Source organism: Mangrovimonas sp. sgz306409, assembly GCF_059735265.1.
Genome location: NZ_JCAPEU010000006.1, coordinates 57,672 through 173,014, shown reverse-complemented (window position 1 = coordinate 173,014; position 115,343 = coordinate 57,672). Strand labels below are relative to the sequence as shown.

The 115,343-nt window shown below is 38.9% G+C and carries 91 protein-coding genes, 1 other RNA gene and 1 pseudogene (2 of these 93 cut by a window edge); 53 read left to right on the top strand and 40 right to left on the bottom strand.

Translation table 11 applies throughout. From position 1 onward, the window contains the following. The 4 genes in view from AC6I5C_RS11825 to AC6I5C_RS11810 are tightly spaced (at most 39 nt apart) and all read right to left on the bottom strand, a layout consistent with a single transcriptional unit that may run on beyond the window. On the bottom strand, positions 1-464 hold the 5' portion of the coding sequence (locus AC6I5C_RS11825) for a S1/P1 nuclease (protein WP_497905325.1). The gene continues 316 nt to the left of window position 1, outside the view; only the first 464 of its 780 coding nucleotides appear in the window; it begins with the start codon at positions 462-464; its stop codon lies beyond the left edge, outside the window. Between the two features lie 4 nt (positions 465-468). Next, on the bottom strand, positions 469-1,821 hold the full coding sequence (locus tag AC6I5C_RS11820; RefSeq protein WP_497905324.1) for a DEAD/DEAH box helicase: 1,353 nt from the start codon (positions 1,819-1,821) through the stop codon (positions 469-471). Between the two features lie 39 nt (positions 1,822-1,860). Next, positions 1,861-2,751 (bottom strand): aldose 1-epimerase family protein, encoded by an 891-nt coding sequence (locus AC6I5C_RS11815; RefSeq protein ID WP_497905323.1) that lies wholly within the window; start codon positions 2,749-2,751, stop codon positions 1,861-1,863. A gap of 10 nt (positions 2,752-2,761) precedes the next feature. Next, positions 2,762-5,449, bottom strand: coding sequence for a hypothetical protein (locus AC6I5C_RS11810; RefSeq protein ID WP_497905322.1), 2,688 nt, complete (start codon positions 5,447-5,449; stop codon positions 2,762-2,764). A gap of 106 nt (positions 5,450-5,555) precedes the next feature. Between AC6I5C_RS11810 and pabB the strand changes: the two genes are divergently transcribed. From pabB to AC6I5C_RS11790, 4 genes are all read left to right on the top strand, one after another. Beyond that, positions 5,556-6,854, top strand: coding sequence for an aminodeoxychorismate synthase component I (gene pabB / locus AC6I5C_RS11805; RefSeq protein WP_497905321.1), 1,299 nt, complete (start codon positions 5,556-5,558; stop codon positions 6,852-6,854). Positions 6,855-6,934: 80 nt separating this feature from the next. After that, complete coding sequence (gene tilS / locus AC6I5C_RS11800; protein WP_497905320.1) at positions 6,935-8,248, top strand: tRNA lysidine(34) synthetase TilS; 1,314 nt, start codon at positions 6,935-6,937, stop codon at positions 8,246-8,248. A gap of 3 nt (positions 8,249-8,251) precedes the next feature. Then, complete coding sequence (gene ade / locus AC6I5C_RS11795; protein WP_497905319.1) at positions 8,252-9,868, top strand: adenine deaminase; 1,617 nt, start codon at positions 8,252-8,254, stop codon at positions 9,866-9,868. Between the two features lie 55 nt (positions 9,869-9,923). After that, positions 9,924-10,886 carry a YheT family hydrolase gene (locus tag AC6I5C_RS11790; RefSeq protein ID WP_497905318.1) on the top strand — a complete coding sequence of 321 codons (963 nt, stop codon included), beginning with the start codon at positions 9,924-9,926 and terminating at the stop codon, positions 10,884-10,886. Here the strand turns inward: AC6I5C_RS11790 and AC6I5C_RS11785 are convergent. Further along, a complete protein-coding gene (locus AC6I5C_RS11785) occupies positions 10,867-12,351 on the bottom strand; it encodes an SLC13 family permease (protein ID WP_497905317.1) in 1,485 nt (494 codons plus the stop codon). The genes AC6I5C_RS11790 and AC6I5C_RS11785 overlap by 20 nt on opposite strands. Positions 12,352-12,419: 68 nt before the next feature. Here AC6I5C_RS11785 and AC6I5C_RS11780 point away from each other — a divergent pair, with 68 nt between their 5' ends. The 6 genes from AC6I5C_RS11780 to AC6I5C_RS11755 are packed head-to-tail and all read left to right on the top strand — an operon-like array spanning position 12,420 to position 18,680. Beyond that, complete coding sequence (locus AC6I5C_RS11780; RefSeq protein ID WP_497905401.1) at positions 12,420-13,982, top strand: YifB family Mg chelatase-like AAA ATPase; 1,563 nt, start codon at positions 12,420-12,422, stop codon at positions 13,980-13,982. Positions 13,983-14,012: 30 nt separating this feature from the next. Next, positions 14,013-15,128 (top strand): DUF2891 domain-containing protein, encoded by a 1,116-nt coding sequence (locus tag AC6I5C_RS11775; protein WP_497905316.1) that lies wholly within the window; start codon positions 14,013-14,015, stop codon positions 15,126-15,128. After that, entirely contained in the window at positions 15,121-16,344 is a 1,224-nt protein-coding gene (locus AC6I5C_RS11770) for an Nramp family divalent metal transporter (protein ID WP_497905315.1), read from the top strand. The genes AC6I5C_RS11775 and AC6I5C_RS11770 overlap by 8 nt, the downstream gene beginning before the upstream one ends. Further along, positions 16,344-17,084 carry a 5-oxoprolinase subunit PxpA gene (gene pxpA, locus AC6I5C_RS11765; protein ID WP_497905314.1) on the top strand — a complete coding sequence of 247 codons (741 nt, stop codon included), beginning with the start codon at positions 16,344-16,346 and terminating at the stop codon, positions 17,082-17,084. Before AC6I5C_RS11770 ends, pxpA begins: the two co-directional genes overlap by 1 nt. A gap of 4 nt (positions 17,085-17,088) precedes the next feature. Next, positions 17,089-17,820 (top strand): 5-oxoprolinase subunit PxpB, encoded by a 732-nt coding sequence (gene pxpB / locus AC6I5C_RS11760; RefSeq protein ID WP_497905313.1) that lies wholly within the window; start codon positions 17,089-17,091, stop codon positions 17,818-17,820. Then, positions 17,817-18,680: a 5-oxoprolinase subunit C family protein gene (locus AC6I5C_RS11755; protein ID WP_497905312.1), complete on the top strand. Its 864-nt coding sequence runs from the start codon at positions 17,817-17,819 to the stop codon at positions 18,678-18,680. Before pxpB ends, AC6I5C_RS11755 begins: the two co-directional genes overlap by 4 nt. On the opposite strand, the gene AC6I5C_RS11750 is transcribed toward AC6I5C_RS11755, so the two are convergent. From AC6I5C_RS11750 to AC6I5C_RS11730, 5 genes are all read right to left on the bottom strand, one after another. Continuing rightward, entirely contained in the window at positions 18,677-19,378 is a 702-nt protein-coding gene (locus AC6I5C_RS11750) for an RluA family pseudouridine synthase (RefSeq protein WP_497905311.1), read from the bottom strand. The genes AC6I5C_RS11755 and AC6I5C_RS11750 overlap by 4 nt on opposite strands. A gap of 26 nt (positions 19,379-19,404) precedes the next feature. After that, positions 19,405-20,223 (bottom strand): 3-methyl-2-oxobutanoate hydroxymethyltransferase, encoded by an 819-nt coding sequence (panB, locus tag AC6I5C_RS11745; protein WP_053977647.1) that lies wholly within the window; start codon positions 20,221-20,223, stop codon positions 19,405-19,407. A 97-nt stretch (positions 20,224-20,320) separates the two neighbouring features. Then, a complete protein-coding gene (locus tag AC6I5C_RS11740; RefSeq protein WP_497905310.1) occupies positions 20,321-21,745 on the bottom strand; it encodes an L-serine ammonia-lyase in 1,425 nt (474 codons plus the stop codon). 124 nt (positions 21,746-21,869) lie between these two features. Next, positions 21,870-22,361, bottom strand: a complete 492-nt coding sequence (locus tag AC6I5C_RS11735; protein WP_053991301.1) for a hypothetical protein — start codon at positions 22,359-22,361, stop codon at positions 21,870-21,872. Positions 22,362-22,511: 150 nt separating this feature from the next. After that, positions 22,512-26,081 carry a choice-of-anchor I family protein gene (locus AC6I5C_RS11730; protein WP_497905309.1) on the bottom strand — a complete coding sequence of 1,190 codons (3,570 nt, stop codon included), beginning with the start codon at positions 26,079-26,081 and terminating at the stop codon, positions 22,512-22,514. Positions 26,082-26,338: 257 nt separating this feature from the next. Here AC6I5C_RS11730 and dnaK point away from each other — a divergent pair, with 257 nt between their 5' ends. The 6 genes and pseudogenes from dnaK to AC6I5C_RS11700 all read left to right on the top strand — a co-directional run bounded on the left by dnaK (position 26,339) and on the right by AC6I5C_RS11700 (position 33,960). Further along, complete coding sequence (gene dnaK / locus AC6I5C_RS11725) at positions 26,339-28,246, top strand: molecular chaperone DnaK (protein ID WP_053977650.1); 1,908 nt, start codon at positions 26,339-26,341, stop codon at positions 28,244-28,246. 324 nt (positions 28,247-28,570) lie between these two features. Continuing rightward, positions 28,571-29,539: a BspA family leucine-rich repeat surface protein gene (locus tag AC6I5C_RS11720; RefSeq protein ID WP_497905308.1), complete on the top strand. Its 969-nt coding sequence runs from the start codon at positions 28,571-28,573 to the stop codon at positions 29,537-29,539. Beyond that, a pseudogene (locus tag AC6I5C_RS11715) lies at positions 29,437-30,060 on the top strand (BspA family leucine-rich repeat surface protein); the annotation flags it as partial. The gene AC6I5C_RS11720 and the pseudogene AC6I5C_RS11715, both read left to right, overlap by 103 nt. Positions 30,061-30,264: 204 nt before the next feature. After that, positions 30,265-31,614 carry a T9SS type A sorting domain-containing protein gene (locus tag AC6I5C_RS11710; protein WP_497905400.1) on the top strand — a complete coding sequence of 450 codons (1,350 nt, stop codon included), beginning with the start codon at positions 30,265-30,267 and terminating at the stop codon, positions 31,612-31,614. A gap of 106 nt (positions 31,615-31,720) precedes the next feature. Further along, positions 31,721-32,950 (top strand): class I SAM-dependent rRNA methyltransferase, encoded by a 1,230-nt coding sequence (locus tag AC6I5C_RS11705; protein WP_497905307.1) that lies wholly within the window; start codon positions 31,721-31,723, stop codon positions 32,948-32,950. A gap of 62 nt (positions 32,951-33,012) precedes the next feature. Beyond that, a complete protein-coding gene (locus AC6I5C_RS11700; protein WP_497905306.1) occupies positions 33,013-33,960 on the top strand; it encodes an NAD(P)H-dependent flavin oxidoreductase in 948 nt (315 codons plus the stop codon). A 64-nt stretch (positions 33,961-34,024) separates the two neighbouring features. On the opposite strand, the gene AC6I5C_RS11695 is transcribed toward AC6I5C_RS11700, so the two are convergent. Next, entirely contained in the window at positions 34,025-35,722 is a 1,698-nt protein-coding gene (locus tag AC6I5C_RS11695; protein ID WP_497905305.1) for a T9SS type A sorting domain-containing protein, read from the bottom strand. A 586-nt stretch (positions 35,723-36,308) separates the two neighbouring features. Here AC6I5C_RS11695 and AC6I5C_RS11690 point away from each other — a divergent pair. Continuing rightward, positions 36,309-40,769, top strand: coding sequence for a PKD domain-containing protein (locus AC6I5C_RS11690; RefSeq protein ID WP_497905304.1), 4,461 nt, complete (start codon positions 36,309-36,311; stop codon positions 40,767-40,769). Between the two features lie 62 nt (positions 40,770-40,831). On the opposite strand, the gene AC6I5C_RS11685 is transcribed toward AC6I5C_RS11690, so the two are convergent. Continuing rightward, positions 40,832-41,473, bottom strand: a complete 642-nt coding sequence (locus AC6I5C_RS11685; protein WP_497905303.1) for an alpha/beta hydrolase — start codon at positions 41,471-41,473, stop codon at positions 40,832-40,834. A 53-nt stretch (positions 41,474-41,526) separates the two neighbouring features. On the opposite strand from AC6I5C_RS11685, the gene AC6I5C_RS11680 reads away from it, so the two are divergent. From AC6I5C_RS11680 to AC6I5C_RS11660, 5 genes are all read left to right on the top strand, one after another. Beyond that, positions 41,527-41,952 (top strand): PaaI family thioesterase, encoded by a 426-nt coding sequence (locus tag AC6I5C_RS11680; protein ID WP_053992977.1) that lies wholly within the window; start codon positions 41,527-41,529, stop codon positions 41,950-41,952. Further along, positions 41,952-43,082, top strand: a complete 1,131-nt coding sequence (locus tag AC6I5C_RS11675) for a chorismate-binding protein (protein WP_497905302.1) — start codon at positions 41,952-41,954, stop codon at positions 43,080-43,082. Before AC6I5C_RS11680 ends, AC6I5C_RS11675 begins: the two co-directional genes overlap by 1 nt. Positions 43,083-43,207: 125 nt before the next feature. Then, the gene (menD, locus tag AC6I5C_RS11670; protein WP_497905301.1) at positions 43,208-44,968 is read left to right on the top strand and encodes a 2-succinyl-5-enolpyruvyl-6-hydroxy-3-cyclohexene-1-carboxylic-acid synthase; all 1,761 of its coding nucleotides are present in this window, start codon (positions 43,208-43,210) and stop codon (positions 44,966-44,968) included. A gap of 87 nt (positions 44,969-45,055) precedes the next feature. Further along, positions 45,056-45,394, top strand: a complete 339-nt coding sequence (locus AC6I5C_RS11665; protein ID WP_497905300.1) for a DUF2853 family protein — start codon at positions 45,056-45,058, stop codon at positions 45,392-45,394. Positions 45,395-45,477: 83 nt separating this feature from the next. Then, on the top strand, positions 45,478-46,308 hold the full coding sequence (locus AC6I5C_RS11660) for a CvfB family protein (protein ID WP_076663969.1): 831 nt from the start codon (positions 45,478-45,480) through the stop codon (positions 46,306-46,308). Here AC6I5C_RS11660 and AC6I5C_RS11655 read toward each other — a convergent pair. Next, on the bottom strand, positions 46,280-46,714 hold the full coding sequence (locus AC6I5C_RS11655; protein WP_053977664.1) for a hypothetical protein: 435 nt from the start codon (positions 46,712-46,714) through the stop codon (positions 46,280-46,282). The genes AC6I5C_RS11660 and AC6I5C_RS11655 overlap by 29 nt on opposite strands. A 112-nt stretch (positions 46,715-46,826) precedes the next feature. Here AC6I5C_RS11655 and AC6I5C_RS11650 point away from each other — a divergent pair, with 112 nt between their 5' ends. From AC6I5C_RS11650 to AC6I5C_RS11635, 4 genes are all read left to right on the top strand, one after another. Next, positions 46,827-47,666, top strand: coding sequence for a 1,4-dihydroxy-2-naphthoyl-CoA synthase (locus AC6I5C_RS11650; protein WP_053977665.1), 840 nt, complete (start codon positions 46,827-46,829; stop codon positions 47,664-47,666). 17 nt (positions 47,667-47,683) lie between these two features. Then, a complete protein-coding gene (menA, locus tag AC6I5C_RS11645; RefSeq protein ID WP_497905299.1) occupies positions 47,684-48,586 on the top strand; it encodes a 1,4-dihydroxy-2-naphthoate octaprenyltransferase in 903 nt (300 codons plus the stop codon). Positions 48,587-48,764: 178 nt separating this feature from the next. After that, positions 48,765-49,442 carry a metal-dependent hydrolase gene (locus AC6I5C_RS11640; protein WP_053977667.1) on the top strand — a complete coding sequence of 226 codons (678 nt, stop codon included), beginning with the start codon at positions 48,765-48,767 and terminating at the stop codon, positions 49,440-49,442. 94 nt (positions 49,443-49,536) lie between these two features. Then, positions 49,537-50,289: a GIN domain-containing protein gene (locus AC6I5C_RS11635; protein WP_497905298.1), complete on the top strand. Its 753-nt coding sequence runs from the start codon at positions 49,537-49,539 to the stop codon at positions 50,287-50,289. A gap of 14 nt (positions 50,290-50,303) precedes the next feature. Here AC6I5C_RS11635 and AC6I5C_RS11630 read toward each other — a convergent pair whose 3' ends face one another. Further along, positions 50,304-51,215 (bottom strand): sterol desaturase family protein, encoded by a 912-nt coding sequence (locus AC6I5C_RS11630; protein ID WP_497905297.1) that lies wholly within the window; start codon positions 51,213-51,215, stop codon positions 50,304-50,306. A 79-nt stretch (positions 51,216-51,294) separates the two neighbouring features. Between AC6I5C_RS11630 and AC6I5C_RS11625 the strand changes: the two genes are divergently transcribed. The 3 genes from AC6I5C_RS11625 to AC6I5C_RS11615 are packed head-to-tail and all read left to right on the top strand — an operon-like array spanning position 51,295 to position 54,008. After that, a complete protein-coding gene (locus tag AC6I5C_RS11625; RefSeq protein WP_497905296.1) occupies positions 51,295-51,990 on the top strand; it encodes a DUF2490 domain-containing protein in 696 nt (231 codons plus the stop codon). A gap of 23 nt (positions 51,991-52,013) precedes the next feature. Further along, on the top strand, positions 52,014-53,048 hold the full coding sequence (locus AC6I5C_RS11620; RefSeq protein WP_497905295.1) for an o-succinylbenzoate synthase: 1,035 nt from the start codon (positions 52,014-52,016) through the stop codon (positions 53,046-53,048). Positions 53,049-53,051: 3 nt separating this feature from the next. After that, the gene (locus AC6I5C_RS11615; RefSeq protein ID WP_497905294.1) at positions 53,052-54,008 is read left to right on the top strand and encodes a CPBP family intramembrane glutamic endopeptidase; all 957 of its coding nucleotides are present in this window, start codon (positions 53,052-53,054) and stop codon (positions 54,006-54,008) included. A 48-nt stretch (positions 54,009-54,056) separates the two neighbouring features. On the opposite strand, the gene AC6I5C_RS11610 is transcribed toward AC6I5C_RS11615, so the two are convergent. Further along, positions 54,057-55,988 carry a DUF3858 domain-containing protein gene (locus AC6I5C_RS11610; protein WP_497905293.1) on the bottom strand — a complete coding sequence of 644 codons (1,932 nt, stop codon included), beginning with the start codon at positions 55,986-55,988 and terminating at the stop codon, positions 54,057-54,059. Then, positions 55,988-57,871 (bottom strand): DUF3858 domain-containing protein, encoded by a 1,884-nt coding sequence (locus tag AC6I5C_RS11605; protein ID WP_497905292.1) that lies wholly within the window; start codon positions 57,869-57,871, stop codon positions 55,988-55,990. The genes AC6I5C_RS11610 and AC6I5C_RS11605 overlap by 1 nt, the downstream gene beginning before the upstream one ends. Before the next feature lie 102 nt (positions 57,872-57,973). Here AC6I5C_RS11605 and AC6I5C_RS11600 point away from each other — a divergent pair, with 102 nt between their 5' ends. Further along, positions 57,974-59,059 carry an AMP-binding protein gene (locus AC6I5C_RS11600; protein ID WP_497905291.1) on the top strand — a complete coding sequence of 362 codons (1,086 nt, stop codon included), beginning with the start codon at positions 57,974-57,976 and terminating at the stop codon, positions 59,057-59,059. Positions 59,060-59,089: 30 nt separating this feature from the next. Here AC6I5C_RS11600 and AC6I5C_RS11595 read toward each other — a convergent pair whose 3' ends face one another. Genes AC6I5C_RS11595 through AC6I5C_RS11580 form a run of 4 tightly spaced genes read right to left on the bottom strand, consistent with a single transcriptional unit; the run spans position 59,090 to position 62,024 of the window. Continuing rightward, entirely contained in the window at positions 59,090-59,806 is a 717-nt protein-coding gene (locus tag AC6I5C_RS11595; protein ID WP_497905290.1) for a head GIN domain-containing protein, read from the bottom strand. A gap of 4 nt (positions 59,807-59,810) precedes the next feature. After that, complete coding sequence (locus AC6I5C_RS11590) at positions 59,811-60,905, bottom strand: hypothetical protein (RefSeq protein ID WP_497905289.1); 1,095 nt, start codon at positions 60,903-60,905, stop codon at positions 59,811-59,813. Further along, the gene (locus AC6I5C_RS11585) at positions 60,883-61,455 is read right to left on the bottom strand and encodes a hypothetical protein (protein ID WP_497905288.1); all 573 of its coding nucleotides are present in this window, start codon (positions 61,453-61,455) and stop codon (positions 60,883-60,885) included. The genes AC6I5C_RS11590 and AC6I5C_RS11585 overlap by 23 nt, the downstream gene beginning before the upstream one ends. A gap of 8 nt (positions 61,456-61,463) precedes the next feature. Then, positions 61,464-62,024, bottom strand: coding sequence for an RNA polymerase sigma factor (locus AC6I5C_RS11580; RefSeq protein ID WP_497905287.1), 561 nt, complete (start codon positions 62,022-62,024; stop codon positions 61,464-61,466). A gap of 229 nt (positions 62,025-62,253) precedes the next feature. Here AC6I5C_RS11580 and lon point away from each other — a divergent pair, with 229 nt between their 5' ends. The 8 genes from lon to AC6I5C_RS11540 all read left to right on the top strand — a co-directional run bounded on the left by lon (position 62,254) and on the right by AC6I5C_RS11540 (position 71,693). Beyond that, the gene (gene lon / locus AC6I5C_RS11575; RefSeq protein ID WP_497905286.1) at positions 62,254-64,704 is read left to right on the top strand and encodes an endopeptidase La; all 2,451 of its coding nucleotides are present in this window, start codon (positions 62,254-62,256) and stop codon (positions 64,702-64,704) included. 115 nt (positions 64,705-64,819) lie between these two features. Continuing rightward, positions 64,820-65,839, top strand: coding sequence for a type IX secretion system protein PorQ (gene porQ, locus AC6I5C_RS11570; RefSeq protein ID WP_497905285.1), 1,020 nt, complete (start codon positions 64,820-64,822; stop codon positions 65,837-65,839). Further along, positions 65,839-66,537: a (d)CMP kinase gene (gene cmk / locus AC6I5C_RS11565; RefSeq protein WP_497905284.1), complete on the top strand. Its 699-nt coding sequence runs from the start codon at positions 65,839-65,841 to the stop codon at positions 66,535-66,537. Before porQ ends, cmk begins: the two co-directional genes overlap by 1 nt. Positions 66,538-66,746: 209 nt before the next feature. Further along, positions 66,747-68,576: a 30S ribosomal protein S1 gene (gene rpsA / locus AC6I5C_RS11560; protein ID WP_053977682.1), complete on the top strand. Its 1,830-nt coding sequence runs from the start codon at positions 66,747-66,749 to the stop codon at positions 68,574-68,576. Positions 68,577-68,707: 131 nt separating this feature from the next. Further along, on the top strand, positions 68,708-69,259 hold the full coding sequence (pyrR, locus tag AC6I5C_RS11555) for a bifunctional pyr operon transcriptional regulator/uracil phosphoribosyltransferase PyrR (RefSeq protein WP_497905283.1): 552 nt from the start codon (positions 68,708-68,710) through the stop codon (positions 69,257-69,259). A gap of 61 nt (positions 69,260-69,320) precedes the next feature. Beyond that, positions 69,321-70,250 carry an aspartate carbamoyltransferase catalytic subunit gene (locus tag AC6I5C_RS11550; RefSeq protein ID WP_497905282.1) on the top strand — a complete coding sequence of 310 codons (930 nt, stop codon included), beginning with the start codon at positions 69,321-69,323 and terminating at the stop codon, positions 70,248-70,250. Between the two features lie 5 nt (positions 70,251-70,255). Further along, a complete protein-coding gene (locus AC6I5C_RS11545) occupies positions 70,256-70,588 on the top strand; it encodes a hypothetical protein (protein ID WP_053977685.1) in 333 nt (110 codons plus the stop codon). A gap of 196 nt (positions 70,589-70,784) precedes the next feature. Continuing rightward, positions 70,785-71,693, top strand: coding sequence for a ribonuclease Z (locus tag AC6I5C_RS11540; protein WP_497905281.1), 909 nt, complete (start codon positions 70,785-70,787; stop codon positions 71,691-71,693). Here AC6I5C_RS11540 and AC6I5C_RS11535 read toward each other — a convergent pair. Beyond that, positions 71,680-72,108, bottom strand: coding sequence for a hypothetical protein (locus AC6I5C_RS11535; RefSeq protein WP_076664014.1), 429 nt, complete (start codon positions 72,106-72,108; stop codon positions 71,680-71,682). The genes AC6I5C_RS11540 and AC6I5C_RS11535 overlap by 14 nt on opposite strands. Before the next feature lie 83 nt (positions 72,109-72,191). On the opposite strand from AC6I5C_RS11535, the gene pdxH reads away from it, so the two are divergent. Both pdxH and AC6I5C_RS11525 read left to right on the top strand, forming a co-directional pair. Next, positions 72,192-72,839 (top strand): pyridoxamine 5'-phosphate oxidase, encoded by a 648-nt coding sequence (gene pdxH / locus AC6I5C_RS11530; protein ID WP_497905280.1) that lies wholly within the window; start codon positions 72,192-72,194, stop codon positions 72,837-72,839. 221 nt (positions 72,840-73,060) lie between these two features. Next, positions 73,061-73,555, top strand: a complete 495-nt coding sequence (locus tag AC6I5C_RS11525) for a CAP domain-containing protein (protein ID WP_076663946.1) — start codon at positions 73,061-73,063, stop codon at positions 73,553-73,555. A gap of 224 nt (positions 73,556-73,779) precedes the next feature. On the opposite strand, the gene AC6I5C_RS11520 is transcribed toward AC6I5C_RS11525, so the two are convergent. Genes AC6I5C_RS11520 through AC6I5C_RS11510 form a run of 3 tightly spaced genes read right to left on the bottom strand, consistent with a single transcriptional unit; the run spans position 73,780 to position 85,941 of the window. After that, positions 73,780-75,687 (bottom strand): OmpA family protein, encoded by a 1,908-nt coding sequence (locus AC6I5C_RS11520; protein ID WP_497905279.1) that lies wholly within the window; start codon positions 75,685-75,687, stop codon positions 73,780-73,782. 11 nt (positions 75,688-75,698) lie between these two features. After that, the gene (locus AC6I5C_RS11515) at positions 75,699-76,634 is read right to left on the bottom strand and encodes a PorP/SprF family type IX secretion system membrane protein (RefSeq protein WP_497905278.1); all 936 of its coding nucleotides are present in this window, start codon (positions 76,632-76,634) and stop codon (positions 75,699-75,701) included. Between the two features lie 10 nt (positions 76,635-76,644). Next, complete coding sequence (locus AC6I5C_RS11510) at positions 76,645-85,941, bottom strand: HYR-like domain-containing protein (protein WP_497905277.1); 9,297 nt, start codon at positions 85,939-85,941, stop codon at positions 76,645-76,647. Positions 85,942-86,399: 458 nt separating this feature from the next. Between AC6I5C_RS11510 and AC6I5C_RS11505 the strand changes: the two genes are divergently transcribed. The 4 genes from AC6I5C_RS11505 to AC6I5C_RS11490 all read left to right on the top strand — a co-directional run bounded on the left by AC6I5C_RS11505 (position 86,400) and on the right by AC6I5C_RS11490 (position 90,623). Next, complete coding sequence (locus AC6I5C_RS11505; RefSeq protein ID WP_497905276.1) at positions 86,400-86,891, top strand: SixA phosphatase family protein; 492 nt, start codon at positions 86,400-86,402, stop codon at positions 86,889-86,891. Positions 86,892-87,016: 125 nt separating this feature from the next. Next, on the top strand, positions 87,017-89,083 hold the full coding sequence (ppk1, locus tag AC6I5C_RS11500; protein WP_497905399.1) for a polyphosphate kinase 1: 2,067 nt from the start codon (positions 87,017-87,019) through the stop codon (positions 89,081-89,083). Further along, a complete protein-coding gene (locus tag AC6I5C_RS11495) occupies positions 89,084-89,992 on the top strand; it encodes a Ppx/GppA phosphatase family protein (RefSeq protein ID WP_053977694.1) in 909 nt (302 codons plus the stop codon). A gap of 97 nt (positions 89,993-90,089) precedes the next feature. Beyond that, the gene (locus AC6I5C_RS11490) at positions 90,090-90,623 is read left to right on the top strand and encodes an outer membrane beta-barrel protein (RefSeq protein WP_076663942.1); all 534 of its coding nucleotides are present in this window, start codon (positions 90,090-90,092) and stop codon (positions 90,621-90,623) included. Positions 90,624-90,713: 90 nt separating this feature from the next. Here the strand turns inward: AC6I5C_RS11490 and AC6I5C_RS11485 are convergent, their stop codons facing one another. Genes AC6I5C_RS11485 through dnaX form a run of 3 tightly spaced genes read right to left on the bottom strand, consistent with a single transcriptional unit; the run spans position 90,714 to position 93,594 of the window. Continuing rightward, positions 90,714-91,295, bottom strand: coding sequence for a MiaE family protein (locus AC6I5C_RS11485; protein ID WP_053977696.1), 582 nt, complete (start codon positions 91,293-91,295; stop codon positions 90,714-90,716). 4 nt (positions 91,296-91,299) lie between these two features. Then, a complete protein-coding gene (locus AC6I5C_RS11480; RefSeq protein WP_497905275.1) occupies positions 91,300-91,860 on the bottom strand; it encodes a hypothetical protein in 561 nt (186 codons plus the stop codon). A gap of 6 nt (positions 91,861-91,866) precedes the next feature. After that, entirely contained in the window at positions 91,867-93,594 is a 1,728-nt protein-coding gene (dnaX, locus tag AC6I5C_RS11475; protein ID WP_497905274.1) for a DNA polymerase III subunit gamma/tau, read from the bottom strand. Positions 93,595-93,773: 179 nt separating this feature from the next. On the opposite strand from dnaX, the gene rnpB reads away from it, so the two are divergent. Then, an RNA gene (gene rnpB, locus AC6I5C_RS11470) (RNase P RNA component class A) lies at positions 93,774-94,077 on the top strand. Between the two features lie 57 nt (positions 94,078-94,134). On the opposite strand, the gene AC6I5C_RS11465 is transcribed toward rnpB, so the two are convergent. The 3 genes from AC6I5C_RS11465 to AC6I5C_RS11455 are packed head-to-tail and all read right to left on the bottom strand — an operon-like array spanning position 94,135 to position 96,231. Next, positions 94,135-94,698: an RsmD family RNA methyltransferase gene (locus tag AC6I5C_RS11465; protein WP_497905273.1), complete on the bottom strand. Its 564-nt coding sequence runs from the start codon at positions 94,696-94,698 to the stop codon at positions 94,135-94,137. Further along, the gene (locus tag AC6I5C_RS11460) at positions 94,698-95,540 is read right to left on the bottom strand and encodes a DUF3822 family protein (protein WP_497905272.1); all 843 of its coding nucleotides are present in this window, start codon (positions 95,538-95,540) and stop codon (positions 94,698-94,700) included. The genes AC6I5C_RS11465 and AC6I5C_RS11460 overlap by 1 nt, the downstream gene beginning before the upstream one ends. Beyond that, positions 95,506-96,231, bottom strand: a complete 726-nt coding sequence (locus AC6I5C_RS11455) for a hypothetical protein (protein WP_053977700.1) — start codon at positions 96,229-96,231, stop codon at positions 95,506-95,508. Before AC6I5C_RS11455 ends, AC6I5C_RS11460 begins: the two co-directional genes overlap by 35 nt. A 203-nt stretch (positions 96,232-96,434) precedes the next feature. Here AC6I5C_RS11455 and AC6I5C_RS11450 point away from each other — a divergent pair, with 203 nt between their 5' ends. Genes AC6I5C_RS11450 through AC6I5C_RS11425 form a run of 6 tightly spaced genes read left to right on the top strand, consistent with a single transcriptional unit; the run spans position 96,435 to position 101,610 of the window. Beyond that, on the top strand, positions 96,435-97,859 hold the full coding sequence (locus AC6I5C_RS11450) for an ATP-dependent DNA helicase (RefSeq protein ID WP_497905271.1): 1,425 nt from the start codon (positions 96,435-96,437) through the stop codon (positions 97,857-97,859). A gap of 32 nt (positions 97,860-97,891) precedes the next feature. Continuing rightward, complete coding sequence (locus AC6I5C_RS11445; protein WP_497905270.1) at positions 97,892-98,458, top strand: DUF4126 domain-containing protein; 567 nt, start codon at positions 97,892-97,894, stop codon at positions 98,456-98,458. 46 nt (positions 98,459-98,504) lie between these two features. Next, entirely contained in the window at positions 98,505-99,233 is a 729-nt protein-coding gene (kdsB, locus tag AC6I5C_RS11440) for a 3-deoxy-manno-octulosonate cytidylyltransferase (RefSeq protein ID WP_497905269.1), read from the top strand. 24 nt (positions 99,234-99,257) lie between these two features. After that, positions 99,258-99,968: an HAD family hydrolase gene (locus AC6I5C_RS11435; RefSeq protein ID WP_053978075.1), complete on the top strand. Its 711-nt coding sequence runs from the start codon at positions 99,258-99,260 to the stop codon at positions 99,966-99,968. A 9-nt stretch (positions 99,969-99,977) separates the two neighbouring features. Beyond that, the gene (locus AC6I5C_RS11430; protein ID WP_497905268.1) at positions 99,978-101,060 is read left to right on the top strand and encodes an iron-containing alcohol dehydrogenase family protein; all 1,083 of its coding nucleotides are present in this window, start codon (positions 99,978-99,980) and stop codon (positions 101,058-101,060) included. Between the two features lies 1 nt (position 101,061). Beyond that, positions 101,062-101,610, top strand: a complete 549-nt coding sequence (locus tag AC6I5C_RS11425; RefSeq protein WP_053977705.1) for a 1-acyl-sn-glycerol-3-phosphate acyltransferase — start codon at positions 101,062-101,064, stop codon at positions 101,608-101,610. A 73-nt stretch (positions 101,611-101,683) separates the two neighbouring features. Here AC6I5C_RS11425 and AC6I5C_RS11420 read toward each other — a convergent pair whose 3' ends face one another. From AC6I5C_RS11420 to gcvT, 6 genes are all read right to left on the bottom strand, one after another. Next, on the bottom strand, positions 101,684-104,275 hold the full coding sequence (locus AC6I5C_RS11420; protein WP_497905267.1) for a zinc-dependent metalloprotease: 2,592 nt from the start codon (positions 104,273-104,275) through the stop codon (positions 101,684-101,686). Between the two features lie 70 nt (positions 104,276-104,345). Next, positions 104,346-105,836, bottom strand: coding sequence for a carboxypeptidase-like regulatory domain-containing protein (locus tag AC6I5C_RS11415; protein ID WP_497905266.1), 1,491 nt, complete (start codon positions 105,834-105,836; stop codon positions 104,346-104,348). Between the two features lie 107 nt (positions 105,837-105,943). Continuing rightward, a complete protein-coding gene (locus tag AC6I5C_RS11410; RefSeq protein ID WP_076663931.1) occupies positions 105,944-106,663 on the bottom strand; it encodes a YebC/PmpR family DNA-binding transcriptional regulator in 720 nt (239 codons plus the stop codon). A gap of 107 nt (positions 106,664-106,770) precedes the next feature. Further along, positions 106,771-107,061: a 4a-hydroxytetrahydrobiopterin dehydratase gene (locus AC6I5C_RS11405; protein WP_053977709.1), complete on the bottom strand. Its 291-nt coding sequence runs from the start codon at positions 107,059-107,061 to the stop codon at positions 106,771-106,773. Positions 107,062-107,117: 56 nt separating this feature from the next. Beyond that, the gene (locus AC6I5C_RS11400) at positions 107,118-107,951 is read right to left on the bottom strand and encodes a sugar nucleotide-binding protein (RefSeq protein WP_497905265.1); all 834 of its coding nucleotides are present in this window, start codon (positions 107,949-107,951) and stop codon (positions 107,118-107,120) included. Positions 107,952-107,979: 28 nt separating this feature from the next. Then, positions 107,980-109,062 carry a glycine cleavage system aminomethyltransferase GcvT gene (gene gcvT, locus AC6I5C_RS11395; protein ID WP_497905264.1) on the bottom strand — a complete coding sequence of 361 codons (1,083 nt, stop codon included), beginning with the start codon at positions 109,060-109,062 and terminating at the stop codon, positions 107,980-107,982. Positions 109,063-109,222: 160 nt separating this feature from the next. On the opposite strand from gcvT, the gene AC6I5C_RS11390 reads away from it, so the two are divergent. Both AC6I5C_RS11390 and AC6I5C_RS11385 read left to right on the top strand, forming a co-directional pair. Further along, a complete protein-coding gene (locus tag AC6I5C_RS11390; protein WP_497905263.1) occupies positions 109,223-110,704 on the top strand; it encodes an aminopeptidase P N-terminal domain-containing protein in 1,482 nt (493 codons plus the stop codon). A 124-nt stretch (positions 110,705-110,828) separates the two neighbouring features. Beyond that, positions 110,829-112,466: an ABC-F family ATP-binding cassette domain-containing protein gene (locus AC6I5C_RS11385; protein WP_497905262.1), complete on the top strand. Its 1,638-nt coding sequence runs from the start codon at positions 110,829-110,831 to the stop codon at positions 112,464-112,466. Positions 112,467-112,472: 6 nt separating this feature from the next. Here AC6I5C_RS11385 and AC6I5C_RS11380 read toward each other — a convergent pair whose 3' ends face one another. The 4 genes from AC6I5C_RS11380 to AC6I5C_RS11365 form a co-directional block, all read right to left on the bottom strand. Continuing rightward, on the bottom strand, positions 112,473-113,027 hold the full coding sequence (locus AC6I5C_RS11380; RefSeq protein ID WP_497905261.1) for a sugar O-acetyltransferase: 555 nt from the start codon (positions 113,025-113,027) through the stop codon (positions 112,473-112,475). Positions 113,028-113,115: 88 nt separating this feature from the next. After that, on the bottom strand, positions 113,116-113,724 hold the full coding sequence (locus AC6I5C_RS11375; protein ID WP_497905260.1) for a HutD/Ves family protein: 609 nt from the start codon (positions 113,722-113,724) through the stop codon (positions 113,116-113,118). 8 nt (positions 113,725-113,732) lie between these two features. After that, on the bottom strand, positions 113,733-115,157 hold the full coding sequence (locus AC6I5C_RS11370; protein WP_497905259.1) for an amidohydrolase: 1,425 nt from the start codon (positions 115,155-115,157) through the stop codon (positions 113,733-113,735). Positions 115,158-115,239: 82 nt separating this feature from the next. Then, on the bottom strand, positions 115,240-115,343 hold the 3' end of the coding sequence (locus tag AC6I5C_RS11365) for an amidohydrolase (RefSeq protein ID WP_497905258.1). The gene runs 1,642 nt beyond the window's last position; only the last 104 of its 1,746 coding nucleotides appear in the window; the start codon falls outside the window, past its right edge; the stop codon is at positions 115,240-115,242.

Below are 115,343 nucleotides of genomic sequence, written 5' to 3'. Positions count from 1 at the left end.
TTAATGTCATTGCCGCCACGATCTTCGGCACGACCTACATGAAGCGGTTGGTGTAGGTCGCCAATTAAATGAATCAACATTTTCAGATAAAAAGCCTTGTCTTCCATGGAAGCATTTTCATCCGTAATCACTTCTTTGCAACGTTCAATACCTGTTATTAAATCGCCATCTGGATTTTTGGTAGAATTTTCATAGGTTTCATCCAATGCCATGTTTACAAAATGCCACGAGTAAAATTCATTGTAACGATCATCAGACTTAATCTCATCGGCAAAAGTAGACGTGAACGCAAGCGATTCGTGGTTTAGAATCTTTTTTAAGTTACGCTTCGTCTTGCCCGTTAAATATTGGTCTGCAATAGCACCAATGGTCCTATGTCCAGTTTTGCCCCATTTTAACGAGGCGTTTAAAGGTTGGACAAGAAAGGCTAAGGTAAAAATGACGAGCGTAAGTCTTGCTTTCATAATGTTATTTCCTTTTGTTGCGTTTATTGAAATTTTTATCTCCTCTGGTTTTTGGCTTTTTATATTTCTTGGCAATTTCCCGTCTGTAGGAACCACCTTGGTTTTGTTTTTTGTTTTTCTCGGACTTTTCGTGAAAAGCAGGCCCAGGAACGTCATCAAGGGAACGTTTGGTTGGGTTGTTGCGTTCCTTTATTTGCGGGCGTTCTTCTTCAATGAGTTCTTCTGAAATGGCAACACCTTCTGGAAATGGCAACAATGGAATGTCCATATCCATATACTTTTCTATTTCCGAAATATATTCCAATTCGGTTTGTGTTGAAAATACTAGGGCATGTCCCTTTTTTTCCGCTCTACCGGTTCTTCCTATACGGTGCATATAGTTTTCTGGGTAGTGAGGGGTGTCAAAATTGATCACATGCGAGACGTCGTCAATATCCAATCCACGCGCCATAACATCCGTAGCAATCAAAATTCTATTGTCTCCAGCTTGGAACTGAGCAATACTACGCAATCTGTAATTTTGCGTTTTGTTGGAGTGGATCACACAACATTCGTCGTTAAATTCCTCTTCTAGCTGATCGAACAGAAGATCGGCCATTTTTTTGAAGGCCACAAAAATGATGACTTTGTTATAAGTATCCTTGTCGCTCAATAACTCACGAAGCAAGTTTACTTTGGTGTAGAAGTTTTTTACCTCATAACGCTCTTGGATAATGTTTTCCAAAGGTGTTCCCGAAATGGCCACGGTAACGCGTTGAGGTGCTTTAAAAAACTGGGAGATCAATTGGTCGACATCTTCTGTCATAGTTGCCGAAAACATAATGTTTTGGCGTCGCTCAGGGAGAATGTCGAAAATGTTCATCAATTGGTGTCTGAAACCAAGATCCAGCATTACATCAACTTCATCAATTACCAGTTTTTGGATGGATTTCAGCTGTAAAACCCTGCTAACTCCCAAATCGTAAAGACGTCCTGGTGTAGCAACCAAAATGTCAAGACCTTCCGCAACGGCACGCTTTTGGGTGTTGATATTGGTGCCTCCATAAACTCCCAACACACGCACATTGATGTATTTGGCTAGTTTTTCTATTTCTTCAACTACCTGTACCACCAATTCTCGAGTAGGTACCAAAACCAAAACTCTAGGATTATCTTGGGTAGAAAACTTGAGGTTTTTCAGGATAGGAAGCATGTAGGCAAACGTTTTTCCGGTTCCTGTTTGTGCAATACCAACTACATCCTTCCCGGAAGCTACTACATTAAAAGCTTGTTCCTGAATGGGAGTAGGAGTGGTAAACCCCATGTCTTCCAGGGCGTTGTAAAGCGGTGTATTTAAATTAAGATCTTGAAATGTCACTGTTTATATTTTGATGCAAATCTACCACATTAATTCTACTTAAACTAAAAGTGAATGTCCTATGCTAATGGTGTAACTAGCTTTAAAGACTTCATTTGGAGCCAATTTTAAAATGGCTTCTTTGTCTTTAAGTTGTTGATTGCTATTGATATTGTCTGCTACGCCTAACCAAGGTTCAATACATACATAATCTGCATTAGGTTTTGCCCAAATGCCCAAATACGGAAAATCTTGATAGGAAACACTTAAAATAGCACCTTTGTTTTCACTCATTAAGGTCACTTTTTTCGATTTGAGATCCTTGAAAATCAAGGCGTCCTTTTCAAAAAGTTGATAGTGTAACGGGAGTTTGTTGGTGTTGTTGAGAGTCAATTCGGTTTGGTTGTTCAATAAACCGGAATTCGAATCTAGCAAATGGGTTTCGCTGTGTTCTTCAGTTTCGAATTCTAAATAGTAATCGTCGTACTTTTCATCAGGAAACACAGGACATTTAAATGCTGGATGTGCTCCCAAGGAGAAATACATGTCTTTGTTATCTAGGTTTTTTACTTCATGAGACACGACAATTGTGTTTTCTGTTAATTCATAGGAAGTGTAAAACTCGAATTGAAATGGGTATTGCTCCAAAAGTGCCGCATCCGAAACCAGTTTAAACGTTAATTTGTCTTCTGTTTGTTCATGAAGCTGCATTGAAGCATTTCGTCTGGCAAAGCCATGTCTGGGTAACTTGTAGCTTTTTCCTTCATGGAGGAAAGTGTCGTCCTTGAGTCCGCCTACTATTGGGAATAGGACCGGGGCGATTCCATTCCATACATCGGGGTTGCCATTCCACATAAATTCAGTCTTGTGGTTTACCGAAGTTATGGCAGAAAGTTCAGCTCCAACAGGGTTGACGTTTATTTTTAATAGGTTGTTTTTTAGGCTTAACATGTGTTTTGTATTAATATCCATATTCCAATAAATCTGGAATTAAATTTAGGGCTTGACTCTTCCAGTCTTTTTCCAAAGTGTCGTAATCAGAGTATGATTTGTATTTGTTAAAAGGGGTGTCTTTTGAAATTGGAGTGATAGGCCCTACGATACCTATATATTCACTGTTGTCTTGCTCTTCTTCATAGGAATAGGAAATAGCATAGAAAACAGCGTTATCCTTTGTGATTTTTCCTAAAACCTCCAAGTTGCTTGGATAGTAGTCTTCTTCGCCCAGATAATTGTAAAACATCAATTCGGCAAATGCTTCTGGCTTGGTATATTTTTTAGGGACCTTATCAAACTGATTGGTTTTGTGGTAGACTTCCATCATTTCGTATCTGGAAAACAGGCTATCCAGTTTTTGAGAGGCGTGTTTGTCGTCAACCTTAAAGCCGCAATGGATTCTCGCGGTCATGGCTCTCAAGCTTAGCCAATCGTTGTCTTCTACATTCATCAAAGCCTTTGTAAGGTTGTCCGAAAGCGGAGTGTTGTATGAAATGGTGTTAAACAACGATAGGTAGCTATACATTAAAGAGGTGTCTTTAAAGTTGTAATCTTCTCCTTTTTTCATGTTGAGGTAACTGTCAAGGTCGCTTTGGGCGTACTTTAAAAGAGTGTCCAAATTATCTGAAACCAAATTAAGGTGCTCAGGATGAGTTTCGGCAATGTCCTTAAAAATACCCAAAACATTCGAACGATAAGGTTTGTAATCGTTTAGGTTTAAAAGGAGTTTGTTGTTCTCGATAGCAAATTCCAACGAGTCTCTATAGGGAGATGTTACTCCGTAAGTGTAATTATCAGTGTTTGTTGGAATAGCGTTGGATAGTAGGTTGTTGAAAACCTTAAGTTTATCTCTATTTTCTAATACTGGAATGGTATTTAAAATGTGGGCTTTTACGGTGTCGTTTGTACTTGGATTTATGTAAAGCGTCTTTAGGAAATCTAAGGTTGTACTGTCGTTGGTGATGGTAAGTTCTTCTAGGATTTCATGGGAAATGAGTTCTTTGTTTTTAGAAGAGGCATAGGTATCAGTGATAGCATTGTAAAGTTTTGGCAAATCTTCAGTTTCAAAGACGTAGTAATCAAAAGCGCCCAAAGCATTATTAAACACAATGGTATCTGAAGATTTTAGGTTCTCCATAAGAAGCTCTGTTTTCGAGGAGAACAAATCAAATTCAGGTTCTTCCGAAGTTACTTTATAGGATGAAAATATAGTGTTAGTTAGTTCACTGTCCATACTTTCCTTACTCAAGTAGCCCGTCAACAAAAATAAACGCTTGTTTTCAATCCAAATTTGGTGTCTTGTGGTGACTTTGGTGTCTTGATTTTGGATGTAGAATTCCAACGCCTCTTTGTTGTTTATAGTGATGTCTTTTTGGCTCACAATGGAATCGTTCCAGATGAGAAGAGAATTAGCATTGGTTTCAAAAAACTCCTTACGGCTTTTAATTTTGAAATAGTCCTTGATGTCACTGTATCCAAATTGATACACATCTCCAGATTGCTTGTTTAGGGCAAAATAGTCGTGCGAGTTTTTTAGATACACATCTTCATATCCTAAACTGTCAATGGTTAAGGAGGTGTCTTCAAAAAACTGAATTTCGAAATTGGTGCCTCTTGGGCTTAAAGTTTCCAATTCCTGGGTTTTGGGAGTTTCAAATTTAAAGCTGCTAAAGAACAAGTCATCTGAGGAAGCTTGATCTGTATCGTTTAATTTTTGTTTAAGGAGCAAGTATGTTCTGTTACCGCGAATGTAGATCCTGCAAACGGAATGGTATTTCTCCTGAATCAATAATTCATACTCTCGGCCTTCATAACCGTCAAGATAAATGGTTTTTCCTTCACCAAGCAAGGTCGCTTTTCCCTCAAAATTATCTTTGATAGACTCGAATGCCCCTATAGGATCTTCCATATAATATCCCAAAGGTTGGTCGTTGTATCTAAACAGATAATTATTGTCATTTTTCAAATCTTGTACATTGTACATGTGCAAATAATAAGGTTCTCCATCCTCATCAATTGGATTGGGATGAGCTCTGGAAAGATCGGCGGGTTCTCCTGGAAGTTGTAGTGAAAACGCGCCTTCGGGACTCTTGTAGTCTATCCAAGGAATTTCCTTTTTAGGTTTTGGAGTTGCGATGGCAATGGATTCAAAGAAATGGGAAGTGTTACTGTCGTTAATTTCGTCGGCGTCATCCTCTACAGATTGGTAGTACAAAATATCATTCTGTAAAGTGAATTGCGCATTCATCAATTTCTTGGAATTGAGCTTTACGGTCACCTTATATCGTAAACCATCGGCATATTTCTGACGCTTTTTGTTCAGAAGTTCCCCGTTAAGGTTGTTCACAATATTAGTGATAAAGCTGTCCATGATGTCGTCTGGAGAATTATCCTTATTTAGTCCTCTAAAATCCAACGAAAAGAACGAATACACGCGGTTGGAGTTAGGTCCATTGTAGCTGTACATGGTAAAGGCTTTGTAGTCATCGCTATAATTGGGAGCTTCCGGCAGTTCAAGTGAAAAGCCTGTCTCCTCATCGGTATAGGTATACCAATCGGCATCGGACGACATGGCCCATGTGAAATTTGTTGTAAAAATTAGGATGAGAGCGGTTGTGATTGTAAATAAGCGCTTTGTGAAAATAATTTTCATAAGTGTTACTAGTAGGGTTGAATATGGCTAAGTAATGGGTGCAATGTTATTGTATTTGGCAGTTTCTTAATAAATTTGCCGCATTCAAAAACGCATTGATTATATTTTGAGAACTACACAAAAGTTTCGCATCCCAAACATAGAGCAATATAAACAAAAATTATTGTTTTGGGGGCAGCAGTTTCACGAAGTAGTCTGGTTGGATTCCAACGATTATCGCAACCAATATTCCAGCTATAATGCGGTTTTGGCAGTTGATGCCTTTACTTGTATCCAGACCGATTATTACAATGCGTTCGATAAGTTGAAAGAATACCAATCCATCACAAAAGATTGGTTGTTTGGTTATTTAACTTACGATCTTAAAAATGCCGTAGAACGTTTGGAGTCCAAGAATTTTGACGGACTCGAATTCCCCGATTTGTTTTTCTTTCAACCCAAGAAATTGTTCCTTATTAAAGATGATGAAGTGGAAGTGCAATATTTGGGAGCAGTGGATGATGAAATGGAGGAAGATTTAAGGGATATTGAAGCATTGGATGTGGCTTCTGAAATACATGCAAGTTCTCCCAATAATGTTAAGGTGAAACTCCGCATGCATAAGGATGAATATTTTGAAAAAGTTAATGCGGTCCTGGACCATATTCATCGTGGGGATATTTATGAAGCCAACTTTTGTCAGGAGTTTTATGCCGAAGACACAGAGATCCATCCATTGGAAACCTATTTAAAACTGGATGCCATATCAAAGCCCCCTTTCGCTACTTTTTTAAGGCTTAACGACAAGTATTTAATGTCGGCCTCTCCAGAGCGTTACATCAAAAAAGAAGGTTTAAAGATTACTTCACAACCAATAAAAGGAACGGCAAAACGGTCCCAAAACCCTGAGGAAGACCTATTATTGAAAGAACAATTATCTAAGGACGAAAAGGAGCGCAGTGAAAATATCATGATTGTGGATTTGGTGCGGAACGATTTAGCTCATACTGCCACCAAAGGAAGCGTGGTTGTAGAAGAATTGTGCGAAGTCTATACCTATCCGCAGGTGCACCAAATGGTTTCTACTGTTACGTCTCAAATTGCAGCGTCTACCAATCCTGTAGATGTCATTGCCACTACATTTCCTATGGGCAGCATGACAGGGGCTCCAAAAATTTCAGCTATGCAGATTATAGAAGCGTTGGAAGATACCAAGCGAGGTCTGTATTCTGGAGCCGTTGGCTATTTTTCGCCTCAGGGTGATTTCGATTTTAATGTGGTGATAAGAAGTATTCTGTACAATGCGGAAAAACGATATGTGTCCTATTCGGTTGGCGGGGCCATCACAGCTAAAAGCAATCCGCTCAATGAATATGAAGAGTGTTTGGTTAAGGCCAAAGCCATGCGTGAAGTTCTGGAAAACTAAAGTTTCTTGGTGTTCCTGAAGAGGAAAAACCTACAACTTGGTTATATTTGAATTAAACATTCATTTTTAACCACCTTTTTATGACACTCGACACCTTTAAGGTTCATATTGAACAGCAATTCCCAGGATTTTTTGAAAGTAAATTGCTTATTGCCATTTCTGGTGGGGTAGATAGTGTGGTGTTGACCCATTTATGCCATCAATTGGGATTGGATGTCTCCTTGGCGCATTGCAATTTTAATTTACGTGGAACAGAGAGTGATGGTGATGCCGATTTCGTATTTCAATTGGCTAAAGATTTAAACTTGGATTTATTCTTGGAGAGTTTCCAAACGGAAGCTTATGCGGCAGAGCATAAATTGTCCATTCAATTGGCAGCAAGGCAGCTGCGCTACGATTGGTTTGACGAATTGGCCAAACAACTTCATTTTGATTATGTTCTCACAGCTCACCACGCCGATGATAATTTGGAAACTTTTTTAATCAATTTAACTAGAGGGACAGGGCTTGATGGTTTAACCGGAATTCCTGAAGTGAATGGTCTGTTTGTAAGACCATTGTTGCTCTTTTCAAGAAACAGTTTGGTAGAATATGCCAAAGAACATCAGTTAACATGGCGAGAGGATAGTAGTAATGCGTCTACAAAATACCTGCGAAATAAATTGCGCCATGATGTCATTCCTTTGTTGAAGGAAATCAATCCACAATTGTTGCAGAATTTTGAGAAAACTATTGGATTTTTAAAAGCGTCTAAATCAATTATTGAAGATCGTGTGGAGGAAGTGGAAGATTCGGTGATTAAAGAAATCTCCGAATATGATGTGAAATACGATATTTCCAAAATAAAAGCCCTTAGCAATCCCAAAGCCTATTTGTATGAACTTTTAAAAACCTACAATTTCACAGAGTGGAATGATGTGGAAGATCTTTTGGATGCCCAGTCAGGGAAGCAACTCTTTTCTGAAACTCATCGTTTAATTAAAGACCGGGAGTTTCTGTTGTTGAGTGAAATTGAGGATAAACAGGAAACGCTTATTCTTGTGTCTGAATGTGATGATAAGATAAAAACACCTCTTGGAAATTTGTATTTTAGTGAGGCTGCTGAGGTGTCCAATCAAGGTCCCAATGTAATTTTTGTGGACAAGAAAAAGCTCAAATACCCATTGACGATTCGACATTGGAAAGAAGGCGATTATTTTCATCCATTGGGAATGAAAGGGAAGAAGAAATTGAGCAAATACTTTAAGGATGAGAAAATGTCCTTATTGGAAAAGGAAAATACCTTGGTACTGTGTTCGGGTGATTATATCATCTGGGTGATAGGAAAACGTCCGGACGGCCGTTTTAAAGTTTGTGACCATACGCATCATATCATTAAAATTGAATTAAAATAGACCATGGTACTACAGGGGCAAATCGTAGATATTCCAAATAGAAGGATTTTTAAGGGGGAAGTCGCCATAAAAAATGGAAAGATTTTTTCCGTTGAAGAAAAAGAACATGACATTGAACATTTCATTCTTCCTGGTTTTGTGGATGCTCATATCCATATTGAAAGTTCTATGTTGGTGCCAAGTGAATTTGCCCGATTAGCAGTGTGTCATGGTACCGTAGCTACAGTGTCCGACCCTCACGAAATTGCCAATGTTTTAGGAGTGGAAGGTGTGGAATTCATGATTGAAAACGGCAAACAAACGCCCTTTAAGTTCAATTTTGGGGCTCCATCCTGTGTGCCGGCGACTAATTTTGAGTCGGCTGGAGCGGTCATCGATTCCGAAGGGATTAAAACGCTTTTAGAAAATCCTGAGATAAAATATCTGGCTGAAATGATGAACTATCCTGGGGTGTTGTTTCAAGATGAAGAGGTTCTTAAGAAAATTGCATTGGCCAAACATTATGACAAACCTGTTGATGGGCATGCACCCGGATTGCGAGGAGACGATTTGTCTACCTATATAAATGCTGGAATCTCCACCGATCATGAGTGCTTTACCTATGAAGAAGGTTTGGAGAAACTGCAGAAAGGCATGAAAGTGTTGATTCGAGAAGGAAGTGCCGCCAAGAATTTTGAAGCCTTGATAGATTTGTTGCCAGACCATTATCGCAACATGATGTTTTGTAGTGATGATAAGCATCCAGACGATTTAATAGTTGGACATATCAACCAATTGTGTGCTAGAGCCATTGCCAAAGGTCATGATGTGTTTAACTTGTTGCAAATGGCTTGTGTGAATCCTGTGAAGCATTATAGTCTTGAGGTAGGATTGCTTCAAGAGGGAGATGTAGCAGACTGCATTGTGGTGAAAGATTTGCTGAATTTTAAAACATTGCAAACCTATATTGGAGGTGAATTGGTTTTTGATGGAAAGAGCCTCATTGAGCCAATTACTTTTAAAACTCCTAACAACTTTAAGGCTGTATCCAAACAAATTTCTGATTTTAAAATACAGTCTTCAGCAAAACAGATAAGGGTCATTGAAGCGTTGGATGGTGAATTGGTCACTAATCCATTGGAGGAAGAGGCTTTGGTGGTTAATGGAGAATTGGTGTCCAATATTGAAAAGGATATCTTGAAAATGACCGTGGTGAATCGCTATGAAAACCAGAAACCAGCTTTGGCATTTATAAAGAATTTTGGCTTGAAAGAGGGGGCTATTGCTAGTTCAGTAGGTCATGATTCGCATAATATCATTGCTGTTGGAGTAGATGATGCTGCACTTTGTAAGGCTGTTAACCTGATCATTGCCAATAAAGGTGGCATTTGCGTTGTCTCTGATGCAGAAGAGCAGGTGGTACCGCTTCCTGTGGCTGGAATCATGAGTGATCAAGATGGCGTGTCTGTAGGGAAGGCTTATGCAGAGTTGAGCCAAAAGGCAAAACAATTGGGCAGTGCTTTGCATGCGCCATTTATGACCTTGTCCTTTATGGCATTGTTGGTAATTCCGTCACTCAAACTTAGTGACAAAGGGCTTTTTGATGGCAATACCTTCAAATTTGTGGATTTAGAACTGTAAACTGTTTTTAAATAGGTATTTCATTCTTAGTTTTGTCTCCCTTAAATAATGTGCTATGCCTATTCTTCATTCGGACTATAAACCACCTGTATTATTAAAAAACGGATTTGTGTCTACCGTATATTCTGGATTGATTCGTAAGGTGAAAGGCGTGGAGCAGGAACGTGAACGCATTACTTTGTCCGATGGCGATTTTTTGGATTTGGATTGGAGCTATGCTGAAACCAAAACTGATAAGCTCATAATTATTTTACATGGTTTGGAGGGCAATGCCCAGCGCCCGTATATGACAGGTGTTGCCAAATTATGCAATGCCAATGCTATTGATGCCGTTTGTGTGAATTTTAGAGGTTGTAGTGGGGAGGATAACTTAAAATTCTATTCCTACCATTCTGGAGCGACCAATGATTTGGATGAGGTTATTCAACATATTTTGAAAACCAAATCCTATTCACAGATATTTTTCCATGGCGTGAGTCTTGGTGGAAACATAGTGCTTAAATATTTGGGCGAACGAGAAGAATTGGTCCCTGAAATTAAAGCAGGTGTTGCCGTGTCTGTGCCTTGTTATCTTCAAGGGTCGGCCGAGGAATTACATACCTTTAAAAATGTGCTCTTTCACGATCGATTCAAAAGACATTTGCTCAATAAATTAAAAGTGAAGCAGCTAAGATATTCGGAAGAGTTGAACGATGCGGTATTACAGTCCATCAAAACATTAAGTGATTTTGATGACGTTTATACTTCAAGAGCGCATGGTTTTAAGGATGCCGTGGATTATTATGAGCAGTGCAGTAGTTTACAATTCTTAAAAGGCATTAAAGTCCCTACTTTAATCATCAATGCGTTGAATGATTCGTTTTTGTCACCCGAATGTTATCCTGTAAAAGATGCCAAGGAAAATCCTAATATTTATTTGGAGATGCCCAAACATGGGGGGCATGTAGGCTTCTGTTTGAGAGATGGATTTTATTACAATGAAAAACGGACTTTAGAGTTTATTCAGGGATTGGATTAAGTCTTAAATCTTCAGGAAAACCTAACAGGTTGATATCCCAAAGCTCAGGAAGTACAAAATACACAAACAATGTAATGATAAGTATGGATACCAAATTCATTACAAAACCTTTACTTACCATATCGGGAATTCTCAAATAACCTGATCCAAATACTACAGCATTGGGGGGTGTGGCGACGGGAAGCATAAAGGCACAAGATGCGGCTACAGCAGCGCTCACCATCAATATGAACGGATGCATGTCTACCGTTAAGGCCATAGGGGCTAATACGGGAAGCAACATGGCGGTGGTAGCTAGGTTGGAGGTAATTTCAGTTAAGAAATTAACAGCCGCAATCAGAAGTAGTATAACTAGAAAAGTTGCAATGCCTGTTAGCGAGGTCATTTGATTGCCAATCCAAAGGGCGAGTCCGCTACTTTCAAAACCTTTGGCGAGAGCCATACCACCACCAAACAAAAGAATGATGCCCCAAGGGAGTTTTTGTGTGTCTTCCCAAGAAATCAATTGTTCGCCTTTGGTTTTGGAGGGGATAAAGAATAATACCAATGCAAAAAGGATGGCAATAATGGTGTCGTCTAGCCCTGGCAGTAGGTTTTGAAGTAAAAAGGATCTGGTGATCCAGCAAAATGCTGTAGTCGCAAAAATAGCAGTCACCCATTTTTCTTCATAACTAATGCTTCCGAGTGATTTTAGAAGTTTTTTGATTTCTTCTTTGCCTCCCGGAAATTCCTTTTGATGAAATTTAAAAGCCACGCGGGTTAAATATTTCCAGCAGATAAAGAGCATTAAAACAGAAATGGGAAATCCAAACAGAAACCACTGTAGAAAGGTAATTTCATAATCGTAGGTGCTCTTCACGATGCCTGCTAACACCAGATTGGGAGGAGTTCCAATCAAAGTGGCGATGCCTCCAATGGAAGCACTGTAGGCAATGGCTAGCATTAAAGCTTTTCCAAAGAGCTCGTTTTCATTTTTCAAGGTTTTGGGATTGTCCTTTAACTGATTGATGATGGCCATACCAATGGGGAGCATCATGACAGAAGTGGCTGTATTGGAAATCCACATGGAGAGAAAGGCGGTAGCGACCATAAACCCCAAAATGATTTTATGGATGTTGGAGCCAATAAGATTGATGATATTTAGAGCAATGCGTTTATGGAGGTTCCATTTTTCAATGGCAATGGCAATAATAAAACCTCCCAAGTAAAGAAAAACATATTTATGCCCGAAGGATGCTGTGGTGGATCCTATGTCCAAACTGCCGCAAAGCGGAAACAAAACTATCGGCAAAAGCGCAGTGGCTGCAATGGGGATGGCTTCGGTAATCCACCAAACGGCTATCCATGCGGTGGATGCCAAAACTCCATTGGCTTCAGTGGAAAGACCTTCAGAATGGAAAAATAAGCGAATGAGAATAAACAGAATCGGACCAAGGAAGAAACCAATGCGTTTTGTGGTGTTCATGTAATAAATGCTTTGTCATGTAATAATAGTGAATTTTCAAACAATATTATTATTTCCCAAATTTTCATATTTTTAAGCAAAACCAATCAACGATGCTAAAAAAGGTCTATGGAAGTGCTGTGTTCGGCGTTGAGGCTACTACGGTTACGGTGGAAGTTAATGTGGACAACGGCATAGGGTATCACCTTGTGGGATTGCCCGATAACGCAATAAAAGAAAGCAATTTTAGAATTGCAGCAGCGCTTCAGAATAACGGCTATAAAATTCCAGGGAAAAAGATCATCATCAATATGTCTCCGGCAGATTTGCGAAAGGAAGGCTCTGCCTATGATTTGACTTTGGCCATTGGCATTTTGGCAGCTTCAAGTCAGATTAAAGCCGAAGCCTTGGAGTCCTACTTGATTATGGGGGAATTGTCTTTGGATGGGACTTTACAGCCTATAAAAGGCGCGTTGCCTATTGCGGTAAAAGCGAGGGAGGAAGGTTTTAAAGGTTTTATTTTGCCTAGCCAAAATGCTAAGGAAGCGGCTATTGTGAATGACTTGCAGGTGTTTGGTGTGGATAACATCAAGCAAGTCATTAACTTTTTTGATAAGGAGGAGCCTTTAGAGCAAACCATCATCAATACGCGTGAAGAGTTTTATAAAAACCTAGAGTTTCCTGAATTTGATTTTGCAGATGTTAAGGGGCAGGAAGGTATCAAGCGTTGCATGGAGATTGCTGCAGCAGGCGGGCACAACATCATTTTAATAGGGCCTCCCGGAGCGGGAAAAACCATGTTGGCGAAGCGTTTGCCTAGTATTTTGCCGCCTATGACTTTGAGTGAAGCATTGGAAACCACCAAAATACACTCGGTGGTTGGGAGGGTGAAAGAACATACTGGGTTGATGTCGCAACGGCCGTTTAGAAGCCCGCATCACACAATATCAAACGTAGCCTTAGTCGGCGGTGGGAGTTATCCTCAGCCTGGTGAAATTTCATTGTCGCATAACGGAGTCTTATTCTTGGATGAACTTCCCGAGTTTAAAAGAGAGGTGTTGGAAGTGATGCGCCAGCCCTTGGAAGATCGGGAAGTGACTATTTCCAGAGCAAAGTTTACCGTAACCTATCCTAGCAGTTTTATGTTGGTGGCTAGTATGAATCCAAGTCCCAGTGGCTATTTTAACGATCCTAGTGCACCTGTGACCTCTTCTCCCGCAGAAATGCAGCGGTATTTGAGTAAGGTCTCAGGGCCTTTGTTAGATAGAATTGATATCCATATTGAAGTAACCCCAGTGCCTTTTGAAAAACTCTCCGATGACAGGAAGGGCGAGGCTTCCGTGGATATTAGAAAGCGCGTAACCAAGGCTAGGGAAATGCAATCGACACGCTTTAAAGAATATGATAATGTGCATTACAATGCGCAAATGAATACCAAGCAAATCCGAAACTATTGTGTATTGGATGAGGCTTCCAAGCAGTTGTTAAAAACGGCTATGGAACGCTTGAACCTGTCTGCGCGGGCTTATGACCGTATTTTGAAAGTGGCAAGAACAATCGCCGATTTGGAAGCTAGTGCTGAGGTTCAGGGTGCTCATATAAGTGAGGCTATTCAATATAGAAGTTTGGATCGAGAAGGTTGGTTGGGGTAATTGTCCAAAATTTTAAATAAACATTATTAAATGAAACAATATTATGTTGTAATGGCGCTTGCTGTGGTGTTCTCCTGCAAGAATCCGTCAAGTGAAAATGAACAAGTAACTAATGAAATAGCTAGAGAGGAAGCTGTAAAAGCACCTGTGCTAAATTTTGAAGAAGCCAAAAGGCTGTCCCAATTGCCATTGCATTGTATGGATACTGAATATCCCAATAAATTAAATCAGGTGATTGGCGGTGATGAAGACCTGCGATCCCCAAAGGAATTGCATCCTGCATTTTATGGTTGTTTCGATTGGCATTCGGCGGTACATGGGCATTGGAGTTTGGTGAGTTTGTTGAAGAAGTTTCCCGAGTTGGAAGGCGCTTCGGAGATAAAAGCAAAACTATTGGAGCATATTTCCAAAGAGAACATTGCCCAAGAAGTCGCTTATTTTTATGGCGAACATAATAAGACCTACGAGCGGACTTACGGTTGGGCTTGGTTGTTGAAATTAGCTGAGGAACTTCATACTTGGGATGATCCAGTTGCTAGAGAACTGGAAAGCAATCTGCAGCCATTGACAGATTTGATCGTGACGAAATATTTGGAGTTTCTTCCCAAATTGAATTATCCCATTAGGGTAGGAGAGCACCCCAATACAGCTTTCGGCTTATCCTTTGCCTATGATTATGCTTTAAGTGTGGGGCATATAGTTTTGAAAGAGTTGATTGAGCGACGAGCTAAGGATTTTTATATGAACGACCAAGGGTGTCCCTTATCATGGGAGCCTGGAGGTTTTGATTTTTTGTCTCCTTGTTTGGAAGAGGCTGCTTTAATGAAGCGAATTTTGCCAAAAGAAGACTTTAAACTATGGTTTGCTGATTTTTTACCGCAATTGGTAGTGACTAATTTTACTTTGGATGTCGGTAAGGTGTCCGATCGTTCTGATGGAAAATTGGTGCACTTGGATGGGGTGAATTTTTCAAGAGCTTGGAGTTTGATGAAAATATCCGAAGGCATTCCAGAATATCAACATTTACAGAACATCGCCTATAAGCATATCAATCATTCATTGCCGTCTATTGTTGGAGATAGCTATGAAGGTGGGCACTGGTTGGGAAGTTTTGCCATTTATGCATTGAATTCTATTCATGAGTAAGTGGTTTAAGAACATTGGCCCAGGGCCTTTGGTAGCAGCTGCCTTTATTGGGCCTGGAACAGTAACCGTATGTACCATTGCAGGGGTTCAGTTTGGTCTGGATTTGTTGTGGGCTATGGTTTTTTCTATTGTGGCTACAATAGTATTGCAGGAAATGGCAGCTCGTCTAGGTATTGTGACGCAAAAGGGATTGGCAGATGTGTTGCAGAGTGAGATAAAGAACAAATTGGCTAAACGATTTTTAGTGCTTTTGGTGTTATCCGCGATTGTTGTCGGCAATACGGCTTATGAAGCAGGAAATATTAGTGGTGCTGTGTTGGGATTGGAGGCTGTGTTTGGAAAAATAAATCTTCAGTTTTTAGGATTTTCTATTAATCTCCATGTAATCCTCGTTGGAATTTTAGCCTTTTTGTTGTTGTTTCAGGGAAGTTATAAGTTGTTGGAGAAAGTTCTTTTGGCAATGGTCATTCTTATGAGTGTGTCGTTTTTGGCTGTTGCAGTGGTGACTCGTCCCAATATAGGGGACATCATAAAAGGGATTATCATGCTTAAGAGCCCTGAAGGAAGTTTGATGACCATTGTGGGGCTTATAGGGACCACTGTGGTGCCTTATAATTTGTTTTTGCATGCCTCTTTGGCAAAAGAGAAATGGAAAGGTACAGAGGGCCTAAAATTTGCGAGAATAGACACGGGTATTGCGGTGGTGTTAGGAGGAATGGTTTCTATGTGTGTAATTATTGCGGCGTCGGCCCTAAACGGCTTGGAGGTGACTAATGCAAGCGATTTAGCAAAAAGCTTGGAGCCCTTGTTTGGATCCTTTTCAAAATATGTCATTTCCGTAGGCCTATTTGCAGCAGGAATCACTAGTGCTATTACGGCGCCTTTGGCAGCAGCTTATGTGGCTTGTGGGTGTTTTGGGTGGCCCTCTAATTTAAAATCGACTCGATTTAAAGTAGTTTGGAGTGTTGTTTTGTTAGTTGGAGTTTTAGTTTCGATGGGAGGTTTTAATTTGATAAAAATCATTCGTTTTGCTCAATTTTCAAACGGATTGTTGTTGCCGTTAATCGCGGGGTTTTTACTGTGGGCTATGAATAGAGCTTCCTTGTTGGGGACTTACAAGAATTCCATGTTTCAAAATAGTATGGGAATGATTATCTTAGTTGTGACCATTCTTTTGGGGTTGAAAAGTATATTGAAAGTTTTACAAGTGGTATAATGAGTCGTTTTGTTGTAGATATTAATGCAGATGTAGGTGAGGGTTTGGGCAACGAAGCGCAGTTGATGCCTTATATTTCGTCATGTAACATAGCCTGTGGTGGGCATGCTGGAGATGAGGAGAGTATGCGGGCTGTGGTGAAGTTGGCCAAATTGTATAAAGTAAAGGTTGGGGCACATCCTTCGTATCTGGACAAAGAAAATTTTGGTCGTGAACCCATAAAGATTTCCTGTGCAGATTTATATACGTCCCTTAAAAAACAGGTAAGGAGTTTAACGGCGGTGCTATATCAAGAAAATGTACCGTTGCACCATATCAAACCTCATGGTGCTCTGTACAATAAGGCGGCTGTTGATGTAAAAACAGCTCAGGTAATAATAGAGGTAATCAAAAGCATTGCGATGCCCGTGGCTTTATACGTACCCTATAAATCTGTAATTGCAGATTTGGCCTCAAAGGAAAATATTAAGGTGACTTATGAGGCTTTTGCAGATAGGAATTACAATGATGATTTGACCTTGGTGTCCAGAAAGGAACCTGAGGCGATTATCGAAACTACAGAAGCTGTTTTTGATCATATCTACAACATGATTTTAACGCAAAAAGTTAGGACTGTTACTGGTTCTGAAATGGATTTAAAAGCCGATACTTTTTGTGTTCACGGTGACCATCCAAAAGCAGTACAAATACTTCAAGAATTGACTGCTAAATTAAAGGTGAATAATGTGAAAATTTTATGATGTTATGAAGGGTTTTCAGTTGAAGTTTTTACCTTTCAATGAACGTTCTATTTTAGTGGAATGGCCTTCTCGTATTGATGAAAATGTATTAAAAGATGTACTTTTGTTTAAAAATAATATTCAGAAAAATCTTCCTAAAGTTATTGTTGATATAATTCAGTCATATGATTCATTATTAGTTGTTTATGGTTTAACTATTGATGATTTCAATAGTGAAATTTTGAAGTTGAAATCACTATATGAATCGCAAGTTGATGATGTGACTTTGGAATCTTTGGTTTGGGAAATTCCAGTTTGCTATGATACTAAATTTGCGTTGGATTTGAATGAAATTTCAGAAGGAAAAAAGTTGACAAAACAAGACGTAATTCAACTGCATTCCCAACCATTTTATACCGTTTATTTTATCGGTTTTTTACCCGGATTTTTATACTTGGGAGGACTGGATCATCAACTTCAGTTTCCACGAAAATCCTCACCAAGAATGAAGGTCGAAAAAGGGGCGGTAGCCATCGGTGGGAATCAAACAGGAATTTACCCAAATGAAAGTCCGGGTGGGTGGAATATTATAGGAAATTCTCCCTTAGAATTTTTCGACCCGAATCAGTCTCCGCCATGTTTTGTGAAAGCGGGAGATCAAGTTCAGTTTGTTCCAATAGACATTTTGGAGTATGAAAAGATAAAAAGTGATGTGGATTATGGAGTGTATCAACCTAAGTTTAGAAAGCGGTTATGATTAGGGTTCTAAAGGCAGGATTGTATACTTCGGTTCAAGATTTGGGCAGGTTTGGGCAAGCTAGTTTTGGAGTGCCTATGTCTGGTGTTATGGATGTTCAATCTGCAAAGTTTGCGAATGCGCTTTTAGGGAATCCGGAACATGCGGCTGTTTTTGAGATTACCATGGTAGGTCCTGAATTGGAATTTACAAAGGCTACGAGTATTTGTATTGTTGGAGCTGAAATGAGCCCCAAGGTTAACGGAGCAGCTGTTAAAAACAATATGGCTATTAACGTTTTTCAAGGAGATCGAGTGGCTTTTGGAAGATTGCAAAAGGGGATGAGGTGCTATTTGGCGGTTTTGGGAGGTGTTCAAACAGAATCCATATTGGGAAGTCGGAGTATGTATTGGCCAGTGACGCTACAAAGTAGGATTGAAAAAGGAGATGAGTTGAAGCTTATGGAAATGAAGAAACATTCCATGGAAAGACATGCAGTTGTTAGGTTTGATGACTCCTATGTTGTTTCGGAGACTTTGGAGGTTTTTGATGGGCCAGAGTTCAATGAGCTCTCCGAAGAGCAACAAACCATCTTGTTTTCAAAAACATTTACAATTTCGAACCATAACAGCCGTATGGCCTATCAGATGAGTGAAACCCTTCCTAATAATTTAAATGCTATTATAACCGCTCCTGTGCTTCCTGGAACGGTACAATTGACACCTTCAGGGCAGTTAATAGTGTTGATGCGGGATTGTCAAACTACGGGAGGCTATCCAAGGGTGTTGCAGCTTACGGAAGCTTCTATCAATTCACTGGCTCAGAAAACTACAGGGAATCCCATAAGGTTTCGTTTGAAACCATGGGGTTTAGATCGTTAATCTTGGCAGGCATCCCAAAGTGGATCATTGGGCAAAGGAGCAGTAATGCATATAGCTTCTTTGGAAACCGGATGCGTAAATTCCAATTTCCGGGCATGTAAATGAATGCTGCCATCGGGATTGGTTCTGTCGAAGCCATATTTTAAATCTCCCTTGATTGGGCATCCAATACTAGATAATTGAGATCTAATTTGATGGTGACGGCCTGTTTCCAATTCAATTTCCAGCAGAAAATAATTGTTCAATTGCTTAATAACACGGTAGTGTAATACAGCTCTTTTACTTCCAGTGGTTTCCTTGTGAAATGCGGAGGATTTATTATTCTTTGGATTCTTTTTTAACCAGTGGATAAGCGTGTCTTCCATTTTGGGAGGTTGGTTTTTAACCAAGGCCCAGTAGGTTTTGGAGGCACTTTTTTCTGAAAACAATTTGTTGAGTCTCGGAAGTGCCTTGCTGGTTTTTGCGAACAGCACAATGCCTGTAGTGGGTCTGTCTAAACGATGTACTACGCCAAGGTATACGTTTCCGGGTTTGTTGTATTTGTCTTTTAAATACGCCTTAACAATATCGCTAAGCGGCGAATCTCCGGTTTTGTCGCCTTGTACCAAATCGCCAGCACGTTTGTTAACCACAATAATGTGATTGTCCTCATATAAAACCTGAAGATTTTCTGGTGTGGATATGGTTTTTTGGCCCACTAGACTGATATTGGGAAATTAGAACCTTAGTATTGTTCGTTGTCGTTAGGGAAATCCAATGTCTTCACATCGTCTACGTATTGTGAGATGGCCGAGGTCATTTCTTCATAAAGATTCATATAGCGACGCAAAAATCTTGGATTAAATTCATGGGTCATTCCCAGCATGTCGTGTAATACCAAAACCTGTCCGTCTACACCGTTTCCAGCGCCAATACCAATAACGGGGATAGAAACGCTTTCGGCTACTTCCTTGGCAAGTTGTGCGGGGATTTTTTCCAAAACAATGGCGAAACAACCAGCTTTTTCCAACATTAAGGCGTCTTCCTTAAGCTTTTTAGCTTCTTGCTCTTCTTTAGCTCTTACTGTATAAGTTCCGAATTTGTAAATAGATTGCGGCGTCAATCCTAAATGCCCCATAACAGGAATGCCTGCATGAAGAATACGTTTGATACTCTCTTTGATTTCTTTACCACCTTCAAGTTTCACGGCATGTCCGCCACTTTCTTTCATGATTCTAATGGCGGACCTAAGGGCTTCCTTAGGATCACTCTGATAGCTACCAAAAGGTAAATCCACTACAACTAAAGCACGTTGAACCGCTCTTATTACAGAAGAGGCGTGGTAGATCATTTGGTCTAAAGTGATGGGAAGTGTTGTTTCGTGACCAGCCATAACATTACTGGCAGAATCTCCAACAAGAATAACATCTATTCCAGCTTCATCAACAATTTTCGCCATAGTATAGTCGTAGGCAGTGAGCATAGAGATTTTTTCTCCGTTTTGCTTCATTTCTACCAAGGACTTAACCGTAATTCGTTTGTATTCTTTTTTAGCTACAGACATAGTGTTTTACATTTAGGAGATGCAAAAATAATGAGTTTAAATAAGAAATTATGTTATTAAAGCTATTATTCCGTTCTGTTGGAACGCTAAAACTTTGTTAACAGTCCGTTAGGTTAACTCCTACGGCCAAACCTCCTTCTGAAGTTTCTTTGTACTTGGAATTCATGTCCTTTGCAGTTTCCCACATGGTGTTGACCACTTTATCCAATGGCACTTTTACATTGTTGGGGTCTGTGTCCAGGGCCAATTCAGCGGCATTAATGGCTTTAATGGCTCCCATAGAGTTACGCTCGATACAAGGCACCTGTACCAATCCGCCAATAGGGTCGCAAGTAAGTCCCAAATGGTGTTCCATAGCAATTTCTGCAGCTACCAATACCTGTTCAGGGGTACCTCCCAAAAGCTCGCAAAGAGCACCAGCGGCCATGGCAGAGGATACGCCTATTTCGGCTTGGCACCCGCCCATTGCAGCAGAGATCGTGGCGCCTTTTTTAAAGATGCTGCCAATTTCTCCTGCCACCAAAAGGAAACGTTTTACATGTTGAAAATTAGCTTTGTGATTTTCAATCACCATATAGTACATCAATACGGCAGGAATTACCCCGGCACTACCATTGGTAGGGGCTGTAACGACACGTCCCAAGGAGGCGTTTACTTCATTTACGGCTAAAGCAAAACAACTTACCCATTTAAAGATCTGTCTGAATTTTACTTCTGTAAGCCGAATGGTCTCCAGCCATTCCTGAGGTGTATTATATGGAAGTTCTCCTTTTAGTTTTTGATGGGTATCGTAAGCACGTCTTCTTACATTTAGGCCGCCTGGCAGGTTTCCCTCGGTATGGCAACCTAGGTACATGCATTCCAACATGGTATCCCAAACGCGCTTCAATTCAAAATCTATGGCAGCTTCCTCTCGTATGGATTTTTCGTTTTCCAAAACCACTCCTGAAATTGGCAACTCCAATTGATTGCAGAAATCCAATAACTGGGTTCCCGTTTCAATAGGGTAAGGGAAGGTGCAGTAAAAGATAATTTTATTGGCCTTGGCTACTTTACGTTCTTCCTGAACCACGAATCCACCGCCAATAGAGTAGTAGGTAGATTTGTAATTTCTGCCATTAATGGTTGCCGTAAAGGTGAGGGCATTGGCGTGGAAGGGCAGGAACTTTCGATTGAATTTAATCCCCTCATTAAAATCAAAGGGAATCATTTTTTCGTTATTGAAGCAGAGTGTTTGCGAGTTTTTGATGTTAGCAATGATCACATCAATGTCTTCGGTTGGAATGCGCTCTGGGTCTGCACCACTTAATCCTAAAAGAACGGCATAATCTGTAGCGTGGCCTTTTCCTGTTAAAGAAAGGGAGCCAAAAAGGTCTACGGTTACTTTCTCAACCTTATCAAATTTATTTTTGTTTTTTAGTTCTGCAATCCAACGTTCTGCAGCCCTCCAAGGGCCAAGTGTATGGGAACTAGACGGTCCCACACCAATTTTCAACATATCAAAAACACTAATGCACTCCATTTACGAAAACGTTATATTAAGGCTGCAAATATATAAGTTGTTTCAGCAAAGTTTAAGCCTTTGGAAATAAAAAAGTCCGAAATTAATTTCGGACTTGGCATTGTGTATTTTAATTGCTGAATTCTTATTGGACAAACTCCATGACTTCATCGTAATTTGTAACATCTATATTACTACTGTTTACAAAATCGACAGGAAGTATAACAATTCTAAAAATTTGATCTAAGGTGTCGCTAGGTAATAATTCATTAAAATTAAATGTTGCTGAAAAATCCATAAAGATGGTGACATAATCAAAATTGTGTTCAAAATTATATTGGAATTCACCTGAAGAAGTATAAATAGTTTCAGGAAGTAGTTTCCATACATCATAGCCGTCTACCTGACCAATTAGGCGATAGACTAATACCATGTCAGATTCATATAAATCAATACTTAAAGGAATTTCTACTGTAGTTTGGTAGTTGTTTGCAGAGGTTAAATCCATAGTCCTCTCAAAGGACTGCCCAACAAAATAGACTCCATCTTGACCAGGAGGACCTGGAGGTCCCTGGTCTCCTTCACAAGCCGTAAACAGCAGGGAAGTAAACATTAAAAGTGCAAAAAGTTTTTTCATAATAATTCTTTTTTCGTTGAAATAATGATGTTATAAACACTAAAGTTACTGAATTTGGGGAGAATGATTTATGGATTGTAATGAAAAATAAAAGAGCCCTTCAATGAAGGGCTCTCAAAATAAGCATCTTAAACTAAAAATAGCGGCAGACTATTTTATGATGATTTTTTGGGTTTCACCTGTGTTTGTTTTTAACAGGTAAGTACCGCTAGGTAAGTTAGGAATGTTAAAGCTTATGGTATTTGCTTTGTGGGCAATTTCTCTTCCCTGTAAATCAAATAAACGAACGCTTACCTGTTGGTTGAAATACACTATTTCGTTGCCATTAACCGGATTAGGATACATTTTAAAAGTATTGTTTTTTGTTGATAATTCAGGGGTATCCAAGGTAGCGCTCTCTACAGTATAGATGCTGATTGTAGAGCTTACTTCGTTGGCCATAATTACTAAGCCAGAACCGTTAGGACTGTTTTCTGATGGTACATAGATAATACCTTCTGGCCCTAAATCGCCACCTTCGTCTTCGCCAAGACTTCTGTTGTTTACGTATTTTTGGAAGCTAGCATTGGCAGGATTGCTAATGTCATAAGTCATGAATCCTCCAACACGCTCCAAAGTGATGAAGGCGTAGTGAACTCCGTTGATTTCGGCAACGGTTACTCCTTCTGGCTCTGGGCCTTTGTTGTCACTTCTGTTTTTGAAATTGTTGTTGCTGTTACTTACGTTGAACAATTCACCGAAAATAGGATCATTGGCAGTATAGCGCTCAAAATCATCTCCACTATCAAAAACCAAGGTACCTGTATTTGCATTCCAAATACTGAAAGAACGTGCTCCCAAAACATGGATTTCATCAAAATCGCCATCATTGTCAATATCTCCTGTGGCATTGGTAACTGTCAATCTTCCCAAGTTTTCATCTAATTTCAAGAAATCTGCATCTGGAAAGACAGTCGGGTCTAGATTGTAGTCACTATCACCAACGCGCACTTCTTCTTCGAAAGTATCATACTCTCTAGCATCACCTTCATTGGCTGTTACCAAATACTCGATGCCGTTCACTTGGTAGTAGGCAATGGCGTCTGGCATGTACATTCCTTTTACTGGCCAGTTGCCCATAAAGATAAAATCGGTGTCATCACAAGCGTCAAAAGTGTTGTTCGCCAAGCTGTGATCTTTTAAGCCTAAAGGAAGAATATCAGTAACAGTATTAGAGGCTAAGCTAATTTTGGCTATAGCATTGTTTTCTTGTAATGTTACCCAAGCTGTTTGGGAGTCTGCTGAAAACGTAATATATTCTGGTTCGAAATCTTGAGACACCGTAGCATCTGGACCAAATACTCTAACGCTCTGGGCTCTTAAAGTTTCCAATTGGGAATCGAAGGCGTTAAAGTTGATATGGCTTACATTGCTTTGGTTGATGTTTCCAAACCCTTCAGTAACATCGATAACCGAAATAGTTCCTTCAGGGTCGATAGTGTAATCACTATTTGGTTGTCCTTCGTTGGCCACCAAAACTTTAGTGCCGTCAGGAGTAAACACAACCATATCAGGTAGGTTTCCAACAACAACAGATGAAAGATTTTGTCCTTGCTTGTCCATAAAAACCACAACACCATCGGCGGCAGGTCCATTGGATACAGCAGCAGCTACAATATCGTTGTGTACAGCAACACTGGTTGGGCCTTCGGTTCCATAGGAAGACAAGTCCACAACGGCATACTCAGTGATGTTATTGATATCTGAAAGGTCAAGAATGTTTACTTTTTTCGCTACAGAATTCAATACAAACAAACGTTGGGTGTCGGCATCATAGTCGCAAATTTCAGCAGAACCTATTGCATCCACCAAATAGCTTGTAGTAAAATTTATGTCCAGTGGAGAGGTTGGGTACTCCAAAGTAACATCGTTATCTGTAATGTATACACCTGTAACAGCATAAGCTCCCATAGTGGAGTTTGAAGGGTTGTTCAGTTCCAATAAAAACAATTCGTCCGCTTCAGGATCTATGTCATTAGTAATTGGAATCACCAGTTCGATTGCTTCTGTAGAGTTGGCAGGAAATTGAATGTTTTGGTTGGAAAAAGTAAAATCAGATCCTTCGGTGGCAGTCAATAATTCGGTAACCAATGATACGTCTACATTAATAGGATTGCTTGAAGCTGAAGAAATTTCAACAGTCACCGTTACTGAAGTGCCATCTTCTGAAATGTTGTAAGTAGATGCTCCAAAAGTGACTTGAGGAGTTACTTCTGTAACTATATTATACACTCCTGGAGAAGCATAAACATTTTCGCCCAATGATTGCCCAACAAGATTGGTAGCAGAAGTCCAATTGGTGCCTTCGTTAAAATCGGCATCAGGATTTAAAAGTTCTAAGGAAGGACCACTGCCGTCTACATCTGTTGGCCAAGGAGCATCGTCGCTATATTCTACTTCGGAAATAACCGTGTTTTGAGAGTTTACAATTTGTAAAAGCTCCCCACCGTTTCCTAAAGCGTTGGAAATGCTTTGAGGCATGTCCAAAAATGTTACACCGTAAAAGGCTTCGGCAGTTGTTTTGTCTGTGGCAAGCAACACAATGGCTTCAGAAGCCAAGTCCATTTCAGGGAAAGTAAACACGAAATTTGCTGCATCCTTTACTTGAATTCCTCCAAGAGCTATTGTAGAAGCAGAGTGGTTGTATATTTCAAGGAATTCCAAAGCGTCAGAATCATCAGAAGGTGCATTGTACATGATCTCAGTAATGATCAATCCGTTGCTTGTGTTATTGAAAAATAAATCCTCGCTAACAAATTCAGATGCCATTGGATTGGCTTCGGTATCATTAATGTTGTCAACTGTTATGTTGTAAGCAGTACCAATAACAAATCCTGAATGGGTAATTGTAGCTGTTTTGGATGCGTCATCATAACTAACAGATGAAACGGTAATAGAAGGCGAGATGCTGTAATTAGCCAATGTTTCAGCAGTGGCATTAGTCACGCTTTCAGAGAATACTACTTCTAGAGTTGTTTGGTTAAGGACAGAAACATTTGTTACGGCAGGAGCAGTAACATCTTCAGTTGAAATTACAAAACTAGTCGTATTGAATGACAAGTCTGGAGCTATGCCATCGTTACTCTGGTCTCCACTGGCATCTTGAAAGTCATAATTTGCCATGTCATTCAAGGCGAGCCAATAACCGTTAATATCCAATCCTGTTCTTGGTCCGTTGTAAGCACCAATATCGGTTCCGTCAGGATAGGTGATTGCAGTAGTACCATCTACTAAACCTGTGTTATCCAAAGAACCATAAGCGGAACTTGAATTGGCAATGGCAGCAATAAAGGTTGTGGGAACTCTAGGAGCGGTTCCAAGGAAAGCGAAAATAGCTTCGGAACTTCCCGAAACACCTCCAGGTTCACCGGTGATGCTTCCGTGGGATACAGTTACAGAAACATCACTGATGGCATTGAAGGAAATGACAGTTCCCGCGTTGATAGTGGCAGTACCTGAATTCCATGAAAAATCGTTTTCATCTATTCCAAATTGCGAACCATCCCATTCAGAATCGGTAAAGTAAATGGTGGTGTTGGCAGGAATATCTACAAAGGTCACCATGGCAAAATCATCATTGCCGTCGGCGTTCAAGGCAGTAAATGCCATGTCGCCGGTACTTAGTTGTCCGTAAAAGAACTGACCCATAAAAAGACAGGTCAAGAGTAGAAGTTTTTTCATAAATAGTGTTTTGATTTTAGATGTCGTGAAATTACAGGTCGAGTTTGCCTTTAAAATCAATACATTATTAAGAAATAGTCAACTAAGTTTGGGTTTGGAATCGTGGTTGTTTGGCAATGTTAAGATAGTGCTATGTGAATATTAAAATGAGGGTGAGGTGACATCGTGTCATATTTTTTTCAATGGCATAATCATTGACATATACCTCCTGAATTTAAAATTGAACATTCAACGCAACAAATAAAGAAATTAGTATTATGAGTAAAATTATTGGAATCGATTTAGGTACAACAAACTCCTGTGTTTCTGTAATGGAAGGTAGCGAGCCTGTTGTAATCCCAAACGCAGAAGGTAAGCGTACTACACCATCGGTTATTGCTTTTGTTGAAGGAGGCGAGATTAAAGTTGGTGACCCAGCCAAAAGACAAGCAGTGACCAACCCAACTAAAACGGTTTATTCTATTAAACGTTTTATGGGGAATAAATATTCTGAATCTAAAAAAGAAGCAGAACGCGTACCATATAAAGTAGTAAAAGGAGATAACGATACCCCACGTGTGGATATCGACGGACGTTTGTACACACCTCAAGAGCTTTCGGCTATGATTCTTCAAAAAATGAAGAAAACTGCTGAAGATTACTTAGGACAAGATGTAACTCGTGCAGTAATTACAGTACCTGCCTATTTTAACGATTCTCAACGTCAAGCTACCAAAGAAGCTGGTGAGATTGCAGGTTTAAAAGTAGAAAGAATTATTAACGAGCCTACGGCAGCTGCCTTGGCTTATGGATTGGATAAAAAAGGTCACGATCAAAAAATTGTAGTATTCGACTTTGGTGGAGGTACACATGACGTTTCTATCTTGGAATTGGGAGACGGTGTATTTGAAGTTTTATCTACAGATGGAGATACGCACTTGGGAGGTGACGACGTAGATGAGAAAATCATCAACTGGTTGGCAGATGAGTTTAATGCTGAAGAAAACATGGACCTTCGTAAAGATCCTATGGCATTACAACGTTTAAAAGAAGCTGCAGAAAAAGCTAAAATTGAGTTGTCATCTTCTGCACAAACAGAAATCAACTTACCTTATATTACAGCAACTGCTAGTGGACCAAAACACTTGGTGCGCACGTTGACAAAATCGAAGTTTGAGCAATTAATCGACGATTTGGTAAAACGTACCATCGCTCCATGTGAGTCTGCAATGAAAGCGGCTGGATTGTCTAAGAGTGACATCGACGAAATTATCTTGGTAGGAGGATCTACGCGTATTCCTGCTGTTCAAGAGGCTGTTGAGAAATTCTTCGGTAAAAAGCCAAGTAAAGGTGTAAACCCAGATGAGGTAGTAGCTGTTGGTGCCGCTATTCAAGGTGGTGTATTAACGGGAGATGTTAAGGATGTATTGTTATTGGATGTTACGCCATTATCTTTAGGTATTGAAACTATGGGTAATGTAATGACCAAGCTTATCGAGGCCAATACAACCATTCCTACTAAAAAGTCACAAGTGTTCTCTACAGCAGCGGATAACCAACCATCGGTTGAAATCCACGTGTTGCAAGGAGAGCGTCCAATGGCAGCGGACAACAAAACAATTGGTCGTTTCCACTTAGATGGTATACCACCAGCAAAAAGAGGAACCCCTCAAATTGAAGTAACCTTTGATATTGATGCCAACGGTATCATTAAAGTATCCGCAACAGATAAAGCGACTAATAAAACGCAGGATATCCGTATTGAAGCGTCTTCAGGATTGACAGAAGAAGAAATCCAAAAGATGAAGCAAGAAGCTGAAGCAAATGCCGAAGCAGATGCTAAAGCCAAGGAAACTGCAGATAAATTGAACAGTGCCGATGCCATGATTTTCCAAACCGAAAGTCAGTTGAAGGAGTTTGGTGATAAATTGTCTGATGATAAGAAAAAGCCAATCGAAGATGCTTTGGAAGAATTGAAGAAAGCTTACGAAACCAAGGATATTGCGGTAATTGATCCTGCATTGGAGAAAATTAACGAAGCTTGGAAAGTAGCTAGCGAAGAAATGTACAAAGCACAAGCAGAAGCACAACAAAACGGAGCTGGAGCACAACCTGAAGGAAACGCAGGTAGCGATGCAGGCGAAAGCAACGATGTTGAAGACGTAGACTTCGAAGAAGTCAAGTAAGTAGAGAGCCTGATTTTTAAAAAATCAGTGTGAATCACTTATCCCGAGCATAGTCGAGGGATCTATTATGAAGATAGACTTATAACAAATTCCCTCTAAAGAAGGAATCTCAAACAAAAAACGCAACCAGAAATGGTTGCGTTTTTTTATGGGTTAAAATGATGTTTTTGAGCTTAAAATGGGGTAAGAAATATTAAGACCGTGTAATTGTTTGGGCTTAAGTTAATTGTAGGTTAAATCTTAAAAATAATTTAAGGTAACTAAATTTTTAACTGGATTTTCTCTTTTTTTACAAAATAAATCAACTAAAACTTATTACAAATCATGAAACAAACCTACTTATGTTTAATGTTTATGTTATGGGCAACGCTTGCTGTTGCACAAGACGCTTTTATCACCACTTGGGAAGTGTACGGTTCTGGGTCTAATCTCGATATTTATATTGGAGGCCAATATGGAGATGACGATGAGGTCAATTATACGGTGGATTTTGGAGACGGTACGGTACTGACCAATCAAACAAGCTGGGTGTCACATTCCTATAGCACATGGGGTGTGTACACGGTAAGTATTACGGGGGATTTTCCTTGGATTGAACCGCTGTTCTCAAGTAATGCAGATAAGCTGAAAAGCATAGAACAGTGGGGCGATATAGAATGGACTACTATGGAAGGCGCCTTTGATGGGTGTTCTAATTTGGTAATCAATGCTACGGATACGCCAAATTTAAGTCAGGTAACTAGCTTACAAAGTATGTTTTATGGGTGTAGCTCCTTGACTTCTGTACCCAATATGGCAGCTTGGGACGTGTCCAATGTAACAAATATGTCGTTTATGTTTTGGGGAGCTTCTAGTTTTAATGAAGCCATTAATGCTTGGGATGTTTCTAATGTTACGAATATGAGCTATATGTTGAGTGGAACAGATTTTAACCAACCTCTTAATGATTGGGATGTGTCCAATGTCACAAATATGGATTATATGTTTTGGGGCGCCTCTAGTTTCAATCAACCTCTTAATGCTTGGGATGTGTCCAGCGTTACAACTATGTATTCTATGTTTGATAACGCCTCTAGTTTTAATCAACCTCTTAATGCTTGGGATGTGTCCAACGTCACATTTATGGGGGGTATGTTTTCTGGCGCCTCTAGTTTTNTATGTTTGATAACGCCTCTAGTTTTAATCAACCTCTTAATGCTTGGGATGTGTCCAACGTCACATTTATGGGGGGTATGTTTTCTGGCGCCTCTAGTTTTAATCAACCTATTAATGTTTGGGATGTGTCCAATGTAACAAATATGGGTGGTATGTTTATGGGAGCCTCTAGTTTTAACCAACCTCTTGAGGCTTGGGATGTGTCCAATGTGACAACTATGGTGGGGATGTTTCAAAGCGCCTCTAGTTTTAATCAACCTATTAATGTTTGGGATGTGTCCAACGTCACAATCATGATAAGAATGTTTCAAAGCGCTTCTAGCTTCAATCAACCTCTTAATGCTTGGGATGTATCCAACGTGACAACTATGAAGAATATGTTTTGGGAAGCAACTAGTTTTAATCAACCTCTTGAGGCTTGGGATGTGTCCAATGTAACGACTATGGAGTATATGTTTTGGGAAGCAACTAGTTTCAATGAAGCCATTAATGCTTGGGATGTGTCCAATGTAACCACTATGCAGTCTATGTTTAATGGGGCAACGGCTTTTAATCAGCCAATAGATGCTTGGGATGTGTCCAACGTTACAACTATGTATTCTATGTTTAATGGGGCAACTGCTTTTAATCAGTCTATAGGCCTATGGGATTATAGTAGTATCGTCAATACTGGGTTTGCGTATTTTTTAAACAATTCAGGATTAAGTAGTGTTAATTATGATGGGGTTTTGGAGCGCTTGGTAGAAATTAACCCAGATATAAACAGTACTTCTGGTCTTCATGCTTCAGGCTTGACGTATTGCAATGAGTGGGCCCATGATTATCTGGAAAATACCTTAGGATGGAATATAATAGATGCAGGGATGTCAGAAGACTGTAATGTTATTTCAGGAACTATATTGTATGATGCAGAGGGCAATGGCTGCGAAATTACAGGAGGGGCTACAGAAGGTTTTTTTGTAGGGATTGATACTGGTACCAATACATATGTGAAATCTGTGCAAAATGGTACTTATACCATTTTAACAAGTGAGGAGAGTTGTACGGTTTCACTAGTAAGTTTCCCAGATTATTTTACCGTGAGTCCAGAATCTATAGCGGTTGATTTTGCTACGTCAACAGGGGGTCAGGTTGATTTTTGTGTCACCTCCAATCAAGATGTCAACGATTTAAATATTACCTTGTTACCAACAGGCCAAGCGCGACCGGGTTTTGAGGCTACCTATAAATTGGTGGTTAAAAATTTGGGCACGCAAAGTATGGATAACATAACGGCAAGCCTCCTTTTTGATGAGGCCATGCAAAGTTTTGTGGAGGCCAATCCAGTTGCAAGCGCAACAACTACCAGCAGTTTGGAGTTTGCCATTGCAACCCTTGCACCTTTTGAGAGTTGGGAAACAAGCATTACCATGCAAACCTTTACGCCGCCAACTGTTAATGGGGATGATCTTTTAAACTTTACAGCTACGGTGTTGCCAAACACCGATGATTATACGCCTAATGACAATACCTTTAGTTTGGAGCAAATTGTAGTGAACTCCTACGATCCTAATGACAAACAAGTATTGCAGGGAGAAACTATTGTTATGGAACAAACAAGTGAGTATTTGGATTATTTGATCAGGTTCCAAAATACAGGGTCTGCCAGTGCCATTAATATTAGGGTAGAGGATGAACTGCATGACAATTTAGATTGGAGCACGTTGAGTATTACCAGTGCCAGTCATGACTATGAGGTGGAAATCACCAATGGCAATGAGGTGAAATTTATTTTTGAAGACATTTACTTACTTTCTGAATCGCAAAATGAACCTGAAAGTCATGGTTATATCGCTTATAAAATCAAGCCTAAAACAACTGTAGCGGTTGGGGATATTATGAGTGGGAATGCCAGTATCTATTTCGATTATAATGCGCCTATCATCACCAATACCGTGACCACAGAAGTTGTGGAAGTTTTGGGAGTAGGTGAGTATAATTTATCAAGCTTAATTACTGTTTACCCAAACCCAATAAGTGAAGGGGTTTATCTAGAAATGAATGATGGGCTGGAATTGATTTCAGCAAAACTGTATAATGTGCAAGGGCGCTTATTACTTGAAACCAAAGAAACCACCAACTACATCAAAACAGAACAATTGTCATCTGGCGTTTATATGTTGCGTTTGGAAACAAACAAAGGGCAGTTGGTGAAAAGAGTTGTTAAAAAATAAAAAATAAAGGATTGATATTTGAAAAAACGCAACCAGAAATGGTTGCGTTTTTTTATTGGCTTAAATCCAATTAAAACCTATAATTTTGAGGCCTTAATGCACAGCTATGTTATTTTCTGAAACTATAAAGTCCAATTATCAGCCCAAGCGTTTGGCGGTAAAATTAAATGCCAAAGGCGAGCAGTTTGTGGTCAAGGGGCATCCTTGGGTGTTTTCAAACAGTATTGTCAAGATCAATGAGGATGCAAAATCGGGTGATTTGGCCATTATTTTTAGTAAAAACAAGAATAAAGTGATTGGGCTAGGGCTGTACGATGCCAATTCTCCCATTCAAATTAAAATGCTTTATAGTGGTGGTGAAAAAGTGGAAGTTAATGCTGCTTTTTTCCAAAGGCGAATAAATGAGGCTTATGCAAGACGTCAAGAACTATTGGAGACCAATACTAATAGTTACCGATTGATTTTTGGAGAAAATGATGGGTTTCCCGGGTTGATTGCCGATGTGTATGCTTCGGTGTTGGTGGTGAAGTTGTATTCTGAAATTTGGCTTCCATATCTGGAAACTATTTTACCCATGATGCGTGAGGTTTCCAATGCTGAAACCGTAGTGATTCGGTTAAGCCGTAATCTTCAAAATATACCTAATCAAAAACTAGTTGATGGCTCTGTTGTTTATGGTGTGTTGGAGGATGAGGTTGTGGAATTTGTAGAGCACGGTGTGAATTTTTCAGCCAATGTTATCAAAGGGCATAAAACTGGTTATTTTTTAGATCATCGTGCCAATAGAAAACAGGTGGGGGAATGGAGTAAAGGTAAGTCCGTGTTGGATGTATTTTCGTATGCAGGAGGGTTTTCAGTTCATGCGCTTTATAACGGGGCTACCTCAGTAACCAGTTTGGATATTAGCAAGCAGGCTTTAGAAGTGGCGGTGGCCAATGGAAGATTAAATGACTATACAGGTGTGCATAACACCATTGCAGGTGATGCATTTAAAGAATTAGAAAATTTAATCAAGCAAGGGAAAACTTTTGACGTAGTGGTCATTGATCCGCCTAGTTTTGCCAAACAGGCTTCTGAAGTGGATTTGGCGAAAAAGAAATACGCCCAGTTGGCAACATTAGGCGCGCAATTAACGGCTACAAAAGGTCTCTTGGTGTTAGCTTCCTGTTCTTCAAGGGTGATTGCTCAAGCCTTTTTTGATATTAATAATCAAGTATTAAGTAGTGAGGGGAGGAAGTTTAAAATGGTGTTAAAAACGCAACATGATATTGACCATCCTGTGAACTTCCCAGAGGGCGCTTACTTAAAATGCGGTTACTATCAATTTTTAGATTAGAAATCCACTTCTTGTTATGCGTGCATAGTAAAATGTTTATATTTGTTGTATAAGCAAACGATATGGCACCCCTACTTACAGAAATTTTAGACATCAAATACCCCATTATTATGGCTCCAATGTTTTTGGTGTCCAATGTAGCCATGGTGAAAGAAGCCATGGAAGAAGGCATTGCAGGTTGTATTCCAGCTTTAAATTATAGAACGCTTCCGGAATTACAGGAAGCTATAAAGGAACTGAAGGCTGCAAAGCCCCAAGGAGGTTCTTTTGGCTTTAATTTGATAGTCAATAAATCGAACGTTAAATACAAAGAGCAGTTAGCGCTATTATGTGAAGAGGGTTGTGATTTTATTATCACCTCTTTAGGGAGTCCTGAAGAAACCATTCGTGAAGCCCATAAATATGGCATAAAAGTGTTTTGTGATGTTACGGATCTTGCTTATGCCAAAAAAGTAACTGAGCTTGGAGCAGACGCTGTGATTGCCGTAAACAATCAAGCAGGAGGGCACCGTGGGGAAATGTCACCAGAGCAACTCATTAAGGAAATCAAAACACATTGTAATATTCCTGTGATTTCGGCTGGAGGAGTTGGTACCAAAGCACATGTAGATGAAATGTTGAAATACGGTGCTGCAGGAGTTTCGGTAGGAAGTCCGTTTATTGCCTCACAAGAAGCTGGAGTGACTCAAGAATACAAACAGGCTTGTATCGATTACGGAAAAAAGGATATTGTGATGACTGAAAAAATTTCGGGAACGCCGTGTACGGTCATCAATACACCTTATGTACAAAAAATAGGGACCAAAGCTACTTGGTTGGAAACGGTTTTAAATAAAAACAAAAAGTTGAAGAAATGGGTGAAAATGCTAAGGTTTTACTTAGGTATGAAAGCTACAGAGAATGCAGCGCTCAAAGCAACCTATAAAACAGTTTGGGTAGCAGGCCCTAGTATAGAATATACTCATGAGATTCTTCCTGTAAAAGATATTGTAAGGAGGTTGACTAGATGAAAGATTTTTGAATAAAAAAAAGGGAAACTAAATGTTTCCCTTTTTTTTATAGAATTATATAAGCTTACTGCTTGATTAATTTTGTAGTAGCTTGTTTACCTGTAGAGGTAGAAGTTTTTAGGATGTAGTTACCTTGCGCTAAGTTAGAAATGTTTACGTCCTCAGATAAGCTGTTTCCTTTATGGTTTAATACAACTTGTCCTAACAAGTTAAGGATCGTGATGTCTGTAATTTGCTCTCCAGCTTTAACTGTCACCACATTGGTTGCAGGATTTGGGTACACAGACAATTGCTCCAATTCATAATTTGGATTGGATAACGTAGCTTCATAGGTTACGGTAATGGTCCACGTATTGTTGTCTACTTTGTTGTAGTCGGTACTACAGTCACTACCACCATAAGTTTTCCAAGCATGTAATTCAAATTCCACGTTTCCTGTGGCGCCATTTGCAATATCTATGTTGTCTCTGTTATAAGAAAAAGTTCCAGTTGAACTACCTGCACCTGATGAGATGTTAGATTCTGTTTGGCCTGTTGTGGTGCAAATTAAAATAGATCTTTGCTCTTTCATCCAGCCGTAATCCCAACCAACAGTAGTGGTACTCATTTCATATGAAACATCTACATTCGATATTTGGTATCCTTCAGGAACCGTTACAGTTAACACACCTGGGCAAGTAGTGGTGGAGCTTGTAGTAGGTTCTGAGTCAGTATATAACGTAGAGATGTCTCCATCCGTATAGATCGCAATTACTTGACCTGGAGTAAAACTCACCAGTTCCCACATTCCCAAATCGTCGGTCCCACAGTTGGTGCGGATCCAGAAATAATAAGTAGTTCCTGTAGTTAAGTCAGCAAGAGATACTGATGTTTCGGTAGCAGCCAGATTAGCCGTTGGCTCTGTGGTTTCGTCTGGAGCAGCACTATCCGTAGTTAAATAGTAATCTATTCCATTAGCAGGTCCGGTTGTTGGTGTATCCCAAGAGATTTCAGCGGTAGTTGCCGTAGCAGTAGCTTCTAAGTTAGAAACAGGTAAACATGAGGGTGCTATCTCAGCTGAAATGGCCATGATATTTAGCACACTATTACCTCCAGTACTTTTAGATATTTCAATACTTTCAATGGTTTTTCCATAGTTTTCAGGAAGAATGTCCAATGCTACTTGAAATAGTTGTGGGTCTCCAAGGGGAGATTCAATTAGTTCCGTATTTCTGTTCACACGTCCAAAACCAGATAAGGCTGTAGGCTGGATGTTTTGGTTACTATACCAATCAGGCATCTGTGAGCCGTTGAAAATCTGCACCGAAGCATCAGCAAACGTTACAATGGTGGTAAATTGTGCTGGGGTTGTTCCTGCACTTCCAGCTGTCCCTACTACAAATAGTTTGGAAGCCTGTACGTCGTTTGTGAATGTTAGCGTCCCACTATTCCCTTGGGTTACTATTCTTAAAGAATTATTCGAAGCAAAATCGGCTAATTGAAAACTAATATCAGGCGTTGCTTCAGAATTAAATAGTCCGTCGGCAGGCAATGCGAAATCAAAGTTTGAGGTACCGGTGGGATCAAAATCCGTACTCATAAAACACCAATTGGCATCATCTGCCGCGGCTGTAGTTGAGGCCATGGCTGTAGTTGCACCATTAGCCACAATATCCGCTGTAAATCCAGAATCTACAATCAAGGGCTCATATTCTTGAGCATTTAACATTAATGAGGCTCCTAAAAAGGTACCTAAAAAGAGGTTGGGTAATTTTACATTCATAAATAGTTAAATTAATGTGTTTTGTTAATAATACTTAAGTTGCTTTTATTTCCCTCAAATATATAAACATTCTTTAATTTTAACGAAATATCTTACATGTTATTAAACTTATTTTGGTATTGTTAGTTAAAGCGGTATTTTTTGTGATGTTTGCCAATTTCATAGGTTGCTTTAGGAGGTCATATTTAACTAATGATTCAATTTTATGATTAAAGGTTTTATAATGTATTGGAGTTTTAATTAAAATTAGTTGACTGCCCATTGTAGTAAATGAAAATATGAATGGCATTTCTTTCAATTTTAACTTTATTATTAAGAAATTTCATCTTATAAGTAGCCGAATATTTCAATTACATCTGTCTTTTCTTACGTGACGGTTACGTTTAACTTTTTATTTTTCAGTTGATAGAAGATTTATTTTTCGTACAATATTTTTTTTACTTTGGTCCTTCGTAATATTTTTTTACGCAATTAATAGCGAAGATTTTTTTCGATTAATAGAGTTGATTAATAGCCCGTCAACCTAAATTTACTTCAGCTAGAAATCTGCTTAATGTTTGGTTTTTAAAATCAAAAATCAACCATTATGAAAAATTATGCTATCAATTCATGTCAAAACAAATCTTCATTTTGGCATCAACAATTTAAAACTTTGGTCAATAAACAATTTATGTTGGTATTGGCTTTTTTGTTTTTAGGAAGTTTTTATTCTAGGGCTCAAACACCATGCGAAGGGGCTTTTAGGTGGGAAGATGGAGCAGCTTGGAATGAAGATGGTACTATTGATGATAGTCCTTCTCAAAGTTTTCAGCCTAAAGGCATTGTAAAATGTGGGAGTTCAGCCGAAACACAATCTGGTGTTGTTCCTTTGGAAGGTTCGGTCTATGATTCAGCTGAATTTGAAATAGATGTTGAAGGTGATGCCTGTATTGATCCAAGTTCAGGGCTTCAAGTGAGTGCTTCAAATCCAACGGACGGCCAACCTATAATTTGGTTGAATTTTGATGTAAGACCGGAAGCAGGGAGTTTTCAAATTCAAATAAATGATAATTCTGGTGATACAATAGCATGGGCTTTGTATTTGTCTGAAGTACATGAAACGGGTACACATGAAGGCGATAATGGGCAAGATTTAAGTGGAGATTGTGGTAACCTAAAAAAAGTAGCATGTGGCGTAGAGAGCTCAAGTACATGGAATACTATTCCTATTAATGGGGCTGATTTTTTGCAAGCTTCCAATTTTTATTTGGCAGTTTGGGATCAAGATGCAGATGGAGATGTTGAAATAAATAATTTTAAAGCACGATTTGGCTGTGGAGATGCCGATTTTTTAACGTGTTCATTAGTTAATGGAGTTCCAGAAGAAATTTGTAATGATGATGGGACCTTTACGATTAATATCCCTATCGAGGGAATCAATGGTGAGTATGTAGGGTACGATGCGAATTCAAATAATGAAGATGGCCTTTCCAATTTTGTTTGTTTAACTAATTCTGGAGATACCAATATAACTTCAGGAGTAATTTCTTTGACTTATGATGTAGGGACTAATTATGCAATTGAAATTTTTGAAACCAATAGCTCTAATCCTCCAGTATCAACAGATGTTAGTGAAAGTTGTAGTCATCCAGATCCATATCCGGGGGATCCAAATAATGGAAATTCTGATAGTTGTGTTTTAATTATAAGAGATGATGCTCCCGATTGCTGCGTCGAACCTAATTTGGAAGTTACTCCAGGTTCTGTTTGTGCAGAGGGGCAGTCAAGTGAAGATTTAGAAAACCTTGTTACAACCGACCAAGGTGCATTGGTAAGTTTTCATGAAACGTTGGAGGATGCCCAAAATAATACAAATGCATTGACCGATTCAGAGGTAAGTCCTTTTGAGGAAACTTCCTTTTTTGTGAGAAGCCAGGTTTCTGAGGATTGTTACACTATTCAGGATTTAGTAATTTCTATCAATCCTCTACCGGATGTAAATGCAGGTCTTGATAAAATTCTTACTTGTACTATCTCAGAAGTGACATTGGATGGTTCTAGTAGCACACCAAATGTAAGTTATGAATGGAGTGGCCCTGGAGGTTATATGTCTACTGATGCTACTCCTGTAGTTTCCCTTTTCTTGAATGCTCCTGGGACATATACTTTAACAGTGACCGATGAAAATGGTTGTACGGCCTCAGATACAGTGGAGGTAGTGCTGGGGAATTCAACGCCAGATGTTAATGCGGGACCAGATAAACTACTGACCTGTGAGGTTTTTGAAGTAACCTTGGAAGGATCAAGCAGCACGCCAAATGTAAGCTATGAATGGAGTGGCCCAGATGGATTTACATCCGATGAAGCAACTCCTAGTATTTCTATATTTAATGCTCCTGGAATTTATACTCTAACAGTAACAGGTGAAAATGGGTGTACAGCCTCAGATACAGTGGAGATAGCATTAGATACGACACAACCACAGGTAAGTTGTCCAGAAGATATTGTTTTGTGTAGTGATGATAATCCAGTTGTACTAAGTGGAGGAACTCCAGATGGTGGTACCTATAACGGTGATGGAGTTGTTGAAGGGATTTTTGACCCATCTGAAGTGACACCAGGAATTTATGAAATTACTTATTCTTATACAGCGGCCAATGGTTGTAGTAACTTTTGTGACTTTATGATAGAAGTAACTCAAGAGCCAGAGCCGGTTGAGACGGTTGTGAACATCTGTTCTGATGAGTCCTATACATGGGTTGTGAACGGTATTGAATATGAGGGCGCAGACGGGGACATAACCGTTAGCGTCGAGGGCGAGGACTGTGATGCAGACCAGGTACTGGTGCTGACGGTAACCGAAGAGCCAGAGCCGGTTGAGACGGTTGTGAACATCTGCTCGGATGAGTCCTATACATGGGTTGTGAACGGTATTGAATATGAGGGCGCAGACGGGGACATAACCGTTAGCGTCGAGGGCGAGGACTGTGCGGCCGACCAGCGCCTGGTGCTAACGGTGACTGAGGAGCCAGAGCCTGTAGTGACGGAGGTCAATATCTGTTCGGACGAGGAGTATTTGTGGTCAGTCAACGGGGAGACCTATACCACGGCCCAGGACATCACGATAGAGGGCGAGGACTGTGCGGCCGACCAGCGTCTGGTGCTAATGGTGACTGAGGAGCCAGAGCCTGTAGTGACGGAGGTGAACATCTGTTCGGACGAGGAATATTTATGGTCCATTAACGGGGAGACCTATACAACGGCCCAGGACATCACGATAGAGGGCGAGGACTGTGCGGCCGACCAGCGCCTGGTGCTAACGGTGACTGAGGAGCCAGAGCCTGTAGTGACGGAAGTGAACATCTGTTCGGACGAGGAATATTTATGGTCCATCAACGGGGAGACCTATACCACGGCCCAGGACATCACCATAGAGGGTGAGTACTGTGCAGCCGACCAGAGATTAGTACTTAGTGTTTACCCAGTGCCAATAGTAGATGCAGGTTTGAACATCTTTATTACTTGTTCTGTAGATGGTCAGGAGACTTTGGAAGGAATTGCTTCTGTGGAAGGAGGGGAAATCGATACAATAGAATGGAGTAATGCCAGTGGAACAATTATTAGCGGGGGAGATACTCTTACTCCTATAATTGAAGGTTCTGGAATATATACGTTAACGGTGACAACAACGGATGGTTGCTCAGCAAGTGATTCAGTGGAAGTGGTTATTGAAGATTACAAAGCTCCAGAAATAAAGTCAGATACCCCTAATATGGATCTTGGATGTAATCCATCAGAGATTATTCCACCTGTATTCACTCTGGTTGAAGATGAAAATGAAACTAATATTCCATCTAACACAGAAGGTCCTATAAATAATGAAGGGTGTAATTTTGTACAGACTTGGACAGCTAGTTATTTAGACTGTGCAGGAAATATTCAATCTCTAAGTGTGACCTTTACTTGGATAGAAGATACCGAAGATCCTAAAATTGAACTTCCTGTGGTGGAACTGAAGTGTAATGAAGCTTTTCCTGAAGTGTTAGAGGCTTATTATTCTGATAATTGTGTGGATTCTGGCTATGTTTATGCAGGACCAACCAATATAACAGTCGTGGATTGTGTGGAGTATGCCGATTATGTATTTGTGGCATCAGATCAATGTAATACAACAGAGGTGACCCTAAAAGTACAACGTGAATTTGATTTGTATGACAATTGTGAAACGGCTTATGGTAGAGATCCAGAGACAAATTCGTGTTTTATTCCTGATTTTGGCAATTGGGGATGGACCAATTATTTTGAAAACGAAAATGAGCCTGATGAGCCCTATGTGATGGATTTATATGCCGGTGCAGCGCAATGTGACATCACCAACCGGACTCCTGTGGGGACTGTAACTGTTAATTACGTTGACGGGCAAGCTACTGTTACATATGATTTGCTTGATGGTTTTGTAATGAACGAAGCGCATGTATACATTGGTTGCGAAGAATATCCTAAAAAAGGGAAGGGCAAAAAATATACGGTAGCGCCTGGTCAGTATAATTTTAACCCGAGTGGCACTTTAGGATTTGCTTCCAATTATACTGTTGGTCCAGTAAATGTAGAAGGTCCGATATATGTTATTGCACATGCTGTTGTTTGTGAAGTAGTTTGTAAATGTTCTCCTGTAGTGGAAGGCGATACTTATGAGCCGAATAATGATACTCTTGATTGTACCGAAGAGGAGCTTGTTGTAGAAGATCCTAGAGGGCCTAAAGGACCTAAGGGGCCAAAAGGCAAAAACAAACGTACGGCTAGTACTTTTGATGTCTATCCAGTACCATTTAAAACGGCGATTAATATTAAATACCAATATGCTTTTGATACAGATGTAACTATTGAAATTACAGACATTAGAGGTGTTGTAGTAGCATCATATAAAGACGATCTTTATAGAGCCAATATGACAAGAGAAGTTAATTTCGATTTGTCTCATGCCTTGGATAGAATGCTTTATGTAAGAATAAAATCTAATAATGGCAGTGAAATTAAGAAAATCATTTCCTCAAATGCTAAACGTTAAAAATTGAGTAATAGCGTAATTCTTAGTTGAAAAAAGTGGTCATTCAAGTGACCACTTTTTTGTTATGCAAACTTCGAAATAAGTTCTGTATTCACCACATGTTTACCTTCAAAAGGAATGATGTCTAAATTGTTTGGAAATAGCAAATTTGCTCTGTTGATTTCTGTTTCTATGCGTTCTTTTGTTAAGTATTCATCTTCGGTGCCGTATAGAAGAGATATTTTTGTTGACGGCTTCATATAGTTGAAATCTTCAGGATTCAATTCTTTTGGAATACCACCCGAATGAATTATTAATTCATGGCATTGCAGTTTCCGTTTGGCCAAATAACGCATAGAGACGCTAACCCCTTGGGAATAGCCCAAGACAATCAATCTTTTGTCAGCAGGGAATTGTTCCGCTTCCCAAACGGCATCAAAATAGCGCATGACGTTTTCAGTTTCCTTAAGCGTGTTTTCCTTGGTAAGCCAACTGGCTCCCACATGTCTCAGTTTTGGAGGAATATAGTATTTGCTCTGTGCCTGTGGCGCAACGATGTAGTTTTCGTCAGTATTCAAATGTTCAAAATGTCTTAAAAAATAGCGACTTAAATAGCCCATGCCATGGCAAACAAACCAAATATTCTTGGTGCGTTCTGTGAGTTGGTTGAGTGTGGCGTACGAATTTGTGGTAGTATAGGTGATTTCCTTTTCGGATAAATTCATTATTAGTCTTGGTTTTGTATTTTTACAATCGACTTTAAAATTACACTATTTCTATGCAATTATCGAAAGAAGAGGTTCTGCAACGTGCCAATGAACAATGTAAAAATACCTTGATGGAAACCTTGAATATTGAAATTGTGGACTTTGGGGAAGACTTTTTGGTGGCCAAAATGCCTGTAGATTCCAGAGTGCACCAACCAGACGGGGTATTGCACGGAGGGGCTACTGCAGCATTGGCGGAGAGCGTAGGGAGCTTTGCTTCGCATATTTTTGTGGATACTGAAAAGTTTTTTGTGAGAGGTATAGAAATTACGGCCAATCACCTGAAAGGAATTCGAGAAGGCAATGTTTATGCCAAAGCCACTTTTATCCATAAAGGAAGAACCACCCAGCTTTTGGATATTCGTGTGACCGACGACGATAACAATTTGATTTCTGTATGTAAGTTGTCCACCATTTCCCTGCCTAAAAATAAGTAATGGAACTAGAAACATTTTTGATACCATTTCAGGATTTCTACAAGTCCAAACGTCCTTTTGTGCTTTATAGAAAACCGAATAAAAAGGCAATAAAGGCCTTGGTCCAAGTGGATGATAGCTTATATTTTGTAAAGGATTTTTCCGAACAAGGGTTTGTCATGGCTCCGTTTGACGATAAACAAAACATGGTTTTAATTCCTTTGCAGAATTCAGAAAGTCTTGAATTGGAAACCTACGATGTAAAGGACTTTGAAGCAGAAGAGAATTCATTGTCTTCATCTAATCTTGAAGCAGACAAAAGGCAACATGTTGATTTGGTGAAAGAGGGGGTGAATGCCATCCAGAAAGGAGCCTTTGAAAAAGTGGTGCTTTCAAGACAGGAAAAGGTTGTTTTGGATACTCCGAATCCAATCGAATTGTTCCAAAAATTGTTGGCAACATATCCAACAGCTTTTGTGTATTGTTGGTATCACCCCAAAATAGGTTTATGGCTTGGGGCCACGCCTGAAACCTTGTTGAAAGTTGAAAATAACAGGATGTCTACCATGGCTTTGGCGGGAACACAGGCTTACAAAGATTCAGCAGATGTAGTTTGGGGAGTTAAAGAACAGCAGGAGCAACAGTTTGTCACCGATTTTATTATTGAAAGTCTTCAAGGTGTCATAGACAATTTACGAGTTACGGAGCCATCTACTGTTAGAGCTGGAGGTTTACTTCACATACAAACCAAGATTAGTGGAACGTTGAATGGCAATCTGGAAGAAGTTATAAAAAGATTGCATCCAACACCTGCTGTATGTGGATTGCCGAAATTGACTTCAAAAGCATTTGTTGTTGAAAATGAGTATTACAATCGGACTTATTACACAGGTTTTCTAGGGGAGCTCAATCTAAAGAAGAAGAACGCTCGTAATATTAAACGAAGAAACATCGAGAACAATGCCTACGATACGGTAAAAAGGGTTACTGATTTATATGTGAACTTGCGCTGTATGCAGCTTGAGGATGATGCGGCTTTGATTTATGTTGGTGGAGGCATTACCAAAGATTCCGATCCAGAATTGGAATGGGAGGAAACCGTAAACAAATCCAAAACCATGAAAAAAGTCCTGAATTCTTTTCAGAAATGAGGAAGAAAGGAAGGCTTTGTTTTGAATAAACAAAATTTAAATAGCAGTGTCGAATAAACTTCCTTTTAATATAGTTTAATTCATAGAATGCTTAATTTTACGGCTCATTTGTAGATACTCGATTCATGAAATATTCCGCGATTCCACTCGCACAAACTGTAGTACAGCTTTGTAAAGCCAAGAACATAAAACATATTGTTATTTCTCCCGGTAGCCGTAATGCACCTTTAACCATAGGGTTTACCAATGATGAATTTTTTACCTGTTATAGCATTGTAGATGAACGTTGCGCGGTGTTTTTTGCTTTGGGAATTGCCCAAAGTATCCAACAGCCTGTGGCGGTGGCTTGTACCTCAGGGAGTGCTTTGTTGAACTATTATCCCGCCGTGGCCGAAGCCTATTATAGTGATATTCCCTTAGTAGTATTATCTGCAGATCGTCCAAGATATTTGGTAGGGATTGGAGATGGACAGACCATCAATCAAGAAAATGTGTTCAAAAATCACATTTTGTACTCGGCCAATTTAAAACAGGATTTGGATGTGAAAGCGAAACCTTCTGAGGACGATGAACCTGCCATTATAAAAAGTATTGAACATAAGTTGGAGCGTTTCTTAGGCTTGAAACAGGAGCTTCAGGAAGAGAATGAACACCAAATCAATGACGCCATTAATATAGCCCTTACAAAAAAGGGACCTGTTCATATCAATATTCCTTTTGATGAACCTTTATATGAGATAGCCGATAAATTAAGTGTGAATCCTAAGGTGATAAAACCAGAAGTAAAGCCTAAAAAAATGGATTCCTTAGAGTTGAAGCTTTGCTTGGAAGATTGGAGCAATGCTTCCAAAAAAATGATTTTGGTGGGGGTGAATGGCCCAAATGCCTTGGAAACAAAGTGGATTGAAGAATTGGCAAATGACAACAGTGTGTTGGTATTTACCGAAACGACGTCCAATTTACACCATAAAGAGTTCTTTCCTAGTATCGACAAACTCATTGCGCCTTTAACGGAAGAAGAGTTTAAGGAGTTGCAACCAGACATTTTGATTACGTTTGGAGGTTTGATTGTTTCCAAAAAAATCAAGGCATTTTTAAGAAAATATAAACCGAAACAGCATTGGCATGTAGACGAAAAGAAAGCCAATGATACGTTTTTCTGCTTGGAAAAACACCTTAAGGTGTCACCAAACCAATTTTTTGAAAGCTTGTTGCCTAAGTTGACCCATATAAAGAAAAGTAACTACAAGCAAGTTTGGAAAGCGGTAAAAACACATAGAAGAGAAAAACACAGTGAATACATGGAGGAAATTCCTTTTTGTGATTTTAAGGTGTTTTCAAAGTTGTTGAAGAGCGTTCCGGATCATACAAACCTTCAAATGGGGAATAGTTCAGCTATTAGATATGCCCAATTGTTTAAAGGGAATCCAACGGTGGGAGTGTATTGCAATAGAGGAACTAGTGGTATCGATGGTAGTACAAGCACAGCTATTGGGTTTGCACACGCAAATCAAGCCCAAACAACTTTTGTTACGGGGGATTTGAGTTTCCTGTACGACAGCAATGCGTTGTGGAATAATCATATTCCGAAGTCATTTAGAATCATTGTCATCAATAATTACGGAGGTGGTATTTTCAGAATTCTTCCTGGACATAAAAACACTGAGAATTTTGATACGTTCTTTGAGACCAAACATCATTTAACAGCAAAGCATTTATGTGCTATGTATGGTTTGGACTATCAAACGGCAGATAATGAAGAAGGTTTATCAGCAGCTTTAGCGGATTTTTATAATGAATCTGAGCAACCAAAATTATTGGAAATCTTTACTCCTAGTACGGTAAATGATGAAGTATTACTGAACTATTTTAAGTTTATACGTTAATAGAGAAATGGACGTGATATTATTTCTGCATAAAAAAATGCATATCTTTAAAGTCCATTTCTAATAATTAAAAACACTACAAAGCCTATGAACAAGCGCGAAGAATTAATCGTTAAGTATGCTGCTGAGCTAAAAGATAAATTTGGATTGGAACCTGATATGGATTTGCTTACCAAAATTACCATTGGCTGCGGACCGTCTATTTATAATGCAGATTCTGCGACAGTCTCTAGTTCTGATGAGTCTGAATTAGAACGAGTGAAAAACAATTTCTTGATTAAAAAATTAGGACTTGAGGATACTCCAGAATTGGATGCAGCTATTAATTCCGTGATAGATAATTATGGGCGCTCCAATAGGACAAAATATAGAGTGGTAGTATATTATTTGTTGACCAAACATTTTAGTAAGGAAACCGTTTATTAATCCTTCGATATAAGAATAGAAAAGCGCTACAAAGATGTAGCGCTTTTTGTTTTTGGGTTCACTATTATGCTTAACTTTGCCGCATGATACACATTGGAGAATACAATACTTTAGAAATTGTAAGAGAAACCGAGCCTGGTTTGTTTTTGTCTGATAAAGAAGATAACGAGGTTTTATTGCCCAACCGTTATGTTCCGGAATCTTTTGAGATTGGAGACGAATTGGAAGTCTTTGTTTATTTGGATAACGAAGAGCGTTTGGTGGCTGTTACAGATCATCCGTACATTACCAAAGGCGATTTCGCCCTTTTAAGATGTAATGCCGTGACCAAATTCGGGGCTTTTTTGGATTGGGGAATGGTGAAGGAGCTGTTCTGTCCGTTTAAGGAGCAGGTCTTTAAAATGAAAGAAGGTGGTTGGTATTTGGTGCATTGTTATCTAGATGAAGAAACCGAAAGATTGGTAGCTTCGAGCAAAACCAATAGATTTTTGGATAACACAAATCTCACGGTTGAAGTGTTTGATGAAGTGGACCTAATTGTATCTCATCCTTCGGAAATTGGGATGAATGTTATCGTGAACAAAAAACACCAGGGACTTATTTTTAAGGACAATATCTTTAAGGATTTAAGTGTAGGTGATCGCTTGAAAGGTTTCGTCAAGAAGATTCGCAAGGATAATAAGTTGGATATTGTACTGGAGCAAATTGGCTATAGAAGTATAGAACCCAATGCCGATATTATTCTGAAGGAATTAAAGGATAATGGTGGTTATTTAGAACTTACCGATAAATCCGATCCTGAACTTATCAAGGAGGTACTTCAAATGAGTAAGAAGAACTTTAAAAAGGGGATTGGCAATCTATACAAGCAACGATTGATAGAGATTAAAGAGGATGGAATTTATTTGGTTTAGGCGCGAATTCTAATTGGCCTAAAACCCATTCGGTAGCATCTGCGAGTGTATTGAAACGCTTTCTTTTAATGCTGAAATAATGTTCCTCAATGGCCAGCATACGTTTGGTGTTGTGGTTATAGGTAACAACGGCATAAGCTTTAATATGGCTTACTTTACTGCTGTTTTCAAGGGCATCTACAAGGTCTACAGAAAAGGAGTGCACCCGGTTGGAGATAAAGCCGTAGGGTTGGTCGCCAAAAATCTCATCGCATAGGTCAAAAATTTCCTCAAAATCCTTAAAGGCCACGTTGGTGCCTTGCCTAAATTCGGCAACTACGTAATTGCTGAAAAAATGAAAGTCACCTATTTCAATACAATAAGTGGCTTCCACGTTTTTAGCGAAAGGCGATTCCAATACTTTCATTTCTTAACAAAATCTAACAACCAAAACAAAATTAGGGAGCAAGATTTTCCCTACCAAAAAAATGAATTCATATTAGTTGTAAATATGTATTTTTACGCTGAAATTAATTATCATGAGTAATATAAATTGGAAAACGGCCAAGGAATACGAAGATATCACGTATAAAAAATGCGATGGTGTGGCACGTATTGCGTTCAACAGGCCAAATGTAAGGAATGCCTTTAGGCCTAAGACAACAAGTGAATTATACGATGCCTTTTACGATGCCAATGAAGATGTGAATATTGGGGTGGTATTGTTATCTGCCGAAGGGCCGTCGACTAAGGATGGTGTGTATTCTTTTTGTAGTGGAGGAGATCAAAAGGCGAGAGGCCATCAAGGTTATGTTGGAGAAGATGGTTACCATCGTTTAAATATTTTGGAAGTACAACGCTTGATTCGTTTTATGCCCAAAGCTGTGATTGCAGTAGTTCCTGGATGGGCTGTTGGTGGCGGCCATAGTTTACATGTGGTTTGCGATTTAACACTAGCCAGTAAGGAACATGCCATTTTTAAACAAACCGATGCCGATGTCACCAGTTTTGACGGTGGTTATGGATCTGCCTATTTGGCCAAGATGGTTGGGCAGAAAAAGGCTAGGGAAATATTTTTCTTGGGTAGAAATTATTCTGCTCAGGAAGCTTTTGAAATGGGAATGGTAAATGCTGTGATACCTCATGCCGAATTGGAAGATACCGCTTTTGAATGGGCTCAGGAAATATTGGCAAAATCCCCAACTTCCATTAAAATGCTAAAATTCGCGATGAACCTTACCGACGACGGAATGGTGGGGCAGCAAGTATTTGCGGGAGAAGCGACGCGTTTGGCCTATATGACAGATGAGGCTAAAGAAGGTAGAAATGCCTTTTTGGAAAAGCGTAAGCCTAACTTCGACAAAAAGTGGATTCCTTAATTAGCTAGTACTATTTTATGAGTAAACTTAGCAGCTGGATTTCAGCATTTCGTTTGCGTACCTTGCCTTTGTCTTTATCTGGGATTATTATTGGAAGCTGTTTGGCAGCCTATAATGGCCTTTTTGATATGGCTATTTTTGTGTTGGCGATGTTGACCACCGTTGGCTTTCAAATTCTATCCAATTTGGCCAATGATTATGGTGATGGCGTAAAGGGAACCGACAACGAAAACCGATTGGGCCCACAACGAGCCATTCAAAGTGGAAGCATTACGCCTACACAAATGATGGAGGCGATCAAGATTAACATTTTAATAGTAATTGTGTTGTCATTGTCCCTGATCTATGTGGCTATGGGCCATGAGTATTTAGTATATTCCATAATTTTTATTGTGTTGGCTGCGGCCTGTGTGTATGCGGCCATCAATTATACCATGGGAGATTCGGCATATGGCTATAGAGGTTTGGGAGATGTTTTTGTATTCATATTTTTTGGTTTGGTAAGTGTTATGGGAAGCTATTTCCTTTATGCCAAACAACTGGATCACGTATTAGTATTACCTGCAATTGCTTTGGGCCTATTGAGTATAGGAGTTTTGAATCTGAATAATATGAGAGATATAGATTCCGATACCTTATCCAATAAAATTACCATTGCGGTAAGATTGGGAAAGCAAAAAGCGAAAATATATCACTATGTTTTAGTGGGAGGGGCTATTTTATGTGCAGCACTGTTTGGAATTTTGTATTATAATTCGCCATTCAACTTAATTTTTGTGTTGGCCTTTATTCCTTTGGTAAAGCACTTGATCAGCGTCAAAAAAGCGAAAACATCAGAAGATTTAGACAAGCAGCTGAAACCCCTTGCATTAACAACCTTCCTATTTTCTTTATTATTGGGAATAGGGCATATTTTATAGAAAATTTAACTTTAAAATATTGTAAATCAGTTCTTTAGTTGTATCTTTACTGTAATAATTTTGTAGGTCAACAATTTATGCTATATGTTGGCAATAAAATTTGGGGCTTTGAAACTCAGATAAATTGTTAAATTTATCTGAGTTTTTTTGTTTTACTAATTCCATAACCAATTATTCCATGAAAATTACATTTTACGGGCATGCCTGCCTTAAGATAGAAGTAAACGATGTTCATATTCTTGTAGACCCTTTTATTACTGGAAACCCTAAAGCAGACCAGATAGATATTGAGACCATTAAAGCCGATTATATTTTGCTGACTCACGCTCACCAAGACCACACTTTGGATGCAGAGGTTATTGCCAAGCAAAACAATGCCATTATTGTTTCTAATTTTGAAGTGACCAATCATTATGAGTCCAAAGGGATTGAAGTTCACCCTATGAACCATGGCGGTAAATGGGATTTTGAATTTGGAGTGGTGAAATATGTTAATGCCATTCATACGTCCTCATTTCCAGATGGCAGTTATGGTGGCCAACCGGGAGGCTTTGTGATTGAAGGAGAACATAAAAATATTTATATCGCAGGAGACACGGCATTAACCATGGACATGAAATTGATCCCGATGCGCACCAAATTGGATTTGGCAGTGCTGCCTATTGGGGATAATTTTACAATGGATGTGGACGATGCCATTATGGCCAGTGATTTTGTGGAATGCGATAAGGTATTGGGCTACCATTACGATACCTTCGGCTATATTGAAATTGATCATGAAGAGGCCAAACGCAAGTTTTTCGATGCCAATAAAGATTTAATGCTTCTAGAAATAGGAGAGAGCATTGAGCTTTAATCACAAAATTCCAAATACTTACTTTTTAACTGCTAAACTGTAACAGTACAGTGAAATTCTCATCTGTATACTAGAAAGATTAAATTTTAAGGTTATGAAAAGGATCAATTTACCATTTACTTTTTTTTGTACTATTGTTTTAAATGCTGTTCAATTAGGTTTTGGACAGGCTAACACGTTTGAAGTATCTTCATTTGATAAGGTTATTGTGAGTCCACATATAGAGGTTGTTTTTAGAAGTGGTGAAAAAGAAAGTGTGGTTGTCGAGATGTTGGGCGAACCTATTGAAAAGCTTAATGTAGAAGTCAAAAATAAAACACTTCAGTTGTATTTGGATGGTGCGCAATTTGTGACTACACATGATAAAAATACAGTAACAGACTATGGTTCGGTTCCATTGTATGATGGCACCATTGTAAAAGCTGTTGTTACTTATAAAGATGCCGATAGATTCTCTTTAAGAGGGGAAGAGCGTTTTCTATTTGAAGACATTGTGCAAATGTCAAAATTAACCATGAATATTTATGGAGAATCGCAAGTATACATGAATGAGGTTATTTTAAAAGATCTGAAAGTGACCATTTACGGAGAGAGCTTTTTAAGGATTGATAGAGGAAGTATCGAGAATCAGAAGTTTACGGCTTACGGGGAAGCTACGGTTAATACCATAGAGGTTAACAATAATTCTACTAAAATTACAGCATACGGAGACGGAACATTTCAATGCAATGTATCGGGACGTTTAAAAGTAGTTGCTTACGGAGAGCCTGTAATTACCTATAAAGGGGATCCTATTTTAGATAATGGTCTTAAAATAGGTGAGGTCTCTTTAGTAAAAGTAGAGTAATATATTTAGGATGGCTACTTTTCTTGATCTTGAACTAAGGTCTGGGAATTTAGCCATTCCGTTCTTAAATCATCACTCAATTTTCCGCTACCGTCATGTCTCCACCCCGGGGGCTTTAACAAGTAAAGGATTCTACTTTTTAAAGAAATTTGAGTTTGGAAGAAGTCTTTAAACATCTGAAACCATTCTAAAAATGCTATTTTAAAAGGGTTATAGGTATGGATGTTCTTTACCAATCCATAAGTCACTTTTTCATCTTCCAATTCTGGTTGAAACGTTCCAAACAATTTATCCCAAATTATCAGTATTCCGGCATGGTTTCGGTCTAGATACAAAGGGTTACTCCCGTGGTGTACTCGGTGATGGGAAGGTGTGTTCATAATGGCTTCAAACCAATTGGGCATTTTGTTGATCGCTTCCGTATGAATCCAAAACTGGTAGAGTAGGCTTATGGACATTTGAAGTAAAATCATGGCAGGATGAAATCCTAAAAGGGGCAACCACAACCAAAATACAAAAGAATAAAATCCACCAGACCAAGTTTGTCTAAGAGCTGTGCTTAGGTTGTAGTGCTCAGATGAATGGTGAACCACATGTGAAGCCCAAAATAACCGGCATTCATGGCTAATTCTGTGGAACCAATAATATGAAAAGTCGTCTGCAAAAAATAGCAGAACAAAACTCCACCATGTTATTGGGATGGTCATTATTCTAAAATGGTTGTATACAAAGAACAATGCCATTAACACAATTCCCTTACTTATAAATCCTAAGAGCACATTGCCAATCCCCATGGCAATGGAAGACAGGGCATCTTTGGCTTGATATCCTTTTAAATTTTGCTTTGTTGTAAGGTACAGTTCTAGAGCCATAGCTAGTATAAATACAGGAATGGCAAAGTGAATGATGTTTGGAAATTCTGGCATTTAATGCGATATTTGAATTCTAAAATTACAGATTTTTAATTGTCTTTTTCATTTTATATTCCTTAAAAGTTTTATTGTTATGACCTTTTCCTTGCGTGCCTTAGCCTTGTTGTGCTTTATTACTACAAGTCAGTTTTTGTTTAGTCAAAATCCGAATCAAACAGGGAGTTGGTACATGTATTTTTACAAACACCAGTTTCAAAATAGTCAATTTGGGATTCAAGGGGATGTACAATATCGCAATTGGAATATCATAGGAGATTTGGAGCAGCTGTTATTACGTTCAGGCGTCACCTATCAACCAAAGGAAGCAGATGTATTGTTTACTTTGGGTTATGCTCATGTTACTTCGGGAGCATTAGGAGACTCTAATGATACTAGTGCAGAAAGTAGAATTTATCAAGAAGCGTTGTTGCCGCAAAAAGTAGGAGGACGTTTTTATTTAACCCACCGATTTAGGTATGAGCAGCGCTTTGTGGAAGATCAGGATTTTAGAACGCGCTACCGCTACAATTTGTTTCTCAATATTCCTTTCACTGCAAAAACAATAAGTCCTAAGGTGTTTTATGCCGCGCTTTATAATGAACTTTTTATAAATGGCCAAACCGATATTGGAGACGGCAGGGAAGTAGAACTGTTTGACAGAAACCGAACTTATTTAGGAGTTGGTTATGTATTGAATAAATCCATTCGTTTTCAATTAGGTTGGATGAACCAAAAAACGGTCAATAATGGCAAGGCGCAATTTCAGGTAAGCATGCATCATAAGTTTTAATTAAGGTGTATTTTTGTGGGTGTATGAAAGCAACGTATCATCAATACATTTTAAATTTTAAGCAACCCAGTGGCACTTCCAGAGGTGTATTACGAACTAAGGAGACTTGGTTTATTGTTTTGGAATCCGAAGGTAAACGAGGAATAGGGGAGTGCGGCATCTTGAGAGGATTGAGTGCCGATGACCGTCCAAATTACGAACAGCAGTTGCAATGGACTTGCAATAACATTGAATTGGGCTTGGAGGCTTTGATTGAAAAGAATCGAGAATTTCCAAGCATTCAATTTGGGTTGGAAATGGCTTTTAAGTCTTTGGCAAGCACATCGCCCTTTTTGTTGTTTGAAACCAATTTTACAAAGGGGACAGATGCTATTCCAATTAACGGTTTAATTTGGATGGGAGATGAAGCTTTTATGAAGCAACAGATAGCTGCTAAAATTGAAGCGGGTTTTGGTTGTATCAAAATGAAAATTGGAGCGATAGATTTCGATACTGAATTCAGTCTGTTGAAGTCTATCAGAAAAGAGTTTAGTTCAAAGGATATAGAACTTAGAGTGGATGCCAATGGGGCCTTTACTCCCGAAGAAGCATTAGAAAAGCTCAAACGCCTTTCCAATTTGGATTTACATTCCATTGAACAGCCAATTAAACAAGGGCAATTTGAAGAGATGGCAGCCTTGTGTGAAAAGACGCCTTTGCCTATAGCATTGGATGAAGAGTTAATTGGAGTTTACGATTCAAAGGAAAGAGCGAAGCTTTTAGATGCGATTAATCCGCAATTCATCATTTTAAAGCCCAGTTTTATTGGAGGATATCATGGAAGCGAAGAATGGATCAAAATGGCCGAAGAGCGGCAAATAGGCTGGTGGGTGACAAGTGCCTTAGAAAGCAATGTTGGATTGAATGCCATTGCGCAATGGACCTACACATTAGATCAAAACCAACCTCAAGGTTTGGGGACGGGGAGTTTGTTTACCAACAATTTTGAAAGCCCTTTAGAAGTCAAGGAAGGGGCTTTACATTACAATAACACCTTACATTGGAATTTTAATTTATAACATATGTATATAGAACAAGCTTATAAAGTTTTGCACGAATGGTGGCGCTATGCCGTTGGGGTTTTGCTTATAATTATTGCGGTAATTATTGGGCAAATTCCTTTTACTGGAGCCGTTTTTTTTGAAGCTCACAACCAAGGTATGGACATGTTTAATATGAATGAGCAAACCATGATGACTATGTTGGAGTCAAATTTAAACCTGTTTTTAATGCTGCTGTCTTTTGCGGTGGGGTTGGCAGGTGTTTTGTTTGTGGCAAAGACTATTCATCACCAAAGTATTCGTTCGTTAACCACTAGTAGGAAAAAAATAGATTGGAAGCGGTTTTGGTTTGCTTTTATTTTCTGGGGAATTGTCTCTACAGGGCTGTCCTTGTTGGATTATTTTATGAATCCAGAAGGCTATGTGTTGAACTTTAAACTAGTGCCGTTTTTAATTCTTTGTGCTGTTGCTATTGTCATGGTGCCACTTCAAACCAGTTTTGAAGAGTATTTGTTTCGAGGGTATTTAATGCAGGGGATAGGTGTAATCACTAAAAACAAATGGATGCCATTACTGTTGACATCTGTAGTGTTTGGAGGATTGCATATCGCTAATCCTGAAGTAACCCAATTGGGCTACATAATTATGATTTATTATATTGGGACAGGATTATTTTTGGGCATCCTAACCTTAATGGATGAAGGAATGGAACTGGCTTTGGGATTTCATGCGGCCAATAATTTGTTTACGGCTTTGTTGGTAACTGCCGATTGGACAGCTTTCCAAACACATTCAATATTAAAAGATATGTCCAGTCCAACTGCGGCTGGTTTTATGGATGTGTTTGTGCCCGTATTTATTCTATTCCCATTATTACTATTTGTATTCGCTAAAAAATATAATTGGACCGATTGGAAAGGGAAATTGTTTGGAAGTGTTGAAGAACCGCCCGCAGAAGATTATAAAGTCATAGAATAAAAAAAGCGACCAATTTGGTCGCTTTTTGTTTGTGTATTCCGAGAGGAATTATTCCACAGGCTTTAATAAAATGGCAGCTTTGTTAAAGTCTGAAGCGGCATTGATGACCTCTCTAAACTCTTCGTAGCGATCTAAATCGTATTCCACAGTCTTATAGAACTCTTGAATCGTGATAATGATTTTGTTGCCCTCCAATTTATAACTGGATTCAAACTTGGCCAGTTTTTCACCTTTATCGTTTTTGTAGCTTTTGTTAAGGTTTAAGCTGCTCAAACCTTCAGCAGTATACCCTTCTGGAATATGAACGGTAATGGTGTAATCGTATTGGTTTGGATAGCTCATTTCAATAGGATTCACTCGTTCGGTCTCTTGGTACAATTCACTTTGGGTTCCAATAATAAGCCCCACCTGGAAAATATAGCTGTCTCCTGCATCCTCAATCAAAGATTCCGAAGAGACTTTAGAGTTCACAATAAAAGGAACATTATACTTGGTTTGGTTGATGTCATTGTTCTCGGTAGAAAAGCTTATTTCCTGTTTGTCTTCAACACCAGAACTGGTTAAATACTCCTTAAACTCTTTGATACCTTGTTCGCTTGAAAGATTTAAAATAGCTCTATTGGTAGCAGACCAGTGACCAGTATATTCTTGGTGCATTTCAATAATGGCACTTTCAATGTCGTCATTAAAGGTAATATCGGTTGTGCGCTTTACTTGGCTGTAGTTGGGGTCATTTTGCTCAATTTTTTGGAAATAATGTCCTAAATCACGTTTGATGTAAAGCCCATAGTTACCAAGAATGTTTGCAGGAGCTTCACCAACTCTATATTCAATGCGGTCTGGAGCAATGTATTTTTTCTCCGTAGGCAAATAGATTAAAAACTCTCTAAGCATGCTCGGGATGAAGAATGTAGGATCGAATTTATATTCAAATCTATTGGCGGTAATTACCACTTCGTATTCTACATCCAAAGCTTTTAGATAGTGGGCGTAGGCTTTTAAAATCCCAAAACTACTAGCGGAACGGTTTTCTAGAATATAGTCTAAATTGGAAAGTTCTTCGTTATTGTTTTTTACAATGTTGAAGTTGCTCTTTATGAAATTATCCACACGAGACGCTTTTTCAAACGTCGACATGTCTGTTTTACCTTCCGTGATAAGCGGAAGATCGTTACTTACTTTAGGAGATACTTCTGAAGGAAAGAACTTGGTTCCTACGTTATAGGAAACATTGGTCCAAAACATTTCTTGAGAAATATCCTGTCCGTTAGGGAAACACTGGTAAACCACTGCTATTTTGTTGGCGTCGGGAGTGGCATATTCTTCTTCAACCATAGCAGGAATGTCCTTTAAAATAAGTGATTTTGCATTGTTTCCGTCTACAGTGATATCCTCAAATTTCACATCGGTTCTGTATGCTTTTACGTTGGATTTTAGGTTTCCAGTAATGAAAGTGAATTCAGCATTCTTGATTTTGTAATTACTTTGGATGGTTTCGGCTCCGTACATGTCGAATTCTTTTTCAACGGTGTATAAAACCTCAATTTCCGAACCTTTTTCCACTCCTTCAATGGCGAAAATCTTAAAGTCTCCGTATTCGTCTACGTTTTTAACTTCCTTTATATTCTCTTGGTTCAGGACCGTTACCTTACCTTTTGGGCTAATAGTTCTGGCCTTGATGTCTACCACTTTTTTAACCTCGTACATTGGGATGTACACGGTGTTGTGTCTGGCAATCCCTTTGTCATCATTCACGCGAGTAATGGTATGCTCGGTCTCATAACGTTTGGGCTCGGGAGACATGATATTTGCCGAATACTCAACAATGTGTTTTTTTAGAATTCCGATAGAAGATTCTTCTGTTTCTTCCTTGGTGAGTTTATGTAATTTGGGTTTCTTTTCCCAATCATAGGTTCTGAATTGCTGTGCAAAACTGCTGCTTGTAGCAAGGAGCAGTAAAATAAGAGCTCTTTTTATCATTATAATTTTTCTAGTATTATACTTTTCTTGTAGGCTTTGATGAGGCTTTTGATAAAGCTGTTCCAACTCTCAAATTCATCATTTTGGATGCTTAGGGTTTTAACGTAGATGTCTTTGTGTTGGGTAAGAATATTGCCATCTACGGAATAAGTGATTTTGTAACCATAGTGTGGGTTTTCAAAACTTAATTCTTCAGGAATATAACTCACTTTGTATCCTTCAGGGATCGTTAAATGGCTTATGAATTGCTTCTCGAATAGGTAGTCTATTTTCTTGCTGTATTTTCTACCCTCCAAGTCTAAGCCACTTTTGGAAAGACTCCTGTCAATATTTAAATTGATATAGGTTTTGTTACCAATGGTTTTGGCGTAGTTTTCAATATTCAAATCGTATTGAAGTACCAAAGGCGTTTGTTTGTTGTTGAAATTTGCCTTGGTAATATTGGTGTACTTGGTTTTATTGTTACCCAAAGCCAAGTTGGTGTTTAAAAACTGTTCATCGGTTTGGTCATTTTTTTTGAAGGTATAGTCCGAAATGAAATCTACTTTTTCATATCCCGTCATTTCCCTTTTTTCCGTCACTTTTACACAGGTGTCATCCAAAGTAAATTCACTGGTGACCTTTGAAATACTTTTGCTAGCATCTTGAACAGGCACTTTAATGATTTTATACGTGTCCTTGTCAATTCCTAAAAGGGCTTCTTTGGTTTGTGTGAAACCACTAGGCATTCCGTAGGGAACATAGCTGTCTGTCGCATCCAGGAAAATGGTGTCTTTTTCAACAATTGCCGTGTTGATCATATGGTTATCAACCATAGGAGTAGGGACGTCGTGGTAAGAATATTGGCGGTCTCTAGTACCAATCCATGTGCGGTACGATTCAATACCTACGTGGTTGAGCATTTCGTAAAGCAAATTGGCCATGTCTTTACAATCGCCGTAACGCTTGTCGCATACGCTGGCAGCGCCACGAGGAATGAAACCTCCAAGCCCATCCTCAAAGGCCACATAAGTGATATTGTCTTGTACCCAATTGAAGATAGCTTCGGCTTTTTCTTGTTTAGTACTTAAATTTTTTGTGATGTTATCGGCAATATCATATACCTTTTTTAAGTCTTTATCATCTATTTGTTCCACCAAAGAATTGTACCAGTTGTAAAGGTCGGATACGTCATTTAAGACATTGTATGTTTTGCCTTCTTCCGTATAGTTTTTAATGTAAACGATGATATGTGGAAGGTAATACAACGCAGATTCGGTGTCATCTTCTCCTTGAAATCCTTGAATGTTATTTGCAGTCCAAGTATAGGTGTAGCCGTTAGGGGAATCTTCTTTTTTGAAGTTTACATCAATGTTTTTTGTGTTGAATTCAATATGTCCAATAGTAACATTTTTAGGGAACTCAATAGACAATTGTGCACTTTTGGTAGGCACATACGTTCCAAAACGGAAAAGTCCCAAAAAGTGTGGGTCCTTGATGATTTCCTTATAGCTTAAATTGGTAATGGCACCTTTGGTAACCGCAGGGAAAATAAAGCTTTTGGATTCTTGGTCACTATAAAACACACCGTTGTCAAAATCTCGCTTGGTTTCAATGTAGTCGACTTTAATTTTTTTGTCGGAGCTAGGAATGTAGGTGTAGGCATTTATATCTTCAATAGTCCTAAAGCTATCAAAACTCATGGATTCGTTGGCAAAATAAAGCTTATTGGAAGTTAGATATTCTGCCTGCTTCGAAATGTTGTTTGAAATATCAAACTTATGTTCATTCAACTTGATCTGAATGTGCTCGTGACGTTTAAGGTAAATGAAGTCTTCGTCAGAAAAATCTTGAGCAAATATGAAAAAGGGGCTTAACAGTAGGAGTAATATGGTCTTGTTCATAGATTCGTTCTTAATTTTCAAATATATTTTTTTTAATTTTAAATTTTAACGTAAAATCAGTTAAAAATAGCATAATTTTAGCTTATCTAATACCGTACCACAATGATTCCAAGTTACGATAAAATACATTTAAGGTTTAAGCTCAACGGTTCTAGTTATGATAAAGAATCTCTTAAAGAAGTGAGCTACAGTTTGATAAAGGAAGGAGAAGCCTACGAGAAAATAATAGGAGATTTTTTGTTGGATTGGCTTGATGATAAGGAGTCTGTTGAAGTGAAAACTTCTGGATCTACAGGAGTGCCCAAGGTAATTTCGGTGAGTAAACAAGCTATGGTACATTCGGCCTTGGCTACAGGAAATTATTTTAAGCTGTCTCCTGGAGATAGAGCACTTCATTGTTTGCCTACCAATTTTATTGCGGGTAAAATGATGTTGGTAAGAGCTATGATTTTAGGCTTGGAACTAGATATGGTTGAGCCATCAAGACTCCCTGCTTATGACGACCAAGTGGTTTACGATTTTTGTGCCATGATCCCCATGCAGGTGAAAGACAATTTGGAACGATTGAAAAACATTAAAACCTTGATAGTTGGAGGGGCTGCATTTCCGGTCACTTTAATGCCTTTCATTCAAGACCTGCCAGGAAACGTATATGCTACTTATGGCATGACTGAAACTTTGAGTCATATTGCGGTAAAACCATTGAATCATCTAAAAAAAGCAGCACATTTTCAAGTGTTGGAGGGCATTGAGATTTCTCAGGACGAACGTGGCTGTTTGGTGATTGATGCACCCGATTTAATGGTTGAGAAATTAGTGACCAATGATATAGTAGAATTGTATTCAGATAAAGAGTTTGATGTTTTGGGACGCATTGACAATGTCATCAATTCTGGAGGAGTTAAGTTATTCCCTGAGCAGATTGAAGCCAAATTGGATTCTAATATCGGGCAACGCTTTTTTATTTCTTCTGAAGAGGATGAAGTTCTAGGAGAGAAGGTGATTTTGGTAGTGGAGAAAGATGATAGCTCCATTACACCATCTACATTTAAGGTACTGGAGAAGTTTGAAAAACCTAAAGCAGTTTATGTATTGGAGCAATTTGAGGAAACCATCTCCGGTAAAATTAGGCGAAAAAATACATTAGAACTTTTAAAGAAACACGCAAAACAAAAACCACTCATTTGAGTGGTTTTTTTGATTATATGATAGGTTGAATTAGTTGTTTCGTATTCTGCCAGACCCAGAAACTTTGGTGTCTTCTTTTGCAGGATTGCCTTTGTAGCTTACAGAGCCAGAACCTGCCACGCGAGCTTTTAAAATCTCTTTTGAGTATACTTTGGCGCTACCAGATCCAGCTACGGAGACATCGGTGTTGTTGGAAATTAATTTGTAGGCTTCCAAATCTCCCGATCCCGCAACACTAGCTTCTAGTGAAGTGGTGTTTCCCGAAAGGACTAAATCCCCCGATCCGGCCAAACTGGCTTCAATGGTATTCGCTTCCACCGAAATTTTTAAATCTCCAGACCCAGCCATTTCCACATCAAAATGATTGGTAACAATGATGTCTTCGTTCCAAAGGTCTCCGGAACCGGCAAAGGACACCTTCTCAATATCTGTAAAAGGGATGGTGATTTTTATTGGTTTGTTGCTGCTGGTTCTAAGGTTTGCAGAGTTTTCAACCTTAATGATCAACCGTTCGTTTTTTACTTCGGTTACAATGTATTCCAGTAAATTGGCTTCACCTTCCAGGATTATTTGGCCTTCCGTGCCTTTTACCAAAACATAGTCAAATGATCCTGCACAGCTAATGGTATTATAGTCTGATGTTGTTCGGGTAATGGTTGTAACGTTGCCATTTCCCTTTACTTTCTTTTGAGCTTGAGTGATGCCTATGGCAAAAATTGCGAATAGACATAATGCTAATCTTTTCATGGTGTTAGATTTTTTTGAATGTGACACTTCCGTAATCGGATGAAATTTTAATGTTGTTGGAGGAGGAGGCGTCTCCGTGATATCCCAAGTAATAGTTTCTCGAAGATTCTTCTTTCTCCTTGGTGAAATGGAATTCATCAGCATCTCTTAAGGAAGCGTATTCCAAATCGATTTCAAAGTTGAAGCTGTAGCCTGATTGATAGCCAATGGTGATCCCTACATAATCTGTTTCTATATTGATATTGCCAGCATTGGAAGCCATTTCATCAATTTTTAGGGAACCGTAATCTGCATTGATAGACACATTTTTGTAGACCTTCCCAATTCTTGTGGTAAGATAATCTCCATTGCCCTCTACATTGTTGATGTTTTCAATGGTCATGGAGCCATAGTCGCATCTGTATTTAATGTTTTCTCCAATTTCTACTACCGATTTGGTATAATCGGCAACGATATCGAGATCCTTTGTTTTAGCTACGGTAAAGGCACTATAATCGGCATTGATATTTCCACTTTTAATGTATTCGAAGTAGCTGTTTTTGGTGTAATCAAAACGAATTTCGTTACCATCGGCCATGAGTTCTTTGGTAGTAATTTTACCGTAATCGCATTTTAGAATAGCTCTTCCCTCAAGCTTATCCAGGTTTATAAAACCATAATCGTTATTGAGGTCTACACTATTGGAAATTGGCAATTTCACAAGGTAATTGATTTCCATGTTCACATTGTTGTTGTTTCCCCAGCTCCACCATGATTTGGATTTGTTTTTGTTGAAAATGGTTCTGGCTTCTACAAGATTAGAGTTGGCATTGAACTCAATTGTAATGTCATTCAATTTGGCTTCTACCTTTTCAAGGTCGTTTCCGTTGGTTTTGATATTTACTTCAATGGTAGTGGTGCTACCGCTATAAGTGACTACATTGATGTTGCCGTAGCTGTTGTTGATTTTCAACAAGGCATTTGGGCTAACGGGAAATTCCTTTTTTATGGTTTTTTCCTTGGTATGCTTACCCTTCCAGTTCATGGAATTGCTAGCAATGCTCACTGCCGAAATCAATAGGAAGGCAATGGCGAGTTTATATGGTAAGTTTGTTTTCATTGTATTCTTGCTTTAACTGTTTTACTTGTTTTATGTTTTCCAAAACATCGTTGAGTAGATCTATTCTGCTTTGGAAGTTTGAAATCATGGCGTAGATTACGCGTTTATCATCGCCACTTTGTGTTAAATCTATTTTGAGGGCTTCATATTTATTTTCTAGAATTTCCATTTGTTTGAGTGCGTCGTCAATGAGCTTTTCCGTTTCAGGGGAGCGTTCGCTCTTGAGCGTTGCTAGTTCTTGTTCAATGGCAGCCGTAAAGAAGGTTTGCGTTTCTGACAATTCAGGAGACACACTGGCTAAATCTTTAGGCTCTGGTTGCTGCATGATTACGGTAAAAAGTCCAAGGGCAACAATAATGGAGGCTGCAAAGGCTAGAGCACTTTGCCAATAGGAGCGCTTCATCCTTGGTTGGATAACAGTGCTAGTTTGGCTTGGATTCTGCATTTGCAGTTTTTCCAAGAAACGCCCTTGATGGCCTAGGTTTGGCATCTCGTAATCCAAATCGTCCTTTATGGAGTCAAACAGTTTGTCTAGATTATCTCGTTTCATCGTTTTGTTTAATGTTCAGTTATTAACTGAAGTTTTTGTCTGAGGCTATCTTTGGCTCTGGATATCATGGTGCGGCAATTGGCATATGAAATATTCATGATTTCGGAAATCTCGTCATAGTCGTAGCCTTCAATTAAATGAAGAGTTAGGCATATTTTGTAGTTTTCCTTCAAGGTTTTCATAGTGTCCATTACCTGTTTGGCTTTTAAGTTGGTAAACTCATGATCTTCGGGGATGCCATCTTGATCTTCGACTTTGTAAAGGACATCATCCAAATGAACATCATTGTGCTTACTGTTTTTATTGTATCTATGGATACTGTTGTTAATTGTTATTCGTTTTAACCAAGCTCCAAAAGTGCTGTAAACCTTTAAGCTGTCCAATTTTGTAAAAGCCGTTAAAAAGGACTCTTGCATGATGTCTTCAGCTTCATATTTGTCTTGAACAATCCTATAGGCGGTATTGTACATGGCTCTGTAATACCTATTATAGACTTCCATTTGAGCCTTTTGGTTGCCGTTATTACAGAGTTGCAATAAGTGCTCTATATTTTGATTGGTCAAGGTCAAAAAAACAATTGTTTAGTATAAAGATATCGTTGAATGGAATTTGTTACACTTTGCGCAAAAAATTGTACAGTCTTTTTTTAGCAATGGCATAACTATTGAATAAATATAGCAGTAAATAATGTAAAAACACTGTAAAACATTGGTTTGTAGAGAGCATTAAAAATTGTTTAACGTAAGTAATGTGTAAATTCTGTTACTAAAGAGGTGACAGAATGACCAAAATATATCTATGGCAAAATCTAATTTTTTAAGTCTTGACAGTTTGTCATTTCAGGAGTTTGATGAAAATTCAGAATTAATTCCTTTAATGACCCCTGAAGATGAGGCAGAAATCAATAATGAAGTCCTACCGGATTCACTTCCAATATTGCCTTTGCGCAATACGGTGTTGTTTCCAGGTGTGGTGATTCCTATTACTGCTGGTCGCGATAAATCCATTAAGTTGATCAACGATGCCAACAGTGGCGGGAAGGTAATAGGAGTAGTATCTCAAAAAGACGAAAATGTGGAAGACCCTTCAGGAAAGGATATCTTCAAAACAGGGACCGTAGCCAAAATCCTTAAGGTATTAAAAATGCCAGATGGCAACACGACTATTATCATTCAAGGGAAAAAGCGCTTTGAAATTGATCAAGTGGTTAGTGAAGATCCTTATATGACAGCCACCATTAAGGATTTAATGGAGGCAAAACCAGGTCCAAACAATGATGAGTTTGCAGCCATTATAGAATCTATTAAGGATTTGGCGCTTCAAATTATTAAGGAGAGCCCAAATATCCCAACTGAGGCTAGTTTCGCTATTAAGAATATTGAAAGTAATTCGTTCTTGGTGAACTTTGTGTCTTCCAATATGAACCTTTCTGTGGAAGAAAAGCAAAGGCTTTTGGAAATAAACGATTTGAAGGAGCGTGCTTTGGCAACCTTGAAATATATGAATTTGGAGTTCCAGAAGTTGGAGCTTAAAAATGATATCCAGTCCAAGGTTCAGAGTGATATGAACCAACAGCAACGCGAGTATTTTCTTCATCAGCAAATGAAAACCATTCAAGAAGAGCTTGGAGGTACTTCATATGAAGAGGAAATCGAGGAAATGAAATTGCGTTCCAAGGATAAGGTTTGGAGTGAAGATGTGGAGGAGCATTTCAATAAGGAAATTTCCAAATTGCAACGAATGAACCCTCAGGTTGCAGAATATTCTATCCAACGTAATTATTTGGATTTGTTCCTGGATTTACCTTGGAATGAATACAGTACGGATATTTTTGATTTAAAACGCGCAAGAAAAATATTGGACCGTGACCATTATGGTTTGGACGATGTTAAGGATAGAATCATTGAGTATTTGGCGGTTTTAAAACTGCGTAACGATATGAAATCGCCTATTTTGTGTTTGTATGGACCTCCTGGGGTTGGTAAAACTTCTTTGGGGAAATCTGTTGCAGAGGCATTGGGTAGGGAATATGTAAGGATGTCATTGGGTGGTTTACGTGATGAAGCCGAAATTAGAGGGCATCGCAAAACCTATATCGGGGCTATGCCAGGAAGAATCTTGCAAAGTCTTAAAAAGGCCGGTACTTCAAATCCTGTGTTTGTTTTGGACGAGATAGACAAATTATCTAACAGTCACCAAGGAGATCCGTCTTCGGCTATGTTGGAAGTATTGGACCCGGAGCAAAACAGTGAGTTCTATGATAATTTCTTGGAAATGGGGTATGACCTTTCCAAAGTTATGTTTATTGCTACGTCCAACAGTCTTAATACCATTCAGCCTGCGTTGAGGGATAGAATGGAAATCATCAACGTAAGCGGATATACCATTGAAGAAAAAGTGGAAATTGCAAAGCGTCACTTGTTGCCGAAACAATTGGAAGAGCATGGACTTTCTGTAAAGGATTTGAAAATAGCCAAACCGCAATTAGAGAAAATCGTTGAGGGGTATACACGTGAATCCGGAGTGAGAGGATTGGAAAAGCAAATTGCCAAAATGGTAAGACATGCAGCTAAAAATATTGCCATGGAGGAAACCTATAATATTAAGGTGACCAATGAAGATATCATTAAGGTGTTGGGAGCTCCAAGATTGGAACGTGATAAATATGAAAACAACAATGTTGCTGGTGTGGTAACAGGCTTGGCTTGGACAAGTGTAGGAGGGGACATCCTCTTTATTGAGTCTATTTTATCCAAAGGAAAGGGAGCTTTAAACATTACCGGTAATTTAGGTAAAGTCATGAAGGAGTCGGCTACCATTGCAATGGAGTACATTAAATCCCATGCCGAGGAATTTGATATCGATCCAGATGTTTTTGATAAATACAATGTGCATATCCACGTGCCGGAAGGAGCAACGCCAAAAGATGGGCCAAGCGCAGGGGTAACTATGTTGACCTCATTGGTATCTTTGTTCACGCAGCGAAAGGTAAAGAATAGTTTGGCCATGACAGGGGAGATTACTTTAAGAGGAAAAGTGTTGCCTGTTGGAGGAATTAAGGAAAAAATCTTGGCTGCCAAACGCGCTAGGATTAAGGAGATTTTACTTTGTGAAGAAAACAGACGTGATATCGAAGAAATAAAAGCTGAATACCTAAAAGGACTTAAGTTCCATTATGTTACTGATATGAGTGAAGTGTTGAAAATTGCACTCACCAATCAAAAAGTAGATAATGCAAAGACTTTATAAGTTTTAATAGAGCAGAAACAATAAAAACCTCAATGAAAATTGAGGTTTTTTTATGCAAGAAAAATAAATCAAACATGTACTCGTTTTAAGTAAGATTTGTTTACTTTGCACACCTATGCTAAAGAGGTTTACCACTTTTTTTTGTCTTTTCACCGTATCAACCATTTACTCGCAATTAGGCGGTGAGTCTACCTATCAATTTCTAAATCTTGTGTCTTCTCCAAGGCAAGCTGCTTTGGGAGGAAAGGTGATTACCAACTACGATTATGATGTTACGGGAGCTATATACAACCCCGCAACGATCAATGATGAAATGGACAATCAGTTGGCCCTAAACTACACAAGTTATTTGGGAGGTATCAGTTATGGTACAGGGGCCTACGCCTATACTTGGGACCGTAGAGTACAAACTTTTCATATGGGGGTTACCTATATTAATTATGGTGATTTTGACGGCTACGATGAGAATGGAGTGTCTACAGGTTCCTTCTCAGGAAATGAAGCAGCGATATCTTTTGGGTATGCTAGACAAATAGGATATTCCGATTTTTATTTTGGAGCGAATGTAAAGTTTATAACTTCCAAGTTGGAGCAGTACAATTCTATTGGGGCTGCATTAGATTTAGGAGTGATTTATATTGATGAGGATTTAGGTTTCCATGCGGCTTTAACGTTAAGGAATGCTGGAACTCAATTCAAAACCTATGCAGGACAAAATGAAAATCTTCCATTGGAAGTGAATTTAGGATTGTCGCAACAATTGGAGAATGTCCCATTGCGTTGGCATTTAACTTTCGAGAATTTACAGGAATGGCCCATTGGGGTTTCCAATCCGGCAAGAGCCACTACCGATTTGGAAGGGAATCAAACCCAAGAAAAAGTTGGCTTCTTCAATCAAGTATTGCGTCATACTATTGTGGCGGCAGAATTGTTTCCAGATCGCGGATTTAACTTAAGATTGGGCTATAACTTTAGAAGATCGGAGGAATTGCGAATTGAAGATCAGCGTAATTTTTCTGGATTATCTTTTGGAGTTGGCTTGAAACTTAATAAATTAAGGTTCAGTTATACCCATGCTCGATACACCAGTGCTTCAAACACTAACTTTTTAGGATTGCAAATAGATTTGAGATAATGCAGAATATTACCATAGCCATAGACGGCTTTTCTTCAACAGGTAAAAGTACGGTAGCAAAATCCTTGGCAAAAGCTTTAGGTTACGTTTATGTGGATTCTGGCGCTATGTATAGAGCAGTGACACTGTATGCCATGAAGAATGATTTTATTGATGGAACACATTTCAATAGGAAAGGACTGTTAAATCAATTGGATGCCATTGCGATTTCATTTCAATTCAATCCAGATTTAGGGTATGCCGAAGTGTACCTAAACGGAGAAAACGTTGAAAAAGATATCAGGACTTTGGAGGTTTCCAATTTGGTGAGCCAGATTGCTGCGGTGCCGGAAGTTCGTGAAAAACAAGTGGCCTTACAAAGAAAAATAGGAGAGGACAAGGGGGTTGTGATGGATGGAAGAGATATAGGAACTGTAGTATTTCCAAATGCCGAATTGAAAATATTTATGACAGCTTCTCCCGAAACAAGGGCCAGACGTCGCTATGACGAATTGGTGCAACGTGGGGACGAAGTGGATTATGAATCGGTGTTGCAAAATGTGCAAACACGTGATCATTTGGACTCTACCAGAAAAGATTCCCCTCTCATCCAAGCTGAAGACGCTATCTTGATTGATAATTCTCACTTAAGCCTGCAAGAGCAGTTCGATAAAATTATGGAACTGGCACAAAAGGTTATTTCAGTAAAAAATAGCTAATAGAATTCCTTTCTTTTAATTATTTAAAATCAGCAGTTTATACTTTGTGTGAATTGTTTGTTTATTTTGTTTTATAGTTGTATTTTTGCACTCCTTTTTGGCGGATTGGAAAAGTAAAAAAGGACTTTGATAAAAAATAAACAATAATTCTTCTGTGTGTTTCCGCATGACACTTTTCAAATATACAGAATACAAATTATTATCAGCACATGGCTGAAAACGCAAAACAAGCAGAAGTTGAAGCAACTGAAGCTAAAACTGTTAAGGCTCCAGTATCTGAAGCTCAAGCAAACCCAGAAAAATTCTTAAAAGATTTCAACTGGCACAATTACGAAGAAGGAATTGACCAAGTTGACGATCAACAATTGAAAGAATTTGAAAAATTAGTTTCTGAAAATTTCGTTGACACTTTAGATGACGAGGTTGTAGAAGGTGTAGTAGTTCACATTACAGATCGTGACGCTATTATCGACATCAACGCTAAGTCTGAAGGTGTAATCTCTTTAAACGAGTTTCGTTACAACCCACATTTAAAAGTAGGAGACAAAGTAGAAGTATTGATCGATGTTCGTGAAGATGCTACTGGACAATTGGTGTTGTCTCACCGTAAAGCTCGTGTAATCAAGGCTTGGGATCGTGTTAACGCTGCTCACGAAAGTGGAGAAATCGTTAACGGTTTCGTTAAATGTAGAACTAAAGGTGGTATGATCGTTGACGTATTCGGAATTGAAGCATTCTTGCCAGGTTCTCAAATCGACGTGAAGCCAATTAGAGATTACGATCAATATGTAAATAAAACTATGGAATTCAAAGTTGTTAAGATCAACCACGAATTTAAGAACATAGTAGTATCTCACAAAGCACTTATCGAAGCTGACATCGAAGAACAGAAAAAAGAAATCATCGGTCAGTTAGAAAAAGGTCAAGTATTGGAAGGTGTTGTTAAAAACATTACATCTTACGGTGTGTTTATTGATCTTGGTGGTGTAGATGGATTAATTCACATTACTGACCTTTCTTGGTCAAGAATTAACCACCCGAACGAAATTGTGGAACTAGACCAAAAACTTAACGTTGTAATCCTTGATTTTGATGAAAACAAATCAAGAATCCAATTAGGATTGAAGCAGTTGAGCAAGCACCCTTGGGAAGCTCTTGGAGAAGACGTTAAAGTAGGAGACAAAGTAAAAGGTAAAGTAGTTGTAATTGCAGATTACGGTGCATTTATCGAAGTAGCTGACGGTGTTGAAGGATTGGTTCACGTTTCTGAAATGTCTTGGTCAACTCACTTACGTTCTGCTCAAGATTTCGTATCTGTTGGAGATGAAATCGAAGCAGTTATCTTGACTTTGGATAGAGAAGATCGTAAGATGTCTCTTGGTATCAAGCAATTGACTCCAGATCCATGGACAGACATTACTTCTAAGTACCCTGTAGGTTCTCACCACACAGGTATCGTACGTAACTTTACAAACTTTGGTGTATTCGTAGAATTGGAAGAAGGTATTGACGGATTGATCTACATCTCTGATTTATCTTGGACTAAGAAAATCAAGCACCCAAGTGAATTCTGTAACGTAGGAGACAAGTTAGACGTTGTAGTATTGGAATTGGATGTTGAAGGACGTAAACTAAGTTTAGGTCACAAACAAACTACAGACAATCCTTGGGATAAGTACGAAACTGAGTTCGCGATCAACACAACTCACACTGCTGAAGTTACTGAGATCGTAGACAAAGGTGCTACTGTAGAGTTCAACGAAGATATCGTAGCGTTTGTTCCTGCTCGTCACTTAGAAAAAGAAGACGGTAAGAAACTTAAGAAAGGTGAAGAAGCTGAATTCAAAATCATTGAGTTCAATAAAGAATTCAAGCGTGTTGTAGCCTCTCACACTGCTATCTTTAGAGCTGAAGAAGCTGCCAACGTAAGAGCTGCTGCTGAAAAAGCAGAAGCACAAGCTGCAGAAGCAAAACCTACTTTAGGAGATGCTAATGACGCATTACAGGCACTTAAAGATAAAATGGACGGTAAGAAATAATTCAAAACCGCATTAAGCCTAAAAAGCCTTCAGAAATCTGAAGGCTTTTTTTATATCTTAAATCCAAAATCTGCATTGTATACAAGGATTTTTTAACTTAAATTTGTAATCCAAATACCTTTGGAAACAATATGAGTCAAAAAGTATTACTTAATGCTAAAGAGGTTAATATCATTCTTCATCGATTGGCCTGTCAACTCATTGAAAATCATAATAATTTTACCGATACCGTTCTTATAGGAATTCAACCTAGAGGGAAGTATTTGGCGCAGCGTTTGGCAAAAATGTTGCAAGATGAATACCATGTAGCGCAACTGCATTTAGGCTTTTTGGACATCACTTTTTTTAGGGATGATTTTAGAAGAGGGGATAAAACCTTGGAAGCCAATAGCACGGAAATCAACTTTTTGGTAGAAGGTAAAAATGTTGTGTTTATTGATGATGTACTGTACACTGGAAGAAGCATAAGAGCAGCCTTAACAGCCATACAGTCCTTTGGAAGGCCTAAAGAAATTGAATTGTTGACCCTGATAGACCGTCGCTTCAGTAGACACCTACCTATTCAACCAACCTACAGTGGACGTCAAGTAGACGCTATCAATAAAGAAAAGGTGATGGTAAACTGGCAGGAAAATGAAGGAGAAGACTCTGTGTATCTCATTGAAAAAGAAGTTTCAGGGTAAACTTAAAAGAATAACCGAATTAAATTACCAACCCCATTTAATGGGGAAAATATAAAGATCTATGAGCGAGTTAAGTGTCAACCACTTATTGGGAATTAAATATCTAAACTCACAAGATATTCAATTGATTTTTGAAACTGCCGATCACTTCAAAGAAGTTATCAATAGGCCTATAAAAAAGGTGCCTTCGCTCAGGGACATTACCATAGCCAACTTGTTTTTCGAGAATTCAACAAGAACAAGATTGTCTTTTGAATTGGCAGAAAAGAGGCTTTCAGCAGATGTTATTAACTTCTCTGCGGCACAGTCTTCAGTAAAAAAAGGAGAAACCCTTATCGATACTGTAAACAACATCTTATCTATGAAAGTGGATATGGTTGTTATGAGGCACCCCAATCCAGGTGCGGGCGTGTTTTTATCGAAACATGTAAATGCCAGCATTGTCAATGCAGGTGATGGAGCCCATGAACACCCAACACAAGCCTTATTGGACTCTTATTCTATTAGAGAACGATTGGGAGGTGTAGAAGGTAAAAATGTAGTGATTGTTGGCGATATTCTACATAGCCGTGTTGCCCTTTCCAACATTTTTGCATTGCAGTTGCAAGGAGCCAACGTTATGGTATGTGGCCCAAAAACATTACTCCCTAAATATATTGATAAATTAGGAGTAAAGGTAGAAACCGATTTACGCAAGGCTTTAAATTGGTGCGATGTTGCCAATATGCTTAGGGTTCAAAACGAGCGTATGGACATAAGCTATTTCCCGTCTACTAGAGAATATACCCAACAGTATGGTGTTAACAAGGCATTATTGGACTCTTTGGATAAAGAGATTACCATTATGCACCCAGGACCTATTAATCGTGGTGTAGAGATCACGAGTGATGTTGCAGATTCTAAGCAGGCCATTATTTTGGATCAAGTTCAAAATGGGGTTGCGGTTAGAATGGCTGTAATTTATTTATTAGCTTCTAAAATTAAACACTAACGATCATGATTTTTGACAAAGACGAAAACATTACCATCATTACGCAGGAAAAAGCAACTCCCCAAGAACTAGTTAAGAAATTAGGCGTTTTATACGAACGTTTTAAAAATGACAATGTCATTGTGAACCTAACTAGTTTAAATAAAATCCCATTGGAACAAGTGGTTGAATTTTTGGAAATCTCCAACAGACATAGAGGGGCCAAACATTCATTCGTAATAGTAACCGATAAAGTGGACTTTAATGAAATGCCCGATGAGATTATGGTGGTTCCTACCATAAAAGAGGCTTACGATATTATTGAAATGGAAGAGATGGAGCGTGATTTAGGGATTTAATACATACGATTCTAACAAAAATACATATCGAAAACCAGTAAGTTAACTTGCTGGTTTTCTTTTTTGGTTATCATTATTCCTTAAAAAAATTGATGTTTCCATAAAAAAATCGGAAATTTCAGATATCAAATATTCTCTAGAAAGAAATCAATTTCGAGAGTACCAAAACGTCCAATCCATAAAGTTTAGCAATATTTTGAAACTTACGATACTAGGTTGTTACAGCGCAACACCAAGGGCCAATACCAATCCAACAGCTCAGGTTTTGGAAATTAGAAACCATATGTTTTTGATAGACTGTGGAGAAGGCACACAAGTTCAGTTGCGTAAAAACAGGGTGAAGTTTGCCCGAATCAAGCATATTTTTATTTCGCATTTACATGGAGATCATTTTTTTGGTCTGGTAGGTTTGATTTCTACGTTTCGATTATTGACAAGGGAAACTGACTTGCATATTTATGGTCCAAAAGGGATTAAGGAAGTCATTACTTTACAAATGAAATTGGCAGATTCTTGGACCAATTATAGACTAATATTTCATGAATTGACCTCTACAGAATCTGAATTGATTTTTGAAGATGATGTGGTTCAGGTATACACTATTCCCTTAGATCATAGGGTATATACCAATGGATTTTTATTCAAGGAAAAAGAAGGGGAACGAAAATTGGATATGAATGCGGTGCTTAATGAAGATATTGATGTGGCTTATTACCGAAAGTTGAAATTGGGTCACGATATCTTGGATAACAAAGGAAACCTTATAAAAAATAGTAGTGTTACCAAACCACCTGTGCCTTCAAAGAGTTATGCCTTTTGCAGTGATACTGCTTACAATGAAAAAATGCTGCCAATTATAGAAGATGTTACGGTATTGTATCACGAATCTACATTCTTGGAAAAACATGGGCATTTGGCCCCCAGAACAAAACATTCTACAGCTATTGAGGCGGCGACAATTGCCAAAAAATGTAATGCTGGAACCCTAATATTGGGGCATTACTCTACACGCTACGATAATTTGAATGAATTTAAGGAAGAAGCCCAAACTGTGTTTAATAAAGTGCTTCTCGCTGAAGATGGTAAGACCTTTAATTTTGATTGATGCGCTGAAATTCCCTTAGATTTTGAACCCATTCCATGGCTTCTTCCAAGGTTTCACAACGCTTCATACTGGAAGGAGAAAATAGCTTTTCAATAGAAGCATTCATAAAATTTATATAGGAATAGTAAACAATGGCACTAGCTACAATATGGTCTAGTTCATCCTGAAATCTACTCCAGGAATGCGGGTCTAAAGAATAGGAATTTACCCTATTTGAGATATAGGCAATTTTAAAGCTAGGGCCATAGTGGTCCATTGCAAAAGCAATAACTTCTTCTATTTTTTCCCAGTCAAAATGGACGCCTTCATTGATTTCTGAAAGGATAAATTTGTCGAAAAAGTATATATTCCCAAAGGAAAACTCTACTTTTACGTGTTTAAATTCGTGGAAATATTTACTGTCTTCAAATCTCATGTAGGCGAAATATGAAGACAAAACTATAGGAATTTTTTCACCTGAAAAATTAAAATTCACCAAAAATTTCAGAATATATTCTAATGAATACAGACTTAAGTGGTTACAGAAAATCGTACGAAAAGGGGGAACTTCTACTAAAAGATGTATCGGAAAATCCGTTGGAGTTGTTCCAAAAATGGTTCCATGAAGTGGATCGTTTTTTTCCGGATGCCGAGGCAAATGCCATGACTTTATCTACCATTGGTTTGGATGGTTTTCCTAAGAGTAGGGTGGTTTTGCTTAAGAAATTTACCTACGAAGGTTTTATTTTTTATACCAATTATTTAAGTGAAAAGGGGAGGGCAATTGCCGCCAACCCTAATGTATGTCTCTCTTTTTTTTGGCACGGGGCAGAACGACAAATTATTATAAAAGGTAAAGCGGAAAGGATAGCAGAAAACTTAAGTGACGGCTATTTTGAATCTAGACCTAGAGGTAGCCAATTAGGAGCGATGGTCTCTAACCAAAGCGAGGTTGTTAAAGACCGAGAGGAATTGGAAACTAAATTGAAGAATCTAGAATTGGAATATGAGGGGAAGGAAATTCCTAGGCCAGATTATTGGGGAGGTTATATTGTAAAGCCAGTGGAGATGGAATTTTGGCAGGGAAGACCCAATAGACTGCATGATAGAATTCGTTGTGTTTTGGATGCCGATTATAATTGGATCAAACAGCGATTGGCTCCATAAACCACCTCCTTTTTAAGCTTAAACAATCTTAAGCCTTGCGCCGATGAAATGCATTTATCATCGCTGTAAGGCTTAATTTTTGACTCTAAAAGCACTGTTTATCGTTTATTGACATATTAAATCGATGAAATGCATGTTTTTTATCGATTTTAACATTTCTTTAACAGTGAGTTTCTGATAGTCTAGTAATTTTACTAAACCAAATCAAATTTAGCCTACTTATGACTACCAAAACTCTATGGCCGTTGCTGGCTTTACTAGCTTTGCTGTCTTTTTCCTGCACCACCGACAGCTTTTCTGATGGAGATATCAATACCATTACTTTAGAAAATGCCCCAGCAGCCAAAACCATTGAAATAGAAATCTTGGAATTGATTAATGCCCATAGAATTGAAAAAGGCTTGAATCCTTTGAACAATTTGGATGTCATAAAATCTGTTGCCTACACCCATACGGATTATATGGTGACTGAAAACGTTGTTAACCACAATAATTTCTTTCAAAGAAAAGAAAGCTTGATACAGAATGCCGCTGCTACAAAGGTTACAGAAAATGTGGCTTATGCCTATAGTACAGCTCAAGGTGTTGTTAATGCTTGGTTAAACAGCGAAGGACATAGGGAAAATATAGAAGGAGACTTTACAGATTTTGATATTTCTGCTGAACAAAATAGCGAAGGAAAATGGTATTATACCAATATATTTATAAAGAGATAAATCCGCTGTTAACTTTAAATTCCTTAAAAGATCGTTATGTACTCATGACGATCTTTTTTGTTTAAGAGTTTTCTAGAGGAAAAAATATAAGATGGTGTAGTTTGTTTTAATTGGAGTAGGGCAAATACAATATTTAAAGGAATAGATGGCTTAGGAGTTTGGATTGGTAGAAAATAAAAAGCAGACCATTTGGTCTGCTTTTTATTTTAAGGAGTTTTATAAGTTTATTCCGAAAGGATGTAGAAGTAAGATCTTCTGTTAAGCTGATGCTCTTCTTCGGTACATTTTACACCGTTTGAACATTGGTTCAACAATTGAGTTTCTCCATACCCAATGGCACTTTCTATACGTTCTGAAGCAATGCCACGAGATAACAGATACTCATGGGTAGATTTAGCTCTACGGTCTGATAGCTTCATGTTGTACTTGTCGCTTCCGCGGCTATCTGTATGCGATTCAATTTTAATCACCATGTTAGGGTGGGTGCGCATTACGTCAACAATATGTTCAAGTTCCACTTGGGCATCTGTTCTGATATCCCATTTGTCGAAGTCAAAGAAAATAGGATTGATAACAATTTGGTTTTCGATGATTAATGGTACCAATTCAATATCGACAACCATATCACCATCACTATCGGTACCAGAAAGGATTTGTTTCAGTTCATCTTTGTAATCCACTTTGGCCCCCATAATAGTGTAAGCCGTTTTACATTTCAATTTGAACTCATACACACCTGTAGAGTCGGTCATTTTTTCTTCTAAAATTTTACCTTCAGCATCTATTAGTTTTACAGTTGCCAAAGACAGAGGCAATTTTGTAAGGCTGTCTTTAACAACACCACGAACCATTTGTGAACAGGCAGTAAATGAATAGATATCGTCACTTCCAACACCTGGACGGTTAGATGAAAAATATCCGTTTTCAGTTTCAGAATCGATAGTGAAAGCAAAATCATCGTACCCTGTGTTAAAAGGTGCTCCTAAATTTTCAAGTTCAGCACTGGAATCATTCAGGATATCCGATTTGAAAATATCCAAGAATCCTAAGTTGATATTACTATCTGAAGAAAAGTAAAGGGTATTGTCTTTGGCTACATAAGGAAACATTTCTTTACCATCACTATTGATGGATGGCCCTAAGTTTACAGGCTCTCCATAACTGTCATCCCCCAAAATAGCGACCTTGTAAATATCGGTTTCTCCATAACCTCCTTCACGATCTGATACAAAGAATAATGTTCTATCATCTGGACTCAAGGCAGGATGCCCTGAAGAGTAGACCTTATCATTAAAAGGTAACTCTTTAATGTCTTTCCAAATACTGTCTTTATAGGACGCTTTATAAATTTTTAGGTGAGAAGTTCCTTCTTTGTCAGTTTTTAGACGGTTGTTTTTATTGACATTGTCTCTGGTAAAGTACATTGTTTTGCCATCTTGGGTAATAGCAATATTCGCCTCGTGGAATTCTGAATTAATTGATTTAGAATTGATGCTTTTCACTTTTTTAAAGTTCTCGGCACCGTCCTGTTCATTGATCACTACTTCGTAGATATCCAAATAAGGTTCCCCATTCCAATCATAGATTTTATCCTTTCCATCTCTTGCGGAAGAAAAGTATAAAATGCTATCTCTTCTATAGGCTCCAAACTCTGCATATTTGGTATTGATAGGAAGTGATTCCGTTCTTACATATATACCATCAGTGGAGGACAATTGCTCATAAATGGCAAGATCGTCAAAATTTAAATTGGCAATACGATCATCGTCAGGGTTGGCAGCTTTATATTTCTCCAACCATACAATGGCTTCTTCATAATTGCCTTGCCCTCTTAAAGCTTGAGAGTATCTGTACATGTATTTGGAGTCCAATTCACTTTCGTGAAGTCTTAAAGCTTCTCCGTACCACTCTGCAGATTCGGCAGATTTGGAATTGTTATAGTAACAATCGCCAAGCCTTGTCAATACATGGGCGCTACTATCTCCTTTTTTTACAGCTTCTTTGTAAAATTCTTCAGCCTTGGTATAAGCGTAATTTTTATAGAACTTATCGGCGACTCTTACCTGTTGCTTTTGAGCAACCATAAAAGTACTACTGAATGCTAGTAATATTATAAGTAATCTTGATTTCATAACAGGCTATTTTAGAAGTATCTAGGGGATTTAACACGTTGCGTTTTAAATAATTCGAACATTAGTAGAATCTCGTGGGTTCCACTTGTGTAAGGTCTCAAGTCTGAAAGGGGATACCCATAGGCATATCCAATTCGGATTTGCTTAGAGATTTGGAAATCGGCAATACCACTAATTTCTCCAGCTCTTTCGTCGATTCGGTAACCAGCACCCAACCATAATTTTTCATAAAATAGGAAGTTGGCTGTAAAATCGAATGACATTGGGGCACCGTTGGTAGCTTTTAACAACATGGCAGGCTTGAACTTGGTGTTGTCTCCAAGATCGAATACATAACCACCTGTAAGGTAATAGTTGTTACGCTCTACTGCTACGTAGTCAGTTCCGCCAACAGTCCCTTTGTTATAATCGGTGTTTAAAAGTCTTGGGGCAGAAAGTCCAATATACCATCTGTTGGAATGCCAAAGGATTCCCGCACCAAAGTTTGGGCTCCATCTGTTGGATACATCATTGAAGAATGGATCCTGGGCAATACTAGGGTCATTCAACAAAGCCATATCAATATTATAGTGGGTGAAACCAGCTTTTACTCCAAAGGATAATTTGGTGTTCTCTCCAGTGTGGATGCTATACGAGAAATCTCCATATAGATAAGAGAAGTTCTCATACCCCAATTCATCATTGATAAAAGAGAGTCCCAGTCCTATTTTCTCATTTCTAAGAGGGGAGTGGATAGATAGGGTTTGGGTGGTTGGGGCACCCTCTAATCCTACCCATTGGCTCCTATGCAATCCTACGATGCTTAACGTCTCTCTACTCCCTGCATAGGCAGGGTTAATAGAGATCGTGTTGTACATATACTGTGTAAACTGAGGCAATTGTTGTGCAACACCCGTCCAGCAATTGAACAGTATAAAAGCGATTATGTTAAACTTTAATAACTTCATAGGTCAAAATTTATTTAGTTCCTACGTAGATTGGACCTGAGAAAGGTTTTAATCCACTATTCTTTAAATTAATGATATAGTAATATGTTCCTGAAGGGACTTTGTTTGCACCTCCCACAGATGATCTGGATGAAGCACCGTTCCAATCGTTTTGATAGTTGAAGTTCTCATAAATTTTAGCACCCCAACGGTTGAAAACCTGTAACTCAATTGTGAATCCACATTCTTCAACACCCGTTACCGTGAAAAATTCGTTATAACTATCTCCGTTAGGTGTAATAGCTTTTGAAATCTCAACATCTTCTTCACCACAAGGGAATACAACACAATCGTCATGAACAGTTACTGTCACTTCGGTTACGCTAGGACAATCACCTTCTGTGATGGTATATGTGAATATGAAATCTCCTAAGTCTTCTTCAGTAACAATAGTGGTATCGAACCAACTTCCATCTAAAGTTGTATTACCTGAAACTACTTCCCAGGTTCCATTTTCATCCACATCACCACTTAAAAGGCTGAATAGGTCTAGAGGTCCTTCCTCTGTACAAATCGTAGTGTCAGATCCAGAAATGATATTCTCTACGTTCACGTTTACAATTTGCGTGTAAGTAGCTTCATTGCCACAATCATCGCTTACTGTCCAGTTACGAGTAATACTATAGTTTTCCGATCCTTCTTCCGGAGTGATAGACTCGTTGAAGACAACTGAAATATCTGTTGAACAAGCATCCTCGAAGCTCAATTCAGGAGCATCAGGAACTTCAGAACAATTCACATCGATGGATGGATCTAAGTCAACAATTAATTCAGGAGCCGTAGTGTCAACAACACTGATTGTTTGTACCTGAGTTGTTGTGTTTCCACAGTCATCGATTAAAGTCCAAGTTCTTTCAATGGTACTTTCACCTACACAAGACCCTTCGGTAACTTCATCGGTAAAGGTTGCTTCCAACTCAGAAGAACAGTTGTCAGCTTCGTCGGTTACATCACCAGTTAATGTTAAATCACTAGTATCCATATCGCACTCTACAGTTAAATTTTCTGGAACTGTAAATGTTGGTGCCGTAGAATCTTGAATATTGATAGTTTGAACTTGCGTTGTTGTATTTCCACAATCGTCAGTCAATGTCCAAGTTCTAGTAATGATGGATGCGTTGGCACATTCATCTTCGGCAGTTGCATCAGAGAAGGTTGCTTCCAATTCAGCAGAGCAGTTATCAGCCTCATCAGTTACATCACCTGTCAATGCCAAGTCACTAGCATCTTGATCACACTCGATAGTTACGGCAGCTGGTACAGTAAATGTAGGCGCCGTAGTATCTTGAATTGTGATGGTTTGTACTTGTGTAGTTGTGTTTCCACAATCATCGGTTAAAGTCCAGGTTCTTGTAATGATTGATGCATTGGCACATTCACCTTCAGCAGTAGCGTCAGTATAGGTTGCATCTAATTCAGCAGAACAGTTGTCAGCTTCATCAGTTACATCACCAGTTAATGCCAAGTCATTTTCATCTTGATTACATTCAATAGTTACAGCAGCTGGCACAGTAAATGTAGGAGCCGTAGTATCTTGAATTGTGATATTTTGTACCTGAGTCGTTGTGTTTCCACAGTCATCAGTCAATGTCCAAGTTCTTGTGATGATGGAGGCATTGGCACATTCACCTTCCTCAGTAGCATCGGTATAAGTTGCGTCCAATTCAGCAGAACAGTTGTCAGCTTCATCAGTTACATCTCCTGTCAATGCCAAGTCATTTTCATCTTGATCACATTCGATGGTTACGGCAGCAGGTACAGTAAATGTAGGTGCAGTAGTATCTTGGACGGTGATGGTTTGCACTTGAGTCGTTGTGTTTCCACAGTCGTCAGTCAAAGTCCAGGTACGTGTGATAATGGATGCATTTGCACATTCACCTTCAGCAGTAGCATCGGTAAAGGTCGCTTCCAATTCAGTAGAACAGTTATCTGCTTCATCAGTTACCTCACCAGTCAATGCCAAGTCATTTTCATCTTGATCACATTCAATAGATACTGAAGCTGGCACTGTAAATGTAGGTGCAGTAGTATCTTGAATTGTGATGGTTTGAACTTGAGTAGTGGTATTTCCACAGTCGTCAGTCAATGTCCAAGTTCTTGTAATGATAGATGCATTGGCACATTCACCTTCAGCAGTAGCATCGGTAAAGGTCGCTTCCAATTCAGAAGAACAGTTGTCTGCTTCATCAGTTACGTCACCAGTCAATACTAAGTCATTAGCATCTTGATCACATTCAATAGTTACAGAAGCCGGTACAGTGAATGTAGGTGCAGTCGTATCTTGAACAGTGATGGTTTGTACTTGAGTAGTCGTGTTTCCACAGTCATCAGTCAATGTCCAAGTACGAGTAGTGATAGATGCGTTAGCACATTCACCTTCAGTAGTTGCATCAGTAAAGGTTGCTTCCAATTCAGAAGAGCAGTTATCTGCTTCATCGGTTACATCACCTGTTAAAGTAAGGTCTGTAATTTCCTGATCGCATTCCAAAGTAACAGAAGCAGGCACTGTAAATGTTGGAGCAGTAGTGTCAACAATAGTAAAGGATACAGTTGTTGTACTTTCATTTCCACATCCGTCGATGGCTGTAAAGGTTACTTCTGCAGTACCTGTAGCACCACAAGCCTCTGTTAAGGATTCAAAGTTATTAGACCATGTAATAGAAGAACAGTCATCGGTAGCAGTGGCACCTCCATTGGAAGATAACCAAGCTTGAAGTTCAGCATCGTTTCCAGTACCGTCACATTCTACTGTTAAACTTTCTCCACCAGAAATTACTGGAGGTGTTGAGTCTTGAATAGCATATGAAGCCGTTGTAGTGCTTGTGTTTCCACAACTGTCAGTGGCAGTGAAAACAACACTTACAGGAGCAGAACAATCTGAGGTAGCTCCATTATAATTGTTAGTCCAAGTAACTTCTCCACATAGTTCTTCAGCAACAGCACCACCATTACTGTCTAACCAGTTTTGGATAGCATCGTTATTTCCGTTTCCATCACATTCAGCAACGATATCTGAAGCTTCAGTTGTAATGTTAGGAGCAATTGTATCTTCTATACTGAATGTAGCAGTGGTAGTCGCCGTGTTTCCACAAGCATCTGTAGCTGTAAAGGTAACCGTAGCAGCTCCTGTATTTCCACAGGCAGCACTTAATTCAGTAAAGTTATTAGTCCAAGTTACTTCGCTACAATTATCAGTTGCGGAAGCACCTCCGTTAGAGGCTAACCACTCGTTGAAATCTGTTTGGTTTCCTGTACCATCACATTCCACAGTTAAGCTAGTGGCTTCTGTTTCTATGTTTGGCGCAGTAGTATCTTGGATAGAGATTGTTTGCGTTTGTGTTGTTGTATTTCCACAATCGTCGGTCAAAGTCCAAGTACGAGTGATTGTTGAGTCGTTTGCACATTCACCTTCAGTTGTAGCATCGGTGTAAGTTGCATCCAAATCGGCAGTACAGTTGTCCGCTTCATCGGTTACATCACCAGTCAATGTCAAATCTGTAGCATCTTGATCACATTCAAGGGTTGCACTTGCAGGAACTGTAAATGTAGGCGCAGTGGTATCTTGAATGTTGATGGTTTGTACTTGGGTAGTTGTGTTTCCACACTCATCCGTTAAAGTCCAGGTTCTTGTGATGATAGATGCGTTTGCACATTCACCTTCAGCAGTAGTATCGACGAAGGTCGCTTGTAAACCAGTAGAGCAGTTGTCTGCTTCATCGGTAACGTCTCCTGTCAATGCTAAGTCGTTTTCATCTTGATTACATTCAATGGTTACGGCAGCAGGTACAGTAAATGTAGGCGCTGTAGTATCCTGAATAGTGATGGTTTGAGCTTGTGTAGTTGTATTTCCACAGTCATCGGTCAAGGTCCAAGTACGAGTAATGATAGACTCACTGGCACATGCTCCTTGAGCAGTTGCATCTGTATAGCTAGCTTCAATATCAGTAGAACATCCGTCGGTTTCATCTGTTACGTCTCCTGTTAAAGCAAGGTCTGTTGGATCTTGATCACATTCCAAAGTCACTGAGGCAGGAACCGTAAATGTTGGAGCAGTTGTATCTTGAACTGTGAAAGTGGCCGTAGTCGAGCTAGAGTTTCCACAACCGTCAGTAGCTGTAAAGATTACTTCGGCAGAACCAGTAGTTCCACAATTATCGCTTAAGCCATTATAATTGTTCGACCATGCAATTGCAGAACAATCGTCGGTAGCAGTTGCACCTCCAACAGTATCCAACCAGTCCTGGATCGCAGCAGCAATATCGCTACCGTCACATTCCACAGTTACATCAGTAGCTTCAGTAATAACTGGAGCAGTAGTATCTTGAATTGCATAGGAAGCAGATGTGGATACAGCGTTTCCACATTCGTCAGTTGCCGTAAAGGTTACAGTCACTGGAGCAGAACAATCAGAGTTTGCTCCATCGTAATCGTTGGTCCAAGTTACCTCACCACAATTGTCTGAAGCAGTTGCTCCACCATTGTTGGCTAACCAGTTTTCGATAGCTCCGTTGTTTCCAGAACCGTCACACTCGGCAACGATATTAGAAGGAGTCGTTTCAATAACTGGCGCAGTAGTATCTTGGATAGAGATTGTTTGAATTTGCGTTGTAGTGTTTCCACAAGCATCAACCAAAGTCCAAGTACGAGTGATTGTAGACTCGTTTGCACATTCACCTTCAGTTGTGGCATCCGTATAAGTAGCTTCCAAATCAGCAGAACAGTTGTCTGCTTCATCGGTTACATCACCAGTCAATGCCAAATCTGTAGTATCTTGATCACATTCAAGGGTTACACCAGCTGGTACAGTAAATGTAGGCGCAGTAGTATCTTGAATGGTGATTGTCTGAACTTCTGTAGCAGTGTTTCCACACTCATCCGTTAAAGTCCAAGTACGTGTGATGATAGTTTCATTAGCACAAGCTCCTTGAGCAGTAACATCGGCGAAGGTAGCTTGTAAACCAGTAGAACAGTTGTCCGCTTCATCGGTAACATCGCCTGTCAATACCAAGTCGTTTTCATCTTGATCACATTCAATGGTTACGGCAGCAGGTACAGTAAATGTAGGTGCCGTGGTATCTTCAATGGTGATGGTTTGAACTTGAGTAGTGGTATTTCCACAGTCATCGGTCAAAGTCCAAGTACGTGTAATGATAGCCTCATTGGCACATGCACCTTGGGCAGTTGCATCTGTATATGTAGCTTCCAATTCAGCTGAACATTCGTCGTTTTCATCTGTTACGTCTCCTGTTAAAGCCAAGTCTGTTGGATCTTGATCACATTCCAAAGAAACTGAAGCAGGTACAGTAAACGTAGGAGCAGTTGTATCTTGAACTGTGAAAGTGGCCGTTGTCGAGCTAGAGTTTCCACATCCGTCAGTTGCTGTAAAGATCACTTCGGCAGAACCAGTAGTTCCACAACTATCGCTTAAGCCATTATAATTGTTCGACCATGCAATTGCAGAACAATCGTCGGTAGCAGTTGCACCTCCAAAAGTATCCAACCAGTCCTGGATCGCAGCAGCAATATCGCTACCGTCACACTCCACAGTTACATCAGAAGCTTCAGTAATAACTGGAGCCGTAGTATCCTGAATTGCATAGGAAGCAGAGGTAGATACAGCATTTCCACATGCGTCAGTTGCCGTAAAGGTTACAGTCACTGGTGCCGAACAATCGGAGTTCGCTCCATCGTAATCGTTTGTCCAAGTTACCTCACCACAATTGTCCGAAGCAGTTGCTCCACCATTGTCAGCTAACCAGTTTTCGATAGCTCCGTTGTTTCCAGAACCGTCACACTCAGCAACGATGTCAGAAGGAGTGGTTTCAATAACTGGCGCAGTAGTATCTTGGATAGAGATTGTTTGCGTTTGTGTTGTTGTGTTGCCACAAGCATCAACCAATGTCCAGGTACGAGTGATTGTAGACTCATTGGCACATTCACCTTCAGTTGTGGCATCCGTATAAGTAGCTTCCAAATCAGCAGAACAGTTATCTGCTTCATCAGTTACATCACCAGTCAATGTCAAATCTGTAGCATCTTGGTCACATTCAAGGGTTACACTAGCTGGCACAGTAAATGTAGGTGCCGTAGTATCCTGGATGGTGATGGTTTGGTCTTGAGTTGTAGTGTTTCCACAGTCATCGGTCAAAGTCCAAGTACGCGTGATTATAGTCTCATTGGCACAAGCTCCCTGAGCAGTGGCATCGGCAAAAGTAGCTTCCAAATCAGTAGAACAGTTGTCAGCTTCATCGGTAACATCGCCTGTCAATACCAAGTCGTTTTCATTTTGATCACATTCAATGGTTACAGCAGCAGGTACAGTAAATGTAGGCGCAGTCGTATCCTGAATTGAGATGGTTTGAACTTGCGTAGTTGTATTTCCACAGTCATCGGTCAATGTCCAAGTACGTGTAATGATAGACTCATTGGCACATGCTCCTTGAGCAGTTGCATCTGTATAGGTAGCTTCAATATCAGTAGAACATCCGTCGGTTTCATCTGTTACGTCTCCTGTTAAAACAAGGTCCGTTGGATCTTGATCACATTCCAAAGTCACTGAGGCAGGAACCGTAAATGTTGGATCCGTTGTGTCTTCAATAGTAAAGGAAGCACTTGTAGTTACAGAATTACCACAACCATCTTCCGCAGTAAAGGTTACTGTTCGTGTTCCAGTTAGGCCACAGTCATCACTTAAAGCGCCTTCTTCATAAGACCAAGACACAGTTCCACAAGAATCAGAAGCAGATGCACCTCCATTAGAATCTAACCAAGCTGTGTATTCGGCAAGGTTTCCAGTTCCATCGCATTCAACTGTAAAATCAGAAGCAGGAGTATCAATAGTAGGTGCTATCAAGTCCAATATCGTAAACAGGGCTGTAGTGCTAGTTGAATTTCCACATTCGTCAGTTGCAGTAAATGTTACCAGAGCCAATCCTGTTTCTCCACAACCATTTGATAATCCTGTGAAGTTGTCGGTCCAAGTAATGTTAGAGCAATTATCTGAAGCCATAGCTCCGGCATGTGTATCCAACCAAGCTTCTAGTTCGTCTGTATTCCCAGCACCGTTACATTGTACGGTTTGATCTGCGGCTACAGTACTCATTATTGGATTTGTAGTATCTTCAATAGTAAAGGTTGCCGATGTGGTGGAAGTGTTACCACAATCATCGGTAGCTGTAAAAGTTACTGTAGCAGAACCAGTAGCTCCACAATCATCGCTAAGAGCAGTAAAATCGTTACTCCAAGTAACGCTACCACAAGTATCTGAAGATGCAGCGCCACCAGCAGTACTCAACCAGTTGTTCAATTCAGCAGTATTTCCAGAACCGTCACATTCAACGGTAAGGTCTGCAGCAGCTGTATCAATTGTAGGATCTGTTGTGTCCTCAATAGTAAAGGTCGCAGAAGTTGTTGCTATGTTTCCACAATCATCTGTAGCAGTAAAAATTACTGTAGCAGAACCTGTAGCTCCACAATCATCACTTAAGGAAGAATAATCGTTAGTCCAAGTAACGTCACCACAAGTATCAGAGGCTGCAGCACCACCAAAAGAGCTTAACCAAGTTGATAAATCTATAGTGTTTCCACTTCCATCACATTCCACGGTAAGGTTTGCAGCCGCAGTGTCAATGCTAGGAGGAGTGGTGTCTTCAATAGTGAACGTAGCAGCAGTTGAAGTTGAATTTCCACAAGTATCAGCGGCTGTAAAAGTAACTGTTACAGACCCTGTGTTTCCACAGTCATCACTTAAAGTACCGTAATCATTACTCCAAGTAATCGTAGAACAATTATCTGTAGCTACAGCACCACCGTTGGCATCTAACCAAGTATTCAAGGCTGTTGTAGTATCACTACCACATTCAGCAGTGGCATCGGCAGCAGCAGTTCCAATTATTGGATCTGTGGTATCTTCAATCGTTATTGTTTGCGTATCAGAACTAGAAAGCCCACAATCATCTGTGATAGTAAAAGTTCTAGTAACCACCACAGGACAAGTACCAGAAGCACTGTCTTGATAAGTGATTTCATTTACATTATTTTCCGTGAAAGTTCCTCCTTCTGCCAAGAAAATTAACTGAGAAATAGTTTGAGGTGTTTCACTATAAGCCAATGATGTTAAGTTGTCATTGGTAACATCTGCAGCAACACAACCTTCAACTTGTACATCTGAAGGAGCGTTGGTTACAGGAGGTGTATTATCGTCAACCGAAATTGTAATGTCCTCACTAATAGAACATGAATTAGCATCGGTAACAGTAACCGTATAGGTGCCCGAAGGTAAATTAACGAACATTCCAGATTGGAAACTTCCCTCTTGAGGGCTAATACTATAAGTATAAGGAGCAGTTCCACCTGAAACTCCAGAAGGAGTGATGGTTCCTGTGTTTCCACCAGTACATTCAATGTTAGTAGCACTTAGGGTCAATCCTGTAAGTAGTGGTGATACAGTTACAGTATCTGTATGAACGTCGGAATCTCCATCAATATCAAAAACTGTTAAAGTAACAGTATAGTTCCCTGGGCCTCCATATGTGTGTGATGGATTGGCTTCTGTAGAAGTACTCCCATCTCCAAAATTCCAAGAATAAGTATAACCACCTTGTAGATTTCCACCGGTGGTAATATTTGTAAATGCAACTGTATAAGCATCACAATTTTGAGTATAAGTAAAGTTGGTGATCAGTGGCGCATTTACAATAAATCCAGGAGGATTAGAATAACATTTTGAAGGGTTTTCACCACAAGCTTGGTTGGCATTGGACTGCCATGCCATATAAAAGTTAACCAATTCTACTTGGTCACCACAATTCCAAGTTAATTCATATACCGGAAGGTTTTGTTCCACTGGAATAGGGGTAGAATCGTATAAACATTGCGTTACCGTTGAGGAGGTTACGCCGTTAATAACAACATCAAAGTTCATAAATAAGCTGTATCTATCAGCATTTGTGTTTGCATCAAAATACGCATATATATATGCTGTTTGAGGCGTCCCTGGAATACAGTCGTTGTCTAATGGGTTTCCACTTGCATCGGCAAGGTAGAAATTGGTTAGGGTAAAGTCGTTAGCATTACATCCGTCCAAGGCTCTACTGGCATCGTCCAAAGTAGTACTAGAGGTACTGAATGTTGTTAGGGGAGTATCCAAACTAATTCTATTGATAGTCCTTCTTTGGGGCCTTACCTGTGCAATTGCAAAGCTTTGAATAAGTACTATTAATAGAACTAGGGAATTTCTATACATAAGTCTATGTGTATTTGTTTTCATAAGCCCTAATTTTTAGTTGTAGGATTAATTAGTAAGAACTAATTATATTTCGTTTATTTAATTGTTTAGATTTCAATTGCCTTTCACTTTTGCGTAAGGGGTTACTTTGTTTGATTGATGAAATTTTTAATCCCATTTAAGTTGATTTGTTAATTAATTATATTTAATGGCCCAATAGGGGCTTTGTTCTTACAAAATAAACACGGCATTTTTTAGTGTTAAACGACTAAAACTAATACTGTTAAAATGTGTTGAGGGAAGTGCACTAGAAAATAGTGCGTAATAGATGGATAAATTAATATGTTGTTGATTTGGGGCCATTTACATTAATTTTACAGAACAAAGCAACTCATTAATCAAATCTTGAACAAAAATAAATGTTAAAGGCACTAAAATAATCGTTAAAACGATGATAAACAACACTTTGTCGATAAAAAACGCATTTAATCGAGTAAAAAATGAAAGAAATAGTATTTATAAGACATGCGAAATCCTCTTGGGATGGGGGGGTTAGCGATTTAGACCGTCCTTTAAGCTCTAGGGGGATTACTGACATAAAATTAGTGTCAAGCCACTATAAATCTTATAATTATATGCCGGATATGGTGTTTTCCAGTCCTGCAAATAGGGCCTTAACGACGTGTAAAGGAGTAATGGACTACTTGAATTTACCAAAAAACAAGCTGAAAATTGTTGACGATTTGTATGATTTTGGGGGAGAAAAAGTGATGAATTTCATACTATCGATAAACGACAACTCCATTAATAAAATTATGATCTTTGGACATAACCACGCCCTTACATCCATTGTTAATGATCTGGGTGATCAATTTATTGGCAATTTGCCCACTTGTGGCTTGGTGAAAATCGACTTTTTTGCAGAGGATTGGAAGTACATTACAAAGGGACATACAGATGTCATGATTTTTCCAAGAGATTTAAGACCATGATTTATTAGCAGGCAAAATTAAAGAGATAGGATCTTTAATTATACAAAGTCAAAATATAATGTAAATATCACATGTTACGGACTTACTAAAAGTTAAATAGAATATATTTGTGTAAACAAATAATGATGACCAATATTACTGTAAAGGATAAAAATATATATGTAAATAGGGAGTTGAGTTGGCTTCAGTTTAATGCAAGGGTTTTGCAGGAAGCTGCAGATGAATCTGTTCCTATGATTGAGCGATTACGTTTCTTGGGAATTTTCTCCAATAATTTGGATGAGTTCTTTAAGGTGCGATACGCAACGGTAAAACGAATTGATGAAGCGGGTAAGGCTGCAAAAAGTGAGTTGGGAGGTATCAAAGCCAGTGAACTGCTAGAAAAGATTACCCAAGTAGTGATTAGGCAGCAAAGTGAAAGTTTGGAGATTCTACAGAACATCCATAAGAAGCTTGAAGATTACGATATTTATATCATCAAGGAAACTCAAATCACACCCAAACAACATGAGTTTATTAAGGGATATTTTCTTCAGCATGTAAGTCCAGCTTTAGTAACCATTATTCTTAATGATTCAGTGGAATTGCCAATGCTAAAGGATAGTGCTGCTTATTTGGCCGTGAAGATGATTTTGGAGAATGATGAAAAACAGTTTGCCTTAATTGAAATTCCAAAATCGATAGAACGCTTTGTGGTTCTGCCAAAACAGGATGACAAGGATTATATCATCATTTTGGATGATCTATTGAGATATTGTTTGGATGATATTTTTAATATTTTCGATTACAAGAGTATTTCTACGCACATGATCAAGATTACCAGGGATGGTGAACTTGATTTTGATAGTGACTTGAGTAAAAGTTTTATTGATAAAATTTCCGATAGTGTAAAGCACCGTCAGATTGGGGATCCAGTAAGGTTTGTCTACGACAAGACCATTGATAAGGAAACCTTAAAATATCTGTTGGACAAAATGGGAATTGATTCCAAGGATAGTGTTATTCCTGGAGGTCGCTATCACAATAGGAGAGATTATATGGATTTCCCAAGTTTGGGACGAACGGATTTACTTTATGACAAAATCAAGGCTTTACCTATTAAAGGCTTGAGTTTGGAGAGTAGCATTTTTGAAAATATTGCCAAGCGTGATTATTTATTGTATACGCCATATCACACATTTTCTTATGTGGTGAAGTTTTTAAGGGAGGCCGCGTTGGATCCAAAGGTAAAAACCATCAACATTACCATTTATAGATTGGCGCAAATTTCACATGTGGCCAGTTCCTTGATCAATGCGGCTAAAAATGGTAAAAAGGTAACCGTTTCCATTGAAATTCAAGCCCGATTTGATGAAGCTGCCAATATTGCCTATGCCGAGCAGATGCAGGACGAAGGTGTTAATTTGTTGTTCGGAGTAGCGGGGTTGAAAGTGCACAGTAAAATGTGTGTGATAGAGCGTGAGGAAGATCATAAGCTAAAGCGTTATGGTTTTATTAGTACAGGAAACTTCAATGAATCTACCGCGAAGATTTATACAGATTTCACTTTGTTTACTGCCGATCAAAAGATATTGAAAGACCTGAACAAAGTATTCAACTTCTTTGAAATCAACTATAAAATATTTAGGTACAAGCATATCATTACATCGCCACATTATACAAAGTCGAAGTTCTTTAAGCTAATTGATAATGAAATTGACAATGTAAAAGCAGGAAAACCGGCCTACATCAAACTTAAAATGAACAGCATTTCAAGTTATGCTATGGTGGATAAACTTTACGAAGCAAGTAGGGCTGGTGTGAAAATTCAAATGATTGTACGCGGCCTTTGTTGTTTGGTTCCAGGAATACCAGGTATGAGCGAAAACATTGAGGTGATTAGTATTGTCGATAAGTTTTTGGAACATACCCGCTTGTACGTGTTCTGTAATGATGGTGATACAAAAGTGTATATTTCTTCTGCCGACTGGATGACAAGAAACATTGAAAATAGAGTGGAAGTCACTTGTCCTATCTATGATGATGCCATCAAGCAAGAGCTCTTGGATGTGTTTGATATTTGTTGGAATGACAATGTGAAGGCAAGAATTTTAGATGAGTTTCAGGATAACAAGTACAAACGAAACGATAAACCTAAAGTGAGAGCCCAATTTGCTACATACGACTATTATTTAAAAAAATTAGAGAATTAAATGCTTTCAATTAAAAAATATGCGGCCATCGATATAGGTTCCAATGCTGTTAGGTTGCTCATTTCAAATATTATAGAACAAAAAGGAAAGCCTACACGTTTTAAGAAAAACTCGTTGGTAAGGGTGCCAATCCGTTTGGGAGCAGATGTGTTTTTAAAGCAAAAAATTTCAAAGGAAAACGAGCGCCGTATGTTGGATACCATGACCGCGTTTCGGTTGTTGATGAAATCCCATAAAGTAGTTGCCTATAAAGCTTGTGCCACTTCGGCCATGCGTGAGGCAGAAAATGGTAGTAAAGTAGCTAAATTAATTTCTGAACAAGCCCAAATTGATATTGATATTATTGATGGAGAAGAAGAAGCAGCCATTATCGCGGCTACTGATTTGCATAGTTACATCGATGAAAGCAAAACCTATCTGTATGTGGATGTAGGAGGGGGAAGTACCGAATTTTCTGTGATTCATCTTGGAGAAAAAGTAGAATCCAAATCATTCAAAATTGGGACGGTTAGGTTATTAAACGATATCGTTAATAAAGAAACTTGGCAAGAACTGGAATCTTGGATTAAAGAACATACAAGGGAATACGACAAATTGGATTTAATAGGATCTGGGGGGAACATTAATAAAATCTTCAAAATTTCAGGAAAGGCCATGGGGAAACCATTAACCTATTTCTACCTGTCTTCCTATTATGATAAGTTGCAGACTTATTCCTATGAAGAAAGAATTACCGAATTGGACCTTAACCAGGACAGGGCCGATGTAATTATTCCTGCAACCCGTATCTATTTATCTGCCATGAAATGGAGTGGCGCAAAGGATATTTATGTGCCTAAAATTGGACTTTCTGACGGAATAATTAAAAGTATGTACTATAAAACCGTTTCTAGTTCTCTTTTGGAATAAGAATGAACACTTTATCTTATTTTTTTAGTTACATATCTAATATTTAACAGTTATTTGTTAATTCCATTTATATTCGAGCACTCAAATCATTCAAACTATGAAGACAATTTTTACTAGTTTATTGGTAGTGTTGTTCGTGACACTTGGATATTCTCAAGAAGTTAAATATGGTGTAAGAGCCGGTTTAACCATTTCAAATTTAGATTATAAAGACACCCCAATAGTAAGAAATCCACACAGAAACGGATTTTTGTTTGGGGTTCATGCAGACATCGGTTTAACCGAACAGTTCTCTATAATGCCGGAACTACAGTTTTCGCCGGAAGGTGCCGGAGTTGAAGATTTTGCCAATGATTACCTTAATTTACCAGTACTTTTCAAGTATGCCATGTTTGATGGTAGGGTAGCGCTTGGTGTAGGTCCTCAAGCTGGACTGAAAATTCACAAAGAAGGTGATGGTTTTAAAAACTTTGTGTTTTCTGGTGTAGGAATTATAGAGTTTAAGGTGTGTGAAGACTGGTACGTAGATGCCAGATATAACTATGGTTTTTCAAATGTTTTTGATGACGATTTAAGCCCCGAAGCAACAAACAATGTCATTCAAATTGGTGTTAACTTTAGAGTGTTTTAGGTAAGGCTATTAATCGTTTTTTTTTATAAAATGGTATCATCCCAATTAGCAAAGTCAAGCTTTGTAATTGGGATTTTTTATGTTCAAGTTTTAACCGTGGATCGTTTCCTTTTTACCTAAATCTCTCATGATTTCGGCTTCATAATCCAATAAATCCTGCCACTTTTTGTCCACTTCCTTTCGGTCTCCATACTGTCTGGCAAAACCTAAAAACATGGTGTAGTGGTTGGCTTCGCTTACCATAAGTTTTCTATAAAATTCTGCTAGTTCCTTATCTTCCAACTCTTCTGAAAGCAGTCTGAAACGTTCACAACTTCTAGCTTCAATTAAAGCCGCATAAAGCAATCGGTTAACCAACTGGGTTGTTCTACTGCCTCCTTTTGGAAAGAATTTCATCAAGGCGATTACGTAGTCGTCTTTTCGGTCACGACCCAAGGTCCAACCGCGCTCCAAAATTTTATCGTGGACCATTTTAAAATGGCTGATTTCTTCTTTCACCAAAGCTACCATTTCCTGAACCAATTCGGTGTATTCCGGAAATCCAACTATAAGTGAAATGGCGGTACTGGTTGCCTTTTGCTCACAGAATGCATGGTCTGTAAGGATGTCTTCAATATTCTTTTCAACAATATTGACCCAACGTGGGTCTGTAGGGAGTTTTAAGCCTAACATCTGTTTAACTATTTTGTTCCTTTAAAAATGTGTTTTGTTTGCCATTGTGGTCAATGGTCATTTCATAAACTCTATAGGCCTGCGTTTGGGGATCGATAAAGGTAATTTCTAAATTCACCCAACCTAAACCAGAAGTTTCCTGATTTACCCAAACATGCTCCAAAGTAGCATTGTTCCAAAACGATGAATTGTCTTTGTTTTGGAATTGATGGGCATTAATGGTAGTGGTATATATTTTTTGATTGGCATTATAAACTGCAATTTCCGATTCAAATGCTCGGTGGTATTGAATGTCTTTATTGTTACCAATAGTTTTTTTGTGCTGAATTACCTCTTGGTCCATCAAACTGTAATTTTTGATGTTTATCCATAGGCTATTGGACATTATGGTGTCTGTTTCAACTTCAGTATATTCTTTTGGATAAAAGCTGATAAGCTCTAAAGGCGTTTGCTTTTGGTTGAATTCTGAAATGGATTGTTGCAAGGACTCCCTTGAGCTTTGGCGTCCGTCGCAACTTGTAAGAACCATTGCTGAGAGCGTGAAAAGTAACAAAATGTATTTCATGATAGTCTATATATCAAGTCCAAAAATACTTCTTAAAAGTTCAATATTAGGGTTTTTTTCCTTAAGTTTTTCATATTGATCTTCAGGGGTAAAAGCATATTGCTTTACAGTTTCCTCATTAACGACAATATCCAATCTTAGGTCGAAGTTTTTGAGCCTATTTTTGAGATATTCCATCAATGGGTTTTGGGCACGTTCCAATTCTACTTTTAAAGTTGAATTAGGAAATTCTAATCCAATAGAGGTACCATTCAATTTTGGGGTGTTCATCTCCAGGATGGATGCCATAATCTTTTCTCCTTTGGACTCAAGTTTTTCAATGTAGGAATTCCATGCATTCATAAATTCCTCTGGGGTAAATTCCTCTGTAGGGAGGTCGGTTGGGTCTACAACAACATCTTGTTGTTTTATGGAGTGTTCCCGTTTGGCGCGGATACTTTTTAGGGAAAGGCCAGAGGTTCTACCTTGTTGGGATTCTCTTTTGGCAATAATCGCTTCTGTAGTAAGTGCCTCTTTGGCTGCTGACTTTTTAACTTCTTCAGCAGTGGAATTAGTTTGTGGAGAAGCTGTTTTTTGAACTGCTGCAGGTTTAGGAACTGAAACAGGTATTGGGGTAATGCCTTTCTTTTTGAAATAAGAAGGCGGAATTATGTAACGTCTGCTATTTTTTTTTTCTCCATCAAAAGTGATAGAGGCAAGCTGCATAAGGCATAATTCAACGAGCAAGCGTTGATTTTTGCTGCTTTTGTATTTCAGGTCACAGTCGTTGGCAAGTTCTATGCTCTTCAACAGGAAATCCTGAGGGGCCTTTTGAGCTTGTTCCAAATATTTTTGGGAAGCATCTTCACCAACTTCTAAAAGCTCTACTGTTTTTGGATTTTTACATACCAATAAGTTTCTAAAATGTGAAGCTAAACCAGCAATGTAGTGATGGCCATCAAAACCTTTACCTAAAATGATATTGAACTGGATTAGTAAATCTGGAATTTTGTTTTCCAGAATCAAATCGGTACTGGTTAAGTAGGTTTCGTAATCCAGAACATTCAAGTTCTCAGTTACGGCTTGACGCGTTAGGTTCTTTCCTGAAAAACTTACGACCCTGTCAAAAATGGAAAGGGCATCACGCATAGCGCCATCAGCCTTTTGGGCAATGATGTGCAGAGCATCGTCTTCGGCAGTTACACCTTGTTCTTCGGCAATATATTTTAGATGCTCCTTGGCATCTTTAACCGTAATGCGTTTAAAGTCAAAAATTTGACAACGAGATAAAATCGTTGGAATGATTTTATGTTTTTCAGTAGTTGCCAAAATAAAGATACAGTGCTTAGGAGGCTCTTCCAGGGTTTTCAAAAACGCATTGAAAGCGGCCTGTGAGAGCATGTGCACCTCGTCGATGATATAGACTTTGTATTTTCCAACCTGCGGTGGTATTCTAACCTGATCCGTAAGGTTTCTAATATCGTCTACCGAGTTGTTGGAAGCGGCATCCAGCTCAAAAATGTTGAAAGCAAAATCTTCATCTTCACTTTCGTTGCCGTCACTGTTGATCATTTTTGCCAAAATACGGGCGCAAGTGGTCTTTCCAACCCCTCTAGGCCCCGTAAATAGTAAGGCTTGAGCCAAATGGTTATTTTCAATGGCATTGAGCAAAGTATTGGTAATAGCTTGCTGACCTACAACATCTTTGAAGATTTGAGGTCTGTATTTTCGAGCTGATACGATGAAATGTTCCATTGAAAAAACTTAGAACAACAAAATTAAAAATTCAATTGTAAATAGGGAATTATGAGGTCAAATTTTGACAGGAGTTATCAACAACTTATTAGGGCGAATAGCAGTTGTCCTTAGGTGATGCGAAATAAAATGACTAAAAAGGCATGGAAATTAGAATATGTTATTTGTAAATTTGCACCCAAGTAAATCACCTTATCGAACCAATTTATTGGTTAGGAAAGTCCGAACACCGTAGTGCAGTATAGTGGTTAATGGCCACCAGTCGTGAGGCTAGGAATAGTGCAACAGAAAGGATGTACAGGTAATGCTGTAGTGAAATCATGTAAACTCTATACGGTGCAATGTCATGTATACCAACGTTTGAGGGCGGCACGTTCGATGTTGGAGGGTAGGCAGCTAAAGTGTGCTGGTAACAGTACACTCAGATAAATGATAAGGGCTCCATTCGGAGTACAGAATTCGGCTTATAGATTTACTTGCTTAAAACAGGCCCATTTTTTAATGGGCTTTGTTTTTTCTCAATAATTGAGGTTTTTAAGTTTATTCCTCTTCGGAAAGATCTTCTGCTTCTATTTCAAAAAAACTGAATACACATCCTCCGTAATTTTTGGAATAGGCATAGTGTTCCATACTGGATAAGTCAGTTTCTTTGGAATGTTCTACAATTAAAACTCCATCTTCATCCAACAAATTATTTTGGAATACCAAATTAGGAATGGTTTCGAACTGTTCTTGAGTAAAGCCATAAGGAGGATCGGCAAAAATAACAGTGGCTTTTGTTTTGGAACTTTCCAAATACTTGAAAACGTCACTTTTTATAGTGGAGATGGGCATATCGAAAGCTTCGGACGTTTCATTGATAAATTTGATACATCCAAAATTTTGGTCTACAGCCGTAATCTGTTCGGTCCCACGTGAGGCAAACTCATAACTGATACTTCCAGTTCCCGAAAACAAATCGATCACTGAAATTTCATCAAAGTAATACAGGTTGTTAAGAATGTTGAACAAGGCCTCCTTAGCCAAATCGGTAGTTGGGCGAACAGGGAGTTTTTTGGGAGGGGTGATACGTCTTCCTTTGTATTGTCCAGAAATAATGCGCATTACTTAAAACTGTTTAAAAGAACATAATTGTTGTGGGCTGTCTTAGGTTCTTCGATAAAATTAAATTTATGATGAGGCATGACAAACTCTACATTTCGTATAAAGGTATATACAATTTGGTACAGGTCGTCTCCTTCGGTAATGGTTCCCATTAACTTCAACTTTAAGGTTTCGGGATCCATTTTTAATTGTTCTATGGTAAATAGAATGTAGTAAATAAAGTCTTCCTTGGTGATGTATTCAAAAGTATTATACAGTACCAAATTGTAATCTTTTACAACAACTATTTCAAAATTGTGTTCGTTTACATTTACATAAATGTTGGGAACATTAGAAAGCGGTTGGTGCTTCAGGATGTGCTCTATTAAAACAGTAGAGGCATGTTTGTATTCAAAAGAACCAAATCTGTCAAACATGAAATTGTTGACATTTACCAAAGGGACATAAACATTCACCGAATCGTTAAACGGAATTTCATCAAATGAAATATAATCGGTGGTTAGTATTTTGGCATTGAACTTTAGGTAATCTGCACAATGAGCTTCATCAAACAACGGTTTTGGCACCAAACAAGACAATTCGTTTTGGTAAATGAGAAGCACCTCGCTAAAGGTTTGGTCATAAACCGCGCCATCTTCCAAAGTGGCGATGATGCGTTCCAGAATGTCAAATGGCGTTAGCTTTTTGTCGAAAGGAACGTGCTGAAGATGTCCAACGGTATTTGTGGACCTATTTAAAATACAAAAAGAAAGTCCACTCAAACTAATTTGAATGGACAGCTCCTTAATATCGATTTGATGCAATTTCTTACTCGTTTGAATAATTTTTAGGCCAGTTTCCATTAGTGTTAATTTCGCTCATGGAACCTACTTTAAGCGCAGGACCATTTACATCGTCCACAGAAATCACTTCATTTTCTTTAGCTACCAAATTAGGATCTTGGTCAAAAAGAATCACGTCTTTCAAAACAGATGCTTCAAATACCGGAATTTCATCTAAGGTACCTGCCTTAAGTTCAAATTTAGCATCTGGCTTACCTACAGGTAAGTTCATCATAGTTTTGTAACGCGTGTCTGCTCCAAAAAGAGAATCTTTCACAGGAACAAAATCCAAAGTGTCAATGATAACAATATCTTTTCTCATTTCAACACCACCAAAACGCTTGGTAAGCTCTTCGTCGATAACACTTGAATCTCTACGTTGAGTAATGGTAAATTGAGCTGTATCAATGAACTTTACTAAATTGTCAAAGTTATCAGTAAATTTACCTGTAACCGTTTTGTGGGCTAACTCGGCATCTCTAATATCTTTCAATTTTTCGATTACTGCCGCATAGCGCTTCTTTTTAAGTTGGTTGAATTGGATTTCGCCGTAAACCGACATAAATGTTGAATATGCCAAGAATCCGATAAGTACCCATAAGGCGATGTTGATTAAAGGTTTAACCTTTTTTGGAACAAATTTATCAATCAACCATACGATTCCTATCGTACCTAGAATAATAATTACAACAGCAATAATTATTGTTAACATAGTTAGTTATTTTTATTTTATTAAAGGTGATACGCAAATCTACAACTTTTTTTTATTCACGAAAACCAATGCAAATAAAATTCAATTAAAAAAGAAAGATATGAAATTTGTTTCACATTATTAGGGTTTAATTTTATTAACTAATGCCACATTGCTCTATTATATATATAGTATCTTGCGAAAAATTCAATTTTAACAGATAAATGACCGCCTCCGATTTCTATAAACTCATCAAACAGAAGTTCCCTTTTGAACCTACATTAAAACAGAATGCCGTTTTAATACAGTTGTCTGAGTTTATTTTCGACAAATCGCCCAATGCCCTATACCTGTTGAAAGGATTTGCCGGAACTGGAAAAACGAGTATCATAGGGACGATTGTTTCCAATCTTTGGGAAGCCAAAAAAAGTGCGGTATTAATGGCGCCTACGGGAAGGGCAGCCAAAGTAATTTCCAATTATTCGGGGAAGGAGGCCTTTACCATTCACAAAAAGATCTACTTTCCGAAGAAAGAAAAGGGAGGAGGAGTGAAATTTGTACTTCAGCCGAACAAACATCGCAATACCATATTTATTGTTGATGAAGCTTCCATGATTCCGGATACTCCGGGAGAATCCAAATTGATGGAAAATGGCTCGTTGCTTGACGATTTAATGCAATATGTATATTCAGGCCACCAATGCAAATTATTACTAATCGGGGACAAAGCACAGTTACCTCCAGTAAAATCCGATTTGAGTCCTGCCTTGGATGGACAACGTTTGGACCTTAATTATAATAAAAAGGTTTCCAGTATTGAATTGGATGAAGTAATGCGTCAGGGGCAAGAATCGGGTATTTTATGGAATGCCACCAGAATCCGTGAAATTTTGGAGGAACACTTTTATGACGGATTTAAATTCAATCTTCACGGCTTTAATGATATTATAAGATTGGTCGATGGGCATGAAATTATGGATGCCATCAATGATGCCTATAGCGAAAGAGGCCATGAGGAAACTACTATTATAGTAAGGAGTAACAAACGCGCCAATTTGTACAATCAGCAAATTAGAAACCGCATTCTATTTAGAGAAAATGAATTGTCTGCAGGTGACTATTTAATGGTGGTGAAGAATAATTATTTCTGGATCAAACCCACTACCGAAGCGGGCTTTATTGCCAATGGAGATATTATAGAGGTCTTGGAGATTTTCAGTATCAAAGAGCTCTATGGATTTAGGTTTGCCGAGGTTAAGGTGAAAATGGTAGATTATCCAAGGATGCAACCTTTTGAAACGGTATTAATGTTGGATACTATTGAAGCGGAAACCCCTTCATTGACCTATGAAGATTCCAATAGGTTATACCAAGAAGTTCAAAAAGATTACGAAAATGAAACTTCCAATTACCGCAAATTTTTACAGATTAAGGGCAATAGTTTTTTTAATGCACTTCAAGTGAAGTTTTCCTATGCCATCACCTGTCATAAATCTCAAGGAGGGCAGTGGGATACGGTATTTGTAGAGCAACCGTATTTGCCAAATGGCATTGATAGGGACTATATGAGATGGTTGTATACAGCCGTTACAAGAGCCAAAGAAAAGTTGTATCTTATCGGTTTTAAGGACGAAAGCTTTGAAGCCTAGTTTTTAGATGAAATTACAAGCGAATTTTCATTATGGCATTGGAAACACTTATAGGTATATGCCTTGGTATAGGTTTATCGGCATCCGTTGGATTTCGCGTGTTTTTGCCGCTTTTTGCCTTGAGTTTGGTAACCCATTATGGTTTATGGGAGGTCAATGAGGCTTGGCAATGGGTAGGGGGCACAACGGCTTTGGTTACGTTGGGTATTGCCACTTTGGTCGAAATTATTGCTTATTACATTCCTTTTATAGATAATTTGTTGGATACCATTGCGATACCTTTGGCGGGTATTGCAGGAACCTTGGTAGTAGTGGTAACGGCTACCAATTTAGATCCAGTGGTGATGTGGTCTCTGGCCATTATCGCAGGAGGAGGGACGGCTGCTGCCATTAAAAGTGGCGCTTCGGCTACAAGGGCAACCTCTTCGGTTTCTACAGCAGGATTAGGCAATCCGATAGTATCAACCATAGAAACAGGCACATCGGCAGTTATGTCTGCTATGTCAGTTTTTCTGCCTGTATTGGCTTTCATTTTGACCCTTATCATGTTATATGTCTTTTTCAGGATTTACAAAAAGATTAAAGCTCCCAAATCTTAAAATCATTCAAAAAGTTTTATTTTTGAACTGAAATATATCAGTTGATATGAAAATAATTTCCATGATTCCGGCACGTTATAGTGCCTCTAGATTTCCTGCTAAACTAATGCAGGATTTGGCCGGTAAAACGGTAATCCTTAGAACTTACGAAGCTACGGTGGCCACACAATTGTTTGACGATGTGTATGTGGTAACTGATAGCGATATCATTTATAATGAAATTGTAAGCCACGGAGGGAAAGCCATAATGAGCCAAAAGGAACATCAATCCGGTAGCGACAGGATAGCTGAGGCGGTAGCGGGTTTGGATGTGGATATTGTGGTAAACGTGCAGGGAGATGAACCTTTTACCGAAAGGGCGAGTCTGCAAAAAGTGATTGAAGTATTTAAAGAGGACCCAAACAAGGACATCGATTTGGCCTCGTTAATGGTGGAAATCAAGGATTGGGACGAAATTAGCAATCCAAATACAGTAAAAGTTATTGTAGACCAGCAGAATTTTGCCCTGTATTTTTCAAGAAGTCCTATTCCGTATCCAAGAGATAAGGAAGCGGGTGCAAGATATTTCAAGCATAAAGGAATTTATGCCTTTAGAAAACAGGCTTTGCTAGACTTTTATGAGTTACCGATGCAATTTTTGGAAGCTACAGAAAAGATTGAATGTATCAGGTATTTGGAATATGGGAAGAAAATAAAAATGGTAGAAACCAATGTGGAAGGTGTCGAAATTGATACGCCGGAAGACTTGGAACGCGCCAAGCAACTTTGGAAATAAATGATATTCTAAATTCGAAGACTTTTGAAGAATGAATACCAACATATAAAAGTGATAGGGTTTGACGCCGACGACACCTTGTGGGTGAACGAAACCTATTTCCGTGAAGCTGAATTGGAAGTGGCCAAATTATTGGCGCCTTACGAGACTGCCAATAAGATTGATCAGGAGCTGTTCAAAATGGAAATCAAAAACTTGCCGCTGTATGGTTATGGTGTGAAAGGCTTTGTATTGTCCATGGTTGAAATGGCTTTGGAACTTTCTAATAATTCGGTTTCAAATGCTACCATTTCCTCAATTTTGGATATCGGGAAGGACATGATCAACAAGCCTGTTGAGTTGTTGCACGGGGTAGAGGAAACCTTAAAAATATTATCACAGGATTACCGTTTGATATTGGTGACCAAAGGCGATTTGTTGGATCAGGAACGCAAGTTACAGAAGTCAGGACTCTTGAATTATTTCCACCATATTGAGGTAGTGAGTGAAAAGGAGGAGCGTGATTATTCCAAGTTGTTAAATCATTTGGATATCAAACCTTCAGAGTTTTTGATGGTCGGGAACTCTTTAAAATCAGATATTTTACCTTTGGTAAATCTGAAGGCAAAGGCCATACATGTTCCGTTTCATACCACATGGATTCATGAGCAGGTGTCTGAAACGGAAACAAAAGACAAAACATATAGAACAGTAAATAGTTTGCCTGAAATTATTCAGGTGTTGACTGAACAATAATAGAAATACATGAGTTTTAAAAATTATCCAATGGTATCTAGAGTGGTTTTTGGCCGCGGAAGTTTTGATCAATTGGAAGATATATTGGCCCCAAAGCGCATTAATTCAAAAGCCCCTTTCATTTTTTTGGTGGACGATGTGTTTGAAGGTAATGCTTGGATTACGGGAAGAATACCTTTGGCTTATGATGATAAGTTAATTTACATTTCTGCTGATGAGGAACCTAAAACATCCCAGGTAGATGAATTGGTTGAGAAAATTATTTTAGATCATAAAGATAGACCTTCGGGAATTATCGGTATTGGTGGGGGAACTATTTTGGACCTAGCCAAGGCTGTAGCCATTATGTTGACTAATGAAGGTGAAGCCAAGGATTACCAAGGTTGGGATTTGGTTAAAAATCCGGCCATTTACCATATGGGTATTCCAACCATTTCAGGGACAGGAGCCGAAGTATCCCGTACCACGGTTTTGACTGGTCCGGACAAAAAACTAGGAATCAATTCCGATCATACACCATTTGATCAGGTGATTTTAGATCCAGAACTTACCAAAGATGTCCCTACAGACCAATGGTTCTATACGGGTATGGATTGTTATATTCACTGTATTGAATCCTTAAATGGGACTTATCTCAATGCCTTTAGCCAAAGTTATGGAGAGAAGGCCTTGGAGCTTTGTAAGGAAATTTTTGTAGAGAACTCATTGAGTGATGAGGAAATGCAGGACAAGTTGATGATGGCCTCTTGGCATGGAGGAATGAGCATAGCCTATTCCCAAGTGGGGGTGGCACATGCTATGAGCTATGGTTTGGGGTATTTATTGGGAACCAAACACGGAATTGGTAACTGTATTGTATTTGATCATTTGGAAGAGTTTTATCCTGAAGGGGTGAAATTGTTCAAGAAAATGAAGAAAATCCACAATATTACTTTGCCTAAAGGTTTGTGTGCGAATCTGGAAGATTCAGAATTTGACACTATGATTGATGTGGCTATGAGTTTAGAGCCGCTTTGGGAAAATGCTGTTGGTAAAAATTGGAAGCAGACCATTACCAGAGAGCGTTTAAAGGAGTTGTATAAAAAGATGTAACATGCGTAGGCTGGCCAAATTCATTTATTTCCGAATCTTGGGCTGGAAGGTGGTTGGAAATGTTACGATGTCCAAGGATACGGTAAAAAAAGCAGTGCTTATTGCCGTACCACATACCAGTTGGCACGATTTCTACATTGGTGTATTGCTACGTCAGGTAGTGGGTATCAAATCCAATTTTATTGCCAAAAAGGAATTGTTTATGGGGCCTTTGGGTTGGTACATGAAGGCTATAGGAGGCGCACCAATTAATCGAGGAACCAACGAAAATAAAGTAGATGCCATTGCCCGAATTTTTAATAACAAAGAAGAATTTAGATTGGCATTGGCGCCAGAAGGGACACGTCAGAAGGTAGAAGAGTGGAAAACGGGATTTTACTATATCGCGAAGGCGGCAAATGTTCCCATCATTATGTTTACTTTGGATTTTGAAAACAAGCAGAATCTTATTTCGGAGCCTTTTTATCCTACAGATAATAAGGAAGCTGATTTTGAATACATGAAATCTTTTTTTAAAGGTGTGAAGGGGAAAATTCCTGAACTTTCCTAGAACTTCATTAAGTATATGAAATATAAAAGGCTATCCATTAGGATAGCCTTTTTCTTTATAAAGTTTTCAGCACTTATTTGATTTCTTTAAGGGCATTATCAACCAAGGTTATTAAATGCATTTTGTGTGCTTTTGTAGAGATATCTCCATAAGGAGCGGCCATAATTTTGATTCTGTTTAGGTTGTAAAGCGCCATAGATTTAGCGTTGTTGTCAAATCGGCTACTTTGTGTCCCTGTTAACATTTCAATCAACATTTTGGTGTATTCTACCTGTAAATTTTGACGGGTTGAAGATACATCTCCGTAGATGTCTGCCTTAAAAATGGCATTCGTCAAGTCTACCATAAAGGTTGACATTTTGTATTGGTTGCCATACATTTCAGAATCTGTAATTCTTTGTAACGTATTTGGGTGCAATAAATGATTTAATACATTTTTTTGGCTAGATAGAATTTGGTCGTGGATTTTGACATCCTCAGGACCTCTAAAGAAATTCTGTCCTCTTCGTTTGCTTGCCAAATAATTGTAAAGTTCGCTTGGTGCAGTGAAGGCATCTGGAGCAAATACATATTTGTCTAAAGCATCCATCGCGCGTTTTTGGTCTTCCAAACTCACCGGGGTATACGGTTGTGTAGCGCCTTCTTGACCAATCATGGCGCGGTCTACATACACACCGCCAATATACCTTGAAATCACACCGGCAGCACCAGCTTCCTGTCTGATTAAATTATTATAGGCGCGTTTTAAATCGTCATAAGAATTTCCTTTATTGGAAAACTTGATGCGGATATTGTCCATTAGGTCTCTGGAAAGTTCAATAGTATTGATGGCATATTGAATAGCATCGCTAGACATGTCACCTACATTTACTCTAGGATCGATAGCTTTTCCAGGACTGCGCATGTCATCGGCATCGTTTCCAAAAACAAGTTCAGGTCTTGTAGACATGTTTAAAAGGGCTTCGTGATCAGCCTTTGATTTGAACGGAGTATATCCCAATTGAATGGCCCAAACATCGTAAGGTCCAACAGCGGTATCATAATATTGCCCTTGAGTGGCAGGATCTTTACTTAAGTTGATAGGGGCATAATCCATTACAGATCCAGTTAAACATTTTCCTTTTGTGAATTCTGGGTCAGCCAATTGCTCAGGTGAATATACCTGACTCGCTTTCATGTTATGGTTCAATCCTAAAGTATGTCCAACTTCGTGCATGATTAAAGCTTTCATGGCTTCTTTTTTCATACGGGCCATTTCCAAATCGGAAGCATTATAAGCTTGCAACATGGTATTTCCAAACATTAGGTTTTCATGAACCACATGCCCCATAGAACAGTACATCGGATTGTTTTTTGAGAATTGTTCAGCTTCCATGTTTGTCATTCCCTGAGCATTGCCATAAAGCTTATCGTAAAATACTCTGTTGGTAAAGTGTAGGTATTCCAACATGATATCGGCTCCTAAAATTTCACCTGTTTTTGGGTTAGCGAAGCTAGGTCCGTACCCACCAAATCTTGGAGCACTTGATGAAGCCCATCTCAATACGTTGTAATTGATATCTCCGGCGTCCCATTCGGCATCATCTGGTTGGAATTTTACCTGAACAGCATTTAGGAATCCTGCTTTTTCAAAAGCTTCGTTCCAAGCCAAAACACCTTCCATAATGGTTTCTCTCCATTCTAAAGGCGTGGTATTTTCAATCCACCATGTAATTGGTTTTACAGGTTCGGATAAATCGGCAGCTGGATTTTTCTTTACCAAGTTCCAACGGTGAATTAAGTCTCTATAAGCTGTTGTTCCTGTAGAGGTTTGATCGTCTACTTGAGTTGTGAAATACCCAACCCTAGGATCGTCAAAACGAATTTCATAATCGTTTTCAGGCATTTCAATCAAACTGTGGTAAACTTCAATGCTTACGTTTCTACCATCGGCAATGGCATCCGATCCACCGTTAAGAACAGAGGTATTGGAATACACATACTCCACAGCCAAATCGGTATTGTTTGGATAACTTTTAATGTTTAGGATTTTGGATTTACCTTTGTCCAAATTCCCCAAAGTAAAGGCCATTGGTGATTGTCCCGGATATCTTGGAGGCTTAATTTGGGTAAAGGTTTCTTTTAAAAACAATTCGTCCGCATCAATTAAATAAAGACCTTTGGCACTGTCGTGAGCTTCAATTTTCAAACTGGCCAAAACCCCGTTACTGGTGTTGGCATCTTTGGCATTGGCCAAGGGACTACTAGGGTCGAAATAGAAGGACGTGTTTTGGGTTTCAAACTCAATATTGTTGAAATATTTCTTGATTTTAACCACTTTGGAATCGCCATAAGCACCTCTAAAGCTGTTGGCTTCCATAACTCCATCCATAACTTGTGAAAAATAGATAAATTCCTTGCCAATTTGGTCTTCAGAAATCAACATTTTAATAGAACCGGTAATCGTATCTTGATATACTGTAAAAAGGCCTTCCTTAGCGTTGGAGGTCTTGATAAGTTCTTGGATAGATTTTCCGTTACTGACAGGTTTTTGAACCGCTTCGGGGTAGTCTTTCGACTTCTTTTTTTTGTCTTTTCGCTGTGCTTCCATGCTCAAGGGAGCAAAAGCAAGCAAACCAGCCATCGCTGCGGTTAGGAGACGCGGCGAAGAGTAGTTACATTTCATATGCAGATTAAATTTAGTTCGGGCTGTAAGATAGGATAATTAATTGGAATCTTTTGCCTACTTCAAAGGACTATTCGGCTACCTTAAATGCCTTCATTTCGTTAAGTGGCTCCAATACATTGTAGTCGGCCCATATACTTGGGTCATACTGTTTTGGCGTTTCATAATTGACGTGTTTTTGTTCGGTAGTTTCTACATATTCTGCAGAGGAAATTGGTTTTTGCGACAAAAACAAAACTTCCAACCGTTCCTTAAAAATACCTTCTACCATAAATTCAAAGGAGACTTTGTTGCTTCTGTTGTCATTTTCGATAAACTTAAAAGGTCGGCTTATATAAAAATAACTATCGCTTTGTTCTGAGATGTATTTAGGATAATAAAAGTTGTCTGCACCTTTTTGATAGATCACAGAACCCGTGTGGCCTTGTTCAACATATTTGATCCCTAACAAAAGTTTTAAATTGAATTTTTCACCCACACGTCCTTTGTAGAAATGGTAATCGGCTTTAAGTACAGCAAAAGTTTCATTGGAAATGTAGAGCTTACCTTCATAGTCTGCAGAACTTCTTCTAGGCACAAAGGAAATGACATAAACCATTTCTGGACCAAGGAAGGTGACGTCGTCTAGAGTGTATTTGTAAAGTTTGGTTTCTAAAACAAAATTGAGGATGGAATGACTTTTAAAACCGTGGTGTTCCAAAGGACGTTTTACATTACCTTTTAATATGCCAATTGAATTTACGGTGTCTTTCATTTTGTCATTCCCTTCGGAAAGGGAAAGGGAGTCGGAAATTTTGAGCATGCCGGTTTTAATGGTATACACTTTGTCTTTATCCAAATGTTTTGAAATGATATCTTTTCCTTTATTCGCCAAAACCTCCAAAGATTGGCTGTTGTTCTTATCGAGAAGTCTAACGGCTTTTTCAATTTTAAGTTTGGTAGCGTTAGCATCCTTTATCAATAAATGGCCCACAAAATCGGTGTATTGCTTGGACTTGTTGTTTACCAAGGCTGTTTCCAATTCATTAAAGTCTTGGTTGAAGGCTTTGAGTTGTTTTTTTGAGAAGCCTGTGGACTTATCAATTTCAAAATTAACGTCTTTACCTTTTATAAATTCGGTTTTTCTGCTGAAGACTTCATAGTCCAAAAGGTCTGTTTTGTAGTTTTTTGACAGGTTTTTATTCACATAATAAAGAATGGAATCGACCGTGAGTTTTCGGTTGGTCAAGAATACTTCAGAAAGTTCATTGACCTGTTCTTTCAATATGTAATCTTTTGAAGAGAACTCTTCTACAAGCATTCCTAGTTTTTCAAAGCCCAAACAGGAAATATACACCGAATCCTTGGAGTTGAAACCATCTGTGCTAATAGAAAAGTTGCCTTCTTCATTGCTAATGGTGCCATGATGCTCTCCAATTTGGATGGTGGCAAAAGAAATGGGAGACTGTACTTCTGTCAATACCCGGCCCGAAACAATTTGAGCATTTAGGTGTTGGTTAAAAAGAATACCTACGAATAGTAGAAGTGTTAAGGATATCTTGGGAGTAGAAACTTTACTCATACGTTTTTTTTTACTTTAGAACGAATTTGATTGCGTTTTGTAACGTATGAATATAAAAAAACCTAAACATATGTTTAGGTTTTTGGATAATTTTTAAGAATCTTTTATTATTCGGCTTGTTCTTGCATTGTGTGGTACACGTTTTGAACATCGTCGTCTTCCTCAATCTTTTCCAAAAGCTTTTCTACGTCTGCAGCTTGCTCTGGTGTAAGCTCTTTGGTTACTTGTGGGATGCGTTCAAAACCTGAAGACAGGATTTCAATACCTCTAGATTCCAATTCAGCCTGAAGCGCTCCAAACGATTCAAAAGGAGCGTAAATAAGGATGCCATCTTCATCTACGAATACTTCTTCGGCACCAAAATCAATCAATTCAAGCTCTAGTTCTTCTGCATCCAAACCTTCACCGTTAATTCGGAAGTTACATGTGTGGTCAAACATAAAAACTACAGAACCTGAAGTTCCCAAGCTTCCATCGCATTTGTTAAAGTAACTTCTAATATTGGCTACAGTACGGGTGTTGTTATCGGTTGCGGTTTCTACCAAAATGGCAATACCATGAGGCGCGTAACCTTCAAAAAGAACTTCTTTAAAATCTCCAAGACTTTTGTCGGACGCGCGTTTAATAGCACGTTCCACATTGTCTTTTGGCATGTTTACTGCCTTGGCATTTTGGATGACTGCTCTAAGACGAGCATTACTATCGGGATCTGGTCCACCTTCTTTTACGGCCATTACAATGTCTTTACCAATACGTGTAAAGGCCTTACTCATTGCCGACCAACGTTTCATTTTACGTGCTTTACGAAATTCAAAAGCTCTTCCCATAGGATAAATATTATTAGTGTTTCGCTAATGCGAAAAATCTTGTGGTTTTAAATTGCATCGCAAATTTAGTAAAAAAGTGATGCTATAAAAATAAGGTTGGCAATTTCTTATTCCTGCACTTCAACAATGGTTTCTATGGCCTGCGCAAGTTCAAAATCTTTGTCTGTCACCCCCTTGGCACTGTGGGTAGACAATGAAATGGTTAGTACATTGTAAACGTTGGTCCAATTGGGGTGGTGGTTTAGGGCTTCGCACTCAAAAGCAATTCGGCTCATGGCGCTAAAACAGTCCTTAAAGTTGTCGAATTCAAATTCTACATGAATGGCATCATCGTAGTATTCCCAATCAGGAAAACGCAATAATTTTTTTTCGATGGCTTCTTGGGTTAATGGTTTCATAGAATATAAAATTGGTTACCCTTAAATTTAAAAAAATTATTGGAGGAAGCCCTGATTTATTTGTGAAGTTCTTCCAAAACCTGCGTGCTGGAAATTTGAAGATGCTTGGGCAATAAGTTGTATTTGGGCAAAACCGCCAAGTAACGGTCTTCATTAGTAGTGTAGACGCGTTTAAAGTTGATATTCTTGTAAGTTAGAAGTTGTACTACATCCTTGATGAATTCATCGTGGTGGACCAAATCTGTACTTCCTAAATGAAAAATCCCTGATTTGTTACGATTGATAATGTAGTGAAGTTGCTGAGTGACTTTATAGTCTGTAGTTACGTTCATGATGATGTTGGGGAACACTTCTACAGCGGTACCTTCACTAATATGCTGTTTAAGTTCTTTGATTCTGGGACATTGGGTGCCTAACACCATTGGTAAGCGTGCAATAACGACTTGTTTTTTTGGAAGTCGTATTAGCATGTTTTCAATTTTTATTTTGAAATGACCATAAATGCTATGGCTAAAAGTTTTGTCCAGTTCGTAACTAGGGAACTTACTATAAGCATCAAATACATTGGCAGAGGAAAGGAAAATGAGCTTACAGCCTTTATTTTCCAATAAATAATTGGCGATGTGCTGATGCGCCATGGTTTGGGCATGAAAGTCGCCACGAAGAGAAGAAATGATAATCGTTGGCCTAACAGCCTCAATGATTTCTATAACGTCATCTTCTTCCACATTATAGGGAAAAAAATGCGTATTATTCTCAAAGTCTCTTTTAGGAATGCGGTAGGTTCCAAAGGTTTTAAAATAGGAGCAAAGCTCTTTGTAAAGGGCATTGCCCAAAAAGCCGCTTGCTCCTAAAATTAAAATCCTATGTTTATTTGTGGCCTCCTGCATTAATTAACTAATTTGGGACAATCGTTTGCTAGCCTTTGTAAAACGGCAGCTTTACCACCGTTGCAGGAATGGCATTTTTTCTAATTTGAATGTGGATTTTGCTATCTACGCCTGCAAGAGCTGTAGGAACATAACCTAATCCAATTCCTTTTCCTAGTGAAGGCGACATAGTTCCAGAAGTAACTTGTCCAATCACATTGCCTTCTGCATCAACAATATCGTAACCTTGTCTTGGAATACCACGCTCGTCAAGTTCAAAAGCCACCAATTTACGTTTTACACCTTCTTCTTTTTGTTGTTTTAAAGCTTCGCTATTGGTGAAGTCTTTAGTGAATTTGGTAATCCATCCCAAACCTGCCTCAAGAGGAGAGGTTGTGTCATTGATATCGTTACCGTATAAACAGTATCCCATTTCTAAACGCAAAGTGTCGCGAGCAGCCAAACCAATTGGTTTGATACCATAGTCGGCACCTGCTTCAAATACTTTATCCCATACTTGTTGAACCTCGTCATTTTTGCAGTAAATTTCAAATCCACCGCTTCCTGTATATCCAGTTGCTGAAATGATGATGTTGTCAACACCAGCAAAGTCACCTACAACAAAGTTATAGAACTTAATTTCGGATAGATCATGGCTTGTAAGAGATTGCATAGCTTCTACGGCTTTGGGACCTTGTATAGCCAATAACGAATAATCGTCACTTAAATTGCGCATGTCAGCACCAACATCATTTTTGGAAGAAATCCAGTTCCAATCCTTTTCAATGTTGCTGGCATTCACTACCAATAAATAAGTTTCTTCCTTAAGTTGGTATATAATCAAATCGTCAACAATACCACCATCGTCATTTGGCATGCAACTGTATTGTGCCTTTCCGATTGCTAATTTGGAAGCATCGTTGCTGCTTACTTTTTGTATCAATTCCAAAGCGTGAGGCCCTTCAATCAAGAATTCGCCCATATGGCTTACATCAAAAACACCAACGGCTTTTCTAACGGTTTCATGTTCTATATTAACACCCTCATATTGTACGGGCATATTAAATCCTGCAAACGGAACCATTTTGGCGCCAAGTGCTTCATGAGTGGCTGTTAAGGCTGTATTTTTCATTTCTAAATTATATTGAATGTTGCGCAAAAGTAGAGAATTTTATCTGGTTTTGAGGAAAGGGCATCCCATAAAATGGGTTTAAAACTATGTTAAACAGAAAAGCAATGGATTGTACATTTAAGAATGTTATTATTTTTACACGCTAACAAATTTATAGTATATGAAATCTCTCGTTTTTATGGTGTTAAGTAGTCTGTTTTGTATAACGGTACAGGCTCAAAAAGATATTCCACAAGATTATTTGTCGGCTGAATTCCACAAGGAAAGAAGAGAGGCTTTGCGAGAGTCTATGCCAGAAAATAGTGTGGCTGTGTTTTTTGCCAATGCGGTAAGAAATCGTGCCAATGATGTGGATTACGTATACCACCAAGATCCTGATTTTTATTACCTCACGGGTTACAAGGAACCACATGCCGTTTTGGTCGTGTTTTCTGAAATGCAAACGGATGCGTCTGGAAATTCTTATAACGAAATCATCTATGTACAAGAACGAGATGCCAAGGCGGAGCAATGGAACGGCTATCGTTTGGGCGTAGAAGGGGCAAAGAAACAATTGGGATTTGAAAACGCTTTGAATGGAAAGGAATTTTTGGATTCAGGAATTGACTATGCCAGTTTTGATAGTGTTCTATTCAAACCATTTCAGGATGATTATAGAGATTCCAAAGGAGATAAAGCCGATTTGTTCGATTTGATCAAATCCTTTAAAAATCAAGTGCAATGGCAAAGCAATTTCAGTATTTCCCATACAGGTGAAAATCCAGAACTTCCTGATGAAGCTACCTTAAAAAATATGAACGTAAAAACAGATATTAAAACCTTGTCCAATTTAATGGCAGGGTTGCGTCAGATTAAAACAGAAGAAGAATTGGTATTGCTGACCAAAGCCATCCGAATTTCTGCTATGGGACAACGGGAAATTATGAAAGCGATGCACCCTGGAATGTCTGAAACCGAAATTCAAGGGGTTCATGAATACATTTACAAACGATATGGGAGCGAGTACGAGGGCTATCCGAGTATTGTAGGTGCTGGGCATAACGGCTGTGTGTTGCACTATATCGAAAATTCCAAAACCAAAGTTGGAAATGATTTGGTGTTGATGGATTTGGGGGCGGAGTACCATGGATACTCTGCAGATGTGACTAGAACTATCCCTGCCAATGGAAAATTTACCAAAGAACAAAAAGCAATTTACGATTTGGTATACAAGGCACAGGAGGCCGGTATTGCTGCATCCAAAGTTGGTAGTGGCTATAAAGCTCCTGACAAGGCGGCCAGAGATGTGGTTTACGAAGGACTTTTAAAATTGGGCATCACAAAATCATTGGAAGAAGGAAGGCAATATTTCCCTCATGGAACCTCACATTACTTAGGATTGGATGTTCATGACGCGGGACTTAGAGGCGATTTGGAAGCTAATATGGTGATTACCGTAGAACCAGGAATCTATATTCAGGATGGCAGTCCTTGCGATAAAAAATGGTGGGGGATTGCAGTGCGTATTGAGGACGATATTCTAATCACCGAAGACGGTCCTGTAAACCTTTCAGCGGAAGCACCTAGAACGTCTGAAGCTATTGAAGCTCTGATGAAAGAAGAGAGTCCATTTGGAACATTTAAGGTTCCTAGTTTGAACTAAAGACCCTCCAAAAGACAAGATATTTTAAGCTTATTGGGCAATGCAAATTAGGGGATTTGATTTTTCATAAAATCTTCCACAGCATTGCCCTTTTTAGTACCTTCGCGCCTTTAAAATTAAAACCATGATCTCAATAGATAATTTAGCAGTAGAATTTAACGGAACCACTTTATTTAAAGATGTTTCCTTTGTGATTAACCCCACCGATAAGATTGCCCTAATGGGAAAAAACGGAGCGGGAAAATCTACCATGATGAAAATTATCGCTGGTGCACAAAAAGCCACTAGAGGTCATGTGCGTAGCCCTAAAGATGCCGTGATTGCTTACTTGCCGCAGCATTTGTTGACTGAGGACAATTGTACAGTGTTTGAAGAGGCTGCTAAAGCATTTAAGCATGTGTTTGCTATGCGTGATGAAATGGATGCCTTGAACAAGGAATTGGAAACCAGAACCGATTATGAAAGTGAGGCATACATGAAGATTATTGAACGAGTTGCCGATCTTGGCGAGAAGTATTATGCTTTGGAGGAAGTGAACTATGATGCCGAGGTTGAAAAGGCTTTAAAGGGATTAGGGTTTAAGCAGGAAGATTTTAAAAGACAGACCAAAGAGTTTAGTGGTGGATGGCGTATGCGAATTGAGTTGGCTAAAATCCTGCTTCAAAAACCGGATTTGATTCTTTTGGATGAGCCTACCAACCATATCGATATTGAATCCGTGATTTGGTTAGAAGATTTCTTGGTGAATAAAGCTAATGCAGTGTTGGTTATTTCGCACGATAAAGCCTTTATCGATAATATTACCAACAGAACCATTGAGGTAACCATGGGCCGCATTTATGATTATAAGGCCAACTATTCCCATTACTTACAATTACGAGAAGAGCGACGTGCCCATCAATTGAAAGCGTATCAAGAACAGCAAAAGTTTATAGCCGATAATATGGCATTTATTGAGCGTTTTAAAGGAACGTTCTCCAAAACCAATCAAGTGGCTTCGCGAGAGCGTATGTTGGAAAAATTGGAAATTATTGAGGTGGATGAAATCGATACCTCAGCATTGAAATTACGTTTCCCTCCAGCGCCTCGTTCAGGGGATTATCCTGTAACGGTTAAGGAAGTATCCAAAGCTTATGGGGATAAAGCCGTGTTTCGAGATGCCAACATGTCCATTTCAAGAGGAGAGAAGGTGTGTTTTGTGGGACGAAATGGAGAAGGAAAGTCGACCATGATCAAGGCCATTTTAAATGAAATTGAAGTGGAGGGAACTTGTCAATTGGGACATAACGTAAAAGTGGGCTACTTTGCCCAAAACCAAGCGTCTTTATTAGATAATGAAATGACCATTTTCCAAACCGTGGATGAAGTAGCGCAAGGAGAAATTCGTACTCAAATAAAGAACATATTGGGACGTTTTATGTTCTCTGGGGATGATATCGATAAAAAAGTAGGCGTGCTTTCAGGAGGAGAGAAGACACGTTTGGCAATGGTAAAATTATTGTTGGAACCTGTGAACCTTTTGATTCTGGATGAGCCTACCAATCACTTGGATTTGAAATCTAAAGAGGTGTTGAAGGAAGCACTTTTGGACTTTGACGGCACATTGATTCTAGTATCCCACGATCGTGATTTCCTTCAAGGATTGTCTCAAAAAGTGTTTGAATTCAAGGATCAACGTGTGATAGAACATTTTGAAACCATCGATGCCTTTTTGGAACGCAATAGAATTGAAAGAATTGCCGATATTCAACTCATGAAATAAAAAGGTTTAGGTATTGAGCTTCCTGATCACTTTTGCAGGATTGCCAACCGCCAAAACATCTGCAGGAATATCTTTGGTGACCACGGAGCCAGCACCAATAACGGTTCTGTCTCCAATGGTTACACCTGGACAAATGGTGGCATGTCCACCTATCCAACATTCCTCCCCAATGGTTACGGGTTTACAGTCTTCCCAAACCCGACGGTCTTCAATGTTTAGAGGATGTTGTGCCGTATAAATATGTACACCAGGTGCAATCAAGGTTTTTCTGCCAATGGTTACCTTGCCACCATCCAGTATGACCGCTCCAAAATTGACAAATACGCCTTCACCTGCAAAGATATGTTCGCCATAATCACAATAGAAAGGAGGTTCTAGATGGATGTCTTTTGCCGAATTGGGACAAAGTTCAATAATGGTTTCCTGAAATTTATCGGTGTAGTATTCGGTGACGTTCAGTTTATGAAGTATGCGCTTCACTTTGGTTCTTAAGTCGATCATTTCCTTACAATGCGCATCATAGGGCTCTCCAGCCATCATTTTTTCTCTTTCAGTTTTCATGGGAAGTCAAATTGATTCTATGAAATTACTAAAAACAATTGATTGAATGTAAATTACAAATAACTGTTCATTGAAAAGGTAGTACTTTTTAACGTTTTTCAATTTCAATAACGGCTCCTAAACAATTGGCATTAGCAAACAAGGCCAAGGTGGTTGGTAGAGGATCTTTAAAACATAATAGATGTCCTTTTTGTAGATTCACATGTTCGTCTTCAAAGAAGATACTTAAAGCGCCTTTGTGGAGATACAAACCTAAAAAAGACGTGGATGCATCTATTGCCAAATTTGTGCGTTTATAGAGTTTCAAGTCCAAAGTAGAGAGTTTCCCTTTGATGCCTTTGGAAGTCATTAGGTTGAAATCGGTGCAAGTGCCTTTGGAAGTGGTAGCCCAATCCCCGTCAAAGCAATCAATGTCTCCTTCCTTTAGGGTAATGCTATGATGATTTTGATGCTCTAGGATGACATTGCCTTCCAGAACCATCAATTGACGGGAGATACTAGTAAGCTTGGTAAATTCTGAAGTTTGCACATCTACAGTAGCTGTACTCAATCTGAAATCAAAATTCAATGCTTGATAGGAAGCATCAGGAGGAAAAATACATAGTTCTGTAGAGGTGCCGCCGCTCCAGGGTTTGGCGACGAAATCATCGGGGGTGTAAATACTGTAATTCAATGTTTTTAAATTTAGCGGGTTCATAGTATGGTTTATTTGCGATAGTCTAAAGCTGGTTGTCGGTTTCCTAAAAGGGCTTCATATTTAAAATCTGTTCCACGTCTTTGGTTAAACTCTGTATGGATGTCTTTCAATAATTCTGGATAAGTGTATAAATCTATGGCAGACAATGCCAATGTTTTGGCGGCTACCATCATGCCTTTAAAGCCAATACTGCTGCCTCCAGCTGCAACGGCCTGCCAACTATGTGCTGGCGTTCCGGGTACCCAGGTTGCGGTTCTAATTTGGCTTAAGGGCACGGCCCAACTAACGTCGGCGGTATCGGCAGAAGCTTTTCCATAGGTAAAGGCCATTGGTTGGATGATTTCAGCCTTATCCAAAGGCTCTGGTTTGGAGAGTGTTTTTTGAATGGCTTTGGCAAAATCTAATTCGTTTTGATTATAATGAATACCTCCAACCAAAGTCAAATTATTATGCATGATTTTAGCTAAGGCCTCATTGGGGAGTTTATCATAAGTGCCTCCAATAATTTCGTAGGTCATGCTGGTTTCTGTACCTAAAGCGGCGCCTTCCGCAGCTTTTACTATTCTGTCCCATACATTTTTGACTTCATCTCTATTAGCATGCCGAACCACATAGTAAACCTCAGCTTCGGCAGGGACTATGTTGGGCGCATCACCTCCTTTAGTAATGACATAGTGTATGCGTGTGGATTCCGTGGTGTGTTCTCGTAATAAATTTACCATCATGTTCATGCTTTCAACAGCATCTAGGGCCGACCTCCCCATTTCGGGGGCAGCGGCAGCATGGGCAGAGATACCTTTAAACCTAAATTTTCCAGAAATGGTTGCCAAATTGGTACTGGGGTTGGAATTGTTTTCATTCCATGGATGCCAGGTCAATACCGCATCCACATCATTAAACAAACCAGCTCTCACCATATACACTTTTCCAGAACCGCCTTCCTCGGCAGGCGTGCCATAATAACGAATGGTACCTGGAGTTTTGGTGGTTTGCAGCCAGTCCTTAACAGCTATAGCAGCCGCAAGAGCTCCAGTTCCAAATAAATGGTGACCACAAGCTTGGCCGGGGGCACCTTCAACTCTTGGTTGTTGGTAAGGAACCGCTTCTTGTGACATTCCCGGAAGGGCATCAAATTCTCCCAAAACGGCAATTATAGGACTTCCTGAGCCGTAGCTGGCTACAAAAGCCGTTGGAATATTGGCGACTCCTTTTTCTATGGAAAACCCTGCTTTGTTGAGTTCGTTTTGAAGGAGTGTTGCACTGCGTTTTTCCAAATAGCCCAATTCAGGTTCTTCCCAAAGTTGTTTGGCTATCCCAGAGTAGTAGCCTTGTTTGGCATCCATATTTTTTATCACGTCTTGTTTTTTGGTCTGCGCGGAACTTATGATATGAATGAAACAGAGGAGGAATAGAAACTGCAGTTTTGTGTTCATATTGATCGATAGTGTTTGGATAAGGTTGTAACTATGGTAGCATAAACCTATTATATTTTTGTATTTCCCTATATCAATTAAATTACTTCTTATAAACAGTATTCCCTTCTTTAATAGTTTCTAGAACGCTGATATCCTTAATGCTCATAGGGTCAATTTTTAAAGGGTTTTGGTCCAAAATTACCA

Bases quoted from the DNA above. Each gene is read 5' to 3' on its own strand.
- AC6I5C_RS11380 (WP_497905261.1), bottom strand. From the start codon at position 113,027: ATGAAAACTGAAAGAGAAAAAATGATGGCTGGAGAGCCCTATGATGCG.
- menD (WP_497905301.1), top strand. From the start codon at position 43,208: ATGAAATATTCCGCGATTCCACTCGCACAAACTGTAGTACAGCTTTGT.
- AC6I5C_RS11490 (WP_076663942.1), top strand. From the start codon at position 90,090: ATGAAGACAATTTTTACTAGTTTATTGGTAGTGTTGTTCGTGACACTT.
- AC6I5C_RS11695 (WP_497905305.1), bottom strand. From the start codon at position 35,722: ATGAATGTAAAATTACCCAACCTCTTTTTAGGTACCTTTTTAGGAGCC.
- AC6I5C_RS11545 (WP_053977685.1), top strand. From the start codon at position 70,256: ATGATTTTTGACAAAGACGAAAACATTACCATCATTACGCAGGAAAAA.
- AC6I5C_RS11585 (WP_497905288.1), bottom strand. From the start codon at position 61,455: ATGAAACGAGATAATCTAGACAAACTGTTTGACTCCATAAAGGACGAT.
- AC6I5C_RS11810 (WP_497905322.1), bottom strand. From the start codon at position 5,449: ATGAAAATTATTTTCACAAAGCGCTTATTTACAATCACAACCGCTCTC.
- AC6I5C_RS11730 (WP_497905309.1), bottom strand. From the start codon at position 26,081: ATGAAAAAACTTCTACTCTTGACCTGTCTTTTTATGGGTCAGTTCTTT.
- AC6I5C_RS11700 (WP_497905306.1), top strand. From the start codon at position 33,013: ATGGCACCCCTACTTACAGAAATTTTAGACATCAAATACCCCATTATT.
- gcvT (WP_497905264.1), bottom strand. From the start codon at position 109,062: ATGAAAAATACAGCCTTAACAGCCACTCATGAAGCACTTGGCGCCAAA.
- kdsB (WP_497905269.1), top strand. From the start codon at position 98,505: ATGAAAATAATTTCCATGATTCCGGCACGTTATAGTGCCTCTAGATTT.
- AC6I5C_RS11445 (WP_497905270.1), top strand. From the start codon at position 97,892: ATGGCATTGGAAACACTTATAGGTATATGCCTTGGTATAGGTTTATCG.
- AC6I5C_RS11425 (WP_053977705.1), top strand. From the start codon at position 101,062: ATGCGTAGGCTGGCCAAATTCATTTATTTCCGAATCTTGGGCTGGAAG.
- rpsA (WP_053977682.1), top strand. From the start codon at position 66,747: ATGGCTGAAAACGCAAAACAAGCAGAAGTTGAAGCAACTGAAGCTAAA.
- AC6I5C_RS11680 (WP_053992977.1), top strand. From the start codon at position 41,527: ATGCAATTATCGAAAGAAGAGGTTCTGCAACGTGCCAATGAACAATGT.
- pyrR (WP_497905283.1), top strand. From the start codon at position 68,708: ATGAGTCAAAAAGTATTACTTAATGCTAAAGAGGTTAATATCATTCTT.
- AC6I5C_RS11550 (WP_497905282.1), top strand. From the start codon at position 69,321: ATGAGCGAGTTAAGTGTCAACCACTTATTGGGAATTAAATATCTAAAC.
- AC6I5C_RS11770 (WP_497905315.1), top strand. From the start codon at position 15,121: ATGAGTAAGTGGTTTAAGAACATTGGCCCAGGGCCTTTGGTAGCAGCT.
- AC6I5C_RS11630 (WP_497905297.1), bottom strand. From the start codon at position 51,215: ATGCCAGAATTTCCAAACATCATTCACTTTGCCATTCCTGTATTTATA.
- AC6I5C_RS11405 (WP_053977709.1), bottom strand. From the start codon at position 107,061: ATGAAACCATTAACCCAAGAAGCCATCGAAAAAAAATTATTGCGTTTT.
- AC6I5C_RS11375 (WP_497905260.1), bottom strand. From the start codon at position 113,724: ATGAACCCGCTAAATTTAAAAACATTGAATTACAGTATTTACACCCCC.
- AC6I5C_RS11610 (WP_497905293.1), bottom strand. From the start codon at position 55,988: ATGATAAAAAGAGCTCTTATTTTACTGCTCCTTGCTACAAGCAGCAGT.
- pxpB (WP_497905313.1), top strand. From the start codon at position 17,089: ATGAAGGGTTTTCAGTTGAAGTTTTTACCTTTCAATGAACGTTCTATT.
- AC6I5C_RS11520 (WP_497905279.1), bottom strand. From the start codon at position 75,687: ATGAAATCAAGATTACTTATAATATTACTAGCATTCAGTAGTACTTTT.
- AC6I5C_RS11615 (WP_497905294.1), top strand. From the start codon at position 53,052: ATGTATATAGAACAAGCTTATAAAGTTTTGCACGAATGGTGGCGCTAT.
- ppk1 (WP_497905399.1), top strand. From the start codon at position 87,017: ATGACCAATATTACTGTAAAGGATAAAAATATATATGTAAATAGGGAG.
- pdxH (WP_497905280.1), top strand. From the start codon at position 72,192: ATGAATACAGACTTAAGTGGTTACAGAAAATCGTACGAAAAGGGGGAA.
- cmk (WP_497905284.1), top strand. From the start codon at position 65,839: ATGCAGAATATTACCATAGCCATAGACGGCTTTTCTTCAACAGGTAAA.
- tilS (WP_497905320.1), top strand. From the start codon at position 6,935: ATGACACTCGACACCTTTAAGGTTCATATTGAACAGCAATTCCCAGGA.
- AC6I5C_RS11420 (WP_497905267.1), bottom strand. From the start codon at position 104,275: ATGAAATGTAACTACTCTTCGCCGCGTCTCCTAACCGCAGCGATGGCT.
- AC6I5C_RS11480 (WP_497905275.1), bottom strand. From the start codon at position 91,860: ATGAAATACATTTTGTTACTTTTCACGCTCTCAGCAATGGTTCTTACA.
- AC6I5C_RS11635 (WP_497905298.1), top strand. From the start codon at position 49,537: ATGAAAAGGATCAATTTACCATTTACTTTTTTTTGTACTATTGTTTTA.
- AC6I5C_RS11450 (WP_497905271.1), top strand. From the start codon at position 96,435: ATGACCGCCTCCGATTTCTATAAACTCATCAAACAGAAGTTCCCTTTT.
- AC6I5C_RS11815 (WP_497905323.1), bottom strand. From the start codon at position 2,751: ATGTTAAGCCTAAAAAACAACCTATTAAAAATAAACGTCAACCCTGTT.
- lon (WP_497905286.1), top strand. From the start codon at position 62,254: ATGGCAAAATCTAATTTTTTAAGTCTTGACAGTTTGTCATTTCAGGAG.
- AC6I5C_RS11620 (WP_497905295.1), top strand. From the start codon at position 52,014: ATGAAAGCAACGTATCATCAATACATTTTAAATTTTAAGCAACCCAGT.
- AC6I5C_RS11775 (WP_497905316.1), top strand. From the start codon at position 14,013: ATGAAACAATATTATGTTGTAATGGCGCTTGCTGTGGTGTTCTCCTGC.
- AC6I5C_RS11605 (WP_497905292.1), bottom strand. From the start codon at position 57,871: ATGAACAAGACCATATTACTCCTACTGTTAAGCCCCTTTTTCATATTT.
- pxpA (WP_497905314.1), top strand. From the start codon at position 16,344: ATGAGTCGTTTTGTTGTAGATATTAATGCAGATGTAGGTGAGGGTTTG.
- AC6I5C_RS11660 (WP_076663969.1), top strand. From the start codon at position 45,478: ATGATACACATTGGAGAATACAATACTTTAGAAATTGTAAGAGAAACC.
- menA (WP_497905299.1), top strand. From the start codon at position 47,684: ATGAGTAAACTTAGCAGCTGGATTTCAGCATTTCGTTTGCGTACCTTG.
- AC6I5C_RS11665 (WP_497905300.1), top strand. From the start codon at position 45,056: ATGAACAAGCGCGAAGAATTAATCGTTAAGTATGCTGCTGAGCTAAAA.
- AC6I5C_RS11625 (WP_497905296.1), top strand. From the start codon at position 51,295: ATGACCTTTTCCTTGCGTGCCTTAGCCTTGTTGTGCTTTATTACTACA.
- AC6I5C_RS11650 (WP_053977665.1), top strand. From the start codon at position 46,827: ATGAGTAATATAAATTGGAAAACGGCCAAGGAATACGAAGATATCACG.
- AC6I5C_RS11600 (WP_497905291.1), top strand. From the start codon at position 57,974: ATGATTCCAAGTTACGATAAAATACATTTAAGGTTTAAGCTCAACGGT.
- AC6I5C_RS11710 (WP_497905400.1), top strand. From the start codon at position 30,265: ATGTCAGAAGACTGTAATGTTATTTCAGGAACTATATTGTATGATGCA.
- AC6I5C_RS11510 (WP_497905277.1), bottom strand. From the start codon at position 85,941: ATGAAAACAAATACACATAGACTTATGTATAGAAATTCCCTAGTTCTA.
- AC6I5C_RS11640 (WP_053977667.1), top strand. From the start codon at position 48,765: ATGAAAATTACATTTTACGGGCATGCCTGCCTTAAGATAGAAGTAAAC.
- AC6I5C_RS11655 (WP_053977664.1), bottom strand. From the start codon at position 46,714: ATGAAAGTATTGGAATCGCCTTTCGCTAAAAACGTGGAAGCCACTTAT.
- AC6I5C_RS11515 (WP_497905278.1), bottom strand. From the start codon at position 76,634: ATGAAGTTATTAAAGTTTAACATAATCGCTTTTATACTGTTCAATTGC.
- AC6I5C_RS11675 (WP_497905302.1), top strand. From the start codon at position 41,952: ATGGAACTAGAAACATTTTTGATACCATTTCAGGATTTCTACAAGTCC.
- AC6I5C_RS11735 (WP_053991301.1), bottom strand. From the start codon at position 22,361: ATGAAAAAACTTTTTGCACTTTTAATGTTTACTTCCCTGCTGTTTACG.
- AC6I5C_RS11485 (WP_053977696.1), bottom strand. From the start codon at position 91,295: ATGTTAGGCTTAAAACTCCCTACAGACCCACGTTGGGTCAATATTGTT.
- AC6I5C_RS11415 (WP_497905266.1), bottom strand. From the start codon at position 105,836: ATGAGTAAAGTTTCTACTCCCAAGATATCCTTAACACTTCTACTATTC.
- AC6I5C_RS11370 (WP_497905259.1), bottom strand. From the start codon at position 115,157: ATGAACACAAAACTGCAGTTTCTATTCCTCCTCTGTTTCATTCATATC.
- AC6I5C_RS11505 (WP_497905276.1), top strand. From the start codon at position 86,400: ATGAAAGAAATAGTATTTATAAGACATGCGAAATCCTCTTGGGATGGG.
- AC6I5C_RS11410 (WP_076663931.1), bottom strand. From the start codon at position 106,663: ATGGGAAGAGCTTTTGAATTTCGTAAAGCACGTAAAATGAAACGTTGG.
- porQ (WP_497905285.1), top strand. From the start codon at position 64,820: ATGCTAAAGAGGTTTACCACTTTTTTTTGTCTTTTCACCGTATCAACC.
- AC6I5C_RS11465 (WP_497905273.1), bottom strand. From the start codon at position 94,698: ATGCGCATTATTTCTGGACAATACAAAGGAAGACGTATCACCCCTCCC.
- AC6I5C_RS11685 (WP_497905303.1), bottom strand. From the start codon at position 41,473: ATGAATTTATCCGAAAAGGAAATCACCTATACTACCACAAATTCGTAC.
- AC6I5C_RS11385 (WP_497905262.1), top strand. From the start codon at position 110,829: ATGATCTCAATAGATAATTTAGCAGTAGAATTTAACGGAACCACTTTA.
- AC6I5C_RS11590 (WP_497905289.1), bottom strand. From the start codon at position 60,905: ATGAAAACAAACTTACCATATAAACTCGCCATTGCCTTCCTATTGATT.
- AC6I5C_RS11535 (WP_076664014.1), bottom strand. From the start codon at position 72,108: ATGAGATTTGAAGACAGTAAATATTTCCACGAATTTAAACACGTAAAA.
- AC6I5C_RS11705 (WP_497905307.1), top strand. From the start codon at position 31,721: ATGTTATTTTCTGAAACTATAAAGTCCAATTATCAGCCCAAGCGTTTG.
- AC6I5C_RS11390 (WP_497905263.1), top strand. From the start codon at position 109,223: ATGAAATCTCTCGTTTTTATGGTGTTAAGTAGTCTGTTTTGTATAACG.
- dnaK (WP_053977650.1), top strand. From the start codon at position 26,339: ATGAGTAAAATTATTGGAATCGATTTAGGTACAACAAACTCCTGTGTT.
- ade (WP_497905319.1), top strand. From the start codon at position 8,252: ATGGTACTACAGGGGCAAATCGTAGATATTCCAAATAGAAGGATTTTT.
- AC6I5C_RS11460 (WP_497905272.1), bottom strand. From the start codon at position 95,540: ATGGAAACTGGCCTAAAAATTATTCAAACGAGTAAGAAATTGCATCAA.
- panB (WP_053977647.1), bottom strand. From the start codon at position 20,223: ATGTCTGTAGCTAAAAAAGAATACAAACGAATTACGGTTAAGTCCTTG.
- AC6I5C_RS11740 (WP_497905310.1), bottom strand. From the start codon at position 21,745: ATGGAGTGCATTAGTGTTTTTGATATGTTGAAAATTGGTGTGGGACCG.
- AC6I5C_RS11495 (WP_053977694.1), top strand. From the start codon at position 89,084: ATGCTTTCAATTAAAAAATATGCGGCCATCGATATAGGTTCCAATGCT.
- AC6I5C_RS11690 (WP_497905304.1), top strand. From the start codon at position 36,309: ATGAAAAATTATGCTATCAATTCATGTCAAAACAAATCTTCATTTTGG.
- AC6I5C_RS11790 (WP_497905318.1), top strand. From the start codon at position 9,924: ATGCCTATTCTTCATTCGGACTATAAACCACCTGTATTATTAAAAAAC.
- AC6I5C_RS11785 (WP_497905317.1), bottom strand. From the start codon at position 12,351: ATGAACACCACAAAACGCATTGGTTTCTTCCTTGGTCCGATTCTGTTT.
- AC6I5C_RS11595 (WP_497905290.1), bottom strand. From the start codon at position 59,806: ATGAAAAGATTAGCATTATGTCTATTCGCAATTTTTGCCATAGGCATC.
- dnaX (WP_497905274.1), bottom strand. From the start codon at position 93,594: ATGGAACATTTCATCGTATCAGCTCGAAAATACAGACCTCAAATCTTC.
- AC6I5C_RS11455 (WP_053977700.1), bottom strand. From the start codon at position 96,231: ATGTTAACAATAATTATTGCTGTTGTAATTATTATTCTAGGTACGATA.
- AC6I5C_RS11525 (WP_076663946.1), top strand. From the start codon at position 73,061: ATGACTACCAAAACTCTATGGCCGTTGCTGGCTTTACTAGCTTTGCTG.
- AC6I5C_RS11430 (WP_497905268.1), top strand. From the start codon at position 99,978: ATGAGTTTTAAAAATTATCCAATGGTATCTAGAGTGGTTTTTGGCCGC.
- AC6I5C_RS11755 (WP_497905312.1), top strand. From the start codon at position 17,817: ATGATTAGGGTTCTAAAGGCAGGATTGTATACTTCGGTTCAAGATTTG.
- AC6I5C_RS11400 (WP_497905265.1), bottom strand. From the start codon at position 107,951: ATGCAGGAGGCCACAAATAAACATAGGATTTTAATTTTAGGAGCAAGC.